Raw genomic sequence first — 115,343 nt, forward strand, 5'->3', positions numbered from 1 at the left:
TCGCTTTGCGATACCAAGCACTGAAAAATGGATCGTCATTCAGGGGTTATTGGGCACAACGCATTCATGTGTTGCCGGTGTTTTAACTAGCTTAGTTTATAAAAGCCGCTGAAAGCGATTACGAGTGTCCACTCTGTAACGCTTGCCGCACTTCGCCTAACTATCGGCTTATCGCTGCGCTTCGAGTTTGCTTCGCAACCTCGCTTGGCCTTCGGCACATTTCGCTTTGTCACTCGTCTTGCTGAGCAAGCCTCGCGCCAAGTGCTTGCGCACTCGCGAAACGTCGTCAAGCCTTGGTCGTTAGGCGTAATATGCGCTTTAGATTTCATAGTAGTAAAAAATGGACAAGCACTTACTGTCAAACATTGTAAAGAACCCTAAAGAAAGTCTATCGTTTGAAATAAAAGATTGGATTGATCCCGATTCTGATGACGGGAAGGCGAAGATAGTTAGAACTATTTTATCATTATATAATTTTAATGGAGGGTATCTACTTATTGGTTTCAATAATAAGACTGGGAGACCAAATATAGATGCCGTTCCCCCTGAAGTACGAATTCTTTTTAACATTGATAAAATTCAAGGACTGATTCGGAAATATTCTTCTGAATCTTTCGAGATTGAAATAGAATATCCTGAGGTTGAGAATAAAGAATTTGTTTTAATAATAGTCCCCGGAGGGGTTCAAACTCCTACAGCCACAAAGGCCGTTTTGAATGAGAATAGTAAGAACTCAATTAAACTTAATAAAGTTTTCATTCGATCTCTTGAATCAAATAACACTCCCAGTACTACTGAGGCCACATGGAAAGACTGGGGGAGCATAGTTGAAAAGTGCTTTGATAATCGGGAAGCAGATATTGAAAGATTCATTAGAAGGCACCTATCTGGAATCGATGGAAACAAGATTCTCGACTCATTGAAAGAATCGACCTGGTCCAGTACAAGAGGAACAAATTCTGTGTATACTTTTGTTGAGTCATTGCTCAATAATTCTGCGGAGAGATTTAATTTGGAAGTCGCGGAGAGAAATCTTGAGCTTCCAAAACATGGATCCTTTGAAGTTGCGGCAACCATTAATGGCGAGAAGAAACGCTATACAGTTAATCAAGACTTTCTAAATAGAATTCTTTCAGCAAATGGAAGATACTCAGGGTGGCCATTTTGGGTAGACAGTAGGAGTTATATTAAAGAGGATAATCCGTACGTCTTGAACAACTTCTGGGAAAGTTTGATTATCGCTAACAGTTCTCTTGCCCATATTGAATTTTGGCGGATTTCTCCAGAAGGGGAATTTTATCATCGCCGAGCTCTAGAAGATGATATGGGAAATTTTCCTCAATCTCCAGAACCTTTTTCTGCTCTTGACTTCTTTATTGCAATACACCGAATATCAGAATGTTTACTTGTACTTCTTGACTTTGCATCTGCTTTTGAAACTCAAAGAGATGGTCTAATTGAGGTTATGTTTCGCTGGTCAGGAATCAAAAATAGAATGTTGTCATCGTGGGCAAATCCTTCGAGAATACTATTTCAAAATGGGATTTCAAGGCAGGACGAAGTTATTAGCTTTATAGAATTGCCTGTTGACACCGCAAAGACAGCTATTACTGGCTTTGTATATACGGTAGCAAATAAGCTTTTTGAAACTTTTAATGGGACTTCCACTTCGCTTCAGATAATAGAAGAGATCGTAAAAGAAATTCTTAGTCGGAAGAAAAATAGTTCTTTTTAGAAGCGCATACTACGCCTAACTGTCGGCTTGGCGCATCGCTTCGAGATCGCTACGCGATTCTCGCTTGGCCTTCGGCACATTTCGCTTTGTCACTCGTCTTGCAGAGCAAGTCTCATGCCAAGTGCGTGCGCACTCGCGAAACGTCGCCAAGCCTTGGTCGTTATACGAAATGGCTGGCGATTTGCCTTTTTCAAGAATTGACAAAATATATCAAATTTGATATATTGGTATTGTGAAGTTCAAAGTCCAACTTTTAGAGCCTGCTGAAGATTTCTTACTAAAGTTGGAAAATAAATTAAAGGCGAAAGCATTCAGAACTATTGAGTTATTAGCTGAATTTGGACCTGAACTTCGAGAGCCTTTTTCCAAAAAGATTCAAGGTTATGCAGGACTGTTTGAGCTAAGAATTAAACAAGGCTCTAATATTTGTAGATTATTCTACTTTTTTGAAAAGGGTAGAGTTGTTATAATAACTTCTGGCTTTGTGAAAAAAGATCAGAAGACGGATAAAGATGAATTAACTAGAGCTTTCAAATTGATGAAAACTTATAAAGGAGATGAGCATGAAACTTAAAACTAAAGACTTTGATTTGCTTTTAAATAAAGAGCTGAAGAATAAAGATTTTAAGAAAGAATATGATGCTCTTACCAATGAGTTTACTCTTGCCAAAGAGATTATTAAACTTCGTAAAAAAAGAAATCTAACCCAGAAAGATTTGGCGGAAAAGATTGGGACATCTCAACCTGCAATTGCAAGAATTGAGTCTGGGAATTATAGGAATTTGTCACTTTCTTTCATCAATCGTCTAGCTAAAGCATTAGATGCAGAGCCTGTTATTCATCTAAAAAGTAAAGGCGCTTAGTTTAACCAGCCACTACGTCTAACTATCGGTGCTTCCGCTACGCTTCGAGCTCGCTAACGCGACTCTCGCTCGGGCTTCGCCACATTTGCTTCTGTCACTCGTCTTGCAGAGCAAGCCTCGCGCCATTGCAAACGTCGTCAAGCCTTGGTCGTTAGGCGCCATATGTATTGTAATTTATACTTAGCAAAAAAGGATTTTATGAGCATACCATTTACTTTATATATTACAATTCATGCGGCGTATATAGGGGCCTTATTTGGAAGTCTTTCTAAATATAAACTTTATGAAACGCATATGCTGGGATTTGGTGAGGATGCTGGCAAATATTATTTTAGACTTTGGATCGGTTTCTTATCCAATATGCTCTCTCTGTTCTTAATTGCATATGCGTTTGCTTTATTGGGGAATGACAAAAGTGAAAATATCTATCACCAATATATAAAACCTTGCATTTTAAGTTTTTCCCTTTTTGGAATTATTCGTATTGTTCATTCTTTAGTCGCTTGTGAATTTTGGGAGTTATTTTATAGCGAAAAGGAGATTAAAAAAATTTTTGAACAATATGGAAGAGCGGAGAATATTAGAAATCAAAAACTGTTATGGCATTTGACTCCTGGTGTTTTGATATATACCATCCCAATTATTACTATCTGGAATACTTGATTTCTTGTAATGATTGAACTATTTTTGGATTTATTCAAAATTCGATATAGTTTTTCAATACATACTAAGCCTAACTATCGGCTTATCGCAGCGCTTCGAGATTGCTACGCAACTCTCGCTTGGGCTGCGCCACATTGGCTCAGTCACTCGAATTGCAGAGCAATTCTCGTGCCTGTCTTCGCTAATGCTCAGCACGCCAACGTCGTCAAGCCTTGGTCGTTAGCCGAACATGCTTGCCCGAAATTTTGATTCATATGAGAATTAAGTAATAGGGAAGTAAGAACCCATTATTTTGAAAATTTTTTATTAAAAGCTTGAAAATACGAATTTATATCGTATATTGTATCGTATGAAAGTGACTGCGATATTGCCAGACGATTTAATTGCTGAGGTCCAAAAGTACTCTGGAGGTAAAAACATAACGGATTCTCTCCAGAAAGCGCTCTCAGAATGGTTAAAACAGGCCAAAATAAGGAATTTGAACACTAAGCTACATAAATCTCCACTTTCATTCCAGGAAGGCTTTTCCGGAGAAAATATCCGTAATCTGAATCGTAACAGATGATACTTGTAGATACGTCTGTTTGGATTGAATTCTTCCGGGGAAATGAACCTTATTTTAGTGAACTCAAAGAGTTAATAGAATCATCAGAAGTGATAGTTCATGAAGTTGTCTTTGGGGAATTACTCCAAGGCTGTAAAAATAAGAACGAAGTATCTTTTATCTTAGAATATTGGGAAAATTTAAACACCTTAACTTCAGATAGTAGTTTTTTATCTGCAGGTAAGCTTTCATTTGAAAACAAGCATATTGATAAAGGAATTGGATTAATTGATTCAGTTCTTATCAATGAAGTTAGAAGTAAGAAACTTCAACTTTGGACATTAGATAAAAAGATTCTCAAAGTATTAGATAAGAAAGAAATCTATTCAAGTAAGGGCAAGCACGTCGCCTAACTATCGGCTCTGACGCAGCGCTTCGAGATGCTTCGCACTCTCGCTTGGCCTTCGGCACATTTCGCTTTGTCACTCGTTTTGCTGGGCAAAACTCGCGCCAAGTCCTTTCGGACTCGCGAAACGTCGTCAAGCCTTGGTCGTTAGGCGAAATTGTTTCCACCTCTGCAACCAAGTTGTCATAGTGACAATATAAGAGTATAATATGGATGTCAAGTGGTCGGAAAGAATACGTCCAAGTGGGAACACTCCTTTTAAGCAAATCAATGTATCATCGGAATCCGATTGGCACATGTTTGATAAGGTCGCAACCTATCTTGAATACAAAATTGATGGGGTGTGGCTTAAAAAGCTTGATGGGCTAGACCAACGTTATTGGGACTTTGCGTCAGGAAGAGGAAGGATCACGCTTCATCTTGAACACTATCTAGGAATAATGATATTTCCAACTGATTTTGAAGCTGCTGATGAAAACTCGGTAATATTGCTGAGCAGGGCATTTTCGGAACTTGTAAACTATGACTGACTACTGAGGTTGGTAGTCTTTAGCGTTGGAAACAACTTCGCCTAACTATCGGTGCTTCCGCTCCGCTTCGAGCTTGCTTCGCAACTCTCGCTCGGGCTTCGTCACATTTCGCTTTGTCACTCGTCTTGCAGAGCAAGTCTCATGCCTGTCTTCGCCTTGCTCAGCACGCCAACGTCGATAACCCTTGGTCGTTAGGCGAAAGTTTTCAAAATAATCTTGTAAAAGTTCTTAGTTCATTTAATAACGAAATATATTAAATATGAAAGTAATTCTAGCTAATAAATTAATTCGATTTCTCTTTTTGATGTTAATCCTTTTAATAATGTATGTATACGTCTATCCAATCTCGTGTGCTTTAATGGATTATAAATCAAAATTGGAAGAACTCAATAAACAAAATGACTATAAGTTAATTGCTAATGATCAAATAATTAGAATCAATAATTCGAGTGCTACTTTTAGTTTAAATAAACTAAATCTTAATCAACAATTGAAATGTAAGCAATTCGGAGAATATCACTCGTTTTGTATTGCTCCAGAGTTCGTTGAGAGTAGCTACGGAATAAAAACTCTAACTTTAGAACAAGCTGTCCATTGTGCAGACGTATTTCGTTTGGGACTGCTTTTGTCAGATATTCCTTGTAAAGATATGATCTTTGATGTTTTGGCAGTTAAGCCAAAGGAGTTTGGTTTTTTCGATGATTACAAGATAATTAGAAAAGAATTATTCAAATTTGATATGAGATCTTCGATAGTCACTCCCAATACAATCGACGAGTTTATCGTATTAACTGAAAATGAAACGTACTATGTTTTTAAGACTTCAAAAAAGAACGATTATCAAATATTTGTTTATTGGGATCAAGACTACGTTTATAAAATAGAAACAGAAATATCAGATAAAGATATTTTAATTGAATCTTTAAAGAAAATAAAAATTTAGCCATTGCTAAAAAACCTTCGCCTAACTATCGGCTTGTCGCGGCGCTTCGAGCTTGCTTCGCAACTCTCGTTTGGCCTACGGCACATTGGGCAAAATTTATTTTATAATAAGAATATCAAAGTTTACTTAAATCGAAACGCCCATATAAATATACGAGCTAATAGACTTATTGGATAAAGGAAAAGAACTAACATTAAAAAAGTCCAGTAAAGGCCTTCACGAAAACTCCATGACAAAATAGGTCCATCTGCTTTCCGAATTGCCGGGACTTGAAAGTTTTCATATTCGCTATTATTACTATCTGCCTTAATAATTTCTTCACAATAGTCGCTGAACGATTCGTAAGTCAGTCTTTCGTTTTCTCTACAAGTCGGTGAATTTAGATTAAATAATTCTATCAAGATTGCTATGATTGCCCATATGATAGCAGGCATAATAGTTAATATGAATAAGAACCTAAGTTCTTTGGCAACTTGTCGTTTAATGTCCATACGCAATTCTATTTAGATAAATTTTGCTAAGAGCTAAGTAAAGAGCTTTATAAAGATAATCTATTTCTAAATCGAAATGGAAAAGAGTTTGTTTTAAATTACAAGCGAATATCTTAAACTCAAATGTTGTATACAGTGCCCAACGTCGCATAACTATCAGCTCTGACGCAGCGCTTCGGGATGCTTCGCCCCTCACTTGGCCTTCGGCACATTGGCTACAGTCATGCCTTTTGCAAAGCAAAAGCTCGCGCCTTTCCCTACCGCCTCTTACGAGGCTCAGGGTCGCCAACGTCGTCAAGCCTTGGTCGTTGCCGAACATGCTTGCAATATAGTTGTATGAGGAAATTATGAAGATACATAAGAATATAGTATTACCCTTGCTCGCTTGTTTGATTGCTACAAGCTCGGTCAATTCCCAAACTACTAACGAAGATCCTCGAGAGATTTTTATGTCAGGGCTCATTTTAAGGATTCAAAAGAAAGGAATGTTTCACACAAATATGATCAATCTTTCTAAATCTTTTCCCGATTCTTCATACGGTATTTTTGCTAAAGGATATCTGAATCTTAATCAATCAAAGTATGAAGATTGTATCGCCGATTTTGAAAAAGCAATTAAGAACAATAGCAATGACATTTATCTTTCGAGGGAGTCTTTCTTTTATAAAGGAATATGCAATTTTGACATTTCTAAATATGATGAAGCAATCGAAGATTTTACAAAGGTTCTTGAGTTTAAAGAAGGTCAAGAGCCGAGCGAAACGTATATCAACGCCTTATTGGAAAGATCCAAAGTATACAATAGAATCAAAAAATATGATTTGGCAAAGGAGGGAATTTCAGAGGTCATTGAAAGTTTGAAAAAAAATAAAAAACTCATTCAATATTATGATTATGAGCAATACCATGTCGACCGAATATCTCTAAACTACACTCTCAAGAATTATGCAGCTGCTCTCGAGGACTGTGATTGGTTAATTAAAGAATCGAAGGATAAAAAAGATTTAGGATATTTTTATAGAGGTCAGTTTAAATACAAATTATTAGATGATCCGGAAGGAGGCTATGAAGACTATTTAAAAGCTGCTCAGACTAATCCTAAAAATTTTGCAGCTCTCGCGACTATAGTTGAGGTGTTAAATAAAAAAGGTGAGTATAAAAAAATTCCCTCGTATTTGACCTTGGCTATTAAAGTAAAACCGCAACTTGGTGTTCTATACTATGCAAGAGGATACTTTTATGCTCAATTAGGAGATAGAGTGAATTCCTGCAAGGACATGCGTGAGTCTTTAAAATATTCGTCAGAGGATGTCGAGAGAGATTCTGAGGGATACTATTCTATGGATCACCTGCCTGGAGCAAATTCATTCATTAATGTTAATTGCAGATAGCCTCAAAAGCGGCGGCTAGCTAAAAAATTGTCGCTGCGCTTCGAGATGCTTACGCAACTCTCGCTTGGCCTTCGGCACATTTTGCTTTGTCACTCATCTTGCAGAGGCAAGTCTCGTGCCAAGTGCTTGCGCGCACGCAAAACGTCATCAAGCCTTGGTCGTTAGGCGCAATTTGGTTAAAATATTTCTTATGAATATAGAAGAATTAGAAGATGAATTGATATCAGCTATTCAAATGTCTAACCATGGTTTGTCAGATCGAAGGATGCCTTCTAAAAAATCTATTCCAATGCTTATCGAAATAAGAAGAAAACTAAAAGAGTTTTCGGAGAAAGATCTAAGTAATGCAAAGGTTTGGAGACTACTCGCACTATCTGAGGAAGCACTTTTAAATTATAAAGAGGCAATTGATAGTTTTACGAAATATTTAGATTTAAAAGGAAGAGATAAAAAGGATCTAAAAAAGCTGGCTTTCTTGAGAGAAAGTCAAGTTGAATGGGAAGATTTGATACTTTCTCCGAAGGAATTAAATGACTTGGGAAATTACCTCAATTCGAATTTAAATAGAATTGCTTGCGATCATTCTTTGGCTATAACAAAGAAATATTTAGAAGGGAAGTATTCTAAAAGCGATTTAAAGAGAATAGTCTCTTCGTTACAGAATCGTGGAGGATTTTGTGATTGCGAAGTTCTTGCCAATGTAACTCTATAAAATTAACCAAATTGCGCATAACTATCGGCTCTGACGCATCGCTTCGAGCTTGCTTCGCAAGTCTCGTGCCAAAGTCCTTACGGACTCGCGAAACGTTAGAACACCTTGGTCGTTGGCCGCCATGACGATTAAAATAATATGAAATATCTAATATCCCTTTTACAAATTTTCATCTTCAGCATAGGCTGTACTTTCACTAAAGTTTATCCTAAAAGCGAAACAATTTACTCATCTGATATAATTGAAAGTAAAGCCTCAGAAGAAATCAGAGACTTGTATTTATTAAGCTACGATATCAAGAAAGAAAATATAGACTTTAGTTTGAATGCATATAGAGGAAAGAAAGAGTTTGTTGAAGGCAAAGTAAAGGAAATCTTCAGAACTTTTTACGGCGTAAGATGGAAATCGAAAGAGGAATCTGGATTAGAAAGTATTAAAATTTCTGGCGGAACACGCCCATTTGATGCTTTAGCGATTGGTGCAATCGTTGTTACTGGGGTCGTTATAGTTCTGACCGTCGATATCGCAACATTGCCGATAAGGATGTATCCTGTAGAACGTGAGCGTATTATTAACAAGATAATTCACTCGAAAGATAGTAAATTGTCAGATATAGATCTCAAAGGGTATCAACTTGAGATCTATAATTCTGATTTTTCTAAAAGGTATCGATTTAATGAAGGGAAATCATCTATAAAAATCAAAGATTTAAATCTATCTCATGAAACATTGACTTCTACTCATTATAGGATAATTGCTCCCAAAGGTAATTCAGTCTCTGAAGGGGGAGTTACTTTTTCGGAAGATGTGATTAATGAAGATACTTTGAAGAAGATTTTGGCTTTTAATTATGAGAATAATTTAATTAATCGATGCAAAAAAGATTATAGAAGTTCTTTAAATGACTCATTGTTCAAAAATGAAATTGAAAATTCCAAATTTCAAGAATTATGCAAAGTTGAATCTAATCCCGACGGGAAGGAAATTTTAGATTTCTGTAAATGTTATCAGGTCCTTTATAAATATCATCACAGCGGCTAACCATCCGCTTGGCGCTTCGAGATTGCTACGCAAGTCTCGCGCCAAGCATTGGTCGTTATGCGCCTTTCTTAAAAGTACTTTGGAGAAAAAATGTATAAAATACTACTAACTTCTTTTGCGATTTTTGTTATTGCTTGTAGTAAGCCTTCGAAAGATCTAAAAGCTTTCCTCGGGACTGATATAACATTAAAGAAATTTTCCGGATTTTACCGGTGCAGTGCAGCTGGAGGGGATCGCGATTATATCGAACTTTCTCTTCTAAAAGGTAAAGTTACGTATGTTAAAGAATCTACAACCTCAGATGAATTTGAAGAAAAGACATCTTTAAACGGAGTATATAAGATCATTAATAAGGATACATTAATTATTAATTTAGAAGGTGGTGAGAAAATTAAAACTTCCTCGTTAAATAGCGAAATTAGCGAAAAAGAAATTATTGCTCCTTTTCAATTAACATTAATATATCATCCAGATTTGGAAGGACTTCTTGATTCAGAAGTAAAGGAGGTAATGAATTCTCAAGAATTTAAGCTTAATCGTGAGAAATGTCAGTATGTAACGTTATTTAACTGTGAACAGATGAGTGAATTAGGCCGCCAGATTGATATTTCTACAATAGGTTATTTTTGTAAGTAATTATAAAAACGGCGCCTAACTATCGGCTTGGCACCGCGCTTCGAGCTTAAAAATATGATATACTTCTTTGCAAAAGTAGATAATAGCAACAAACTCCTTGAATTTGCTGAAACGCTTGGTGGATTTTATATTGGATTCTATGATGAAAAGAATAAAATATCTAATGAAATCGTCGAATTTAATTCTGATATCGATTTCGAAATCAAGTTGAATTATCCTGATTGGGAGTATTTGAATCTATTTTCAGAAGAACGATGGCGAGAGAAAGTTCGAATAATAACTTATGATTCTCACAAATTAAGTTTCTGGGAAATAACAAACAAAATTGGGAGATTTCACGAGTATCACACCTTAAATACACTTCCTGAAAAATTTAAAAAAATTAAACAGGATGATCTAGATAACTTTAATCTTTGGAACTTTCTGCCTGTTGTATTAAAAAATTCCATAAACAGATCATTACTTCCATCTTCCATTGATTCTCTATCCGTATACCAATATCTAAATAGAGGGACATTTAGACCTATTTTTAGATTATCTAAATATAAAGATAAACTTATATTCTCTAATGATATAGAAAACGATAGGTTTGAATTTACCGTCAAAAATCACCATAAAAAAGATATTAAACTAATAGAAACTAAATACTCAAGGATACTAAGATTTTACTTTGATGCAATTGTCAAAAAGGGAAAAGATTTCAAACAGGATCTAAAGAGAATATTTTCCAATTTTAGTCTTCAGGAAAAAAATCAAATTCTTAGTGCATTATTTAGTCCTGCTCAAGTTGAAACAATGGCAATGCTTTTAATCCAAGATATAGGATTTACCGCCGATATAGGCATTGGGAAAGGTTTAGATTTTGTAGATATTAAAGGGTCCTTACGCCATAGGGAAGAAATTATAATTGAAAAAAATCTATCCAAATTAACAAAATATTCTTTAGTAAAGTTAAATCAGTTGACATTAAATAAAATTATTTCTGAAAAAACAATAAACATTCAATGCAAAGCGAAACCTCATTCAGATCTTCTGAGCGACTTACTTTACATCTTGCCAGATTCGAAAAAATCATCAATGGAGAACGTGATTTTTATCGATAAAATTATCAGTTGTATGGGGAACGATACTTTCTCCAAAGATTTTCCACTTTTGGCAGATTGGTTAGAACTTCAGAAATATACATTAGGATTAAATTAAGCTGCCGCGCAAAACGTCGTCAAGCGCCATAGCTTTAAAATGATCAGTGTAACTATGCTATTAAAGATATTTTTACTTTCATTTCTATTTATTATATCATGCAAGAATTTTGGATTTGATACAGCTGATGTGATCAGGGCAAATGATGCCTATAGAAAGATAATTACAGCTGTTTCGAATAAATTTGAATATTGTAAGTCGATAGGAAAAGATTATAGTAACGCCCACGGTTATTTTTCAGGATTTCCTTCCATTGTTTCTTGTAATGACGACACCTTTCACAATAATCAAGGGGCATATGTTTGGACTCGATCTGTAGATACCTGTTTGGATCTTGTTCATTTTACGTTGTGTCCTGATAGCGGGACTAATTTTGATGAGTGGGTGTACTTAGTGGTGGGTAGCTGCCATTTTCCCGAAGCGTATTTTATTAATTCATATAAACCATTTCAGGGAAAGATTCTTGGATTACCGAGAAATTTATATGATTTAAGTTTAGGCTGCCTATAAACTTAAATCATATAAATCTACGGCGCTAAACTTGTCGGCTTGACACTGCGCTTCGAGCTTGCTTCGCAACTCTCACGCCTGCCTTCGCTGACGCTCAGCACGCCAACTCTTGTCGTTATACGCCATTTATGGAGATTCTATGTTACAAAAAATATTTATAATAGTATCCTTTTTTCTTTTATCAACGCATGCAATAGAGGCATATGAGATTTCTCAAATTGTTCTTAAGCAAGAAGATGTCAGAAAATATGAAGTACTGAAAAGGTATGATTCGCTCTGGGAAAGTGGTTGCAAAGTTGTTGAAGCTGGCAAACCCACAATACTGTCCAATCAGGTTCTATTGTTTTACGAAAGGCCTGAAATTTATGAACAAATTATAGGCCGAGTTGAAAAAGCGCATATTTCACTTCAGTGCGGAAAAAAAATTTCTTCGATATTATACTTTAAGTTTCCAAATGCTTCTTTAGCAGACAAAAATTTAGGTTTTATTGAAAGTTTAATTTGGGGTAAAGAAGGAATTTCAAAACTCCATCCTGAAAGGATTCAAAAGTATTCAAATATCATTGCTATTTTTTCTTCTTCTGATTCTAGCGTGATTGATTATTTGCAACTTGGAAAAGTTATTTATTTAGATGTACCAACCGAGACAATTGAAAAAATTTCCGCTAGATATAAATGTGGAAAAGTAAATTCGGATTATTGCGAAGCCTTAGCTCAAATTCCCAAGTATAGACAAATGATATTTCCGACAGATTCGTCTAAAGCTAATTTTGCTATTATTTGGCAATTAAAGCCTGATAAGACTGTTGAAACTAGCTACCTGTATGCAAGATTTGAAAAGAACAAAATAGGAATACAAGACGTTCGCCCAGATAATCCTCAAGAAGAAAAAGAAATGACTGCTATGATGAAAGGCACACTGCCACCTACTAAGGAGCTTTTAGAGTTTGTATCAACGCTTAAGCTTCAATATCTAGAAATAGAAAATTACGGAGGGTCCTACAGAATGCATCTGGATGGGAATGTATTCGCTCTTTATCCGATGGGTAAGAAGGTCTACTTTATAGTTACCGCGGAACATTTTGACGATACACCGAATACCACATTCGTTGGATACTTTTTGAATCCATAAACTGTGTATAACTATCAGCTCTGACGCGGCACTTCGGGGTTGCTCCGCGACTCTCGCACCGAGTCCTTCGGGCCCACAAAACGTCGTTAAGCGCCATAGTTACAGATGTTTAGTTAGGAGTGATATGATTTTGATAAAAGCTTTAGTTGAAATCGTTAAAACTAAAAATATGAAACTAATATTAGTTGCCTATCTCTTGCATTCATTAATAAATTTTTTAATCTCGAATGATCCAGGAGCGTTTGCTTCATATTCGGTTATTGTTGAGTTATTATCCTGGAGAATAGCTATCACACTTTCAACTCTCCTTTTCGTTATTTATTTCATACTCAAAACATTTTATGAGCTTGCGAAATATCCAAGCTCGAATGAACAGGAGGTAGAAACATTTTTCGATTTTTCCTTTAGATTGATTGGGTTCAGTCTAATTTTTTTTCTTTTCTCTTTTGCTACAGTTTTCTTGATTAATATAACATTTTTGCGGGGAGAAGAATCAATCTTTAATATGAAGGTTGTTGATTCTCTATTTAAGCGGGGGATAGGATTCGCATATATGTTGTTCTTATCAATTATAATAGTTACAAGACAAGTAAGGAGGCTACTTCAAAATTTTCTTCAAGCTTTGAAAAATGAAAATATGAGAACGAAACTTTGGGTTTGGTTTTCATTAGATCTTTTTGCTTTTGTGATCGAATATTCTCCCGTGATCTCAAATGGGATCGTTATTTGGCTGGAAGGAACTATTATTTTGGTCTTTAATATCGCGATGATTGTCTATTTTGCAAGGAAGTGTGGCGAGCTACTTTCTTTGGGAGAATATTAGAAGCTGTCAAGTCACTCATTACGGCGTCTAACTTTGGCCTCTGACCCATCGCTTCGGGATGTTTACGCGCTCGCGAAACGTTGTCAAGCCTTGGTGTTATACGCAATCGCTAAAATTGATAGGAAAAATGATTCGAATTCTTTTAATAACATTTCTGTTTTCAAACTGCATAACCTCTAAAGTATTCGAACTTTCAGAAGGGAAGAGGAGACCTATACCTATTGAACAAATTGATTCAATCTCTTATGATAAATTAAATCAAAAATATTCAACTCCGACTTATGAAATCGAAATTAATGGAACTTCTGCAGCCGGCGAAAGTTTAGAAAATTGCTATTCCTATAATTCATTTTTTAAGTGTGAGAAAAATACTCAATTGATTAAAGCAGAGATAAGGGAAGTTAGTCCCCAAGGGGGATTACAGATATCTTATGTTGATTCTATATTTTTGCACAAGTCTCTAACAAAAATATATAAAGAAATGCATATAACGATTAATCACGATAAGCCTGAGATATATGCAACAAAGGACGGTAAAGCTTTTCTTTCAAAAGCTCATGCACGGGAATTTTTTCTTTGTTTTGATGAGACGGATACTCCTAATCAAGAAAATTGCAATTCTCCTAAACGACAAGCTTACGAACTGAAGCTAGATAGATATAAATTGGCTAAAGGTAACTTACTTATTGTTTTGGACACGCAAGGATACGTAAAAAGAATGTATGAATTCAACTTTCCAGCTATTGATAATAAGTTCGTGCAAGGAAGAGTAGTAATAATAAGTTATATAAATGAACGCAAAGGAAAACCAGCTTATTATTGGCTGACTCCGTTTTCCATAATAGCAGATATTATTACTAGCCCTATACAGTTTATTATTTACTTAAATGAAATAATGGGAGCATTAGGAGCATTGAGGGCGCTGGGTTAATTTCTCAAAAAGTTAGCGGCGGTGTCTAACTATCGACTTTGACGTTACACTTCGGACTCGCGAAACGTTGTCAAACTTTGGTTGTTAGATGACGGTAGTTATCAATTTTTTGTTTTTGAAAATTAATTTATGAATAAGACTTTCGCAGGTAATTATGCAAAAATATTCAAAAGTAATAGCTTATTCCGAAAATGACATTAAATACTCACTGTGCTTAAATGCAGGAATAATTTTACTGATAATTTCATTTGTCTTATTTGTAGGAAGAGCTAATGGAACGATTTTTTTTATTGCTTTTCTCTTAGGTTTCTTTCTGATATTTTATGCACTTTTTAAATTAAATAATAGAGAGAAGTGGGTCGTATCTTCAGTCGCTGATTCAATTCAATTATCTGAAATTTCCGGAATAAGCAGACTTATCAAATTAAGTGAGATAGAAAAGTTCTATTTTGGAGGAGCGAGCGAATCTTCAAAATCAATACTAAAATTATATCTTCATAAAAATGGCAGTATTCGTTTTATTGGAGATTTATTTGAAAGTGATATAAAGCAGCTTTATCAATTTTTAAAGGCATACTCAGAAACTGATCCAACAGTAAGAGAAATTGATAGCCCTGTTAAGCTAACGTCCCAGTGGGTGCTTGGCATTTTAATGGGTGCTCCTTTGTTTGTCCTTTTATATCTATTAGTCGAAGCCATATTGGCTAAATAGCGGCGACGTCTAATTATCGGCTTTGACGTCACACTTCGGAATCACTTCGATAGTCAGGAAAGGCATTATGAATCTTATTCTTGAAAAATCACGCTACGTGAGATTCTATACAGATTTAAGTCCATTATTTTCAGCAATACCAGATTTAATGGAATATACATACTTTGTTTCTGATCTTGAGCACAACGGATGTGAGGATCCAAGATTTCAAAATAGTGATTTTGCAATTTCCGGAACAGATCTCTATGAAATCGTGAAAGAAAAGGAGATCCAGTTTATATGGGGAGTTTTTTCCGCTTTCAAATTCTCCCTGAATATCACTGAACCGTTCCCCTCCGCGGACGGTAACCCATCGTTTTGGCAAGGAATTCCAAAACCCCAAGCGAAGGGAGCTGAGTTTGAAATAGTGTGTTGGGATAGCAGTTATACTTTATTTATTGGCGTTTCGGAAGAAATCGCTAACAGTTTGAAAACTCTTTATCCTGATATAAAGAACTTGGATCAGGAAAACCTTCTTAATAACTAATGAATAAAACACAGCTTCGCCTAACTATCGACTCTGACGCGACATTTCGAGCTTGCTACACAACTCTTGCGCCTGTCTTCGCTGACGTTCACCTTGCCAGCGTCGTCAAGCCTTGGTCGTTAGGCACAATCGTGTAATTATTGTTATTTTAAATACATTGGAGAAATAAATGAACTTGAAGATTTATACTATATTTGTCGCTATCGGAAATGCTATATTAGCAATATTTGCATTAAGTTTATTGATATTGGAGTGGGATAAGGTAGATGCATTCCGTCTTTTTTTAGCTTTAACTTTGGGCTCGATTTTCGCTTTTTTCTCTTACCGACAATTTAAAAAAATTAAAGAGATCAGAGAAGAAGAGCAGGCATTCGCTCCTCCTTTAGATGCGACCGTTGAGGAAAAAATTAAATACTGCAGAAATATGATATATTTGTCTTTAGTTGCCTTTCCGTTTGTTTCTATTATGATCATATTGGATCTTAATAAGTTAGAGTCTGGGAGTGTAGAGCACGTTAGAATTTGGGCTCCTGTAGCATTTGTTTATGAGCAATTAGGGTATTGGCCTGGTATTCTTTTTGTACCGGTATTGGGCGTTTTTGTAATTTTTGTAATGGCGAGAAAGATGCGCCAATTGAAGTCAGAAGGAATGACTTGATTGCATTCACTTTAAGAAATTAATCCAAAATTAAGGATGAACGGCGCCTAACTTTCCGCGCTTTCCGCTTTGTCACTCGTCTTGCAGAGCAATTCTATCGCCTGTTTTTGCTTTGCTCAGCGTGTCAACGTTGTCAAGCCTTGATCGTTAGGCATAATAACGCTTGAATTTCATCGAAGATAAAGAATTACTAACTTTCAGTATGAAAAAAATAATCCTAATTTCTATCTTTCTGCTTATTTCAAAATGCTCTTCCCAATATGGGGTAATTAAGGAAGTAAAAGACGATTTTAAAAACTCTTCGGCATTAACTTTAGAAATTTATACAAATACGGAGAATACAGCTAAAGGAGCGAAGACTTTGTTCTTAAATTTTACAAAGTCGTTTGATTCGAATTCAGCAGGGGTTATTAAGTGTTCCATTTCTGCTAAAACTCTGGTTGGTGGTCCACAAAGGTTTTCAAGTTCTATATTTCTTAAAATAGATAATAAAAAGATAAATATCAAACTAACGGCTAACAAAATTGCGGCAACAGAGTTATTAGAATTATCTATTCGCTCAGGGGAATTTATTCTTACGAATGAGCTTCAGAATGATATTCTAAATGCAAGCAGCATGTCGGTCCGTTTCTATTCGAATGAAATAGCGTATGATGCATATTATTCCGACAGCGATTTAAATATAATAAAAGAATTAATAAAAAGAAAACCTATAATATAAACGTTACTAGACCTAACTATCGACTCTGATGTTTTGTCATTCGCCCTGACTGGCGAGTTTCGCACCAAGTCCTTCGGAGTTGCGAAACCTTGGTCGTTATACGATCTGTAAATAATATTTTTAAAAATGCATATTTCGCACTAATTTTTGTAAATAGAGGCTTATGGAAAATATAATTAAAAAATATGATTATATTTGGGGAGATGATCCTCAATCTATATTAGCTAATTATTCCTACCAGAATGAAACGACTAAAAAGCTCGATAACTTGGATGTTAGCGATTTCAATCGTGAATCATTGTATGAGATACTTTTGTGGAAATTGGATAGATCAATCGATATTTCTACGGAACTTATTCAGGAGCTCAAATATGTTACTACTATAAAAGAAAAAGAACATTTTCAAGTCCGTGGGATATTAGAAAAATTGCTTAGAGTTTCTGGAATTGGACTTCCAATGGCTTCGACTATTCTGAGATTTCTTAATCCGAGAGTATTTCAAATAATCGATGATCGTGTATTTAGAATAGTATTCCCTAAAGGAAGAAAAAAATACCCTGCGAAGCCATTCCCTCTGAATGATAAGTATATTGAAAATTCTATCGAAATTTACTTTGAATATTTAGATATATTACTTCTTTTATGTTCTCAAAAGCTTCCTTTCTATATGGCAGATAGGATATTATATCAATTAGATATTGCTTTGGGAAATCGTATAGGAAGCAAATGATGTTATTTAATTTTGCAATATAATATTGATTTATGACCTCGAATAAATCTACGTCGCTAACCCTTGATCATTTAGGCAAAATTTCCTTCGAAATATTATTTTAGTATAAAATCAATCATATGAAATTTTAGGAATCAAGGTATGGGGCTTTTTTCTAGTATATTCACAAAGAATGAAGAAGAACGGAAAGGTACACTTGTAACTGCACAACTAAATCATCTTCTCATGCCAATTGATAGAGGAGATTTTTACGAAGATCCAATCGATGATGCTCTTAGAGCATTAGATTATGGCGAAGTCGATGGTGGCGGAACTATGCAGTTAGAGTCGGGGGAAATTGAATATATCGATGTAGAAATATTTCTATTTAACTTGGACGAGGGGATCCCTTTTTTAATAAAGAAAATGGAAGAACTCGGCGCTCCAAAGTCTTCAGTATTAATTATACATGATCAATCTAATCCGAGGCAAATTGAATTTGGTAAGACTGAAGGTGTTGCTATTTATTTGGATGGAGTTAATTTGCCGGAAGAAGTTTACAAGACTTCCGATATAAACGAAATAGTAGAAAACTTTAATAATGTTCTGAACGGTATAGGAAGTATGCAAAGCTATTGGGAGGGAGAAACGGAGACGGCTTTATATTTTTACGGGAGCAATGCAGAGAAAATGAAAAATATTCTTAGAACTAATCTTGCAACATATCCATTATGTGAAGGCTGTAGAATTGTAACAATTGCTCCTAAGACTAACTGATTCTTTGGCCTAGGGAAACTTCATCTTACTATCGGCTTGTCGTGGTGTTTCGAGCTTTACCTCATCATGATTATATAACAAAATTACTTTGATTATCAAATTGAATATGATAAGATTGAATAGCTACTACCGTTTTCGTAGTAATGATCAATCTAACTAAGGAGCTCGAATGCAAAAGGTAGTAACTTTTCTTTGGTTTAACGATCAGGCAAAAGAAGCGGTAGATCTTTACGTATCGCTGTTTGAAAATGCAAAAATAACAAACACATCGTATCTCACAGAGTCCGTGGCAAAGGCAGCCGGAAAGAAAGTCGGAGATTTGTCGACAATAGACTTTGAACTGAATGGCCAAAATTTTACTGCGCTAAATGGCGGCCCGATGTTTACTTTTAACGAAGCTATCTCAATAGCGGTAAACTGCAAAACTCAGGAAGAGATTGATAAGCTATGGGACGCACTGTCCAAAGGTGGCGAAGAAATTTCTTGTGGATGGCTTAAAGATAAATATGGTGTAACGTGGCAGATTATGCCGGAAAGCCTAGACATCATGATGCGTGATCCGGACATTGCTAAAGCTGATCGGGTCGGAGCCGCCATGCTTAGTATGGGTAAACTGAATATAAACGAACTCGAAAAAGCTTACAAAGGCGAATAATAATTTCGTTTTTGATAGATTATTCGAAAAATGTATAAGCTTTACCCGACGATCTTACTTATTATTTGTTTGATTCAGTGTATTTATATTGACTCGAAATCGTTTCCTAACAATTGGAAAAGATCTAACAGTAATATTGAGAGTTGTTTAGATATCTCAGGTTTGTATAGCTGCAATGGTGCGACGATTTTTATATCTGAAACGGAAGATAGGATAGTCAATGTCGGAGAAAAAAGAGATAGTGAGTTTAATCAAATTCTTTCTAATTTATTCGGGAATCCTTCGGTAGTATATAATTTGAGTAAGAAAAAGCAGTGTTTGCTTACAGTTAAGCAAACATTTTGTAATGAGGTTACAGTAAGTATGGATGCAGTTGCTGAACTTCGTTCAAATGAAACTGAGAAAATTCACTTTAGCTCAAATGTTCCGATTGCAAGTTTTAACAAAGAGTTTATTAGTTTAAATACAACTGATTTACCTGCTTCTACCGTCTATTTTGGAACTTGGAAGATATATAATCGTGAAAACTATATTATTTATATTGGAGAAAACGGAGAATTGATAATAAACAGTCAGGCTACATTCATAGGCACTTACGTGTGGCCATTTCTGTTGGTTCCGCTTTTTCACAAAAAATCATCTTGGACAAAGTTTGATATTTTAAAGAACTCGAACTCGCTTCCATGACGTTTTAGAAAAGACTGTAAAAAAGATGAAATAGAGATAAGCGATAATAAAAGGAACATATGAGAAAGTTAATTGCAGCAATTAATATGACGATTGACGGGTTTTGCGACCATACCTCAGGTGTGCCTGACGAAGAAATACATCAACATTACGCTGATCTATTGAGAAGTGCCGATGCTGCTTTATATGGCAGGATAACCTACCAGCTTATGGAATTTTGGCGAACTGTGTTAGAAACTCCCACCGGCGATAAGGTAATGGACGACTTTGCAGTTGCAATTGACAACACTCCGAAGATTGTTTTTTCCCGCACACTGAAAAATGTTGATTGGAAAACTGCAAAATTAGCAAGTCAAGACCTTGAGAAAGAAGTTTTGGAACTCAAACAACAATCGGGTAAAGATGTTTTTGTATGCAGTCCGAGCTTGATCGTAGCTTTAACAAAACTTAATTTAATAGACGAATATCAACTTTGTGTTCATCCTGTTATCGCAGGAAGTGGTTTACAATTATTTAAAAACATCAGCGAAAAAATTACGCTTAAACTTATAAAGACTAAAACTTTTAGCGTTGGTGCAATTATTCTTTATTATGAACCGCAATATGCCGGAGTTCCTCGTTAGTTAGCTCATAATACGAAATAGTTATTTATATCGTATTATGAAGGATACGGCGCCTACTATCTCATGCCAAGTCCCTATCAACTTGGCTAACGCATCGAAAAAGGAATTTCCTGAAGTTAAAAAATTTCTCGAGGAAAATAAGGAAAAATGAAGAAAAGTTTATTAATATTGATTTTAGTTTTCAGCTATTGTATGAGCATTCCTCGAAACGTTTATGAAGTTGATAAGGTAGACAAAAAAATTGAAGTAACCAAAAAGAATTTGAATATTAGATTCTTATCCGATTTGAGATCAGGAGAAAATATTGATTATTCGTTTCTTGCCCTATTACCCTTTGTTCCATCGGGCGAAATAATATTGGATTTCCCGGAGTCCGATCGAGCTTCTATGGGGACACCCATGAAATATCATTTCGCTGATATTCTAAAAAGAGAATTTGAAAATAAATTTGCGTTTAGCAAAATCAATATCTCCGAATCAGATCTTGCACATTCAGATTATACGATTGAAGGTAATTTGAACAAATATTCTTGTAGCAGAGGGCTTTATTTTTATGGTTTAAGCGCATTGGGTCCTTTGCTTTGGTATTTTGGTGTTCCTGCAATCATTACTTCATGCGAATTGAATGTTGAAATCAATATTAGAAATGAGAAGAATGCGATAATATTTACTAAAAGATATACTGGTAGTAAGTCTGTTTGGTCCGGACTCTATTATAACTTAACTACATTCAATAAAGTTCATAGTTTGCTTATTAAACGATTTGTTGTGGAATTGCTGGAAGATTCCGAAGAAGTTTTCAAAAAATAACCGTATTATTTCGATTACCAACGATCAAATTTGCTTCAATAATTATCAAAACACGACCAAGCCAAATTGCAAAAATATTACGTTCTAAAGGGTTACTAATGAAAAGATTTCTGATAATTTTAATTGGATTTTCACTTTACAGTTTTCTTCCGGACTTATTCGCAAAAGCTAATGTATCTCAAAACTTGCTGGAAGGAGATGTCATATTTCATGAATCAAATTCTGAACAAGCGCGTGCGATTAAATTAGCAACAAAATCTAGATACACGCATGTAGGCATAATTTTTAAATATAATAATGAATTTAAGGTGTTAGAAGCGGTTGAGCCCGTTAGAATTACTTCATTGTCTGCATTTATCAAGCGGAGTCAAAATGGTCACTATGTAATCAAAAGACTCAAAGAAAGGGAAAGCGTGTTAACGGATGAGAAAATATCTGAAATGAAAAAATATGGTAATTCTCTTTTGGGCAAACACTATGATATTTATTTTGGCTGGGATGATAACCTGATTTATTGTACAGAACTTATATGGAAGCTTTACGATAAATATACAGGCAAAAGGTTAGGGGAGCTTAGGACTTTAAAGGATTTTGATCTTTCTTCTTCTATTGCGCAGCGTTTAATGAAGAAAAGATATGGGAATAACGTACCTTATTCGGAACCAGTTATCTCTCCTGTGGATATGTTTAATTCTCCTGAATTGATCACAGTAATTGACCGTAATTAGCAATTAGATAGAACATGAGTATATCAACAAAAAACTTAAATAAACTTTCAGATATCAAAACGATCAAAAATTTATCAAAGGCTCTTGCAGCGTTAGATGCAATCCTTTGCCCAGAATGGGAACTCAGATATTATTCCTACGATTCTAAATGGTCCGATATGGAAGAACTCGGTTCGATGCGAGATGGAAGTGGTAGCGAATATAAGATACTGTTTAGTCAGTATGGAGCTGCAATTAATGGTTTTGATCGTGACTCAAAAATGTCGCCTTGGATGAAGAAGAAGCCTGCATATTGGCCAGGGTTATTCGAAGGAATGCCGTCTGAATTTCAAGAATTCATCGAAACTGAACCCATCCCTTCTATCGGTACTACATTTTTTATTTGGCGTCTAAATAAGGATCAAACATGGAAAACAGGTGATATAGTATTTCCAAAAGGTGGAGACGATGGCTCTCAAGAATTACTATATATACTAGATGGTAATCCGCTTACGTATCAGAAGTGGGCGGAAGAATATTATGAAATAGAAGTTAGCTTGGACTTAGTTAAGAAAATCTATAATATGAGCAAGATAGACAATTCTTTCTTAAAAAAGTTGAAAATCAAAGTAGACAATTTAGGACAACTGAAAAGCGATTTGATTGAAATTAATTATCCAGTTAATTTATAGTTCACCCGAACTTCACCTAACTGTATATTTCGGGCTGTATACATTTCCCCAAATTGAACTAACAAGAGAACTAAATGAAACATCACTTTATTGATTTTCTAGATCGAGAAGGCGGATATTGGGAGATGATTCCCAATCGGGATCGTTACGAATATGATATTGCAAATATTCAGGAAGGAGATAAAAAAGTTTCAATAGTTAAATACGGGAAAGCAAATAAGGATTGGAGAAAAATTTTTTCATTGCCTAATGTCGAAGAAGTAACACTTCATGAACCTGATAACGAACAGTTAGAATCAATTTGCAAATTACAATCTATAAAACGGTTACGAATTTCTTTCGTAAGACTAAAGAATCTAAATTTTATTTCTTCCATGAGAAAATTAGAGGAGCTAGTTCTTGAATACGCTTCCGGTTTTTCTGATTTATCACCGCTGAGTGAACTTCAAAAATTAAAATCTTTACATTTAGAAAACCTACGTCGAGTTTCGGATTTTTCTGGACTCGATGGACTAAAAAAACTTAAATATTTATATATTGATGGCACGTTAGATTGGCCACAGCCAATAGACAATTTCGAATTTCTCGCTAAACTTCAAGATCTTGAAGTTTTGAGATTTGGGCGTATCATAAATAAATTACCTTTCCCTTCTTTACTCCCCATTGTAAAATTAAAGAATTTAAAAAAGATATGGGCCCCCAATAATATCTTAGACGTTAAGGAATTTGCCTTGATAGAAGCATGCTTTCCGAAAGTGCAAGGTGCAACAAGGGCGCCTTTTTCTAAGATTGCATATTCTGATATATTCCTTCCAAAAACTGACGTTAGATCATCGCTTTCTGACGATGATATTCTCAAGTATCATCCGGAGGTTAAAATCGATTATAAAGGAAAGAGAAAAATTGCGGACCCAAATTCCGAATGGTTTGAATTTTTAGGTAAAAGTGCGGGGAGGGTTAAGTGTAATAGCCCAAGCTCAGCTGAAAAATGTTCTGAATATGCTGCAAAATATGAATCTTTAAAAAAGGAAGCATTAGCTATAATTAAAAAAGCCCGATAGTAGCCAATTCATTGGTGTATTTACAATTTCAAGCACCAATTCTGTAGATCATCTTTCTTGTGCCGCAATAGGAATTTATAACAATTTGGCTTTTTCTTCTAAATGTAGAATTGACAATACTTCTTATGGGTATCTTAATTGGACCTCTTCTTTCTACAAAGAAAGAGATTTCACGGGAAAAAGTATGACTCGCAATAGATACGTTATTCACATCTTCTTTACGTTCCTATGTCTTATGGTTCCTGCTGGGTTTAATTTTTCTTGTGCAACAACTGCTTCGAATAACACACCCTCCGAGAATGCCATGAGATTCCCTACTCTTGATCTTACATCTGCACCTGTGATTTACGAAGACAAACAAATGCGAGTTCGTGCGTTTAACTGCCAACGGGGGAATTTACTAACAGTCGTCGGACAAAACTTTCGCCCTACGACACCAAATCGTCTAATGTTGGTTCTGACATTAATTTTCGAAAACCCGCACCCTAGTCAGTCATTACCTATAAACTACCAGACGATTTTTGCACAATATCGGATCCAGGATCCTGATGTGCCTGTAGCCCCCGGTGAAAAGCCTGGCTTGCGACCTCCTGAAATGATTATCCAGGTGGACAAAGCGGGGAAAGAAAGTATTCCGCAATGGACGTTTGGGATGCGTCATTATGATATGATTGCACCGAAGGATTGGCTTGCTCTCCGATTTTTATGGAGCTTTCCAAAACCCAAGGCTCCTGATATGGTGATTGTCAATCGTTCTTATACTGCTGCGATCCTTGACGATCTTCTTAGCAAGATTCCAATGCCAAGCGCTTGTGACCAATAATGGCCCCAAAAATTTTCTAGACAAAATTCGAACAAGGTCCTGTTACCACGCTTAGCTTTCGCGAAATATTATCATACCTTGGTTGATTAAATGAAGAAGTGAACTAGAATTGTTACAGAATGGAAGATAATGTATGAGTATATTTACTAAAATTACGGGACTTATTACAGTATTAGTTCTTGGCTTAACTGCCGGGGCAATGCTAACAGAAGCCGTAATCATCGTTCCCTTTTGGTTGAGTCTATCACCAACTGAATTCTTCGATTGGTATTCAAAAAACCAGGCTGCGTTGGTTAATTATTATAGTCCGCTTGAGATTTGGAGTGTAATTCTCACATTAGTTACTTCTATCCTGCTTCTTATAACGAAACAAGAAGGCAAACTGCCAATGGTAGCATCTACAGTTCTATCTATTCTTGTAATAGTGACATTTTTCATTTTTTTTAAAGACGCAAATGCTAGTTTCAATACGCGTTCTATCGCACATGATAAATTAGCATCAGCCATTATTACCTGGGGGAATTGGCAATGGTTAAGAGTAGGATTAGGAATAGCTGCGTTTATATTCGGATTATTTGCCATCCAATCCGCCAAGAAATAACTTTATATCCCTGGAATGGGTTCTTACTTTTCTTCCATTTTTAGAAAATGTTCTTGCAATGAGACCTATTTGAGCTTCTAGTGGTAACTAAGTTCTTTACTCGTTCTGTTTTTAGTGCAAACCCGTAATGATCGAAATTAATTGTCATACGGATTATTTATTCAAATCTGTGTGGAACGAGGATAAAATCCATGTCAGCCAAATTGTTTGTAGGCGGCCTTAGCTGGTCAACTACTGATCAAACCTTACGCCAAGTATTTGAAGTTCACGGCGCTGTTCAAGAAGCCAATGTTGTAGTAGATCGCGAAACCGGTAGATCTAGAGGATTCGGTTTTGTTACCTTCTCCGATCAGAATTCAGCGCAAGCTGCAGTTTCTGAACTAAACGGGAAAGATTTAGACGGACGTAATATTGTAGTTTCCGTTGCAGAAGAAAGACCTAGGTCTGATCGCAACAGAGGCGGTAACAATAAAAAGTTCGACCGTAACCGCTGGTAATCCGCTTAATCGCTTTTCACCTTTTTACACCACCAATCCTAAATTTCAATTTAGGTTGGTGGTGTCTCTAATCCACAATAACTATACACTTCCGTACTTTTTGCTTCGAATCATTTTGTATCGAGGGCGGTAATAGACTTTTTAATCAATAGGAATTTCATATGGCAAAAAAAGGAAATTTATCGTACGTGAAAAGACAACGGGAAATAAAGAAGAAAGAAATTAGACAAGAGAAAATAGAGAGGCGAAAAATTCGCAGTGAAGAAAAAAAGAACGGAGTTCCAGGGGAAGAGTCTCCTCCTGCTGCAGAAACAGAAGAACAACCTTAATATTTATAATTATCTCACTAAATACAACTTCTGAAAAACTCTAAGTTTTTTCAAATTTAGCTTCTTCCTTATATCCTCTTTACTTTTGCTAATCTAAGCCGTTATTCTATCTGCACCTCCTGCGAGCATGTGTATGAAAAAAATTGTTTTTGCGATCAATATTACTACTGATGGGTTTTGCAGTCATACGGACATGATTGCTGATGACCAGTTGCATAAATATTTCACTGACCTCTTGCGAAAGGGGAGTATTATGCTCTATGGTCGAATAACGTATCAACTCATGGTACCTTTTTGGCCAGAAGTTGCTAGAGACCAATCGATGTCCGAAATAAGTAATGAGTTCGCTCGTGTTTTTACTTCGCTCGATAAGATCTTATTCTCCACTACATTGAAACAAACGGAAGAAACGAATACTAGACTTGTGAGCGGAAACATTATTGAAGAAATACTTCAATTGAAGCAGCAGTCTGGAAAAGATATATTAGTAGGTAGTCTAAGCCTAGCAACTCAGCTTTTGGAACACGATTTGATTGATGAATATCGTTTCGTAGTTCATCCGGTCATTGCCGGTAAAGGGCCACGATTATTTGATGCCGTAAATTTGCAGCAAACTCTTCGCCTGGACTTCCTTGGTTCGGAAACTTTTCAATCTGGCGTTATTGCCCTTCATTATAAAAAACGTATCTGACAAATAGATCTTTAAAAACTTCCGGTTTCAAGATTGCCCGGTAACTTCTTCCATTACCTTTGTCATAAATATCTTATTGAATGGGACACAAATTTTGTTATGCGGATGTGCCTAGTATATATAGTATCGGAAAAGTTCGATAGTTTGGAGGCCATCTATGAAACGAGTTACAGGTATTGGCGGGATTTTTTTCAAAGCTCAGGACCCTGCTAAATTAGGTTCCTGGTATAAAACTCATCTCGGCATAGATGTTCAATCTTGGGGTGGTGCGGCTTTTCGTTGGGTCGATGATGCCGGTAATCCTATAAACGGCACGACTGCTTGGTCAGTTGGAGACGGTTCTTACTTTGCTCCAAGTAATTCCACATTTATGGTGAACTATAGAGTGGAAGATCTTCATGGGCTCTTGAAACTTCTTCGTGAAGAAGGTTGTCAAGTACTGGAGAAGGTAGAGGAATCCGAGTATGGGATATTCGGTTGGGTCATGTCATGGATCCGGAAGGTAATAAGGTCGAGTTATGGCAGCCACCGGAAGGGCAATAACAATCGGTATTGAATATTATTGGCTTATAGCAGCTCTTGTTGCTGGTGGACTTGCAGCCGTTGGATCTTATATTCCACAAGTCCTTGATTTATTAATTTAGCTCTGTATACTTTTTAAAGTTATCAAGTATCGCCTGCCAACCGCCTCTTTGCATCTCAATTGGGTTTTGTGATTCAGGATCAAAATTAACGACTACAAGAGTTTTGTTATTTTGATTCTCGAAGCTAACAGTTGCCTTCCTACCGTCTCCCATCGTATAACTAAAATTTTTCTGATCAACGACCGAATCATAAATTGCTTCAAACTCGAAGCCGAAACTTCCATCCTTAGCTTCCATTCTTGCACTGTACTTACCGCCTGGTCTCATATCGTTTTTTGCCCAAGGGCATTGCCAGTCGTCCGTCGCAAAATTCCATTTGATAATATGTTGCGGATTGGTGTAGTAGTCCCAAACTTTTTTAATGTCTGCAGATATAGTAGATTGAATGGTGATTTGTTTTGAGTCCATTTTAGGGAATCTATCAGACTATTCTTTAACGGAAAGCATTTTATATGATATCCTTAGACAAAGTAAGAAAACTTGCTTTAGCCCTTCCTGAAGCAAAAGAAGAACCTCATTTTGAAAAGATTTCATTCAGAGTGAATAAAAAGATTTTTGCAACGGTGGATCAGGAAAATAAAAAGATCGTTCTTAAATTCGATCAGAATGACCAGGACTTCTTTTCTTTAGCTTCTAAGGGCTCCGTTTATCCTATAGACAATAAATGGGGACAGCAGGGCTGGACCTGTGTTGAAATGAAATCTACTGATTTAGCTTTATTCAAAGATATGTTAGTCGTTTCTTATTGCGGGGTTGCTCCGAAAAGGCTTATAGAAACGGTCAGGCAAAATCGGAAGTCCAGTAATAAACTATAAATTCAACTACCATAAATCGTATGAATAAAGAAGTCCAAAAATACAATAATTCACAAACTAAAATCGAAAAAGAGATTTGTGATATCCTTTCCCAAGAAATTAATCTTCATCTGCCTAAAGCGGAAAATAAGATTTGGCATGCTCATCCAGTTTGGTTCTTGGATGGGAATCCGATCGTTGGTTATAGTAAACTTAAAACTTGCATTCGATTACTTTTTTGGAGCGGACAATCCTTTGAAGAAGAAGGTTTGGAGCCGGAAGGAACTTTTAAAGCAGCAGAAGTCCGTTATACGAGTCCTGATCAAATCAATAAAAAAGACTTAAAACGTTGGGTGAATAAAGCCAAGAAAATCCAATGGGATTACAAGAATATCGTGAAACGAAAAGGTGTCCTAGAAAGATTAAAATAATTTTATAAAAGAAGCGCGACGTTATTCAATAACCCCGCGCTTAAACTGTTAATTAAAGTCATCAATCTTAAGATCATCTGGTGCAGGTTTACCAGTACCAGTTTCAATCAAATCTTTTAGACTAAGTAAGAAAACTGCCCATTTCATACTACAATGTGCCGTAAAATCGCTCTCCACTTTCCAATCTTGGTGCCTAAAATAAATAAGAGTCAATGCTGTTCCGTCAGGCGCAGTTCCCGGATTCAATTTGAAATTGATATGGGAGCCGATCCAATCTTCCGGTCCTGATGTACATTCCCATAGAACATTTTGTGATGAAAGTTCCTGGACCTTCATGTCGATTCCTGCTATTCCGAAATCAAAATGAATAGGTTCTCCTATACCGGAAGTCCCTCCTGTAAACGGTCCGCCCACATGTTTAGTCCACCATCCTGAAAGCCCTTCTTTAGTCGTCAGCGCATTGATGACATCCGCAGCGCCTGCACGAACGCCTATCTTATGATAGATTCCGTTCATCTTATTCTCCTTACGTTTGTTGTTTCTTTTTCTTTCCGGCTTATTGCCGATAAAAGTGCTCTATTCTTTTTTTCCGACCTGCCATTTCTCAAGGCTGTCCAGAATATGGGTCCATCCTGCCTTATGGGAAGTGGCTGCATCTTCTCCTATTAAACGTTCATGGATTAACGTTATGAGTGTTTGAGGTTTCTTGTTTGTATTTAAAAATTCTTCTTGTAAGAGATCGAAAGTAACTGTGACTAATGTATCTAAGCCTTCCGTTGCATGTGATCTCCAAGTAAATACCAACTTTTTCGGCTCTTCGATGATCTGATATTCACCTTCATGAGGAAGAACTTTACCTTCATGTAACATATTGATTTTAAATTTACCACCCGGGCGAGGATCCAATATGGCAGACTCAATCCCGATTGAACTCCCTGGTAAAAACCAACTGGAAAATTCTTCCGCTTTTAGCCAGGCTCGAAACAATCTAATCGGTTCTGCGTTAATTCTTTTTTCTATTTTTATGACCTGGTTTATCATGATCCTGCTCCTCTATAAAAGATTCTAGTCTATCGAGTTTGTTAGCCCAAAATTCCTGATGATATGTAAGCCATGCAGAAGCTTCCATTAGAGATTGGTTTTGTAGTTCAAGTCGGAAGCTACGACCGTCTTCTTGGTCTCGCACTTTACGAACTAAGCCAGCCGATGTAAGTACATCTATATGTTTAGCCACTCCCGCAAATGACATAGAAAAAGGTTCTGCTAACTCTGAAATGGTGAGGGGCCTTTTTCGCAATTTTGCAAGCATTTGCCTTCTTGAACTATCCGCAAGAGCAGCGAATACTCGATCCAACCTTTGTTCATTTTTATGAAATACAACCATTTAGTTGAATAAATTGACCTTAGCCTCGGATTGTCAAATATTAAACTAGTTGGTTTAATAAATTTTTGAAACTTTCTGAGGTTGGCTATTGGCTAAAAGATCGGTTTATAGGGAATAGGAGGATAATTTTGCACTTGCATTGTTTTAATAAGCCTTTTAAATCATTCATTTTTTGAATCGTGGAGCATTAGATTATGAATCCTTATGTTAGAAATACCTTATCCGTGATTGCCGGCCTTTTTATAGGAAGTGTAGTAAATATGGGACTTATTACAATCAGCGGGAGTATTATTCCTCCTCCTGAAGGTGCTGATGTGACCACAATGGAAGGACTAAAGGCTTCCATTCATTTGTTCCAACCCAAACATTTTATATTTCCCTTTTTAGCTCATGCTCTTGGAACATTCGTGGGGGCGATAGTTACAGCTTTTCTTGTAACAAATCATAAACTCAAATTTGCTTTGGTGATAGGAGCCTTCTTTTTAGCTGGCGGGACCGCAAACGTTTTAATGCTCCCTTCGCCTGCTTGGTTTAATGTCCTAGATCTGGTTGGAGCTTATATTCCGACAAGTTATCTCGCAGGAATATTGATCATTAAGAAAAAATAAATTAGATCGAACGGACCTTACCCATAAGGTCCAAATTTTTTTCAGGCCTATATATGGATAAGACAAAAAACACATTCCAATTAATTGACGAATACATCAAAACTTTTCCGAAAGAGGTCCAGTCCATTCTTCAGGAGCTCAGAAAAGTGATCCAAGAAGAAGCTCCGGAAGCAAGTGAGAAGATCAGCTATCAAATCCCCACTTTCTATTTAAATGGGAATTTAGTCCATTTTGCCGCTTATAAAAATCATATCGGCTTCTATCCGGGAGCAAGCGGTATTGCCAAATTTAAGAAAGAAATTGATAAATACAAAAATGCAAAAGGTTCTGTCCAATTTCCGATCGATCAACCTTTACCTATGGATCTGGTTCGTAAGATTGTGAAATTCAGGGTAGGAGAATTTAAGAAGAAGGTCCCTAAGAAAACGAAAAAGAAATAATTTTCTAGGCTCAACATCGATAAGTAGCAATCTTTGCGACAAAGATTTGATTGTTACAAAATCGAATTAAAAATTCTTGTAATAGTTCTTGAACTTTTCCACCGAAGATTCCAGAATTGCCCTCTCATTTGGAGGAAATATAGAATGGGATCTGAAAACGTATCGAAAGGCCAACTCTGGACCGGTCGAGTACTCAGTGGATTAGTTACACTCTTTCTACTTTTTGACGGAGTAATGAAATTTTTCTTGGACAAACTGCCGCCGGATGCTCAAGCAGAAGGAGCTAAACTAGGCTATCCACCTGAAGTAATGCCTTACTTAGGAATGATTCTGATCGTTAGTACTTTGTTATATGCATTTCCTAGGACTGCGGTTTTAGGAGCGACCTTACTCACCGGTTATTTGGGCGGAGCAGTTGCCACTCATGTTCGTGTTTTAAATCCATTAGGTTCTCATATTTTATTCCCTACCTATATGGGAATTATTCTATGGGCTGGACTTTATCTCAGATTTCCTAAGTTGAGAGAAGTAACCCCCTGGCAGAAATAAGTAATGAAGTCGCGATGTAGATGATCCTAACTAAGGAAAAATTTGCATCGTGACTGTTCTTCCGATTTATAGGATATATTGATTAGTTCTGTTCTTCTTTTTAAATTGTGAAAGAATGATCTAAAAAAATCGGGGAAACTTGAAGTATAAATTCTTAATATTCTTCCTTCTGTTCTTTTGTATCTATTGCGGCACTACGATCCAAGTCGTCCAAGATCCATTTAGAGATATCACGATCGTCAAAATGGACATGGACCATGAAGCAAAAGTGGATAATCCGAATAAAAACGTTTATTCTTACGGAGGTCAATACGCAAAAGAAATTAAGAATGGGGTCATTTCCCAAATTACTTTGATCATCCGAATCCAAGGTTCCGAAACTCTTGCTGCATTGGGACCGGAAGCTTATATCAAAATAGATCGTAAATCCACGAAACTTGTTCTATTGGATTCTAATTATTTTGCTAATCAGGTAACTGTTCGTACTCAGGTTCCAGCAAACATGGGACCAGGAATTGGCTTTGGCTACAGTACAGTTCCTGCAACTACGACTCGGACTTCTACCTTAACTTCTAATATTCTTTCCGGGAAATTGACTTTTACGAAGGAAATGGAAAATGATATTCTTTCCGCTAAATCGCTCCAATACAGATTGTATAGTGCGAATGACGCAATTGATTTATTCGTTTCCGAATCTCAGTTAGAAACCATCCAAAAGTTTATAAAGAATAGGGGAGAAGTTCAGAAGTAAGTTCTTATTTCCGAGAGAATGCGGAGAAAAAATATACCGCAGGTTTATCGTACAATTGATATAATTTTAGAAATATCTCAACTTCTAAAGATATCCTTCCCGATTCTATTTTAGAAATGAAACTTTGACTAGTCCCGATCTTTCGAGCGACATCCGATTGACTTAATCCTGCTTCGATCCTTGCTTGTCTAAGGGACTTTAAGAATTTTTTCTTTTGTCGGTCCGTTACTTTCAAGATCTACCTGGTTTACCAACTTAGCGGTGATTCTAGGATTTTTGCGATTCTAATTTTGATCTTCCTCCGGAATCTTCATTTTCGGTATAAACTCTACTTTCGATTTATTCCAAACCCTCCTTAAAATTCCTTGCCTCCTTCTTCCCTTCTTTTTTAATTCCATTACATACAAATCCTAAAACTTTTGGTCCTGAACTATGACCCAAGAATTAGAACTTAGGCTTTTGCCTGAGATCGCCGAACAACCGAATCGGCTCACAGAATATATCTCTAAATCTAAAAAGATCTCTATGTCGGATATAACACATATTGAGGTCTTAAATCATTCTATTGATGCCAGACAAAAAACTGTTTTTGTTAATCTCAAAGTCCGAGTTTATATCAACGAGGAATTTGTTTCTGAACAGATCAGTCTTCCTAATTATCCGGATGTTAAAAATTCTAAAGAAGTGATCGTAATCGGTGCAGGGCCTGCAGGTTTATTCTCCGCACTGGAACTCATTGAATCCGGTTTGAAACCGATCGTTCTCGAAAGAGGAAAGGACGTCAAATCAAGACCAAAAGATCTTCAGAATATCAATGCACATCATATCGTGGATGAGGATTCTAATTATTGTTTTGGAGAAGGTGGGGCAGGCACTTATTCAGACGGTAAACTTTATACAAGATCCAAGAAAAGAGGTAACGTCCGTCGTATTCTAGAGCTACTTGTGGGTTTTGGAGCAAATCCTAATATTCTAATAGAAGCACATCCCCATATAGGGACCAACAAACTTCCAAGTATTGTCCGTAAAATGAGGGAAACCATCCAAGAAAGAGGTGGAGAAGTCCATTTCAACCAAAGAGTGACTGATTTGATCTTGGATGGGAATTCTATCAAAGGTGTGGTTACGAAGAATGGAGATCGTTTTCTCTCCGATAAAGTGATCTTAGCTACAGGGCATTCCGCCAGAGATATATTCGAATTACTTTATCATAAAGGAATAGAGATCCATTTAAAACCTCTAGCAATAGGAGTAAGAGTAGAACATAAACAATCCTTAATAGACTCCATCCAGTATAGTTGTGAGGATAGAGGACCTTTTCTTCCTCCTTCACCTTACAGTATTGTAAAACAGATTCAGGGAAGGGGAGTATACTCTTTCTGCATGTGTCCTGGAGGAGTGATTGCCGCCTGCGCCACAAGACCGGGAGAAGTTGTGACTAATGGATGGTCTTCTTCTAGAAGGGCAAGGCCAACTGCAAATTCGGGAATAGTAGTGGAGCTCCGACAAGAGGATTTTCTACCTTTCCAGAAATATGGTCCACTGGCTGCAATGGAATTCCAAAGGGAGATAGAACAGAAGGCCTGGATCACTGGAGGAAAAACCCAAACTGCTCCTGCCACTAGACTCGCGGATTTTGTAGAAGGCAAAATTTCTTCCGATCTTCCTAAAACTTCTTATCCTCCTGGAATTATATCTGCGGATCTTTCTTCCGTACTTCCTAAATTTATAATGAAAGCCTTGCAAAACGGATTTAAGGAATTTGATAAATCCATGAAAGGATATCTAACCAACGAGGCCGTGGTCCATGCCCCAGAGACCAGGACTTCTTCTCCTGTTAGTATTCCCAGGGACTCGGAATCTTTGGAACATATTCGTATTAAAGGGTTGTACCCTTGCGGCGAAGGAGCCGGTTATGCGGGTGGAATAGTATCCGCTGCCATGGACGGGATTAGATGTGCACAAGCTTGCGCAGTTAGTATTTAAGTATTCTAATTTTGTGATAAAATAGTTTCTACAAACACGATCATAAAAGCCATGACCCAAAAAAAGAATCATTTTCAAAAATTCACCAACCAAGACGTCGCTGAAACCTTCGCAGATTACTCTCCTTCTGTACGAGAGAAATTATTTCATTTAAGAGAATTGATTTTTGAAACTGCAAAAGAAGCACAAGGAGTAGGCAAGGTAGAAGAAGTGCTAAAATGGGGGCAGCCCAGTTATATCACTCCCGAATCCAAAAGTGGGACTACAATCCGGATCGACGCCTTAAAAGGGGAGTCGAAAGAATATGCGATCTTCTTCCATTGCCAAACGGATCTGATCTCCAGATTTAGGAAATTATATCCTAAAAAATTCCGCTTTGAAGGAAATAGGAGTATTATCTTTTCCGAAAATACTAAGATCCCTGAAAAGGAATTAAAACAATGTATTTCTTTTGCACTAACTTATCACTCGGATAAAAAGAAAAAGTTAAATTAAAAAAGCTGCAATTCTTATTAAGAAAAAGAAATATACTTTGTTTTAGTATATTTGTCAAAACCAGGACTTAAAAACTTCCGGAATATTGCTGACTGTTCGAGTAGAATAATCCATAAATACGAGTCCTGTTTTTGCATTACATACAAGCTTACCGTTAATAGGTCCATCCGTATGAATCATTCTGTAATATAGATCGCAACCTTTCGCGCTGAAATCCCCCGCCCCGATCTCCACTCTGATTTGGTCTCCGAAAAATGCCTCAGCTTTGTATTCTACCACTAAGTCAGTGAGAATGATTCCGTGTCCATTTACGTCTAATTCGGAAAATCCTTTTTCTCTGAATAATCTTGCTCTGGATTCATGTAAAAGAGAAACCACTCTATCATGAGCTAAATGTCCTGCAAAATTTGTATCATAAATCCTGATATTTAAGCTGGTGGACCAGGCCAATTTTTCAGGCAGATCCAATTGAACTCTTGCCATTATTTATCCTTTTTGAATATACTAGTTGTTATAGCCTTTTTCTTTACGGGCATCTTCTAATTTTCGGATTACGTCTTCCGCTTCCTGTATTTTCTCTCTTTCTTCTTCCGGGGTCATTGTTTCCGGCTGGCTAGGCAGAGTGAGATTGTCCATCTGCGTATTGTCTTTTAAGAAAAAGATCCCGTAAGAAATCAATCCTATAATCAAGCCGGAAATGATACTTATCCTTTGCCCTGCTTCTATTCCATAGAATAGGACTAGTATGACCAGAAAAGAAAAGTATATAAAGAATATCAAATATACGATGGATCCAAAAATCCCTGTAAATCCGAAAAAAATCAGTAACCCTAAGATTAAGAAAGGATAAGAGAGTTTGGAACTTAATTCTAACCCTCTATTGGTCTCAAACGAGTACGAGAAAATTTGAGAAACTCCCCAGAGTATTCCAGTTCCGGCTGCTAAATAAATCAGAGTATAGAGTAATGCATATAGGGTTCCGAAAAATAAATCCGGTAGGATCACTCTGGTAAACATATTCAGAATGGACCCGCCTAAAAACACGTATTGTAATCCTAATGCGTGAAAAGAAAGATGTGCGAAAAAATATCCAATCAAGATCGGGATAGAAGTTGTAATGAATAGGTTCGGATATCCAGGGAAGGGGCCTTTTTTTTGAAGTTCTTCCTTAGGGGAACGTAGAAAGTTCCAGAAATTTTGAAAAAAGGATGAGATCAGTTTCATTCGGGTCCCGCAAATATTTACAGGGACCCGGCCTAATGCAAGCGATTTAAAAACTAACCGAGTGCGGTGATATTGCTCGTATAATCCATCATAGTGGTGAATCTTATCGGAGCTCTTTCGTATTCCAAAACTTCAGTCAAGGTCCTGAATCTATTTTGACCAGCTCCAATCTCTATATCGTTCCCTGTGAATTGAAGAGGGTGTTCGTATCCGCAAGCATGTGCTACTGATAATAATTCTTTTCTAAATCCTTTGATATAGTTTGCTGCACGTTTTGCTTTTAACTCCACATCTAAACCGGCTTGTAACCATTTACTTTGTGTAGCTACCCCTGCAGGGCAATGTCCCGTATGACATTTTTGGGCCTGGATACAGCCGATAGACATCATAGTCTCTCTTGCCACATGGATCAGATCGCAACCCATTGCGAATGCGACTATAGCTCTGTCCGGAAAGCCTAATTTGCCACTCCCGATCCAGACCACTCTGTCCGCGATTTCGTACTTTTGAAAAATCTTATATACTCTAGCAAATCCCACCTTAAAAGGAAGGGAGACGTGATCGGTAAACGTTAAGGGTGCTGCTCCTGTTCCTCCTTCTCCTCCGTCGATGGTAATGAAATCAGGACCTTGGCCTGTTTCTCTCATCCGACTCGCAAGTTCTTCCCAAAACTTAGATTCTCCCACTGCACTTTTTATCCCCACGGGAAGTCCGGAGGTAGACGCTAATTTTTCTATAAATTCGATCAGGCTTTTTACATCGTCGAACTCGGTATGTGCATTAGGCGAAATACAGTCTTGCCCAGGTTTGATTCCTCTGATTTCTGCGATCTCTTTAGTGACTTTTGCTCCCGGCAATATTCCTCCTTTTCCAGGCTTAGCGCCTTGGGAAAGTTTAATCTCTATCGCCCTCACATTCGGATTCGCATCTAAACGTTTTAGGAACTGATCTAAGGAGAATTTACCTTTTTCGTCTCTTGCTCCGAAGTAACCTGTACCCAATTGCCACACAACGTCAGCGCCGAAATTATGATAAGGAGAAAGCCCACCTTCTCCCGTATTATGATAACAGCGTGCGATCTTTGCTCCTTTATTGAGCGAAGATACCGCTCTTTCTCCTAGAGATCCGTAAGACATCGCGGAAATATTTACAACGGAGGCAGGTCTATATAATTTTTTTCTGTTTCTGAATTCTCCCATTACTTTGAGAGACGGAATCATAGAACTATCACCTTCTATAAACTTTGCTTTGCTGTCAGCAAACGGAAAAGCAGAATGTTTGATGATCGGGTAACCTGCGTCATACAATAATTCCGTAGTTCCAAAACCGAAATTATTATTTTGCATCTTGGATGTGGCATAGACCCAGGATCTTTCTGCTCTATTAAAGGGCATCTCCTCCTTATCATTTGCCACCCAGTATTGTCTGAGCTCGGGTCCTATCTTTTCGAATAAGTATCTAATGTGACCTACGATGGGAAAGTTATGTTTGATCGTATGTTTTTTCTGGAATATATCATGGATAAAAACGCAGAATAAAAAAAGAAAAACGACCGCTGACCAGAAAAGCCAAGCGTGTTCATCTATTAAGTTTAGATATTCTAGAAATAGTTCTTCGGACATGCGCCGAAGTATAGCCGACAGGCAAGAAATTGCAAATTAGTTTTTAGGGGCTCCACATTTAAGCTTTGTGTGAAGCGACAATATCGGAAAACAATCAAACATGTAGGACGAATTCTTTTTTGAATTCTTTTCTGGCAGTCATCCGAATTCCGGAAAATTTTTTGCCATCCTGGATTACGAAACTATTACTCTTCACCCAGTCCCCCGTATTGATAATATTCATTTTAGGGATACATAAGAAATCATGGGTATGACCCGAAATTAAGACCTTCTTATCTTGGTGGGTGAGTTTGGAAAGTTTTTGATAATAGTGTAATGTCTCTTCTACAGTACTTGGGTCTTGCCTGTTTAAATGTTTATGGTAGAAGTTTTCGGAAAATTTGAACATTGCCGGAAATGCAGATGCGAATACGTGAAGTACCCTCAGCACAAGAATCGAGCCCATCCAGGTAAATTTATTATATTGGCCTTGGTGGCCATGAATGGCGATTAGAGTTTCATTCTCCGCCTTCTCGCAGATAATCCAACCTCTTTCGATTAAATAATGTTCTACCTTAGGAGTCAGTCTCATTAGATAAGAAGTGGTATCGTGGTTCCCTACGATATAATATTTTTTGCCGTTGCCTGAAGCGAGTCTGTCTAGGCGTTCAAAAAGTTTATTAAACCTTTTTTTGCCTTTTACTCTTTGTAATCTTCTATCCGCACTGAAAAACCAGTTTTCAATAATGTCCCCGACTAGATACAGATTGTCGAACCTGACTTCTTTTTTGTTTAAATGGTCGAGTAGCTGGAATAGTTCTTTGTGTTTGTGGGATTTTATCTTCTTATTTAGAAGATAATGGATATCCGAAATGAAAAACGCATCATAAAGTCTTCCTCTTCGAAATTTCATTTAGTAGAATAATACCTTACTTCCATAAGACGAAATCCTGCAAGATTGTCAACGGATTCGGTACTCGGATCGACTTTCTAAAAACTTTCCGATATAAAAAAACGATTACATTTTTTAGAAAGTCTTCGTATGGATCATTTATAAAAACACTTGTATTTGGGCTCGGATCCTATGAGAACCCAAACTGTCCACATATCCTCCTTCCAAATAAGCGTAATCTGCCTGTATTTTTAGATTATGATCTTTGAGATAATAGGAAACTGCAACACCTCTTTCTCTGGAATAAGTAAGTTTCGGATCTGTTTTTCCCCAAGGTCTATATTCGGAATATCTAAGCGCCACTCCTAGATTGTTCTTAAAAAGATAACCTAATTGGAAAAATCCCCCCTTCACGGACCTGGAATATTCAGTTAAAGTTCTGTTTCCGATCTCTTTTTCCATAAAAGGAGAGTTTGCCTTTCTCGTCAGATATTCTCCTGAAGCGGAGAAACCTTTCCATTGAAATAAGAATTCTGCTCCGGTATTCAAATAATCAAATTTTGCAAATTGATACGTATCTCCATGGGTGGAAAGTGTTCTGTTTGTATTTTGATTATTTGCTCCTGCGATTGAGATTGCAAGTTTAGGTTTTTCAGAATGTTCTAAATCAGGTTCTCCATTATCTAAAAAAACACCCAAAGGATAATAGGTAATTTTTCCGCTGGTGAGTACTCCGTTTGAGTTGGAACTTCGGTTTCTTCCTTCTCCTCCAAAAACGCCTGCAGAATATCCGAAACAATTCCATCCGAATAGATTGGAAGAAGATACCAAAACTCCAACATCTCTATCCAGATTCAATTCTTCATTTGAAACTGTTCTATCTACAAATTCCTGAAGGCCATCTGAAATAAATCTTTGGCGATTATAAGGTACTTTCATTTGTCCTAGTTTTATATTCGCATTATTAAATTTTGTATAAGATAGAGAAGCGTCTCTTAAAGGAACCGGCCTATCTTCTTCCATATCTAAATTAGAAAAAGATAATTGGAGGTAATACTGCCAATCCTTGCCTAAAAAATTCCCGGAAAAAACGAGCCTGGCTCTTCTGGCTTGGAATTCCAAACCTTCCGTTTGTTTTTCTCCTTCTTTTTGTTGGATTGTTTCGACTGCTCTTTCTTGGAAACGAACTCTCATATTCAGAAAGTTTTGTTTATCAGAAGTCTCGAAGGAGAGGCCCTTTCCGAATCCCATGGTTGTAAGAATATGCTCTTGGAGTTCTTGCTGAGAGTTAAAATTTTTTTCGGAGGTTTCTGTCTGGCGTTGCCAGACCTTCTTCTTTTTGACCGACTTGTTAGGAGCCGCGTTTACGGATTGGGAAAATAGAAAGAATAGAAGTACGAAAAATGGGGTCTGCGCTTTCATGTTTTTCTTATCTTCAAAATTGGAACCTAGGTTTAGGGTATCTGTTCCTTTTTTAAAGATAAGAATATAAAAGAATTTATAGAAATTTTGGAACTAGGTGGGGGGTCTGTGGTCCCACTCTAGATTAAGTATAATGATACAGGAAATAAGAACGCTGACTGCCATCGCAAATAATAATCCTCCATCATCATCTATCACTATTCCTAAAAATAAAAGATGAGATAAGACCGCACCGATCATTAATCCGAAACCTACTAAAGCTCCTACAAATCTAGAAGGAGGGAAGAGCAGAAGTGCTGCCACGAAAAATTCCACTGAGCCTGTTCCGATCCGTCCCCAAGGTTCAATTCCTAATGTGGAAAAGATATGTACGGATTCGTCTTGTCCGGTGAATTTAAAAAATAAGGTCTGTAAAAATACAAGCGCCGAAAAAACGGAAAGTATCGTGGACAATCGATTCTTTACTGTTTGAGTCAAAACCGGCATAAAATCTCCTTTATCTTGGATTCGATCTTTTCCAAGATTCGTTACGCCAAACTCGGATTTATCTGAATAATTCATCGATTTGGCGCTTATATTTATCCGAGACCACGTTTCTCTTCACCTTCATCGTCATGGTCAGCTCGTCTCCAGGTTCGAATTTTTTCGGAAGAAGATAAAAATTAGATACTTTTTCGAAATTTTTAAAACCGTTTTTAGAGGAAACTCTCTCTTTAATCTCTTTTTTGAACAATTCTCTGACATCCGGATCGGAATTCGGATCCGAAATTTCTTGTAATAATCTGGATTTCCAGTCGCGTAATTGTTTGTCCAAGGCTTCCCAATCCGGGACCAAAAGTGCGCTTAACGTTTTTTGGTCATGTCCCACTATCATTGCCTGTAGGATCAACTCACTTTGAGTTAGAGCAAACTCGATCGGCTCAGGTTCCAAATTTTCTCCGCCTAAAAGTACGATTGTATCTTTGGCTCTTCCCGCGTATTTTAATTCTCCTTGAGAGGTCCAAAGAAGAAGGTCCCCTGAATTTAACCATCCGTCCTTCATGGTCTCGGCGGTTTTTTCAGGATCCAAATAATACCCCTGCATAATATGACCGCCTTTATGCCAAGCGATCCCTTTCACTCCTGGTTCGTGGATCTCTTCTCCTTTTTCGTCTAGGATTTTAATTTCCACTCCAGGGATACATTTTCCCAAAGTACCTACTGTAATCCTGTTCAGCCTTCTTCTAGTAGAAGCTCCGCTAGTTTCAGTCATTCCGTATCCTTCTAAGATCGGAATTCCTATAGAGTTGAAGAATCGATCTATGTACTCCGGAAGTGCTCCCGCTCCTGAGATCGCAAATTTTAATTTGCCACCTAGGCTTTTTCGTATTTTAGAAAACACTAATTGAGCTAGGATATTCGGTACGAACCAAAAGAATGTACCGAATAGTCCGCCAATTCTATTAAAAAATTCCCCGAAAAAAGATCTAGGTTTTAAAGCAAACTCCAGACCCAAAAGCCTACTCTTATATTTATAATATGAATTTGCTGCAGATTGGAAACTTTTGAAGATAAATTTAGCGACGGGAGAAGCATCCTTCAACTTGTCTTGGACCTTATTATAAAAACTTTCCCAAACTCTAGGCACGGAAAGAAGGAAAGTAGGTTTGATATCCTGCAGATCCTGTCCCAAACTAGAAATAGAAGTAAATGCTTCCGAAGCTCCTGCTCGAACACATGCGGTTTCTATAAGTCTCTCTGCGATATGCCAAGGAGGAAGATAAGCCATAGTCCTATCTTCCGGAGTAATACGCACATCGTCCAAAGCCAAAGACATGTTTACGTTAAATACTATATTCCTATGAGTAAGCATAACTCCCTTTGGGCGCCCTGTGGTCCCGGAAGTATAAACGATAGTTGCAAGATCCGATTCTTGGATAGATTCTCCTCTAGAATGAAATTCTAATTCTCCTTTTTCTTCGATCCATCTGTCTCCTAAAGAAATTAGATCATCTAAATGTAAAAGTTTGAATGGATGTCTTTGTTCGGAATGATGAGAAGATTCGAATAGAATGACTGTTTTTAAATGAGGAAATGATGAGAAAGAAGAACTGATCTTACGAACCACCTCTGAATTTCCTGCAAAACAAACTTCTGCTTTGGAATGATTTAATATATAGATCAGATCTTCGAGTGTGGAGTCGGTTCCTCTCGGCACATCCACACTTCCAATATTCGTAATACCCATACTCGCCCAAATCCAACGATGTCCGGAATCGGCGATCAAACCTACATTCTCTCCTTTTTTAACTCCGATAGAAACGAGACCTAAGCCGATCCTGGTAACTATATCTCCCAGCTCTTTAAAGTTTACGGATTTATAAGTTTTACCATCCGGTTTAAAGAATTGGGCAGGATGTTCCTTAAAAGTATCCGTAGCGGATTTTAAAGTCCAATATAATGTTTGAGAATTTAGAAAGGGGAGTTTGAGAGGTTCCATGCGGGGACCGATTTTAATCCCGACTAGGCCGAGGGTCCAGGAAAAATTAAATTTTCATGATTTTCCCGAATATCTTTCTCGAACGATTGTTTCGAAAAGGGTTAATGACGTATATGATTTCGACCGAATGCCTTTGAATCATATAGGTTTTTATCCGCTAATCCTAATAATTCCTGGTACGAATGGATATCACGATCCGTATTGCTGGAAACACCTATAGAAACAGTGACTCTAGTAAAGGTACTCTCTGAATGAGGTATCCCCATATCTTCCACAGTCTGTAACATGTTCAAGGCAACGACGATCGCACCTTCTACAGGAGTATCAGGTAGAATGACGGAGAATTCTTCTCCTCCATATCTTGCGATCATATCGGAAGAACGGTTTAAACATTCTTTTAAGGCTTGGGCTACTCGAAAGAGTACTTGGTCACCTTTCAAATGACCGTAAGTATCGTTATACGCTTTGAAGAAGTCCACATCTATCATTAGAAGAGAAAGTGGTCTTTCCGTCCTAACAGAACGGTTCCATTCTCTTTCCAATTCCTGATCGAAAAATCTTCGATTAGCTACCCCGGTCAAAGGATCCATTAGAGAAAGTTCAAATAACTTATCCGCTTTTTCCTTATACTCTTCTTTTTCTTTCTGGAAAGTATTGATCCGATCTACAAGTCCCAAAGAAAGAAGGATGACGTTACTCAAAACTCCAATTTTCAACATCCCGGAAGCGATTTCTTCCGAATCAAAAAGCCCAAGTCTATTCAGCGAGAATATGAATACACCTACCAAACTGAACATCCATGCACTTAAGAAGATCCTGGCCTTTCTATCCTTTCGAACACTTTGGACCAATGAAATGATCATCAGTATCAGTATTTCCGGAATAGGAAGGATCGAAGTAAGAGGCATCAGATATTTTAAAGGTACAAATACCGGTAGAACGGCCACAATAGCCCATACGATCGTCAGCCCTCGAATGAATATATGCAGGATCGGATAAGTGTCCCTGGTCTGGAGATATTCTTCTGCAAATAGGCCCAAAAATATCATTGCAATACATGTGGCCATGATAAAGGAAGAATTCACAAATTTAGGAGAATTTGGGACCAAGAACCAGAAACCGTATCCGGAACTCATGACCAGAAAGTAGGTCACAGCGAAAATTAGGATTACATAATATATATAAGTCTTTTCTCGAATGCCCAAGAATAGGAAGAAATTATAAAAGACCATCACTCCCAAGGCGCCAAAATAAATGCCATCTATGAGTAATGAGATCCGAGAAGAATGATCCAGATTGGATTTAGTAACCAGTTGAAGAGGAAGAGTGAGAGATCCTTCGGTCTTGACTCGGATGAACACTTCTATCCTTCCCTTATCTTCTAAGGTGAGGGGAAATACGAAATATCTCTCTACGACGGGTCTTTCCTTGAAGGGGAGCATGTCTCCGGTGTGAAATTCACCTTCTCTCCCTTTGGAGTCTTTCCAATATACGTCCACATAATCTATATGAGGATATTCTAAGGTAAGAAAACGTTCTTCTGAAAGAGATTCCTCGGCTTCTACAGAAAATTTGAGCCAATAAGGAGCAGAATCATATCCGAAATTCGGCATTCTATCCGAATTCTTTTTGAATTCAACTTCGGAATCAGATGCGGAAATGTCTTCCCAGGTAAGAGTTCCTTCTGTGTCTCTGAAATAAGAGATCTCTTCTCTGAGAGGGATCTTTCCTGCAGAATGAGAATCTAAACGAAGTACGGGACCCTGTTCTGAAACAGAATCTGCGAGTAAAGAATAGGGGAGGGCGAGAACAAACAATGCCGTCCATAAAACAAGAGGAAGGCGGCGATTCCGGATCCTGGATGTTTCGATTCTTTCGAATGTCTCGGAATCTTTTGGCATACCGAAAATATTCTTACCTACCTAGAGATGTCAAAAAACTTTCGCAGAAGTGATACGATTTTGACGGTTCTTCTAGATAAAATATAACTTTAGAAAGTTCAGGAAACCCAAAAATTTAATCGAAATAAACCTTTAGTCGGGGTCTTTTTTAAACTCTTTTCTATTTACGAATAAAAATTGAGTTTCACTTCTTTTGCCTGTTAGGGTTTTGCCAATCACAGTCATTGCAGGATAAGTGGTCTTTTTGAATTCAGGAATTCTAATAATATATTCCGTATTCGTTTTTCTTTGTACGATACCTTCTTTCCCGCTGATCTTGATCGCTACCGACTTAGGTTCTAATCCTTCTACTATTACTGGAAAAGTATCTCCAGGTTTGACCCATGAACCATCCAGAACTCCCAGTTGGATCTTGACCGGAGGAGAAGCGCTTAGGATAGAATTGAACCTGGACTGAGACATTCCCCAAGTCACCAAAGATCTATGGATGGTATATGCATATGTACCTGGAACATTTTTCCCAGGGTTTACAGTGAATGCCATTCTATAACCTGCGGCCTTGGCTTCTTCTATCACTCGTACGTCGAATAATCCGAACGGATAAGCAAGGTCTTGGATCTTTCTGCCGGTTTTAGCCTCGAGAGTTGCTTTGGAATCTTTGAGTTGGCTTCTGATCTCTGCTCTAGACATTGCAGGCAATTTTGGATGATAGACGGTATGAGAACCTATATCCAAAACTCCACTGTCTAGAGCCTCTTTTAATTGAGCCCAGCTAAGATAAAATTTGTATCTAGGATTCGAGATCACAGTCGGATAAATAAAAACAGAAGCTCTCATTCCGTATTTTTTCAATAGAGGAACCAGCACATCTCTATGAGTCAAAGATCCATCATCAAATGTTAGAAGAACAGGGCGAGCGGGGAAATCAGAGCCAGCCTTTCCTTGTTGGTATTGGTAGAATTGGTCCAAACTGATCGTTTGGTAACCTATAGATTTGAGATATTTAAATTGTTCTTCTAAAAGGCTAGGATCTAAATTATATCCGCCCATCGGATCTTGGTTTCCGACCAAGTGATGATAACATAAAACAGGGATCCCTTTTCCATGACCTAGTTCTGCATTTGTATTTTGATTATTCGTATCGTATTGGGTTTTAGGAGGAAGTTCCGAAACTCCAGGAAGAGAATTTTCGTATTTTTTGGAAGCAGTCTCTTTTTCTTTCTCTTTAATATCCTGCTTTTCCTTTTTAGAAACCTTTGTTCTGCCTTTTTTCCTACGTTGTACTCTTTTGGATTTATGAGTAGAGGCTTCCGCAGAAGCCACAGATTCTTCTTTTTCTTTTTTAACCTTAGCTTCCATTTTAGGAGAAGGCGAAGAAGTTTCTTCCGATCTAGGAATTTCTTTTTTAGAAGGGGACTCTTTGGGAGCTTCTTCCTCCTCATGGTTTGTTTTGGATTTTCCGTCGGAACTTAAAAATTCGCGAACAGGTCCCGCAGAAAGTGCGGAAGAAGTGAAGATTACCAGAAGGAATATAATGTAAAAGCGGCTGATTTGTTTATACATGGACGATCAGTTCCAAGATTCTCTCAGGCAGATGACGCGCAACTTTTTACCAAAAATGGAAGTACGGTAAAAACCTATAAAATAGGGAAGAATTCGTCTTGAGGAAGGACTTTTAGGAGATTCTCTCCTGAAATTTATTGACAATGCCCGTCTTTCGAAGAGATCGACGGGCAGGAAGATTATTTTTTTCCTTTTTCTTTAATCAATCGTTTCAGAACGGACTCTGAATGGCCGCTGAGTTTGATAACTGCAGCTTTGTTTGGCTTCTTCTTTTCCAGTTCCAACAGAATGGAGGAAAAACGGAACTTTCTGCGAATATGATTCACAGCTGGAATAGATGTTTTGAAAATTCTTGCTAGTTCATGATCCGCATTTCCTTCCTGGTTAAGGTCGTAAAACTTGGAAAGTTTAGCATCATCCCAAACGATCTTCTCGTCCGTCTTATAGTAGTTATGGTGTTCTAGACGACGGCTGTTTCTTTCGTAAGAGCCTTTGTTTCTTTTCTCTCTCCAAAAAGGATGCCTATTCCTTGCATATTTTATGTCATCTATTGTATAACCGGATTTATTTAACCATTCTGTGGTAATACTGGACTTCTTGGGTCCTTCTAGTTTTGATTTGATGGAAAATTCAATGTACTGCTCTGGCGTTTTCGCAGAGAGGAGTTTCTTTTTTTCCTTTTCGTAATCCATATCCTTGCCTTGCGATTTCTAATGCACCGTCAGGTGTTATTTTATTTTTAAGTCGGTGGATAGTGTTCCTTACCTGGACCAATACCGAAACTCTTTTTCAAATAACGGTAGGAAAAAACAAAAAGCTTCTTCGTCAGGTCTGGGCTATGCAAAAGAGATTCGCAAAACCTCCCTTAAAGTATACTAAGCAACTCAGAGACTCGAATGCTCTTCCAAAGTTTGTCCCTCGAAGGACTACAGGAAGCAGTTAGCATGACCTCAGAAATTTCACATGATAGAAAGTTTGTGTACGATTCATTATTATTAATCGAAGTCTGAAACATTTACATTTTTCTGTCTCAATTCCGACGAATAATAACGTGTCCTCCTTATTCCTTTCAACACTTATTAGACTTTGGTTTTTCGTTTCAGAAGTAATTCTATCTTTCTGAAAAAATGAAACCGAAAGAAATGGTTAGGGTCTTACAACGAGGTTAGTCATCATGTTATCCAGAACTTCAAATAAAGGCAGAATTAGAGTAGTTACGGCGTATTTGTGCCTTTTTTCCTTGGTCAATTTTCCAGTTATCGCTCATGAAGAAGGACCGACTCACTCACATGTGGATCAATGCCGTGCAGACAAAGAAAAATACTGTAAGGAAAGTCCCAAAGGAGATGTTCTCTCTTGTTTGAAAAAGAATGAGGAAAATCTTTCCGAAGACTGCAGAGAATTGTTGCAGGAAGTCAGGGATAAAGCAAGACAAAGAATGGAGGCCTGCAAAGAAGATAAGGAGAAATACTGTTCCAATCGAGGAACAGCTGTTATCCGCTGCCTCCAAGAGAACAAAAATCTTTTGGGAGAAAAATGTAAATCTGCATTATTCTCTACCTCCAAATAAGGTGGTTCGAAATCCCAACTCACTCTAGAAAGACTGTATACAAAAAAGATCCTTAGTATACGAACTTTTTGAAAAGAAGAAGTTTCTGTGATTGGAGATTGTGAACTTCTATGTAGCAGATTTATTGAGGATTGGAAATTTCTATCCAAGGGATGTGTAGGCACTTCGACAACTTGAAACGGAAAGTCCTTCGGTATACTGCGGAATGCGGAAGGTAAATTCCCTTTGATCTGATGATTTTGTAGTCACTTCGACAAATCTTATGAGCGAAGGTTCGCAAAACCTTCTCCGCTTGATAGGCCCACTACTCTAACTTCCGATAATCAGCATTATGTCGCATTAGATAGAATCCTTTGGATTGGCGATTTATAAGCCTCTAAGAGCTCCCCTCTCGGACCAAAACTTTGTTTTACCGGTCCGTAATTTCAGAATTTCTGGTAGAACCGATCGAAGATGAAGATACGAGTCCATAGTTCCGACGATCTTGCGGATTTATCCGAAGCATTATCTAAATCCTTGAGAGAAGAGATCTCCAGGAAGGACGGACTGTATTCTCCCACGGTGATCATTCCGAACAAGAGTATGGAGACCTGGTTGAACCTGGATCTGGTCCAAAGATTCGGAGTGGTATTCAATATCCGATTTTTGTTCTTGGAAAAGTTTTTAGAAGAACTGCTTCTCGAAAAATTTTCCCCGGAGATCGATCCGAAATCCAGACCATTCCTTCAGGGAGAATCCAGAAAATTTCAAATTTACGAAACCTTGTTAGGAGATCAGGAATTTCTCCAAAAATATCCTATTCTTAAAAATTATCTTTTGCCTTCCGGGAGAAAAACTCCGGACCCTGTGCGTCTCTTGGATCTTTCAGGACGTTTGGCAAAATATTTTAAGGATTACGAATTACATAGACAAGACTGGATCCGAAACTGGTTGGGAGAAAAATATTCACTTCTAAGATTACCAGGAGAAGATATCTGGGAAGAAGTCGCGACCCAATCCGAAATTTTTTTCTTTCAGAAAGAACTCTATTCTTATCTAACAAATTCAGATCCATCCAAAGAAACTTTGATCCAATATTCTATGCGAAATCTTGGTTCTGAATCCAAAGCAAAAAAACATTCTACAAAGAATGTATATCTATTTGCGTTATCTCAACTTTCGAGCACGTATATTTCTATTTTTCAAAACCTTCTCCCTGAAATTCATCTAGAAGTTTTTCAATTCGGAGTGCCTGACGGAGAATCCGTATCAGGAACGGAAAGAAATCAGATCTGTAAAAACTGGGCGAACTCATTTCGTTCTTTAAAAAAATCCTGGGAGATCTCCGGCGCAGAATTTATCGTATCTTCCAAAAAAGAAAAAGTAGAAAAAACAGTTTTGTCCGAGTTCAAACAATATCTTGGACGATCGGAATACAAAGCTTCAGTAAAACTTCTTCCGGATGAAAGTTTACAAATTTTAGAAGCGCCTGGAAAAGTTCGAGAAGTAGAAGTAGTCTTCCATCATATTCTTTCTCTCTTATCCGAATCTAAAGAAACCAAATTAACCGATTTTGGGATATTTTGCTCCGACCTTTCCGAATATAGAGCAGCCTTAGAATTCGTATTTGAAGGCGGGATCCAAGCAAAACTCGCGGAGAAGTCCGGCAGCTCTTTAAGAACTCTACCTTATAGTATAAGAGATGTTCTCGCCTCGGAGACAAGCACCTATATCAGCGGAATACTTTCCTTATTTCCATTACTCTCCAAAGAAAGATCCAGATCGGATATTTTCAAGTTACTCAAAAACCCATGCTTTCAATCTAAATGGGAACTGGAACCTTCATTCGTAGAAGAATGGGTGAAATTATCAGAGGACTTAGAATTATACCAAGACGATTCTTTGGCAGAAGAACAACCTCTCGCATTTTCTTTCCGAAAAGGTTTCCTTCGTTTAGCTGCTGGGAATATAATATCCCCGGAAGAAAAAGAAGATCTTCCCATCTCCCCTTTCGATTCCGGACCAGGCTCTTCCATATCTGCTTGGATTGGAATTTGGAGACATGTCTCACTCTTATTGGAAGAATTTTCATCCCTGATTTCGAATCCAAAATCCTCTGGAGAAAAAATTTTAGATTCTTTATCGGATCTGCTAAGAGAGTTATTTTCTTCCACCTCTTCCAATCCGATCGACGTGGAATTGGAACAAAATATCATAGATTCATTATATGAATTGAGATCCATAAATTGGGATCCGAAAAATTCCAAGGATAGACTTAAATTTTTAGAGGCATTTTTTAAACAAACCGGGGGAGAGATTCAGGTCCGAAAAGGGCAATATTTAACCGGCGGGATAACGGTATCGTCGCTGCAACCGATGCGTCCTATTCCTTTCCGACATGTATATATTTTAGGATTGGGAGAAGGTTTATTTCCCGGAACTGACGATACTTCCGCATTCAATCTCAGGCATTTAGCTCCTAGAGAAGGAGATATAAATGTGAGAGGACTAAACCAATCCTTATTATACGAAACCGTTCTCTCCGCAAAACAAAGTTTGGTATTATCCTTCGTGGCAGAAGATATTACAAAAGACGAAAGTATTGCTCCTTCTTCTTCCTTACTTTTGCTGGAACAAGCCTTAAAGGAGAATGTTTTAGCCCCTGAAACTTCCGTCCGGGTTAAGATCCCATTAAATAAACATAGCAAAGAATACTTTGTCCAAAAGGAAATCCCATCCGCAAAATTTGCGGAGAAGTTCCGTAAAAATTTTGATCTTTCCTCTTCTCTTCTTTATGGAAAAGAAGAAGATAAAGAATATTATCGCAAAGTAGTGCTCGGAAATTTTCAGGCAAGACCTGCGTCAAAAAAAGAATCCTTGCGCCCGGAAACTATAGATTGGAATGATTTGGTTCGGTTTGCCAAGTCCCCACTTTCTTATCATTTACAGAGAAAGTTCGGATTATATACGGAAGAAATTTCGGACTCAGAGAGTGCTACAGAGGAACCTTTCCGAATTTCGGATAACTTTAAATTTATGAAAGAGTTATGGTCTTATTCCATGAAAAAGGCCGAGAAAGAAATCTTAAATTCTTTAGAAGGTCTATTTTCTCTTTGGGAAAAAAGAGGCCATATTCCAAGGGGAATTTACGGAGATTCTGAATTTTTAACTAAGTCGGAAAAAATTGCAAAAATTTCAGAGTCGGTCTCTGAGACACTTTCCGATGTAGAAATTTTATCGGGATTCACTTTTGGAGAATCTCCTAAAAAAGGGAATTTGCTTTCTTTACAACCCGTTCCATTAGAAATTCCGAATGGAACTAAAATCAATATAACCGGTTTAAAAGAGGATGTTTTTTTAAAAAAAGAAGCTGATGATACATTCACCCTTGTCTTGGTTTACCCAAACTCTAAGAAAAAATTTAAAAATCTGATCGAACCGTTTTTAATCCAAGCTTTACTAGATCTTATTCCATCCAAAAATACTCCAAACTCAGTGATTACGATATTCGGCTACGGAGACAAGCCTACTATCTTAAATATGGATCGAGAAGGTGGAAAAGAATATCGTAAAAAATTCCTCACTGATCTGGTACAAGAATTTTTAAATCAATCTGTCTCTTTGGTCTCCCCTGGAATTTGGGAAGATTTTCCGGATAGAACAGGAATCGATCCGAGTGATAAAAAAAGTTTAGATATATTCGCCGCGGAATATATAACCTGGGCCCAAGAATCCGTTCAATACGATCCAGAAATATATTTAGATGAAATTATCCGACTTCTTCCCTACCCTCAAAATTATATAAGTGAGAATGATTTTTATCTCTGCTTGAAACTTTATTATCCATTGGAGAAGGTTTTTTATGCAGAAAAGTAAGTTGGAACCGGGAACCGCTTCTTTCGCTGACCAGATCGATATTACCAAAAACGGTTTTATAGGTGCTTCCGCGGGAACAGGAAAAACTCATACGATCGTATTTTTGGTCATGAAGATATTGAAGGATTCTTTTAGATCATCTCTTGGTTCAGACAAAATTCCATTTGGAATAGAGTCTATATTAGTACTTACTTATACAATTCCGGCGGCATCTGAACTTAAGGGAAGAATCCGCGCAGAATTAAAAAATACGATCCTAAGGCTGGAAAAACTAGAGTCACCAAGTGAAGAAGAATCCAAGGAGCTGGATTATTTTTTGAACCAGGCTTCTAAGTTAGACCAAGCTTATATATCTACCATCCATGGATTTGCACATAAGATCTTAAAAGAATATTCATTAGAATCAGGCAGTTCTGATAGTTCGGAACTAGTGGAAGAATTTTCCCCAATTTCTAAGGCATTATATAGAAGAATGCGTAACGAGTTTAACGGGAAATATCCTCGGGAACTTTTGCCTTTTGTACTATCTCAGGCGAATCGTTTTTATAATGACGGATTCCAAGGAACAACTTGGGAAAATTTTGTATCCGGTCTCGCAGTTAAGAAGGTTTCTTCTCCGAAATCTATCCAACTTCTGCCTCGGCCTCAAAAATTTCCCGAGATCGGTTCGATCAGAAATGTATTTTTGGAAATCCAATCCATTCTTCCTAAGTTTTTAGAATTTCAAGATTCATTTAAGAAGAAGATCAATACAAATAAATACAAGGCTCTTTCGAGTCGTCAGGTGGAATTCCGAGATTCTCTGAAAAAACTTATCGATTCTTCCGAACCTTTTATACCTTTTCCTTTCACACTCTCTCTCAAAAAGATTTTGGACTTAAAAAGAGGAGAAAGTTCCGGAATAGAATCTATTCTTCTTTCCGACGAAGAATTAAAAACCGCAGTTTCCGAATCAGGATATCTTTCTTATACATTAGAAAGAGAAAAAATCAGAAAACTTTCTTTAAGTTTAAGCGTATTAGAATCCTCTCTTTCTTCCTTCTTCGTTTCTCTTGCAGAAGATATCGCAGAAGACTCCGTAAAAATTAAAGAAGAAGAAAATTCAATTACGTACGGAGATATGATCCTTGGGCTTTCCAATTCCTTGGAAAAAAATCCAGAATTAGTAGTAGAATTGAAAAAACGTTTTCATTTCGGGATCATAGACGAATTCCAAGATACCGACCCGGACCAATATAATATTTTTAGAATATTATTCTTAGAGGGGTCTCCCAGTGTCGAATCAGAAGGAAAACTTTTCCTGATCGGAGATGCGAAACAATCTATTTACGGTTTCAGGGGAGCGGATTTAGGCACTTATTTGACTGCTAAAAGAGAATTTGATTCCGGAGGAAAATTTGCAAACTCTTCTATCGTTTATCCTGAGTTAGACACAAATCGCAGATCCTTACCGGAACTGATCACTTCTTATAATTCACTTTTCGGAACTGAAAAAGGAGAATGGTTTCCTATCAGAGAAGCAGGATTTTTGCCAATAGAATATGTGAATGTAAAATTTCCCGAAACTGCGGGAAAGGCAATTTTATATTCTGATAAAAGTAATCGTGCCGCTTTAAATGTATTTTCTCTTTCTAAGGAGAGTAACGCTGATCGATTGAAGGACCAGTATTCCAGATTTATAGCGGAAGAGATACTTCATCTTGTTTCCGAAAATTCAGAGATCTATATTAAAAAAGAAGGAATACCTGCTCCTGAAAGGCTGAGTTGGTCCGACATTTCAATTTTGGTTAGAGGAGAAAACGATTCTGAAGCCTTAAAAAGACAGTTCAAGGCGAGAGGAATCCCATTCACGTTTGCCAAACAAACTGGCTTATTCGGATCTTCGGAAGCGATCCGGACCAGAGAAATACTTCAATGTATAAATGAAGAAGGTAGTAGAGACTCATTTTATAAATTATTGATATCCGATCTATTCTGCGTTCGTCCAGAAGATCTGCAAAATTACGAAGAATACCCCATAGAATCCCAAGAAAAAAGACTTTTGGAAACCTGGAGAAAATTTTCCCGCAAAAAAGATTTTCCAGGTCTATTTGGATCTATTCTTACGGAAAGCAGATTGGCTTCTCCCCTTCCCGAAGAATCCAGACAGGATTGGGAAAGAAAGATCACGAACTTCAAACAGATATTCTTCTTCTTAACTGAAAAAGCATCCAAATCGGATCAGACCTTAGGAGAACTTATCGCTTATTTGGAATCTAAAATGGTATCCAAAGGGGATGAAAAGGATTATTTAGAAAAGGATTCTGAAGAAGACAAAGTCAAAATTTTTACAATCCACTCTTGCAAAGGTTTGGAATTCCCGATCGTATTTTTGTTCGGCGGATTTTCCGGTTGGGGCACGCAAAGAAAAAAATTTTCAGAATATAGAGAAGGTGAAAAACGCATTATAGATTTAGAAAATAATAAAGAAGAAGACACCATTTTTAATACGATCAACGAGGACAAAAGATTATACTATGTGGCAGTAACTCGGGCAATGTATAAGTTTTATTTCCCATTACTTGCAGAACCCGATCCAAAACGTCCTTTGGAATTATTCAGGAAATCTTTCCATGCAGCCGTATCCGAATTTCCGAAAGAATCTTCTGTGGCCAGATTTTGGGAAAATGAAGAGGGAAAATATGAGCAAGAATGGATCCGAGATCATAAAACAATCTCAGGATTAACTATCGATCCGGAGAAAAAAGAAGGTCCTGAAATTTTACGCTCTGTGGAAATTTGGCCGGAAAACGCCGAAAAAAGAAAAATCATCCTAGAAAGTTATTCTTCTTTGGACTCATTTTTTACTTCCGAAGGATTCGGATTCCATGTTTCCGAGACAAAACCTTTCAAAACGGATGAAACACCCGAGGAATCTCAGGAAGAAGAACTCCCCTCTTCCAATAAAATGGGAAATTTACTGCACCAACTTTTGGAAACGGAAGATTTTACTATTTATAGGAACGCAAAATCCATTAAGCAAATTCCGGAAAATATTTTAAGATCATATAAGAATATTCTAAAGTCTTACGGTTATGGAAATAGTTCGGAACAATTAGAGTCGTTTGCAAAGCGAGTTTCAGAATTATTTTGGAATACGCTCAAAACTTCTCTACCACATTTAGAAAAAAATCTCTCACTTTCTGAAATTTCTAATTCCGAAAGAAAACATGAGGTAGATTTTTTTCTAAAAATTCCGGAACAAACTGGAAATTCAGACTTACTAAAAGGGACCTTAGATCTAATATTTCTCTCGGAGGGAAAATATTGGATCTTAGATTGGAAGTCCAACCTTCTATCTTCAAATTTTGGAGAAGATCCATATTCGGAAACCAATCTAAAAGAAAAAATCCAGGAATCTTATTCCTTACAAATGGCCATTTATTCGGTCGTTTTAGACGATTGGCTGAAATTCAAATATGGAAAAGATTACGATCCTAAACTTTTAGGCGGTATGTACTTTGTATTTCTTAGAGGAACAGATCCGAGCCGACCTGGACGTGGAATTTTTTATCAGAATATAGATACTGAGTTCGTAAAAATTTCGAAAGAGAAAATAAAGGAAACCTTAGATCTGAAAAATAAAATTTCGGCGGAAAAAGAATGAAAGAAGAATCCCTCGAAACAATATTAGATCGGGAATATGCAGGGTTTCTGACCAAGGAATTTTTGAGTTTCGCAAAGGATACCCCATACGATGTTTTATTCTCCTGGAATCTTTCCCTAATCCAAGCGTCTAAAGCTGGAAATCTCGCAATCCCATTCTCGGTAAAAGATCCGGTCTCGGATATACTCTTTAAAAAGAGGGACAATCTATTATATTTTTCTAAAATATTCGGCCAATTAACTGCGGTAGAAAAAGGTTTCGAAAACTTACTTAAGACCGGCACCACAACAAAACCGAAAAAGGTCGAAGAAGTTTTAAACGAACTTATCTCCTCTAACCCCCTTTCCATTAAAAGAGGAGATAAAGAATATATACTTTGCGGAGAAGGAGAACAAAAAGAAGCTCTGAAAAAGGCTCTTCAATATCCGTTTTTTGTTCTTACAGGTGGACCAGGTACAGGAAAAACCACGGTGGTAGCAAATGTGATCCGTGGGCTTTTACGTTTAGGTTATGATCTAAAACAAATCGGGCTTGCGGCTCCTACAGGAAGAGCTGCACAAAGATTAAAAGAATCCTTAGAAAGTACAATCTTAAATTTGCGTACAAAAAACAAATTAGATGATTCGATTTCGGAGATCCCAACTTCTACATTACATAGACTTTTAGAATATAATCCTAGAAAAAGAAATTATAAATACGGCGAAAATTTTCCACTCCCCTATCGAGTTATCATCTTGGACGAGGTGTCCATGGTTGATTTGCATATGATGTACAGATTGATGGAAGCTCTACCGATCGGTTCCGAAAATTTTAGATTTATACTTTTAGGTGACCCAAATCAGCTTCCTAGCGTAGAAGCCGGAGCAGTTTTATCCGACCTGGTAAAATCTTTAAAAAATATAAATTCTGAAAATCTAATAGAATTGAAAACAAGCCATAGACAAGAAGAAGAATTTTCTTCTATTTCTAAAGCGGCAGAACTTTGTGTAAAAGATAATATTTCTTTATTAGAATTCCAAGAGAATCTCCCTAAATCTCTGCAATTAGATTCAATTTTCGCCGGTTCTGGGAACAAAGATCTAAAAGGTTTTTATCAGATCAGATTGGAGTATAAAAAAGAATGGAAAGAATTTTTAAAAAGAACTGCAGAAGAAAAAATATTACCTATATTTTCCAAACTTCCTAATCCGAATTCTCCCGGGGAATTGAAAGAATATTTAAACAAAGATTTAAATCGATTTAAGATATTGACTATCCTCAGAAACGGAATTTTCGGAAGCGAATTCATCAATAAAGAATTAACGGAACTGATCATTCATCATAAAAAAGGAAATTTGATTCAGATAGGGACCAAAACTTATTTTTCGGGACTTCCAATACTTATCACAAAGAACGATCGAGTAAGAGGAGTTTATAACGGAGACACTGGACTTGTTTTAGAACTGCAAACTCCGAATGGAGGAAGCGAACTTAGAGCATTATTTTTTATAGAAGGAGAGATCCGAGACTTTGCTTTAGATACTCTTCCTCCTCATGAACCTGCATTTGCAATTACAGTGCATAAGTCCCAAGGTTCCGAATATGATTCTATTTTTATCATTTATCCCCCGGATCCGGCTGATATAAATTCGGAAGAAGTTTCTCTAGAATTATTCAAAAAAGAAATTTTATATACTGCGATCACCAGAGCAAAACGATCCGCATTTTTGGTTTCGGAAGAAAAACTATTAGAATATTCTCTCCGAAACCGTTTTGAAAGATTGACCGGTTTTACAATAGGCTAAGATTACTTATGATCTCGAGTATACACTCCGTCCCAAGAAGTTGGAGGAGGAGTTTTTTTATACTCACTACATCTTTCCACAAGCAATTGGACTGCCTTATCGTCCTTACCTTTTGCCTTTTCGGATTCTTTAAACTTCTTAACGGCAGCATCCCATTTGCGATCCAAATACAAGTTTAAACCTTCTTCATATAAACCTATGACTTCTTTTTTGGCAGAGGCGACACCCTTTAATTCGGAGATTGCTTCGTATAAGATAACCGGTTCGTTTTTTCCTTTTACTCGGACTAGGTCTAGTTTCCTAGTAAAAATAGAATCCTTAATTTCGGAATGAACTGAATCCGAAACCAAGATGGAAACACCGTAATCTTTACCTGCGGCTTCCAAACGAGCCGCAAGGTTTACTGTATCTCCCATCATAGTATAAGATGCAAGAGCATCCGTTCCCATGAATCCAACTTTGGCAAGTCCGGTATTCAAACCGATCCGGATCTGCATATCTCTTGCGTCAGGGATATATTTTTGGGCCTTCTTCCATCCGGATCTTAACTCTTCTAGTTTATCCAACATTTTAATAGAGGCACGAGTTGCTTTTAAACAATGACCTTCCACATCTACCGGCGCGTTAAAGATCCCTACGATCGCATCCCCGATGTACTTATCCAAAACCCCATCGTGATCTTTTAGGATCAATGTCATTGCGGAAAGATATTCGTTCAAGAGTTCGGATAACTCCACTGAACTTAATTTTTCGCTAATATTAGAAAATCCTGCTACATCCGAGAAGAATGCAGTCACCCTTTTTTCGGTACCTCTTTTGAGAGCCGCAAGATCTTTCATTGCTTCTCCGATCACCACAGGATCGATCATACTTCCGAGGATACCCTTGATCTTTTCTCTTTCTCGTAGACCGGTCACCATCTGGTTGAGAGCTACGGAAAGATTTCCGAATTCGTCACTCCCGCCCTGCTCAAATTCTACGTTCAGATTTCCTTTTCCCACTTGTTCCGCATTTCTAATCAAACGTTTGATCTTTGTAACCACAAAACCCGAGATAAACACAGCTAAGAAAATAGAAAATCCACAGATTCCTAATGCCGAAAGAACGGCTCTGTCTCTATTACGGCGAATGGATTCCAAACCTTCTGTTCTATCCACTACGGTTCGGATCACTCCTGAAAAGTTGGAAGCTAAAACAACTGTAGGAAGATCTTCCGAAACTTCTGAAATTAAAGGTGTAAGGTCCAATTTCCAAAGGATTTGTTCTGCCTCGGTTCTACTGTTTCCGATGATCCCATCCGGAAAGAGTGCTTTTAATTTTGCAGTAGGAGTTTCACTTTCTCCCGAGTAGATCCATTCTCTCACGGAATTCCAACGTTTTTGAAAAATTTCTTTTCCTTCTTCCGATTGAGTCGATCTTCCGTAATCGGAACCATCCGGTCTAAATCTAAGTAAGATCTGATCCTCTAAAGCGGAATCTCTAACGGAGCCGAAAGATTCTATTTCTAATTCTTCCTCTTCTTTAGGAGGGTTGTTCCGCAGATAAGTTGCGTACAATAAATTTCTTTTGCGAACCAGCGAGGCGTATTGTGCATACTGTTTCTTAAATTCTTTATCTTTAAACGGAGGGATAGGAGGTTTTTTCTCTTTTAGCTCTTTAAGTCTGGTTTCTAAGATAGGCGGAATTTTAGAAAGTTCTGTTAAAATTTCCTGTTCTTCTCTTAAATAATTATTCCAAGGTCCTAAAGTAGTTCTTCTAGATTCTAATAACTTGGCCCTTTCGGTAGATGCAGGATTTCTAAAATGAGGAGAATATAAAGCCTGTAATTCCAAACCGTTCTGCTGGAAAGAAGTAGGTGGTATCTCTCCTAAAACTCCTGCGCCTTCCAAAAGAGAACTGAGTGCGGATTTTAAACCTTCTTCCAAATTTTCTTCCATAGGAGCTTGGTTAAGAGAAGATTCCGAATCGAAAATTTTAGTATCTAAAGTGGGTTCGGAAGCTTCTCCTGGAATGATCCCCGAAACTGGAAATGTTTGGATCCTAAATCTGCCGGTATCCAAACCTAATTCTTTGATCTTTCTTTTTTTGGAATCGGCAAGAATAGTAACTATATTCTCATCTAGTTCAGATCTGAGCTTTCGAGCCAAAAGTGATTTTTTACGAAGTTCTTCTTCTGCGGCGGAAATCTCAGTATGATCCGGTTTTTCCTGATTTTCTTTTAACTCACCTAGACGTTTTCGAATCAGTCCTGCTTCTCTATCCGCAAATACAAATTTTTTAGCCATCCCTTGTAAGCGGGCAAATTCTTTATCACTGACTACTTCTTCTCCGCCATGTTGTAACTGAACACGAATATTTTTTTCTAGAACCTGGATATCGTCTTTGGAAAGATAAGCTGAATAGTAGGTATCCAAAGTTTTGCGAACCTTATCCTTTCCCAAGGCTCCAAACAAACTGGTTTTTATTCCGAAAAAGGAGACCTTCTTTTCCTGAACTACAGTTTTAGTCGTTTTATATTTTTTTAATGCTTCCGTCTGTTTGCTGACCCGGTCCCGAAATTCTTCGATCCGGATCAAACTTTGGGAAATATTATCCAACTCCAGAACGAGGGAAGAAATATATTTTCTGGAAATGGCAGCTTCCCTATCATAACTTTCCGTGAGAATTTCGGTCTGTTGTCTCACATATATGAAGGAAAGAATTAGAATTGTAAGAACGATCAGACTTCCTGTAAACCAGGCGAGTTTTGCCCGAATTCCGGAATAAAATAGTCTCGGAAGAACTAGAGTAAGATCTAGGAATTTTTGTCCAAAACCTTGCTTATTAGAAGTCTGTGTACCCATATAATAGTAACAGCGCCAGTCCGATTTTTTTCTGGCAAGCGTATAAAAGTTGGAAATTTATTTCCGAATGGATTAGAATAATTTTTCGTAACTAGCCGTTCGATAGTCTGCGGTCAGGTAGAAGGTATGGGAACAGGAAGGACAACGATAGTTTCCTTTTCCTTGCACTCTTAGGATCTGTAGACAAGCAGGACAGGCCGCAGTACTCTCGTTAGGTTCAAAATCCGGAGCCGAATTTTGACCAGAGACTAAATAATATTTTGCCTCTTCTCTGGTTTTGAAGTACGGGATTTTTTCTCGGAGACCTAGACGATTCCAATCTCCCATCAGACTTTCGGATAATCCGCAGGCCGCATATTGGGAACTCAGATGAGAAAGAGAAGAATTTTTGAGAGAGAGTAAACCGTTCTCGTCCCAAACTTGTAGGTCTCTGGCATCCAATAAAATTTTATGAGGCTCACTTCGAAGTAAAGGATCCGTTTTTTCTCGGAAAGTGTTTCCGAGTAAGGAATCCAGTTTGCCTTGTAAATTGACGATCAATTCTTTCACTAGAATAAAAGCCCTTTAAAGTTTCGAATCAGATCGGGTTTTTAAGCAACTCAAAAAACTCAAAAAGATTGGACTTTTCCTCACCTGCGACATTTTTTTTACTTAATGGGACAATGGAATCGTCGAAGCCTTCTTTTCCCTTTGGATTTGAGCTTCATGATCCTGTCTTATTTTCTAGCCCACCTGATCCGTTTTGAATCCACTGCATTTCTGCAGGAGCCTAACGACTTTTTTATTCCTCTACTCATTGTAGTAGTTTGTCGTTCTCTAGTATTTCTATTTTCGAATATTTACAGATCGATCTGGGCTTACGCTTCCATCCACGACCTGGTGGAAATTATCAAGACCACCATACTTTCCTCGCTGATCTCGAATACCGCGCTCTTATTCTACAACGGATTCGAACATCTTTCCAGAATGATTCCGATCATAGACACACTTCTTCTCCTAGGATTTTTGTGTATACGCAGCCTTTCCTGGAGACTCGTGAGAGATCAGTACATTCTACGTAAAAAAGAGGGAGAAGGAATTCCAACACTCATCCTAGGCGCCGGAAAAACAGGAGCCACACTTCTCACCGAATTAAGAAGGCATAATGATCTGAACCTTCTTCCCTTAGGCCTTTTGGACGATGACGAATCCAAACTAGGAGCCCATATCCAAGGTGTGCCCGTACTTGGAAAAATTGACCAGGCAGAATCTCTAATCCGTTCTCTGGAAATTAAGAAGGTGCTGATCGCATTCAGCAATCCAGATGGAAAGCAGATCGGGAAACTCATCAAAAGTTTCGAATCCGAGAATGTGGATTTTAAGATCCTACCCTCCTTAGGTTCTCTATTTTTTGATCCGCCCAAAGTACAACAATTACGAGAGATCCGGGTAGAAGACGTACTTGGTCGTCCAGTCGTAGATCTGGAAATAGAATCCATCCGTTCTTATATTGCAGGTAAAACAGTGCTCATCACAGGCGCCGGCGGTTCCATCGGAAGCGAATTATGCAGACAGGTTGCGGTATTCCATCCTGCAAAAATGATCCTGCTCGATTCCGCAGAAACTCCTCTCTATGAGATCGATTACGAACTCAGAAAAGTTTTTAAAGACAGCGGAATTCAATTCAGAGCTGTAATCGCAGATATTAAAAATCCATTGAGGATAGGTTCCGTTTTCGAAACGGATCGTCCTCAAGTTGTATTTCATTCTGCCGCTTACAAACATGTGCCTATGATGGAGATTAATCCATCCGAAGCAGTATTAAATAATGTACTCGGAACCAAGAACTTAGCAGATATCTCTCGAATTTATGGGACCGAACGTTTTGTTTTAATTTCCACGGACAAAGCAGTCAATCCAGTAAACATAATGGGTGCTTCCAAAAGAGTTGCAGAATTATATCTGCAAGCAATCTCCCAAGGAACCAAAACCAAATTTATCACAGTAAGATTCGGTAACGTGTTAGGATCCAGCGGTTCGGTAATTCCTAGATTTAGAGAGCAGATCAGCAATGGTGGTCCTGTGACTGTGACCCATCCGGATATTATCCGTTATTTTATGACAATCCCGGAAGCGACACAATTGGTTTTGCAAGCAGCAGCCATGGGGGAGAAGGAAGAAATTTTTCTTTTAGAAATGGGAGAGCCGATCCGCATTCTAAATCTTGCAGAAGATATGATCCGACTTTCAGGTTTTCGACCTTATACCGACATTCCAATCGTGTTCACAGGTTTAAGACCGGGAGAAAAACTGTTCGAAGAACTACTGTTAGATCTAGAAGGGATCAAAAAAACACATCACCCTAAAATCAGGATTGCAGCCCCCTTAGAGGAAGGAGATCCTAGCAGCTTCCAGGCCAGATTTAATGCATTATTAGAAGCGGCAAAATCGGATCGAGAAGATGAGATTTTCTCTTCTTTTAAAGCTTTAGTGCCTGAGTATAAAATACATAAAGAATATATCAGCGAGGAAACCTCGCGTAAGTTGAAAAATGATGGATAGTCCGAATTTAGAAGACATACAGGCACTTCGAGAATTCAAAAAACAACTCTTTTCAGTGTACTGGGAAAGGTTCGGCACCTTCTATGTACATGTAATGCCTCATCCTGATCTAAAGATCGGAAAAAGAGGACTCGTGGGAGAAGAACCGGAATCAGGTATTATCCTAGTCATAGGACCTCGCGCCGCAAGAGATATCAAAATTGAAGAAGAATGGGTCTATGCAGAACTACAGTTCGGCTATACCTGGGAAGAAGTCTTCCTACCCTGGGACGGAATTTTTAGATATTTCGACAAGTCCCAACAAACAGTCACACAAATGAGAATTTATTTGGGCAAACCGGATGGCCCTCCTAAAAAAGAGGAACCATCTACGGCTGAAACCAAGGAAGAAGATTCCGATCTAGGATCTGGATCTTCAAAACGAAAAGATAATGTAATCCAAGTAGACTTCGGGAGTAAAACAAAGAAATGAGCAAATACAAATGGTTTGTTGCCGGGGACCTGGATGGATTCTTCGGCCTGATGATCGATAACCTGATCCAAATTTTGGTTCTGGTAGCTTTGTGTATCGGTTTTTGTGGGATGCCTCAGGATTTTGTATTCAGAGTAGTGATCCCAGGAGCTGCAATCTCTCTACTTGTAGGAAATCTTTTCTACGCTTGGCAAGCAAGACAACTCGCGCTTGCAGAAAACAGAAATGATGTTACTGCCTTACCTTACGGAATCAATACTGTTTCTTTGTTCGCATTCGTCTTTTTTGTAATGTTCCCAGTTTACCAAAAAACGAATAGTTATAAGGCAGCTTGGTCTATCGGACTTCTCGCAAGTTTTGTATCCGGACTCATCGAATTTTTTGGTGCATTTATTGCGGAGAAGATCCGCAAGGCAACCCCAAGAGCCGCACTTCTTTCCGCTCTTGCAGGGATCGCACTTACATTTATCTCCATGGACTTTTTGGTCCGCACATTTTTAAACCCGCTCGTTGCATTCGTTCCATTCGGAATTATACTTCTGCAATATTTCGGTAGAGTTGTATTTCCATTTAAGATCCCAGGAGGACTGATCTCGGTAATCGTTGGGACTTTACTTGCATGGTACCTTCCCCACCTCACCGGAAAACAAATGATGGATGGAGCTGCGTTACATTCCTCTATCGATTTTGGATTTAATTTCCCAGTATGGAGCGGCGGAGATCTATTCGAAGCCTGGAGTCAGATCGGGATCAGAGAATATCTTTCCGTGATCCTACCCATGGGAATTTTTAACGTAATCGGTTCCTTACAAAACATAGAATCAGCAGAAGCAGCAGGAGATAAATTTAACACCAGAAATTCTCTCATGATGAATGGTGTAGGAACGATTGTGGGTTCTTTATTCGGATCTCCTTTCCCGACTACAATTTATATTGGCCATCCAGGTTGGAAGGCACTCGGTGCTAGATCCGGTTATTCCAGCTTGAACGGGATCTTCATGACTTTAATTGCGTTCTTCGGTTTAGTCAGTTTTGTATGTGCTCTCATCCCTGTAGAGGCTGGAATGGCAATCGTACTTTGGATCGGTATCGTGATCGGTGCACAAGCATTCGAAGCGACTCCTACTAGACACGCACCTGCGGTTGTGCTTGGACTTCTTCCTGCTCTAGCAGGTTGGGGAGTATTGATGATCCAAAGTGCATTTAATTATGCGGCTCCCATTCTTGCAAAAGCGATAGAAGGAACAGAAGCTGCTTCCAAAACCCAAAATATCTGGCTTTCTACAGTTCCTCTAGACCAGCCTATTTTTCCGTATTCTCTCGGCGGACTTTTGAGTTTGTCCCAAGGATTTTTACTTTCTTCCATGGTTTGGGCGGCGATCGCAACATTTGTGATCGATCGAGACTTTAAGAAGGCGATTATTGCAAGTTTAGTCGGTGCATTTCTTGCCGGAACGGGATTTATACATTCTTATTCCTTGGCTGGAAACGCAATTTTGAACTCTTTTCAGCTAAACTTGGGTCCATTTGTATGGGCATATTTATTACTTTCGGGACTTTTTCTTCTCGCTTCTTTCTTGAAGAAGGAACCAAGAGCGGTCTAATCATTTACCGGAATTTAGAAGACCGGCGGGCACGGAACTACCGAGGCCCGGAAAACTTCTAAAAAGGAGAACTGTTCGCCTATGGCGCTTTTTCGCAGATTTGGATTATTCGCACTTACTAATATCGCGGTAATCTTCACGATCGGATTGATTTTAAGACTCACGGGGTTGGATGTTTATCTAGCCAAATCCGGAGTACCTTACGCTACTACCCTTTTATTCGCTGCAATCTGGGGTATGGGAGGCGCATTCATTTCTTTGCTTCTCTCCAAGTTTATGGTAAAGGCCTCCATGGGAGTCCAAATAATCGATCCTAGAAACGCATCCGGATGGCAAAGAGATCTTTTAACTAGAGTACAAAGGTTAGCACAGGCAGCGGGACTCCCGATGCCAGAAGTTGGATATTACGAATCTCCTGAGATCAACGCATTCGCTACGGGACCTAGCAGAAGTAGCGCATTAGTCGCGGTATCCACCGGGCTTTTGAACGGAATGGATAGCGAAGAATTGGATGGAGTTCTAGGACACGAACTTTCTCACGTTGCAAACGGAGACATGGTGACCATGACCTTGGTACAGGGAGTGATCAACTCATTCGTAATCTTCTTCTCTTGGATCGTAAGTAAATTGATCGTTTCTCAATTAAATCGTAACGATGACAGAGGATCCAGCGGTGGATTCTTTATGGAGTTTATGATCAGACAACTTCTTATGGTAGTCTTCGGACTTTTAGGCTCCATAGTTGTAGCTTACGTATCCAGAGCCAGAGAGTTCCGTGCTGACGCAGGCGGCGCAAAATTGGCCGGAAGATCTAGTATGATTGCTGCCTTAGAAAGATTGAAAGTCGCTTTCTCAAGAGATCCTATCGATCAAAGAGGAGAAACTATCGCCGCTTTGAAAATTTCCAACAGAGCCGGAGGACTTGCTTCCTTATTTGCAACCCACCCTCCTCTAGAAGAAAGAATTGCTGCTCTTAGAGCAAAAGCATACTAACCCAAACTCGCGGCCTTCTTTTCCGGAGGCCGCTCATCATCCCCATTGAAAAAAGAATTGTTTGTTCCTTTCCGGAAAATGGAATTGGACTTCGAGCCCATGTCCATAGTTAAAAGCAAAATTCGCACGATCCCGGATTATCCTCGTAAAGGAATCCTATTCAGAGACATCACTTCCCTATTATTAGATCCGGAAGGTTTAGCTCTTACAATAGGCACTTTCGTGGACCGGTACACAGGCAAAGGAATTACTAAAGTAGCCGGAATCGAAGCCAGAGGTTTTATCATCGGTGCACCTCTCGCATTCCAATTAGGAGTGGGATTCATTCCGATCCGTAAAAAAGGAAAACTTCCCTCCGAAACTGTTTCCCAAGAATATGATCTGGAATATGGAAAAGATGTCATCGAAATACATAAAGATTCTGTAGTTCCCGGAGACAGGATCCTACTCATGGACGACCTGATTGCCACCGGAGGAACTATGATCGCCGCTGTCCAATTATTGCAAAAATTAGGTGCAGAAGTTCCCGAAGTCGGAGTCATCATTGATCTTCCGGATCTAGGCGGAGCTACAAAATTAAATAAAGATTTAGGTGTAAACGTATTCTCCATCTGTGAATTCGAAGGACATTAAGCATCTCATGCAGTTCCTGAAATCTGGTCTTATTGTACTAGTATTTTCCCTTCATTTTCCTCTATTCTCTGAGGAAAAAAGCGATTTCGATCATGTGCGAAAAGCAGTCGTACAAATCAAAGTATATTCCCAAGCATTTAGTGCATTTACCCCTTGGGCCACAGACGGGGTCCGGGCAAGTTCGGGCACTGGATTCCTGATCGGGAATAAAAGAATATTAACAAATGCTCATGTGATCTCAAACGCAAAGTATGTTCAGGTCCAGAGATATAACCAGACTGAATGGTACAGGGTCAAAATTTTACATGTGGCCCACGACTGCGACCTAGCAGTTTTAGAAGCAGAAGACCCAGAATTTTATAAAGATTCCACAGATCTAAGTTTGGGAGAAATTCCGGAGCTGAATTCTTCTCTTATAGTTGTAGGATATCCAATCGGCGGGAATAAGGTTTCCGTAACCAGAGGAATCGTTTCTAGAAAAGAACAATCTAAATACGAACATTCTTCCGTGGACAGTCACTTGGTTTTACAAGTAGATGCCGCCATTAACCCGGGGAATTCGGGAGGACCTGCCATCCAAAACAATAAGGTGGTGGGAGTTGCCTTCCAAGTTGCTACCAAAGGGGAAAATATCGGTTATCTCATCCCTACCAAAGTGATCCGTCATTTTCTAAAAGATATAGAAGACGGAAAATACGACGGTTACGTCGAACTTGGAATTGGAACATTCAATTCTTTTAATACTTCTCTCAGAAAAGTAAAAGGGATCCCGGAGGGTTTAGAAGGTGTATTCGTAACCAGGATACTTCCGAACGGTTCCGCTGACGGGTATCTGAAAGAAGGAGATTATCTGACAGAGATTGATGGTCTTGCCATCGGAAGAAACGGGACTATTACCTTAGACAAGGACGCCCGAGTAGATTTTACAGAAACAGTAGATGATAAGTATTCCGGAGAATCGATCCGATTCAAAGTATTCCGTAATGGCAAACTGATCGATGTGGAATTTAAGGCCAAAAGAATGCCTGATTTCGATTTTATGAGAAACAGGTACGATACCGCATTTGATTATTCCATGATAGGCGGGCTATTATTCCAAGAAATGTCCAGAGATCTTCTGGGGGCATGGAGCAGAAGTGGAAATACTTCCGGCGGCAGCCAGTTCTTATATAGATACGATTATTTTATAGAAGATGGGATCGGCAGAACCAAAAAGGCGGATGTGGTTCTATACAGAAAATTGGCTCATCCGGTAAATTCTTCCTCCGACTATTTCCTAAATTTAGTTTTGGAATCGGTAAACGGAGAACCAATCAATAGTCTTGCAGACCTGAAAAGAATTATCGCAGATTCAAAGTCCAAGTTTTTAAAATTAAAATTTTTGAATATAGATCTCCCATTGATTATGGATCGAGAAGAAACCCAAAAGGCGGATTCCCAGATCAGAAGCACCTACGGTTTGGAGTAATACGTGAAATCCAAGATCTTTCTAGTCATTATCAGCCTTTGTGTTTTCAGTTCCGGACTATCCGCTAAAAAATCGAAACCTTCCCCTAAGTCCGTTCCGAACGGAATGGCATCTCAGGCAAAGGCGGAAGAAGAATACAAAAAGAGTATAGTCCAAGTAAAGATCTCCTACCAAGAGCCTGATTATTTTAACCCTTGGAAAAAGAAAAACCCAAAGGTAAGAAGAGGAGTAGGGATCGTAGTTCCTGGCGAAAAGATCTTATTACCGGCACATCTACTCACCTACTCTACATTGATAGAAGTTAAAAAATATTCTTCTTATGCCGAGACAAAGGCGATCGTAGCAAGACAAGACTTCGAATCCGATTTAGCATTATTAAAAATAGAAGAAGAAAACTTCTTTAAGGATCTAACCCCGTTTGAATTCCAAAAAGAAATAGATTATCCTAGACAGGTTTCTATCTATCAATTGGACAATTCTGGTTCTATTCAATCCGCTTCAGGCTCTCTCATCAGCATGGACCTGGACCAATATTCGCAAGGAATGGTAGAACTTCCTGTTCTGGATGTAAATTCCACTGAAACATTAAACGGAAACGGAGAAGTTCTATTAGAAAAAGGAAAAGTAAGCGGGATACTTTTCGATTTCTCAGGAGATAAAAACTCAGGTAGAGCGATTCCTTCTTTCTTGATCAGCAAATTTCTAGGGGATTTCGGTAAGACTGAAATACCTTTTAAAGGATTCCGTTATAGACCGATCATCGATAAGGCCACTAAGGATTTTTATTCCCTCAAAACAAAAGACCAAGGGATCTTAGTAGCGGAAATTTTGCCGGAAAGTTCAGCAGATGGAATCTTAAAGATCGGCGATGTGATTCTAGAATTTGGCGGCAAAAAGATAGATTCCAAAGGATATTTCCAACATCCAAAATACGGCAAACAGGTTCTCTCTTATATCGCGCATCTAGGAGATGAATTCGGCTATCAAATTGGCAAACAAGTCCCGGTTAAAATCATCCGGTCTGGCAAAGAAGAAGAAGTTCAACTCACCTTAAAATCATTTCCTTATTCTTCTATTCGGATCCCTCATAGAAATCTAGGATCCAAATCCGAATATTATTTCGACGGTGGTTTCCTATTCGTGGAACTTTCCGAAGGATATTTACTGGAATGGGGAAAAGATTGGAGATCTAAAGTAGATCGTAAACTTCTATACACATTCGATTATCATAAGTTTTCTAGCGGGGATAAGAAGGAAGGTAAATTCGTATTACTTTCCCAAGTGATTCCAGATGAATCCAACCAAGGTTATCACGAAATTTCAGGAAGACTCGTGGATCAAGTAAACGGTAAACCTGTAATGTCTGTCCAAGATATTTCCAATGAAGTGAAATCATCCAAGTCAAGATACATTACAATTTTGTTAGATGATGGAACGGATATTGTTTTGGATAAAGAAAGTCTAATATCTGCTAACCAAAGAATCCAAAAAGAATATAGGATTCCCAAATCCTCGATGGGTTCTCGTTAAAAAGACTTAACCCACTTCTTTTTTCTAAACGATCGTACGAAAAAAGACCCAAAACCCGGATTCTTCGGAAAGAATTCCACATTCAACCCGGTCTAATTCTATAGGAATGAAGGTTTGGGTTAGTTTTGTAGAATTTCCCCGTTTTTACCGGTGAGTTTTTAGAAATCAAACCTGAACTTCCGCCAGATCGGCAGCTTAGTTGGGTTTTCCTAATCGATTTTCAAAGGGTTTTTTCTTTGCCCGTGAGCTGAGTTCGAAAACATGGCAGGTATAGCCGATAAGAGAGGGTTCTTTTATGAAACGGACCGAATTGGAGAGACGAGAAAGAGATCTCCGCAAAGCGCAAAAAAAACAAGAGGCCCTAGATAAACGCGGAGGCGGAAACGGAGTCGGCGATTTTATCGATCAACTTTCCGGGTTATTCCGTTACGACGCCACTGAGATCTTTAATACGAAAGACGATATCAATATTCTGGAAGTTTTGGAAGAGATGCAAGTGATCCTTCCCCAGAAAAAATGGGACGATGTTCTCAAAAAGGCGATTAAGAAAACAGGCGTTGTAGAAAAAGAAAGAGCCTACAAAGAGCTTGTGGAACTTCTGAACGTTGAAGAAGAAAACGAGGATGCAGAGGAAGAAGTAGGCGTTTAATTCGCCTGCTTTGTCTGAATGACAAACCGATTCTCGGATTGTACTTCACTTTTAAAAGAGCATCAAATATTCCAGATCCTTTCCGAATTCTCACCTGAATTCGTAGGTTCCATTCCGATCGGAGTGGAGCTTCCCCAATCCGACATTGATATAATTTGCGAGTTAAAACCTTCTCTCCTGAAAGTTTTAGATTCTTTTTCTTCTTATCCCGGTTTTCAACTCTCCGAAAAAGTTTTGAGCAAGGTCCCTTCTATCATCTGTAGATTCCGTTTGGGATCTGAAAAAGTAGAGATCGTTGCACAAGACCTTCCCCCTAAAAAACAAATCGCTTATTTACATATGATTATAGAGGAAAAGATCCTGAAAGAGAAAGGAGATAACTTTAGGTTGTCTGTATTGGAGAAAAAGAAGTCCGGAAAAAACACCGAAGAGGCGTTCGCGGAACTTTTAGGTCTGGAAGGAGATCCATATTTTTCTCTTTTAGAATATGGAAAAAGGACGAACGAATAGGAAAACTCGGGGAAGTTTCCTTCCCCGAGAAAGATCTTAATGTCTTCTTGGTTTATTAAAAGTCTGAGGTTTTGCGATATCGATATTCAAAGTTCTACCTTTGAACTCGGTTCCGTTTAGGCTGTTCTTCGCGTTTTCAGCTTGCTCCTCGCTAGCCATTTCCACGAATCCGAATCCTTTACCTTCAATTACTTTTGCATAAGCTACTTCTCCGTAGTTGGAGAATAGTTCACTGATTTCCTGCTGGCGAACAGAGTAATTAAGATTTCCTACAAAAAGTTTGCGATTCTGCATGCTTTCCTCGAACAAAAAATTTAGGCAGCTTCCGACTCGCAAACGGGAGACCAACTCGCCTTCCCATAGACATAACACTCTTTAAGAACAGCGGATTGATTTGAACGACGGTAAAATCGCGGATAGCAGGGTTTCTAAGAGAAGCAAAGCTCGGATTTCACCGATCTGATTACAATGACACGTGCGGATTTCTGAACAGCGGACCTACAATAAGACCATTCTAATTCTTTTATAAGAAGAATCAAGTCTAAGAAAATTTTTGCCGAGATTCATATGCAAAAAAACTTAGATAAGAATCCGTGACCGATCACCAGACCAAGTGACGTAAAGGTTTGGAAACAAATGCTAATTTTATTAAGAATGAAATTAAAATAATACCTGTAAGCGCCCAGTAGGTTCCGCTCGGAAGGGACTCATCTTCTTTTTCCCAAAAAATTAATAAAGGAAGGCTGAATGTAAACATTCTGGAAACATTTTCGTAGGTGGCCCAATAGAGAACATACCCTCCCGCATACGTGGTCAATAAAAGAATTCCAAAACCTAAGCGAAATGCCAGGCCCTTCTTCCCATCCCCTTTGAATAATAGATAGGTCCCCGATAAAAGAAGAAGTACCAAAGGAAATCTGGAGAATTTTTTGATCAGAAGGATCAGATTTCTATCTCCTGAAACTAGAGCTTGTTGGACTTCCCCGAAATATCCTAAAAGTCCCCCGAATGGATCAAAAAAATGGCCTAAACTTCCGGGGGTCCATTCAGGAAATTGGGTTCTTAAGTATAAACTCCAGGCTCCAGGTAGGATCAAAGAAGAAGCGACCCAAATACTTTTTTTGAATTCCTTTTGGAATAGTGTAGTCAACCCTAAAGGGAAAAACAAAAAGATAGCCTGCTCTTTCGTGAGAATGGCAAGCCCTGCTAATAAGGAGAAACTTATAAATCTTTTTCTAATAAAGGCCCAATATGCGAGGACACTTAGGCCCATCATAACCGTATCTGATACAAGTAAGATATAACTTCCCAGTGCAAACGGGGAAAGTAGATAGAATGTGCTTAAATATTTTTTAGGATCCGGCAATAAGTCTCGGATCGCCAAATAAGATAGGTAAAAGATCCCTAGATTCAAAATGTACATCCCGAAGATGGTCCCATACATTCCCAACCAACCGAATGGGGAAACTAAAAGTGGATAACCGATCCTAGGAGCCCTAAAACTGGTTTCAAAACCATTAGGCCAATTCAAACTGAAACTAGATAACATCCTAGAATAATAATAAAAGATCTGCCCATCATATCCGGCGCCTAGATTCCCCTCCTCTCCTAAGAACACGATTGCACCTGGAGGAGTTTGTTCTTTGTTTTGTTCGGCAAATTCCTTTCCGAAATTTATCTGGGAACTCGGACTCCAAGAGTATTTCTTCCAAACACAAAAGGAGGAGAATGAATACAAAATAAGAAAAAGTAAGCTAACTAGTTTAAGATTTCCTAAAACACCGATCCATTCGGCTTTCAGTTTTTCATTCTGTAAAAATTTAGAGAAAAATCGGAACATCTATTTTTTCGTTAATGCCTCTAGGATCCAATCTGCAAACAGATCCGAAGATTTTTCAGAAGCTTGGTACGTCAAATGGTGAGGGTCTAAGAAGGATTTTTTATCTTCAAAATCAGGCATTGCATTTTTGAACGTATACTTATCTTTTCCCAGGTTTTCCAAATAAGAAATATACCCTTTGTACCAAGGACTTGTTTCATATACTTCTCTTTCAAAAGGATTTTCAGGAGAATTTACCAAGACCACTTGGATACCTTGGGCTTCCAGATATAGGATTGCTTTTTTCAGATATTCCAGTTCTGACCAAACAAAAAACTTTGGAGAAGATGCTAATTTGATCTTTGCCATTCGAAGAGTAACAAGTCTAGACATTTTGGAACTTTCTCCCTTATATCCATAGATCCTTTCCGTATAATCCTTGGAATAAGTAACGTCATCCATATTAGAGATCCTTGAATCATCTAGACCGGGAATTCGAATATAAGAGATATGTTTTCGGATCTCATTTCTGCAGAAGTTTTGAGAAAGTCTGATCCCATAAATTTCTTCTGTCCCAAAAATTCTAGAATCCACTTGTAAGGAAGAGATCTTCCTATCGGAAGCAATTCTAAGTTTGGTTTTATCCAACTTTTCTGGAACAGTAAACTTGATCGTGTGCCAACCCGATTTCGGAAAAGTTTTATCGAATAAAATCGGTTTACCTTCTCCCCAAATTCTGAGAGTGGTTCCCTTCTCTTGAAAGAATACACTCTCTTCGAATGTCCCGTTCTTCAATTCGCAATCGATTGAGAATTCAGGTTTGGCCCATCCTCTTAGATAGATACCTTCTTCAGGGATGATCCCCGTATAATAATGGTAGGATCTCCCACTTCTAAGATGGTTTTCGATCCAGGCATCCATTGGATCATACAAAAAACTTCTGTATCGAATTACCAAGAAAAGAGACCTGGAAAGAAGGGATAAAACAGCGGATTTACCCGTTTTCAAAATACTTTCATACTTCTCTCTTAGATATTGGGAGGGATAGATCATCCTATTTTGATGTCTTGTTTTTGCAGAGACATCGTCTAAATCCTTTTCAGAATATTCTAAATTCTGAAAGTTGATAATGGACTTTTCCTGATAAAGCAGGTTTTGTCTGTATTGGGCTAATCTGTCTTCACTTTCCTTTTCAGTGATCAAAAAATCCAATTGTAGATCTGCAGGATTCAGAACAAAAAATACTAACTTAGGCTTTTTAGAAACAATATCTTCCTTATAAAAATAGAAATCGGAAGGAGTTAAAGCAGGATGAGAATAGAATTCCGTACGAATGGATGAGCCTTTCAGTTTCTCGTTCATTCTTCCCGGAAGAGAGGAATAAAGAGCCACACTACTTCCTACGATCAGTGTGCCTTTTTCATTTTCAGAGAATTGGATCCTTCTTCTTTTCTCCAAAAAGTTGAACCAAGGTGAAGTATCCCACTCTAGTTCATTCGGAAATCCAAAAAGTAGATTTTCCAATACCACCCTATCTATAAGGGAGAATAACGCGATAAATAGAACGCTTAAATAGAGTATTTTAAACTTTAGTTTTTTTTGATTCATTTTGAAGAGTTGTTACATTCGGAACAAACACCGTATAAGATAATTTCATGAGAATCTAATGTAAATCCCTTAGGAAGATTTTCCATTGGGAAAGGACAGATCTCTACATCAAAAACCCGATCGCAAACCTTACAATGGAAATGATGGTGATGGTCCAAGTGGCTGATTTCAAAACGGGAAGATTCTCCAGGCAATTGGATCTCATGGATCGAACCGGATTCCAGTAGATGATTCACGGACCGGTATACGGTAGCGATCCCTATATTCTGAATGGATTTTTTAGAGATATCATGGATTTCCTTTACCGAAAGAGGACCTTTTGCATCCCGGATGACTCTCAGGATCTCGCCCTTTTGTTTGGTGTTTCGAGAGGCGGATTTTTTATCTTCTTCCATTCGGACCGGCTTCGAATCTTATCTTGCTCCAAAAAGGAGACTGATGTCAACTCGATTCCCGTTGGAATTCCAACCTGTGAATCAGGGAGAGATAATCGTTTTTAAAATTATTTATAGGAACTATTTTTGGTTTTCTTTCGTATGGAATCCAAATAGATTTGATCTTATGAGGAAAATTTTTCTCATTCTCTATTTCTTATTTGCCTGTTCTCAATCCAATCATCTTATCTCCGTTCGGAATGGTGAAGGCGAGATCCTCGGCAAATATCCGAAAGAAATCAGATGGTTAGGTTTCGAAGACAGTCCTAGTTGGAGCGATCTATCTGCATTTTCCAGATTAGAAATCCTAGAACTAAATTCTAAAGAAGTAAAATCACTAGAAGGTTTACCTGATCTTCCAAAACTTAGATATGTTCATCTATCCGGATCTTCTATAAAGGATCTTTCCCCTCTAAATCGTGTCGCAAAGCTGGATAGTTTGGTATTGAACCAAACAGAACTAGGCGATCAAGACCTGAAAAATTATCTGCACTGGAATAGACTCACTAGAATAGAACTGACTGATTCTAAAATATCTAGTCTCCGATTTTTAGGACCTGGATGTAGTGTGAGACATCTACAGCTAAAACATACTAAAATCAAGGATCTTAGGCCTTTAGAGCATTGTACAAAACTAATGGAATTGTATTTGGGTGGGACCCAAGTAAAGGATTTAAGTCCATTATACGGTCTCACAAATCTGATCCATTTACAATTGGATGGTTCAGATGTTTCCGCCAAAGAAATTTCCGATTTTAGAAAAATCCAGCCCTATGTAAAAATCATGCCCGGGCTACGTAAGATCTTAAGTTCGGAGAATGGACTAGACTGATCTATAGTCGCTTCGCTCCTGAAGCCCGCATGGGCGGACTATAAAGCAAGAGGCCTTGCTTCCCCAGGATTTGTGTATAAAATCATATCCCCAGGTTCTGCATGATTAGACTTTTCGGTCTTAATCTCTCCCGTGGTCTCCACGGTTTTTAAGGAATTTAGTTCCGTTTTCCTTCCATCCTGTTTTTCTAATGTAGCCTTGGCTCCTTTTCTTACCCTCGAAAGACGTATCCCCCAAATGTTTGTGATGGCAGGATCCGCTTTTAAAATGATCGCAGAAATCTGCGATATATTAGAGGATCTAGATTTTTTGAGAAGTATTCCTTCTTCTTCTCCCTCCGGACCGGGAGTTAAGCGAATATCATCCGGTCCTGATTTCCATATTAGAAATTCGAAATGATCACATTCGTAGGCCCTAGTTAATGTCCAACGATCTCCCGGATTTTTACTTGTAAACATCCTACAAAGTTTTGGACGAAATCTAAAAAATTTTCCGGATTCATCTAAATTTAGTTTTCCTTCAAACCTTGTTTCTTCCCAATTTTTAGATTCACTTACTGTTAGTTGGCTAATCAACATTTCTTTTTTGTTGGAATGGTTTAGATAAACCTGTCGGATATAAAACCCGGTTGGGATTTTTTTGATCTCGGAAAAATATTCTCCGCTATTCGGAATGGAATCGAATGCGGGGATTTGTGGACCTGGGATCGGATCTTTTTGTAAGGGAGAAGGACGAAATCCGCAATTATATCCTAACGAAAAAATTACGATATATTGAAATTTTTTGGAAAAAAATTTCCAAATCTTCGGAACCTTTTTAGCCAATGATCCTTGCTCCCATTCGACCCTAAATAATTATTGACCTTAACAAAAAGGATCAAGGCGTAAAGCTAGTTTCCTTTTTTGGCGGGAAAGATCATGAAGGTTTCGACCGGAGACGGTTTTTGGAAGTTCCTTTATATGCCTTTAGGCAGATCTTTATATACATTTGTACTTTCAGTTAGTTTGATATTTTTACTTTCGGACTGTGTGGTTAGCAAAGACGCACTTGGAACTCAAGACAAATCGGAACCTAGTATAGACGATCTACTTTCTTTAGCCAAAGTATCTAGCTCCTGCGGTGGCAATAATACATTCTGGATCCGTAATCTTGTAAAAAACAATTCCAGTTGTATGCAAACGACCAAAGTGGCCTCCGGCGCTCACGTAAATATTTACGTAACTAGCGGTTTAGAATCTGCTTTAGATTACCAATACATCGCTCAAGAATTTGATTCTAAAATTTATCCTAGATTAGGTGAGGCTTTCGGCTTTTCAGACGATCTAGATGGAGATGGAAAAGTAGCGGTAATCGTTTCCGATATTCATGACGGAAGCCATGCGGGCTCTTCTTTTGTAGCAGGATTTTTCGATCCGGTGGATTATTTCCCAGACAATTCCAGTTATGCGGTCCGTTCTAATTATTCAAATATAGTGTATATGGACGGGGTCGAACTGGTTACGGTCCGAAATTCAGACCTTGCCCAGGGAAAACCGGATACATTTTTAGCTACTCTTGCCCATGAATACCAACATTTGATCCGATTCCAGTACGAGGCAAGGATCATGAGCCAAGGCGGAGGAAGAGACGAAGCTTGGATCAACGAGGGAACGAGCGAAGTAGCAGCAGACATAGCTGGTTATTCTCCTCAAATCAATCGGATCAATTGTTATAGAGGTAGGAATTCCAGCTCCTGCTCTAGAGGCGTGAACGGAAATAGTATATTCGGAAGTTCTAAATTTAATTCCTTAGTAGATTATGCATTCGCATATTCCTTTATGAAATATTTATATATGATCTCCGGAAATGATGCCGATTCCAGAAATTCATTCTTTAGATCTGGAGTCCAGGGTCCTAAAGGTTATAGAGCTTCGGACGCTACCGGATTATTTCATCTATTCAAGACGAGCGCTGATAATTATCTAAATTCTTCCCAGGAAATTAAGGACGCAGTCGGGACGGACGGTTCGGAAATCTTCATGAAAATTTATCCAGCTTTCCTTTGGCAATCTTTAGGAGATATTTCTCCTGAGTTCGCACAATCCGGAACGGATACAAACGGTGCTTCCGTATTTTTACAAGATATCACCAAGACAATTCAAACTTTTCCATTCCCTGCTGCAGGAACAGACGGAGATGTATTAAGAAAATTATACGATCCTTTAAGAATACCTGAAATTACACCGTTAGGAGAATTGGACCCTGGACAGATCCAATTCGTAAAAGCGGATCGTTCCAATTCCAATTCTATCGGAAGATTAGTATTATTAAAAAAGAATATAGATGGAAACCTGTATTCTCTACAGATCAATACTGAAATGAAAAGATCCGGAGATATTTCGGTATCGTTGGGAATTACGGAAAATGACGACGAGGGGCAAGAGGCGATCGTTCTTCCTGAGTCGACTGATACTCGTCCGATTTGCCCTCATGAGTTCTTTAAACTCTCTCGGAATCGGACGAAACAGAAAATTTTTAACGAATATAAAGGTCCTTAAATTAAGGCATTCCGGAAAGAAGAGATTTAAATTCTCCCATTCTTTCTTCCGCAACTTTTTGGGCAGCTTCCATTGATTGATTCACAGCTTGTTTTATACTTTTTTGAAGTAACTTTTTATCGTTTTTAGCTAGTAACGAATCTTCAATACGGATCTCTTGAACGGTTTGTTTACCGTCAGTAATGCAGACTACTAATTCGTTCTTGGATTTTCCCTCGAAGAAGAGAGCCTCTAGCTCTTTCTCCAATTTTTTCATACGAACCCGCATTTGGTTCATTTGTTTTAGATTATCTAAACTTTTGCCGAACATCGAACACTCCCGGTCTTTCTTGATAGGATTTTTAGACCGTGAAGCGGAGCAAGAAATTAAACCAGGCTGGGTCCGGTTTCTCCTTCTCTCTCTGGCAGATCTCGGATTTGTTCCGAGCTTGGTTCCCAAGTAAATTGGTTGGGGATGAGTTCTCTTAAGACCGGTTCGTCGCTTAAAAAGCTTCCGGTCCTAACTGGAGCGATTCCCAAACTGACTAAGAATCCCATACTTGCAACCAAGGTTACCAGTAAGGAAGACTCAATATTGATATTTGCCCGACGTTCCATGACTGTATATAAAGTATCGGTCATTTCAGGGGAGACTGATTAGAGGAAATCTGAGAAATTTCGGGAAATTCTGAACCCGACAGGGATGCGAAGGGCTTTAGTCCGGGCGAAGACCGGATGAGCGAATAGCGAACCCGGAGCAGCCCGGCTGTCGGCCTAAGTCTCTTCCCCGTCTCGTTTGCGATCTATTCGCTCTTCTATGATCCGGAAAAGTGAACCATTTGGATATTTGCCGGATTTGGAGATCCTACCAGCAGGGACCCCGAAAATATCAGGGATCAAATCTTCTACATGAGAACAGGAGAATATCTGGAAATTTCCCTTTTTCATACTTTCCCGGATCTCTCTTGGAAGATTCAGATCCCTCATATTGTCTTTTGGGATATAAATTTTGTATTTATCTCTAGAAGAACCTGTCAGTCGGATCACATCAAACCAAGCCTGGATCTTAGTGTTCACGGAACCCACAGGAAGAATATCTCCGTACTGGGAAAGAGCACCCGTCACAGCAATATTGCAAGGGATCTCCAGTCCGGAAAGCGCAGAAAGAAGTGCCAGAAGTTCCGCACAACTTGCGGAGTCCCCATCAATCGGAGAACTATTTTGTTCGAATAGAATAGAAGCATCCAAACCGAAAGACTGAGTATGAGAAAACATTCCTTTGATATAGGACTGTAAAATAAAAACTCCCTTATCGTGAAGGCTTCCTGAAAGATTTACTTCTCTTTCTATATTGATCAGGTTTCCAGAACCCAAGGAAACCCTGGCGGATACTTGGTTCACTTGCCCAAAATCGAGTAAGGAAGACTGCAATAAAATTACAGAAAGTCCATTGATCCGTCCCGTCTTCTTTCCTTTCAGAGGGACACCAATAAGACCTTCTTTGATATTTTCTATATATTTTCGTTTGTGGATGGCGGTCCTTTTTTGGATCAAAGCGGGGCCTGCTTCAATCTCTGCCCGACCCACGGACTTCTTCCCTTTATTATTAAATGCTAATACTTCCCTTACGAAAGAACGAAGTTCCGACAGATGTAAAGAAAGTCTAGTTTGGCTATCATTCCATCTAAGCGCAAGTTCTAGAAGTGAGTCCAAAGCTGCTTGGTCCAAAGGAGGATACCCTGGTTTTTCCCAAGACTTAACGAGTCCCGAAAAAACCGGAAGCCAGGATTTTTCCAGACTGATCTCGTACGGCATATGGATTTTAAAATCGAAACTTCCGTAAAAGTCAGCGTCAATCTGAGAGATAGAATCCACTTCCGTTTCTTCTCCCACTAAGATAAGTCTGAATCTGGAATCTATACTTGGATGAAATCGATTGATATTGGTGGAATCGGATCCTTCTGGAAGAGAAAGAAAATCTATTTTACCTGTTAGGAGTACACCTTTCAGAAAATAATAAAGATCCGGATCTTCTACAAATGGTTTGATTGGAAGAAGTAAAAGTCCACCGTTTGCTTCTGAAATTTTTCCTGGTCTATATTTGTTCTCAAATGGAAAACCTGCAAGAGACAATAAGGTGGGATTTGGTTCTGCAACTACAGGTTGGTCTTTAACGATCTCTTCTAGGTATTGCCCGAATTGCAAAAGGTTTGCTTCTATCTCTGGGCCCGTAATTAAGATATGTCGGAAAAGTCCAGGGTTTCCCAGGGCTTGGCGGAATGTTCTCACCTCTTCCTTATGAAATACTAAAAAGTCAGGCAGTCCGTTTAATCTGGCCGGCTTTGCCGCTTTAAATCTAATTTCAGTTTGCCCAGGAAGAACCTTTCTTAACACCTTTCCCATTTTACTTTTCGGCTTAGAATTCCTCAATTAAATAAGTTAGGCTCAGACTTTTTCAGGATCCAAAATCAGCATGGAATCTCCGTAAGAAAAGAAACGAAATTTTTGTTCTATGGCAAATTTATAGGCCTTCAGTATTTTTTCTTTTTCCGCAAATGCACTTACTAACAAAAGTAAGCTACTTTGGGGCAGGTGAAAGTTCGTAATCAAACCTTCACAACTTAGGATAGAATCTTCCGGTTGCAGAAATAACCTCGTTTTTCCTTCTCCTGCTCTGAAGGTTTTATCATTTGGATCATAAGCGGATTCCAGGGCTCTGAGAGTCGTAGTGCCTACAGAAATAATCCTTTTACCGTTTTTTTTAGCCGAGTTGAGAAGTTCCGTTGTTTCAGAAGGTAGATCAAATTCTTCTTCATGTAGTTTTTTATTCGCGAAATGATCTTCGCTCAAGGATTGGAATGTTCCGTAACCTACTTTCAATTCTAGTTTCAGAAATTCTATCTTTCGATTTTTTAGTTCTTCTAAGAGTTCCGGCGTAAAATGTAAACCTGCTGTAGGAGCTGCTACAGAGCCTAAATTTTTGGAATACACAGTTTGGTAACGAACATCGTCTTCCGAATTACTTTCTCTTTTGAAATAGGGAGGAATTGGAGTGCGACCAATTGTTTCAAACGAGTTTTCATCGAGTGGGGTTTCAGATCTAAGGATGGTAAATTCTTCTTCTTTTCGTTCAACGGAAAGCTGGAATTTTCCGCTTGCCTCATCGGAGAGTATATCTCCTAACTTCAACTTTTTAGAATTTCTAATAAGTGTTTTCCAAACTCCAGGCTCGATTTCCGAAAGGAACATTGCCTCATGTCTTCTCTCTGTTTTAGTAACCAAAAATACTCTTCGTTTGGAAACCCTAGTTGCATTTGCCACCAATACATCTCCTTCTCGGAGATAGTCTAGTATCTTTGAAAATTCTGTTTCTTCTTTTAAGAAATCCTGGGTTCTTCCTAAGACAAGCAACCTACTCTTATCTCTTTGAACCGCAGGGAATTTTGCAATCTGATCTTCGGGAAGTTCAAAATCGAAATCGGACAGATCTTGGAATTCCATTCTTCCAATGAATATGATCCGAAGAATTCGGGAACCGATTTTTAATTTCTTGGCTTTTTCAGGCGGACAGAAAAGAGTACCTGAATGTGGATCGACCTGAAAAAGTCCGGCCCTATTTTAGCGTTCTTTTTATTCTTAGCTTTTCTCTACGCAAACGGGTTCAGCCGCACGGATCAATCTTCCGATTTTTCGGACTATTATGAAGCCTCCCGCAATTTCAAACTAGGCAAAGATATATATAGCCTGGATGCATTTTCTGAAGTAATCCAAGAATTCGAAAGCGGCAAATTAAATATAAACCAAATCTTTGATCCGGAAGTATTTTTTAGGATCAGGGCAAAAATGGAAAATGTAGGCTCCTATATTTATCCGCCAACCTTTGCATTTTTGCTCATTCCAATTTCAGTCCTTCCATTCGAAGTCGCATCTGGGATTTTTTTCACGATCAATTTTATTGCGTTGATAGTAAGCCTTGTTTTAATCGGAAAACTTTTAGGAAGAGAGAAATCCTTTTTATTTTTATCTGCAGTTTTACTTTTATCCTTACGATTTGTAGAGAATCACCAAAACAATAACCAAGTTGGTTTCTTGTTATTATTGCTGATCTTACTTTCTATTTCTATAAAGAAGGATTGGTTATCCGGACTCATTCTGTCGCTTGCAATTGTGATCAAGCTCACTCCCGCAGCATTCCTATTTTATTTCTTATACAAAAAAAGACCGATGGTGATCCTTTACACGGTTATTTTTGCTTTGGGTTGGGTCGCACTGCCTGCTTTATACAATCCGGAGTTCACTTGGAAAATGAACCAAACATGGTACGACTTGGTTTTGGATAAGTATCTCAAGTCTCCGGCTTTAAGGGCGTGGAAGAATAATCAGAGTTTGAATTCTACCCTATCTAAATACTTTTTATCATATTCAGATTTGCTAAACCAAGGAAGATTCGGGATGCCGTTCATTATTCTGAATATAGATCAGGTGAAAATTATCTCCGGATTATTGAGTTTAGGAATTGCAGGCCCTTATTTATACAAAGTATATAAAGGCGCCTCTGAAGGTTTTGTTCTTTCCGGACTATTCTTCTTCTCCATAATTTTCAGCGGAATTTCTTGGATACATGCATTCGTATTCTTATTATTCCCGACTGCGTTTGCTCTTTCCAAACTATGGCCAGACCAGGGAGAACCGCCGCTGATTTGGGAAAAATGGAAAACAAAGCTGCTAGATTATAGATCTGCGACTGTCTTTATCTCTATTTCCATACTAGTTCTTCTCTTAAACAGAAGTTTTATAGGAAATGCGGCAGAAGAAGCGTTACTGATGTTCTCCTTTTTATTATACACTTCTTTAATACAATACGTATGTATTTTCTACTCAGATCCAGCCAAATAGTCTTTTCATAATACTATGCTAAAAAAGGAAAATTTAAAATACAAACCACGAGTTGCTGTAGACGCAAGACCCTTGTCTTATGGGATCACTGGGAATTCCAGATACCTCGCAGAAGTTTTGCAAAGACTTTTGCGTCCGGATTCCCCTCTAGAATATTATCTTTATTCGAATAAACCTATTCATCCTGTTTTCAATCATCTGATAGGACTTACTCCTACATTTATTCCTAGCAAACTTCCGGGAGCCTTATGGCTGAACTTCACCATACCTTCTTTGGTTAAAAAGCATAGAATAGATCTATTTTGGGGCACCTTACAATTACTTCCTATATTCGGATTGAAAGTTCCTACATTAGTAAATTATCATGATCTAAATTTCAAATCCGCTCCGGAGACAATGACAACTGCAAATTATTGGCAGCATAAAATTTTATCTCCGATCACTTTAAAAAAAGCGGATAAGGTACTCTGCCTTTCTCAAAATACGAAGAATGATATTCTAAACTTTTTACCTAAGTTAGAACCAAAATTAGAAGTGGTCTATCCGGGAGTCCAAGGTTTTGGATCCGTGTCCGCTCCTGAAAAAACTCTACCCAAAAATTTCTTATTCTCTGTCGGAACACTGGAACCCAGAAAAAATTTGAACACTCTTGTAGAAGCGTACCTCTCCTTAAAAAAAGAAGAGCCCAATTTTCCTTATCCTTTAGTTCTCGCAGGAAGATTAGGCTGGAAGTCGGAAGGTCTGACCTCTCTTTTAAAAGAAGGTGGTTTGGAGAAAGATGGAGTTTACTTTATAGAGAACCCGGACGACTCCAAGCTGGGTTGGCTCTACAAAAATTGTTCTTACTTTATCTTTCCTTCTTTGCACGAAGGTTTCGGCCTACCATTACTTGAAGCAATCCGGGAAAACAAACCTTGTATCGTTTCGGATATTCCTGTGTTTCACGAGGTTTTGGATGAGTTTACAGATTCATTCGTTTCTCCTAAGAATTTAGAGGCTTGGAAAAACGCACTTTCCCTTGCCGGTAAAAAAGGGATCTATGGCAGAAAGCCGAGTAGAAACGATTGGTCTTGGGATTCCACAGCAAAGCTAGTCGAAAATTCCCTCGTAGAACTTTGGAAATCAAGAAAGAAAAACTCCTAGGCTATCAAAGTATGAACAAATCCAGTAAATCCAAATCCGTATGGTGGAATTGGGAGAACTCCAATTCGGAAGTTAGGTCTTCTAAGATTAAAAAAAGTAAATTAAGGATCAATTATATACCTCCTTTCTTTGTGATCTTAATTTACGGGGTATTCTTATTCTATTTATTTCCTGTTAAGACCTTAGTATCTACCTGGATTTTTAAATTTGTAGAATTGTTACAAATCACCAAGGTATTAAAACTTTCTCTTCTAACTGATAAAAGGTTGTACGACTATACTGCACTTTTTGTGATCTCTTATATCGCGTTCGCTTTTTTCCTAGATCTGGTCCGGTTTTTGCGGAAAAACCTATTTCAAATTTTTGTTACAGAAGAAAATAGACTAGCAGTTACTAAATGGGGGCTTTTAGGAAAGGAAACCATTCGTTGGAATCCGGACCAAACAGGCTTACAGATCCATCATAAGTCAGGATGGTTTCGTTCACTCTTAGGTTTGGAAAAATTATCTTTCAGGATTCACCTCTCCGAAACTGAAAATTCGGTGCTTGCGGAGTCTCCTTATTTCTTCTCCAAACATAATCCGGAATTTTTATCCTCCGTGTTCAGATCCGTTTAATGCTCAAACGTTCCCTGGAAAGCCTAGCGTTTCTCAAAAGAGCTGAAAACATATTTCGTTCTCCTTCTATTTGGACCGGCTTTCTATTTCTGGTTTGTTTTACTGGGATTTTATTTTTATTCGATCTTAGATTTTTATCCAGGCATTATGATTGGGATTCCATCGTATATACTCATAATATTATTACGAACAAATACTGGAAGGTATTCTTCAATCCTCACCATATCGGTTTCGAAAGTACGGGATTATTGTACTTAAAATTTTGGTATTGGTTTCATGGGCCGGACTCCGCAATGTTCGGGCTTAGGCTGAGAGTTTTAGTAGTCGCTTCCTTCTTCATTTTTATATTGATGCTGTCATATTGGAGATTGTATAAGGATATGATCGGCGCTGTTCTTTTGGGACTTGCAGTTCATTGTTCTCAAGGATTTTGGTTTTACGCCCAACATAATGATACTCCACTTATCCATTCCTGTTTTACTGCTGCATTATTTTTACTCTGTGTCTGGAATTCTAAGAACGGTTGGTCTCCTGGAAAACTATATATCGCAGGTTTTCTACAGGTTTGGAATGTTTATTATCATCAATCAGATACAATTTTTCTGACATTCGTTCCTGCTTCCGTGCTCCTTGCTGATAAATGGAGAGGGAGAAGTTTTGAATATTCTTATAAACTAAAATTGATCTTTGTATATTTATTCTCCGTCGTACTGATCCTAACACTTTCATATTTGTATGTCGGGTTTATACTTTTGGAAAGGAACTTGACTGCTCCTACCGAAAGTGAAAAGAATTTTGCCAACTGGTTATTCTTATACGCTTCTCAAGAAAGATGGGGGGCTTCACCTGGACCTAAAAATTATATCATAAATTTTTATAGAGGGATAGGAGATGCTTTCTTAAATTTCGAAGGAATTAAGAACGGCCTCAGAGTTAATACAAACGATTTTACATCTCTCAAAAGTTTTCCTTATAATTTAAACCTAGGGTTCTGGGTTGGAGTTTTATTCTTGGCATTCTTAAATTGGATCCGTCTTTGGAAGTTGTATAAAACAGAACTTATTCTTTTATTCTTTTGGCTGATCCCTTCTTTCGCATTTTATACATGGTGGGAAGGTTATTTTTTCGAGTTCTGGGTCTCTTCTGTGATAGGACTTCTGATATTTGCCTCTTTGGTATTCCGTTCTTTGGAATTCGAGAACTTCAGATTTGGAATACGATCCATCACTCATATTATTTTTTTCGCTTATGCAAGCTTACTTTTTCTAGTGAATTTTACTTATTCCACTCTTCCTAGATCCGAAAGATCCCATAAAAGTTTTATAGAAGGAATTGAAGATAAGTATGAGGATATCACTCCTGAACCGGTGTATCGAAACGAGTAAATAAGTGCTTGTGGGTTTCCCTCAGTCCAAAAAACTGCACAGGAGTCGAGGACAAACGAACGAATGCTGTTCAATTCAGCCCATTTTCTCGTATTTTTGCCAATCGTTTTGATCCTGGCAAAGATCCTAAAAGGTACATACCAAAGGGTTTTCCTTCTTCTTGCCAGCCTCTACTTCTATAACGCTTGGCATCCTGCATCAATAGTTTGTAACGATATCAGAACCTCTACTTGGTACGAGAACTGGATCGATCTATCCTTCTGTAATTTTAATATCAACTTATATATCATCATCTTGATCGTTTCGATGATCGTAGACTACGTCGCGGGAAGATTGATGAGTGGAGAAGGAGTCTCCGAAAAATTCAGAAGGCTCTGCTTGATCGTTTCCTTGATCACAAATCTTGGAATCTTAGCTTATTTCAAATACACAAACTTCCTTTTAGAAGTTTTTGCGGATGTATTCAATCAGATCTCTTCAGGGGAACCCCTTAAGATACAACATCTTAAAATTATTCTGCCAGTCGGTATTTCCTTTTATACATTCCAGTCCATGAGTTATACTATAGATGTGTTTCGCAGGAACTTGGAAGCTCGTAAGTCCTTCTTGGATTTTGCACTTTATGTTTCCTTCTTCCCTCAATTGGTAGCAGGACCTATCGTTCGTGCTCATACTTTCTTCAGGGATTTGGATGATACCCCTAAAGTCACAGCCGAAGATGTCCAGATTGCGTTTGCGCAAATCTTGATGGGCTTTACTAGAAAGATAGTATTCGCGGACAATCTGGCTAAGGTAGTAGACTTTACATTCACTAATTATAAAATTCTAAACCCTGCAGAGATCTGGGTCGGAGCATTAGCTTTTGGCTGGCAGATCTATTTCGACTTTGCAGGATATACTGATATTGCAATCGGAACAGCAAGACTTTTCGGATACAAATTCGATCCGAACTTCAACTTCCCGATGGTTGCAAGAAATATCGCAGACCACTGGTCTCGTTGGCATATCTCCTTCTCCACTTGGATTCGGGATTATATTTATATTCCTCTAGGCGGTTCGCGAGTAGGAGTTTTAAAAGGATACAGAAACCTTTTTATCACCTGGTTATTCGCAGGTATCTGGCACGGAGCTGCTTATCATTTTGTAGGATGGGGACTCTGGCAAGGAATCATGCTCGGAATCCATAGGGAATATTCTAAAACTAAAGTTGCCGCATGGTTGAACGAAAGAGGAGGTTTAAGCTATGATATCGGCGCTAGAATCTTCACTATGTTCTGTCTTTCCTTCGGGTTTATCTTGTTCCGCGCAAAGACGATGGAAGCTGCGTGGGCAATGATGAAATCTCTTGTATTTGCAGTGCCTAACGGGGTCTATTCCGTTAAAACATTCATAAATTACGATTACGGAATATTACTCGTGATCTGTTTTATTCTTTCCTATTATTTTTCCCGAAACCCTATCGAGACAATTGTGGAAAACAAGAAAAAGTTCGGGGTATTCGTTACAGCGAATCTATTTATCATTCTGTTCTTCGGAGCGGGAGGTCAAAACTTCCTGTATTTCGATTTCTGAGGTGAAAGTGAATCCGTATATCAGTTTGATCCGTCAGAGAAGTTTTTGGATACCGGTTTTAGTCCTAGCCTTATTCGATCTATGCCTGCAAACTGGAGTTTACAGGCCTTATCTTAAAAAAGGATCCTTTGCAGCGAACGTTATTCGAAATACCGATTACGTTTTGGAAAAGAGGGCAGAATTCGAGCCTACGATACTCCTCCTTGGGACCTCAGTCGCCCACCAAGGTCTTTCACTAAAAACATTAAACGAAACTTTGGAACCATATGGAGAAAAGATCCAATCCATCGCGATGGAAGGAACCGAGCTCGTAGTGCAGGATGCGCTTGTACGTAACCTTCTTCCTAAATTCCCAAAAGTACATACTGTTTTGCATATACTCGAGATCTCTACTCCATGGGTAGACCAAGAAGATTTACAAATCCATACCTTAGCGATGTTAGGAGAGTTGGATAGAAGGTTAGCTTTTCCTTTAATTTACGAATTCAATTATAATGTGCGTTATGATGATCTTGGATTTTTAGCATTTAAGAGTATCGCATACAGAAGAGATATCAGAGATTTTATTCTAGATCCTTCCAAACGTTTGAAAGATATCAGCAGAAGGAAAAAAGAAGCCAAACTCACTCCTTGGCCCCATGAAAACACAAATCTTCCGAGTATTAGCATGTTCCCGGAAGTGATTGATATCAAATCCTGTTTAAAGATCACTAATCCTGGGAATGGGGCCGCTGCTCCTGCAGGCTCGGACCAATTTCATAAAAAGGCGATCTGGGACACATGCGGCTTAGGAGCAACAAAAACTCCTGTGAAAGTAGAAAGAACCAAACAAGTGAACAACTACTTCCATAGATTAAAAATTTTGCATAATGATATTCGCCAAGTTGGTTTAGAGAACGGGCAGAAGATCAAGATCATCGGAGTGATTGCACCTTATAGTGAAATCATTAAAAATTGGAGAAGCCCGGACAGAAACCGTATCTGGGAAGAAGAAATCGCCAAAATTGATCCGACAACTGTCCTACTCGACTACCAAGCTAGCTTAGATGGGAAGAATAACGGGGACTATTATTACGATCTGATCCATTTGAATAAGGCAGGAATGGAAAAATTCTCCGCAATATTCTCCGCTGATTTACCTTCTATCTTAGGACTTACACGGAAAAAATAAAGATGATATTCACCTCCACTTTATTTTTCGTATTCTTTCTGATCGTTTATGTTCTGTATTGGTCTTGGGAAAGTCGTAAGTACAGAGAATGGATCCTTCTCATAGCATCTCTGGCATTTTATGCATCTTGGAATCCGCCCTTCCTTCTGCATCTTATGGGGATCGTATTCCTAAATTATCTTTTTCTAAAGCCGATCGCTAAGACAAAAAGTAAAAAACTTCTTACAATTATCGTTTTAATAGATCTGATCAATTTAGGAATATTTAAATACTTCTATTTCGTTTCAGACAATCTTTTCTACGTCACAAAATTATCTTTATTCGATACGAGCACATTTTCATTCAGAATCATTCTTCCATTAGCGATCAGCTTTTACACATTCCAGGTGATGGCGTTCGTAATAGATGTGTATCGCGGAAAAGTAGAAGAACTTCCGAACTTTTTTCATTTCACTTTGTTCTTATTATTTTTTCCTCAATTGGTCGCAGGACCTATCATGAGGGCAAAAGATTTTTTTCCTAGATTAGAACATTTAAGAATTCATAAAACAGCAATCTACACCGGACTATTTTTGGTCGGCTTGGGAGCCTGTAAAAAGATCTTAATCGCTGACAACTTAGGAAGTTTGATCGATCCTGTTTTTTTGAGACCAAAAGAATACGGAAGCGGATCCTTACTCTTAGCAACCATCGGATTTACCTGGCAAGTGTATTCGGACTTCTCCGGATATACAGACGTAGCAAGAGGTTGTGCTTTTTTATTCGGGTTTAATATTCCGAGAAACTTTAACGCTCCATTTTTCAGTAAAAATATCCATGAACTTTGGAGAAAATGGCATATCACTTTGGGAACCTGGCTAAAGGATTATATCTATATTCCTTTAGGCGGAAGCAGGATCTCTGAGTTCAGAACCAATATCAACCAAACGATCACATTCGCTTTAGGAGGTTTATGGCATGGAGCCAACTGGACTTTCCTAGCCTGGGGACTTTCTCACGGATTGTTTTTGTTTGTGGAAAGAACCTTGGAAAGAAAAGGAATCAGGATTTTACCCGAAGCCGGAAAATTTTTCACTGGGGTTCGCATCTTTTGGACATATGCACTATTTACTTTTGCGGCTGTGTTCTTTCGTTCCTTTAATATAGGAGATTGTTTTTATATTTTCGAAAGCTGGTTCTATCATATACGTCCTGAACAAACCAATACTCTTTCTTTCAATCTAACGATCCCTTATATTATAGGCGGAATTATTTTCCATGCTGCGGAAGCTCCGGCACATTATCCTCTTTGGTTCCAAAGAAATAGGACCAAACTTTTACTTGCCTTTCTTTTGATCGGAGCTTTGATCTTCGGCAACTATGCTGGCAAGGGACAAGATTTTATCTACTTTGCATTTTAAATTATGAAAAGAATTCCTTTGTTATATCGCAAAATTCTTTGGATCCCTCTCGGAGTCGCTGCCCTATTAATCGTATGGGATAGACTACTTTCTTCCGAAAAAATCAGACCTTATACTGAAACAGGCGCAGAATATTATTTTTATAATATGAAGGATAAGGTTCTTTCTACCATGAAGAAAGAAACCGATTCAAAAACAGATGACCAAAAGGTGCTCACATTCTTCGGGACCTCTCATATGGGAGAATTTTCCTTAGAAGAATTTAAAAAAGAAAGTCCTGGCCTAATCGTATATAATCTTTCCGGGCCTTCTGCACCTTATTCTTTTCATAATTTCACTTTGGAAAAACTTCTTAAAAAAGAAATCCCCTTGGACTATGCGATCTTAGAATATTATCCGGATTCAGGAACGGATTTTGCGAATAGATATCCATTACGTTATTCTTATGATTTTCCTTTTTTCTTAAGATACTGGGATATATTTTCCACAAACGAATGGGACAGCTTTTTAAAAGCGAGAGTTTTCAGAACCTCGGTATTTCCACCACGATTCAAAGAAGCATTTTCCAGGATTAAAAATCCGGGAGAAGTCCAACAACTTGTATTCATTCGTGACATTCTAATCAATGAATCGGACAAGTTTAAGGGAGGGATCCCGAACGGACTTTTGGCAAATACCCCGGAAGATAAATTAGGTTCGGAATCCGAGAGGATCTTTAATGAATCTTATAAAAATTTCAAAAGTTCCAAGGTCCAAGAATACTTCCTTAGGAATTTTTTAAAAACTGCAAGAGAAAATCATATTAAAGTAGTCTTATGGACTCCTTTATTGTATTCCACATTCTCTGAAAAAGTCAGATCCGCCGCATTCTTCCAAGAATGGATATCCCTAAGAAATAAATTGATCCAAGAATATCCCGAAACTTTGGTATTAGATATGGAAGAATATCGTTCCAGAATGAAATGCCAAAAGTTCATTGACCCACATCATCTCAGTGGTGGGTGTTATGCGGAACCTACTAGATTTCTAGTGGAATTTTTGCAGGAAAAAGGGAATCTTCCTAAAACAAGATGAACTTCGACGAAGCCCAAAAGACGGTAGATGATTGGATCAACACCATCGGGGTTAAATATTTCTCGGAACTTACAAACCTTGCCATCTTAATGGAAGAAGTGGGAGAATTCTCCCGACTTGTAGCCAGAAAATACGGGGACCAATCTTTCAAAAAGGGAGAAGATCCTGAAGGTTTATCCAAAGAATTGGGAGATATACTTTTTGTCCTGACCTGTCTCGCCAACCAAATGGGAATTTCTATGGAAGAGGCTTTTAAGGCTACTTTGGAAAAGAACACAACTCGTGACAAGGATCGCCACAAGAATAATCCTAAGTTAAAGGATCTTTAATATTATTTTTGACCTTGCACAGCCAATTCCAGGGAAGAAGCCCCCGACCTACTTAATAAATCCAATAATTTTACAATCTCTTCGTAATTTGTTGTCTTGTCCGCGAAAAATCTAACTTCTTTTTCTTTGACTATCCCTTGTCTTAATTTCTCTTCCAAGCCGGCTTTTTGCACTTTTTCTTCTCCGATTCTGTAGGTCCCATCAGGTAAAAGTGCAAATTCCACTCTTTCTCCTTTAGGATCTTCTCCCTGTCCTACTTTAGGAAGTTCTAATGGAATAGATCGGATTTCCTTTCGAAAACTCACTGCCAACATTACGAAAACTAAAAGTATAAATACTACATCTATAAAACTGGTTAAGTCTATTCCCGGATCTTCTTCTTTTAGGATCGACTTTCTCATACGATTTTACCTAGGTGGGATCTTTAGCCAAGATAAGGCTTCTCTTTCTAAATCTAATAATCTATGTTTTAAAAATTGGAATCCGAATAAGGAAGGGATTGCGACGAACAAACCAAGGATCGTGGTTACCAGTGCGAGTTTAATCCCGCCTGCAAATGCATCCAGACTAACAGTCCCTGCCGCTTGCAAAGAAGAGAACGCCTCTGAAATTCCGAGTACAGTCCCTAAAAGTCCGAGCATCGTCGAGATCCCTGCCAGATGTTTCATCCAGGAAAGTTTAGTTTCTATGGGAAATAATACTTCTGATAGTTTTTCTTCCCAGATGGATGGATTGTTTTCGGATAAGAAGTTTTGTTTTAAGGATTCTTTTCTTTTGGGAAGAATGCTCCATACATGGATAAATGTTCCAAGATTCCAAACGGAAAGAAAAATGATTAGGCTTGAAACCCAATCCAATCCTTGCAGAAAGCCTAGGTCTTTCATCGTTTTTCCAAAATACGGGGACTTCTACTTTCTGTCATCCGAACAAAAATCCAAATCCCTCTTGCGCCTTAGGGATTCGTCAAAATCCTGAGGGAAATGGCCTCTTTTCAAATGCCTTCCTCAGATACGAAGGCCGATTTCGTTCGAGTAAATTTCAACCGGATCGCTTCCAAGTACGATCGTTTCAACGATTGTAGTAGCTTCTTCCTACATAGATCTTGGAAGAATAGACTGGTACAAGAGATCGAAACTGAAACCAAGGGGCCCATCCGAGTTTTAGATCTTTGCTGCGGAACGGGAGATATTTCCATCCGTCTGGAAAGATCCCAAAGAGTGGAATCTTTACTAAGCCTGGACTTCTCCGAAAGTATGTTAGAAGTCGCAAAAACAAGACTCGAAAAACCGATCAACCAAGGTAAAGTCAAGATAGAATGGGGAGATGCCACCAATCTCTCCCATATCAAAAGTGAAAGCCTGGACGCAGTCAGTATTGGTTTCGGTTTAAGGAATGTGAACAATATAGATAAGGCATTATCAGAAATTTATAGAGTTCTGAAACCCGGTGGAGTATTCGCCAACCTGGACGTGGGAAAAGTTAAAAATCCTTTTATAAAAGCATTCGCAGATTTTTATTTTTTCAAGATCGTTCCCCTTTTCGGTTATGTACTCTGGGGAGGCAAAAATGAGATGTTCGATTATTTGCCGGTCTCCTCTCTCTATTATCCGGACCAAGAAGGTTTAAAATCCAAATTGGAACAAACAGGTTTCGAAAAGGTAAGATATACCAATTTTGTATTCGGGAATAGTGTGCTTCATATAGGAAAAAAGCAGAGTAGACCGTAGTACCAACCCTTTTCACCCCGTCTCCTTAAGGTAAAGAGATTAGAGTGGGGTTACCCTTCATGAAAAAGTTCCTAGCCCTGGCAATGATTGCCGGGTTCGTTTATAACTGCGGCCATAAAAAGAACGGCCTTCTATTACCGTTTTTTTTCTTAGGAAGCCAACACACCGCAACCGGAGGAGTTCCGGGAAATAGTGGTAGCCCTGGAGTGATATTTGTTCCAGGAGATGGCTCCGGAAATCCTGTTACCCCACCTGCAGACAATACGGATAATAGTGGAGGTTCAACCACTACCCCATCCGATTCCAATTCTAATTCGGGAAGTGGTAGTTCGAACAGTGGATCCTCCGGTTCTAGCGGATCTTCTGACCAAACTTCTTCCAATTCAAATACTTCAGATTCTTCTAATACATCCGGATCTTCTTCCGGAAATTCAGGAAGTTCTAATGATTCCAACTCAGGATCTAGTTCTTCCGATACTGCAAGTAATAGCGGTTCTTCCAGTGGAAGTAGCGGCTCTGGATCTTCCGATTCAAACTCTAACTCGGGGTCTTCTTCCGATTCTGGAAATAATACTGCATCCAATGGAAATTCCAGCTCTAACGATTCTTCTAGTGGTTCTTCGAATTCTTCCTCATCTTCCGGAGACTCCGCTGCTTCAAACGGGTCCTCTAATGGCGGAAACTCAGGATCTTCTGAAAGCTCAAACACAGGTTCAAATTCAGGAAGCGACTCCAATACAGGATCAGGATCCGGCGATTCTTCCGGAACTCCTACAGTGGCTGTAGTAGTGGTAGAAGATCCAAAAGGAGAACCTACTTTTAACTATAATACTACGATCAATATTCCGTTAAATCTTACCGTATTGGATAAAAAGTCCAATGTGGTTTCCGGAGCTACGGTTCTAGTGTATGATGAGAATAATAATATACTATTCCAAGGTGTTTCCGATTCTTCCGGAAAAGTAACTGGAACCTTAACCGTTCCGACCTCCGTTGGAAATATCACAATAGATATTTCAATCGGTGGAGAATCTATCTCCCAATACATCAGTTTGGAATCAGTTCTGGGTATCAACAGAACGATCAGATATGAAGTCAATCTTCCAAGTACTCAAATTGTAGATACGGACGGAGACGGAGTTCCTGACGATACTGATATTTATCCGAACGATGCAACTCGTTCCACAGAAGTTTCTTATCCTGCCGAGGGAGTATTCACTGTTGCTTATGAGGATCTTTATCCTTCTGCAGGCGATGCAGACTTAAACGATTATGTGATCCAGTTTAAGAATAAAGAAGATCTAAATTCTTCCGGAAAGATCGTAAGACTGAAAGGAACTTACCAACACGTTGCAAAAGGTGCTGGTTACAGACACCAATTGTATATCAAATTGCCTGTGGATGTAGGTGCTTCTATCACTTATAAACTGACCCAAGCGGACGGAAAGGTAGAAGTTGCAACGAACACAGTAAGTGTAACCGCTGCAAACCTGAAATCGGGCTATCAGATATTCGATGATTCCAATAAGACCATCCGAGGGCAGAACGCTCACCCTGGAGATGTGTTTAAGCCTGGATTTATCGCAACTGTGGAGATCGTATTCAATGCTCCTGTAGAAAGAGCGAAGCTCGGATCCTTCCCTTACGATCTGTATGCGTATGTGATCAATACCAAACAAGAAATCCATTTCCCTGGATTGTATAAGAACAATAATGGAACGGATAAGTATCTGGATAGCACAGGATTCCCTTGGGCGATCTTGGTTCCAGGAGCTTGGAAATATCCTTACGAAAAATACGATATTAGAAAAGATTCTGAAACAGGATACTCGGAGTTCAATCTATGGGTAGCTTCCGGTGGAAAAGAATACAAAACTTGGTACTATGATGTGACCAACGAGTCCAAAGTATTCCCTGTTCCAAGTGACAGTAGCCTACTCGGTTATCTGTTTCTTTCTGTGAAAAAATTTGCGATCTTCTATGCGATGGGATTAGTCATCGCAGGTGGAATTGCGGTTTATTTCCTGAGAAAAAAACAAGGTTTAGCCGCTTAGAACGCACAAACCCCGCTTAACAAATATTGCGGATTGAAAGGCGTCGCTTAAAATTGTCGGGCGACGCCTTTTTTATATAAGCGAATGGAAAACTGGATCTTATTAGGCAAACCGATCTCTGCAATTCTCGCCGCATGGTTTTATTGGGACTTTTACCGTAAGACCTATTACTCCGGACAAGGAAGCACGTTCACAACACTTGCATTTTTTTATGGAATGATCGCAACCGGGATCGCTCTCGCATGGGAAGTAGGAGTATTCGATTTATTCCAAAATTACCCGATATTCTCCAAGGCAATGCTTGTAGGAGCAATTCCGGAAGAAACTTCCAAAGCAATTCTTATCTTTCTATTCTTAAAACAGTTAAAAAATTCTACGAACCTTGCGGATGGATTGTATTTCGGTCTGACATTAGGAGCCTCTTTCGGCTGTATAGAGAATGTATTCTATTCTTTTAAACTGGATTTCTGGCAGGGACTACTCAGAGCCGGAACCTCCTTACCATTACATACATTTTCCGGAGGTATATTAGGATTTTTTATTTTAAAATTCCTGCAATCTAGGAGAGGGAATTTTTCCGGACTAGACCTCATCTTTACATTTTCTTTTTTAGTAATCCTTCACGGATTTTATAATTTTCTACTCATACAAGGAGGACTAGGCACAGTATACATCCCATTAATCCTGGGACTTTCTTTTTTAACCTTAGAATTATTGGTCGTCCAGGCAGAAGTTACACTCCCCTTCGAGTTATTACAGGCAGAAGATCTGTACGTGGATGATTATTCTATGATCCGCAAATTTTCCAGATACGATTCTTGGTTGAGAGCTGCCCAATCCAGGGAGAATATAAAAGAAATCCCTTTATTAAGAGATCTTTCTACAATCAGATCGTTTATCTCCGTACTTCTTTTCGGAGTTCCAATCTTCTGTTTGAACTTCTATTTATTCGTTCCGGAATGGATCCCTTATTATCTAGCAAATATCACTTCTTTAGAATTTATCACATTATTTATGGAATATCCCGCCTGGTTAGGATTTTTGTTCCTACTCAGAGGTATGATCAATCCTTCCTTCTTCCGAGAAAGGATTTTGAAAATCCCATTATTTCTTTCCGTGAATTTGGGACCACAAGGAGACGAGGAACCTAGTCTTGCCTATTCACTTTCTAGAAAAGGTTTTTATTCTCCGGTGATTAGAGAACCGGAACTAAATCTAGAAACCACTGTTTCCTTCTATATAGCCGGAAGAAATTTCGAAAAGATACCGGTAGTTCCTGTTTGGAAAAATTTCAGACCGGAAGATCCGAATCATGAAAGCGGCGCTCTGTATAGATTTCCTAAGATCCCTTGGGGACTTTTAGCTTGGAGATGGTTTATACGAATTAAACAACAGTTGAGAAATACGTTGGATGCGTTTTCAGTAATCAAAACTTAGGATAGCCGATAAAACAGAAAGTTCGTCCGAATAATCTCGAAATACATGACGTATTTCCCGGTCCTTCCATTCCGAAAGAAGTGTGGGATCGTCCGAAATTCCTACAAATCCCAGACCTAAATTTTGAGCGGTTTTAGAATCCCAGATCCCATCGCCAAAACAAATCGTTTTGGAAAACTGTTTAGAATATTTTTTATGGGATTCTGCCATTGCAAACTGAACGATAGATTCTCTTTCATAAAAAGAAGATGCAGTTGCCAGCGGTGCATCCAAAGGAAGACCACAATATTCTAATTTTAAGAATGCAGGTTCATAAAAAGATCCGGTAGCATACGCGAAGGGAATTCCTTCCGATCTTAATTTTTCCAGAAAAATTCTCGCGCCCGAAATTTCTGAAATTCCATTTTGGAATTTTTCTTTTATGTTTCGGGTTAATTCTTCTTCGAACTTTTTAGAAATTTCTTCCGTCCAGCCATCTTTATAGGAAGTATAAATCTCTTTGAATATATGGGAATCTGTATGATGTTTATACTCTTTTACCTCGGAACTTAAACCGGGTAACCCGAAAGAAACAAGAACCTCATGGAAAGCTTTTCTGTGTAAAGAAACAGTATCCGTTAAGGTCCCGTCTATATCAAATACGACCAGAACTGACATTCAATAATCTTAACGGATCCGGTTCAGACCGTCAAAATCATCCGTTCCAATATAGAACTCAGAAGGCCCAGCTTGGTACCAAGAGATCCTCATCACTTTAGCAGTTAATGTTTTGGCTCCTGCAGGAACTCCCAAACCTACTTGGTTGACCATCGTATTCAAAGGTGTACTTCTGGATTGTAATTCCACACCATTTTGGTCCGAGAAAATCCAACGAATATAAACTGGTTTTCCTGCTTTAGGCGCTTCTTCCAAAGCGATACGTAAGCTAATATTTCCTTTATCACCCAAAATCCAAGAAGTTCCCGAACGGAAAGAATGATATCTTCCCCCGGCCTTCTCCTGGAATTTTGCCTTTGCGGAAAGTTGATAGGTCTTTCGTTCTTCGTATCTGAACTCCGGTCCTTGCAATTGAGAAGATTGTCGGATAAACGCTTTTGCAGTAAGCCCCAAACCGAATAGCAGACAAACAAGATTGAATGCAGGAACCATCCACCATTTAGGCAGAGTCCGGGTAGAAGGTCCGGAGGCACTTAAAAACCATATTAATAGAAAACCTAATATCCCGGCGCCGCTCGTCCAAGGTTCAAAAAATGTAACAGGAAAGAATAGAAGAGGTAAAAACCAATAAGAAGTTCTGGTGAATGATTCCAAACCCACCCAAGCAAAGAATAACAAGAAGAATAAGATCCCACCTTCGGAAAGTAAAAACACCCAAGAAGTTAATGCAAAATCTTGGATTCCGTTGGGAGGATACGCTCCTCTTGGTCCGGACTCGATCCAATGTAAAGCAAATCCACCGAATCCCTGCCCAAACACCGGAGCTTCCTTGAACCAGTTCCATGCGGATAAAGTTTGCACCCATCCATCTTTCCAGAAAATTTCCAACATTTTGGAAAAGGTTTTCCCCTTAGTCCATGCGTTAGACGAATCTTCTCGGATCAACTGCCAAGGAGTGAAGGACCAGTCCATTCCACCTATAAAGTAAACCCCGGCCAAAACAGAGAGAGTCCCAAGTACCACGAATGGAATAAAAGAATATTTCCAGATCGGATTCCTAAATCCTCTTTGGTAAGTAAGCCCTATCACCAAAGCAGTTTGGAAAATAATCAAAAGCCAATAACCGGAACTTTGGTATCTTCCCGCAAGCCCGAGCGAAAAAAATACGACAATACTTAATAGAACTCTAGAAGAGATCCTCCAGTTCCTGCTATGGATCTGGTAAAAGAAAAATCCGAATAAGATTGGCATTCCGATTCCAAAAGAGGCGGCATCCGGAAAGAATGCAGAGACTCCGAATGTTTCCGCATTCCCTGCAGTAAAAGGAAAATCTGTAGAAGGAGCAACTCCTTGGATAGCTCCTAAAATTAAATTCGCAGTGAAACCTGCAGTGATTCCGGTTCTCCAATGTTTTCCAGGAGGATCCGTATCATGCGAACTTGTTTCTTCTGCAAAGAAGTACAGGAATGCAGATAACCAAGAACCTATACTATCTAAGCTCAATGCGAATGCGTATTTAGAAGAAATCCCCGAAGAATATTCAGTATCCTGTAAAATCCAAGAAGTCAAAGGATCCGTTCCGAAATAGGCAAGCAGTCTATCTAAGAGCAAAAAGAAAGCTAAGATCAAAAATGCAGTTCTAGGATTTTTAGTGAACTCCAAAGAATTCTTATAAGGACGATTTATGTAAAAATATCTTAATACAGGGTCGTCATCATTTGCAGGATGTCCGTAAAAAGTGGAGATATATTGCCTTAGGAAAATCCCGAAAATCGCGCCGGCAAATAAAGCAGATAAGTATAAATATCCACCTTCTCCATAAAGTAATAATCCGGGAGAAAGTAACGCGAATGCTGCAGTGAACATTCTGCCGGACTTTCTATGATGAAGATTGGGAAGTAAACCGGCCAGGAATTGGATCCATACAATTCCCAGGTTCCCATCTGGATCTCTTACTATGAGTGTCCAACGAAGCAATAGGTAGGACAGGATCACTGTTAAAATCAGTGTAAGAAAGGTAGGAGTTTTAAGAGGCCTCAATCGGGCGAAAAGATTTGGCACGAATTGGAAATGCTCGCCGAAAACGAGTAGATTTCAATCTAAAAAAATAGGCTGGATGGAGCGCGGAGAATTAATCGTCCAGAGAATCTGGATCGGACGGAATTTTATAGGTCCCGGTCAAGGTAGCGGAAAGCGGACCTTTTTTGCCGGAAGCCTTATGTTTGGAAACAGCCTCGGCGTATTCTACAGTATAACGAGTCCAAGGAATCGCCTTCAGTCTGGCTAAAGGAATTTTTTTGCCGGTCCCCTCGCAAATGCCATAGGAACCGTCCTCAATTTTCTCGAGAGCCACGTCGATTTCTCGGATGGTCTCGATCTCTGACTCGGTTAAAACGGAACTCAACATCTCTTCGTTGATTTCCGACGCGATATCTGCGATATCACCCATTTCTTTCAGGCCGGAAGGTTTGCTATTATCTTCCCACTTCGCATACTTCTCCAATAGAGAGTTTTTTCTCTCCAAAAGAAGGTCCGATATTTCACTCAGGACCTTTTTATCGTATGCAGCTTTTTTAGTTACCATCTGGATTCGGAATTATACCTTAGATTCCTTATGTTCGACGTGGGCACGGCAAAATTTACAGAATTTTTTCGTTACTAACTTCTCGGATTTCGCCTTTTTGTTCTTAGTCTGGAAGTAAGAATTTTTCTTACAAACCTGGCAAGAAAGCTTAATGATCTCTCTCATGACGGATGATACTCTTAGCTAAGATTGTCCAAAATAATGGATTCACCGATTAGACCAAAATTTTGGCCGCTCAGTTTACCCTATTCGGACTGATTATGCTATAAAAAAAAAGGATAACCAAAAATCAAGGAAGATCGGCCGAAATTGTCGATTTTTCCCCTTCTTCCTGGGGAATGGACCTTCTCCAGATCCCCGCGAGAACACTTCCGATCAAAGAATGCACAAAACTGGAAATTGCGGCGGGAATCGCCACTAAAGGGTCCGAAAAATTGTTTCGGGAGAGTACTGCACCCAATCCGCTATTTTGCATCCCCACTTCAATGGAAACTGTACGAGCTACTACAAAAGATTTGGTCCCAAAATAAGCCGCCCAATACCCGAAAAAGTACCCTGAAATATGGAGTAAGAATACGGAAGAAATCAGATGAAATCCGGAACTGATCACCGCCTCTTTTCCGGAACCTATGATGGAAGCAACAATCAGAGTGATAAGTATCACTGCGATCAATGGAGAAACGATCTTCACCTTTTCCGCAAATTTAGGAGTATAACGATTTAATAAAATTCCTAAGATAACGGGGAGGATCACTACTTGGACAGTATCAAAAAATAAGCCGGAAGCATTTGCGCCTACACTATTCCCCACCAAAAACAGGGTAAGGAGAGGGGTCATAAGCACGGATAAAACCGTGGAGATCGCAGTCATTGTAACTGAAAGTGCAAGATCCCCTCTTGCTAAAAAGGAAACTACGTTAGAAGCAACTCCTCCAGGACAACAGGAAACTACTATGATACCAACAGCCAAAGGAGCAGGAAGTTGGAAGAAGTTTCCCAAAAACCAACCTGTTAAAGGCATGATGGTATATTGACCGATCACGCCGATCAGGATCGGTTTAGGAGCTTTGAATACTCTGGTAAAATCTTCCGCCTTCAAGCTGATCCCCATTCCGAGCATTGTGAGTCCTAGACTGTAAGTGATCCAAGGCCCCTTAAATCCATGAAGGACCGAAGGAAAAAACCAACTGAATGTCACACCGCAGACCACCCAGAGTGGAAATAATAGTGCTGCCTTTTCGAAAAGTGAAGCCACTGGTTATCTCGAGAGAAGGTCCACTACTCTGTCCAATTGTTCCTTGGCCAGATAAATATGGGGAGAAAAACGAACTCTGCCTAATCGAAGCGCACACATTACTCCGTTTTTTTTGAGATGAGATACCATGTTTTCCATGGACTCTCCTTCTTTTTCTGCGACCACGATCCCGGTTTTAAAATCGGGAAAATGGTCGGAAGCAAGTTTCCAGCCTGCATCCCTGAGTTTATCGGAAAGATAATCTGCAAGTTCGTAGATCCTTTCCATAGAGTTATGAAAGCCAACTTTATGAAGCATTTCTAATGTGGATTGGAAATAGACCCAATCTATAAAATTCACAGTAGAAATTTCGTAACGATCCGTACCTTTTAACTCTTCTCTATAAGGCAGATACACTTCGTCGTTTACTACGGAACCAGTGCCCTTGAACGGGAAATTTAGGCCCTCTAATTTCTCTTTGGCAATGTATAAAACTCCAAGTCCTAAAGGCCCTAGTAACCATTTCCAAGCAGGAAAAGCCATATAAGAAATTCCCATTTCTCTAGGGCGTACAGGAAGAAGTCCCACTCCTTGGGCCCCGTCCAGAACGAACTCGATTCCTTTTTCGGCCAGAAAACTACCGATCTCTTCCAAAGGAAAAGGCATACCAGTGCACCAATGTACTGCGGAAAGGCTCACTACTTTTACGTCTGGAGTGATTGCAGATTTTAGATTTTCCAAAAACCCGTCTGGAGTCTCGGACATTGGCACAAAAGAAATGGTAACTCCTTTTTCTTTCCAATGTTCCCAAGGATAAATATTAGAAGGATATTCGTTTTCTAGGAGAAGGATCCGATCTCCTGCTTTGAGTTTCAAACCCAATGAAATAAACCCGATCCCTTCGTTCGTATGATGGATTAGAGAAAGTTCATCCGCTTCTACGCCTAATAATTCCGCGAGAATGGTACGGATCACTTTTTTAACAGTCGGATATCTGCGTACTTCTGTTTGGCCACCTTTAGCAGCGTAACCTTGTAGGTATTCATTGACTGCATGGATAGTGTCCGTATTTACGGGGGTGGTCCCGCAATTATTTAACCAGATCATTTCCCGGTTTACCGGGTACAAATGTTGTAGTTTGGTCCAATCCGGACTAGGATTCGTTTTCATCTCGGGGCCAGATTGGATCTATCCTTAGGAGGGAAAACTTCTTTTTTAAGAACTTCTTCCAAAAGGTTTAAACTCTACCCCGCAAATAAGCGGAACCGGGAAGCAAATGTTTCCCGGTTTTCTAGTTCTTACTTTTTCTTTTTAGAAGCTGCCTTTTTTTTGGGAGAAGCTTTTTTAGGAGCAGGCTTTTTCTTAGCTGCGACCTTAGCTTTTTTAGGAGCTGCCTTCTTTACTACCTTTTTAGCTGCTGCTTTTTTAACAGGTTTAGAAGGTTTTAAACCTTTAGAAGTCTTATTGCTAGGCTTAGAATTTCCTACTGCTTTTGCTACTTCTTCTGCTTGTTCGTCCCAGAAGTATGCTCCGCCGGCGGAACTAGTCTGATCGAATGTGTTCAACTCAGCTTCCAGCAGGGATTGGTAATTATGGCTGTAATCCATAAGTTTAGAAAACAATAATTTAGTATTCGAATCTTCGAACTTAGTAGTAAGCTTTTCGTAGAATGCTACTGAATTCTCGGCTTCTCTGATCGCAAGTTCAAGCGCCTCGTGAGCATCTTTGGATCCGGAACCGGTAATGGTACGTTCCACCTTATTCATGATCTTTTGGATGGTGGTTTGGTGGAATTTATGGATGGCAGCCAATTGTTTTAAGTTCGGAAGTTCGGCACCTTCTGCGACTTGATAGATCTCTTGGATAAACTTAATATGTTCATCCACTTCCTCAGCGAGTTTTTCGAATAATTCCCTAGTTCTTCCCGGAGGGAGTTTTTCGTACGTGTCCATGTAAAATTCGAAGTAGTCCTTCTCATGCTGGATCACAGCCGCTACGGCTTCCAAAAATGTAGTTTCTTTTAAAGGTTTAATACTCATTCTGCATACTCCGGTCGCGACAATTCTAGAGGATTTTCAAGTTGGTTCAATAATAATTTTTTCTATTTTATTCCTCTTCCTCTTGGGAAAGATAGATTAAAAATTGAGCTAAATAGTAAGTCGCCATCACCCAAACTCCGTGGAAAGGAAGTTTGTTCGGAGTGAATTGTCCGAGCGCGATGATAGAATCAGAAATAATAAAACTGATCGCTCCTAAAATTCCCAACCATCTGTCTCTGGAAGAAACTTCTCTAGCGGCGGATCTCCAACCCATCACACAGATCGCGGATACGTAAACCGCGACCGGGATGGTTAACGCAGATGCAATCCCAGGAAGAAGCCAATAAAAATAAGAAGCTCCAAAAATTATATATGGGATCAATCTAAGAAAATGTACTGGATTCCCCCAAGAAAAGCTAACGGAATATGCTACCTGAGCGATCAAAAAACTGCCCAAACCGAAAACAAAATATTTGTCCGGAAAAGCTAGGATCGTATCTCCTCCGAGTGAAAATACGAGACCAATCCCGAGCCAGATTCCTGCTCTAGTTTTCCATCTTCCTTCTCCCACACTTAACGCGATTAAATATAGAATGGGAACAATTTTGGAAATCAAACGAACTAGAAATATGTCTGAACCTAAAAATAGAACTCCCAAATGAACAAGGGCCAAAATCGGGAATATAATATAAATCATTAAGAGCTCCTAATCTCTAAACACCCGGCGATTTGGGATTGTCTTCCTGATCAAACCGAGGAACCTGTCTTTCAAAGGCCCAAATTGGGCCTCGGAAGCTGCGATGATCTCGTTTAGCCAAAAAGATTCTACACTTTTTCTTATTTTTTCTGTCGTGGTAGGCCTTTTGATTTATTTGGACCTATTCGTAATGAATAAAAGAGCCCATAAACTCTCTCTCAGAGAGTCGGGATACTGGACTTTGTTCTGGGTAACTCTTGCAGTCAGTTTTTCACTTTTAGTTTATATCTTCCACGAAGATCCGAGTAACCCAGGTCTTGCAAAACAAAAGACCCTGGAATTCTTAGCGGGATACCTTCTGGAATATTCACTTTCTGTGGATAATCTTTTCGTGTTCATCATGATCTTTGCAAAGTTCAGGATACAGTCCCAGTATCAACCCATGATCTTAAAATGGGGAATTATAGGTGCATTAATCTTCCGAGCGGCAATGATCTTTTCCGGTGCGGAACTAGTTTCTAGATTCGAATGGATCCTATATATTTTCGGATTTTTACTCCTCTACTCCGCTTGGAAGATGTTCTTCCACGACGAAGAGGAAGATTTTGATCCGGATGAAATGAAACTTATTAAGTACGCTCGCAAAATTCTTCCTATGTCCAAAACTTTCCATCCGGAAAAGTTTTTGGTAAAAGAACATGGAAAAACTCTTTTCACTTCTACATTCTTGATACTGATCGTCGTGGAATTCAGCGATATTCTTTTCGCGATCGATTCTATTCCTGCAATTTTCTCAATTACACAAGATAGTTTTATCATCTATACTTCCAACGTATTTGCGATCCTAGGACTTAGATCCTTATTCTTCCTTTTGGGAGGAGTGATGGAACTTTTCATTTATTTGAAAAAAGGAGTCTCCTTGCTTCTGGCGTTCGTTGGAGTAAAACTTCTTCTTCCTGCGTTTTCAGGATACGTTTTCGGAAGGGTGATCCATGTTTCGATCGAACTCTCTTTGATCGTAATCGTAGGAGCTTTGACAATTTCCATCCTAGCCTCCATTCCTCATTATCTTAAAACGAAAAAAGAAGGAGCCTGACGGCAAATCGAATGGCATCAGAAAAACTTTTCTCCGAATTTCCACCGGTTTCAACCGAAGAGTGGACGAACCTAATCCAAAAGGATCTTAAAGGTGCGGATTTCGAAAAAAAACTGGTTTGGGAAACCCAAGAAGGATTTAAGATCCTACCGTTTTATAGAAAAGAAAATCTAAAAGGAAAAGAATGGCTCCTTTCCAATTTACCAGGAAAATTTCCTTATCTTAGATCTACCCGCAAACTTACAAATGATTGGAGTATCAGACAAGACATCGATACTCCCGATCTAAAAACTGCAAAAGAATTAGCTGTAGAAGCAATCGGCAACGGAGTTTCTGCCCTGGGACTTGTGCTTGCGGATGTGGGTTCCGGCAGAAAAGGAATACAGATCAAAAACGAAAAGGATCTGGCATTCTTATTAGAAGACCTTCCTCTTAATGAGATCACTCTTCATTTTGTTGCAGAAGAAAAATCTCCCGAACTTTATTCCTGGCTTCCTAAAAACAAAACTCTTGTGGGGGGACTCGGTTATGATCCTTACAGAATTCTCGCAAGACAAGGCCATTCCGGCGGACACGGTCCTGAAACTTTAAAACCGATCTTAACTGAACTTGCAGGAAAATGGAAAAATTTCAGAGCACTCACAGTTCATTCTTCTACATTTAGAGACAGCGGTTCTACAATTGTTCAAGAACTTGCTTATACTCTCGCTCTTGGTTCTGAATACTTATATCGTTTGGGAGAACTAGGAGTTTCACCAGAAGTAGTGAACTCTCAGACAATTTTCCAATTTACGATCGGTCCGGATTATTTCTTAGAGATCGCAAAGTTCAGAGCAGCCAGAACTCTTTGGGCGGAAATTTTTTCTTCTTATTCTTCCGATAAGGGGGAAGCTTCTCTACCGTTTATAGAGGCAGAAACCGCAAGGTATAATTATGGGATCTATGATCTTCATAATAATATTTTGAGAGGAACTACTGAAGCAATCTCTGCAGCAATCGGCGGAGCTGAGATCATCAATGTTCTTCCATTTGATCATTTATTACAACCTGCAGATTCTTTCTCTCTTAGGATCGCAAGAAACGTTCAATTACTTCTAAAACATGAATCTTATTTGGATAAGGTGGCTGATCCTTCTTCTGGTTCTTATTATCTAGAAACAATCACAGACCAAATCACAGAACAGGCTTGGAAATTGTTTACGGAAGTAGAGAAGGACGGCGGATTCCTGGAATGCCTAAAATCCGGTAAGATCCAATCTTCCATTTTAGAATCCAAAAAGAAGAAGGAAGAAAATTACTCTACTCGTAAAGAAATCTTCCTTGGAACAAACCAATATCCGAATTCTAAAGATAAGATCCAAAACAAAGATCTAAATAAAAACATCAAGTCTTCCGGGCTCGCCTCCTCGGCTAACGAACTTAAAGTAGCAGCCCTTCCTGAATTTTTTGCAGGAGATGCAATCGAAGAGATCCGGATAAAAACGGAAAACTACGAAACCAAAAACAAAACTTCTGTAAAAGTACTTCTTCTTCCTTTAGGTGACCTAAAAATGAAGAAGGCAAGAGCGATCTTCTCTCTCAACTTTTTAGGATGTGCAGGATTTAATGTAATCGATCCTGGAAGTTACGAAACTTCAGAAGAAGCAATTGCTGGGATCCAAAAAGAAAATCCTCAGATGATCGTCTTCTGTAGTTCCGACGAAGAAGTGACATCCTATGTGAAGGATATTCTTTCTAAATTAAAATCCAAGCCTCTTGTATACGTGGCTGGATATCCAAAAGATATTCTTTCCGAACTGGAATCTGCGGGTGTAAACGGATTTATCCATGTTCGATCCAATCTATTAGAAACACTTTCCGATCTTCAAAAAAGGCTGGGAATCCAATGAAAAGACCTACATTCTCCCCCAACAGAACCCCGGTAAATGACGACACTAAATTCGAATCCTGGTCCAAAGAGGCCTTGGACGAATTAGGACTTTCTAAATTAGAAGAAACGATTTGGAATACTCCCGAAAAAGTTCCTGTCAAACCGGTATATGTTCCTAAAGACGTGGAGTCCCTGGAACATCTGGATTATGCGGCAGGAATTCCTCCGTTTCTACGCGGGCCTTATTCCACAATGTATGTCCAACAACCTTGGACAATCCGTCAGTATGCTGGCTTCTCTACTGCCGAGGAATCAAATGCATTCTATCGTAGAAACTTAGCAGCAGGACAAAAAGGTCTTTCTGTTGCTTTCGATTTAGCAACTCACAGAGGATACGACTCCGATCACGAAAGAGTTTTAGGAGACGTAGGAAAAGCTGGAGTCGCAATCGATTCGGTTCTGGATATGAAGATACTCTTCGACCAGATCCCTTTAGATCAGATGTCAGTTTCCATGACAATGAATGGAGCTGTAATTCCTACATTAGCTTTTTATATTGTAGCTGCAGAAGAACAGGGAGTAAAGCCGGAACAACTTTCAGGTACCATACAGAATGATATCCTAAAAGAGTTCATGGTGCGGAACACTTACATTTATCCTCCTGAACCTTCTATGAAAATTATCGCTGATATTTTCAAATACACCACTGACTTCATGCCTAAGTTCAATTCAATCTCCATCTCCGGCTATCATATGCAGGAAGCAGGAGCTACTGCGGATATAGAACTTGCTTATACTTTGGCGGATGGGTTGGAATACCTACGCACCGGTATTAAGGCAGGAATGGACGTAGATAGTTTTGCACCTCGTCTTTCCTTCTTCTGGGCAATTGGTATGAACCATTTTATGGAAATCGCCAAGATGAGAGCAGGAAGACTTCTTTGGGCAAAACTCGTAAAAACGTTTAACCCTAAGAGTAATAAATCCTTAGCTCTTCGAACTCATTGCCAAACTTCCGGTTGGAGCTTAACTGAACAGGATCCTTTTAATAACGTAGGAAGAACTTGTATAGAAGCTCTTGCTGCAGCCCTTGGTCATACTCAATCTTTGCATACAAATGCACTCGACGAAGCAATTGCATTACCTACTGACTTCTCCGCAAGGATTGCAAGAAACACTCAGATCTACTTACAAGAAGAAACAAATATTCACAGAGTTGTGGATCCTTGGGGTGGCTCTTTCTATATTGAATCTTTAACTTCTCAACTTGCTGAAAGAGCTTGGGAACTTATCCAAGAAGTGGAAAAACTGGGTGGTATTGCAAAAGCAATCGAAACCGGAATTCCTAAAATGAGGATAGAAGAAGCCGCTGCCCGTAAACAAGCAAGGATCGACTCCGGCAGAGATGTAATCGTAGGTATCAATCGTTATCGTCCTTCCAAAGAAAATCCTTTGGAGATCTTGGATATCGATAATACTGCGGTGAGAGAATCTCAGATCCGTAAACTAAACGAACTTAAGAAAAATCGAGACAATGCAGCAGTGAGTGCCGCATTAGATGCGATCACTGAATGTGCTAAAACAGGAAACGGAAACCTGCTTGCACTTGCTGTAGATGCGGCTAGAAAAAGAGCAACCCTTGGCGAGATCTCTTTCGCTATGGAGAAAATATTCGGCAGATATAAATCCGTCACTCATATGATCAAAGGAGTGTACTCGGAGGAAATCATGGATGATCCGGATTTCAAAAAGGCAAAAGAACTCTCCGCAAAATTCGCAAAGTTAGAAGGAAGACAGCCTAGGATCATGGTCGCTAAGATGGGACAGGACGGACATGATAGAGGTGCAAAAGTAATTTCCACAAGCTTTGCAGATATGGGATTCGACGTTGATATAGGACCTCTATTCCAAACCCCTGGAGAAGCAGCAAAACAAGCCATCGAAAACGACGTGCATGTTCTCGGAGTTTCAAGCCTTGCAGCAGGTCATAAAACTTTAGTTCCTCAGGTAATCCAAGAACTCAAAAAACTAGGAAGAGAAGATATCCTAGTGATCGCAGGTGGAGTAATCCCTCAGCAAGATTATGATTTCTTGTATAAGTCTGGAGTGAATGGGATCTTCGGGCCTGGGACCAAAATCTCCAAAGCAGGTGCAGAAATCCTAGAACTTCTGATCAAGAGTGTAGAAGGTTAATCTACTCATGCCCGAAACCGAGGGAAAAGAAGAAGCCCAAATCCGAGGTTCTATCAAAAAGAAGAGCCTTCCGGATGCGGAAACTTTTTCCCAAGGAATTCTCTCCGGAGATATAGTTTTATTAAGTAGAGCTATCACTTTAGTGGAGAGCACCTTACCGTCTCACCAAGAGCTTGCAGAAGCTATATTAGAAAAATGTTTACCTCATTCCGGAAAAAGTGTACGGGTTGGTATCACAGGTATCCCGGGTGTAGGTAAAAGTACATTTATCGAATCTTTCGGAAATCATCTGATCGAACAAGGCAGAAAGATCGCAGTACTTGCCGTAGATCCTACATCACAATTATCTAAAGGATCCATTTTGGGAGACAAGACCAGAATGGAAACTCTCTCCCGTAAAAAAGAAGCATTCATTCGCCCTTCTCCTTCCGGAGATTCCTTAGGAGGAGTCGCACGTAAAACTAGGGAGACTATCTTTCTATGCGAGGCGGCAGGATTTGATACAATCCTTGTAGAAACTGTAGGAGTGGGACAATCCGAAACTGCAGTCAATTCTATGGTGGATATTTTCCTTCTTCTTTTAATAGCAGGAGCCGGAGACGAATTACAAGGGATCAAACGTGGAATCATGGAGATGGCAGACCTGATCGCCATCACCAAAGCGGACGGAGAAAATACGGCCAGAGCAAATCGAGCAAAAGCGGAAACAATCTCTGCAGTTCATTTTCTTCCAACTCATGAATCCGGTATCAAGACAGAAGTTAGAACATGCTCAGCGGTTACCGGCGAAGGAATTTCCGAAATCTGGACTGAAATTTTAAACTTTATACAAGCCATCCGAGACAAAGGTTACTTGGATAAAAAGAGGAAAGAACAGGCCAAACACTGGTTACACGAATCAGTTCAATCCATGTTGTTAGATGATTTCTTTTCTAAACTAGGAAATGATTTCCATAAGGCGGAAGAACTTGTAACCGAAGGACTGGCAGGTTCTTACCAAACAGCTCGCAGACTTGTGAAGTCTTATAAGAAAGAAGACCAACAAATTTAAATATTCTACGAAACCAAAGAATCATGGTTTTGTAATATATTTTCCCTCCTAACCGATATTTATCCCGACCACATCACAGTGATTCTGGTTCCGAACGAAATTTTTTTTCTTGGAAAATATGTCTTTTGGGAGATTGATGGTGGATACTAAAGATTGAACCTCAATCGCGAAACGCCTCCGTTCTAATGAGAAATTAACTTAGACCCGAGTCGGTTCCCAGGAAAGGAAAAAACATGAAACCTCGTATTTACGGGCTAGTCTTATCCATCGTACTTACAGCAGTGTTGGCATCTTGTGCTACTTCTAGCGCAGGATTAGCAACTAGCACTGTCCCGGTAGCAGACAAAAAATATAAAGTGGTCTCTCCGGTTGAAGGTACGAAGCACTGGTTCACCTTTGATATAGCTATAATTGGAATTCCTTTAGGAGAACCTCCGATCGACCAACTATTGGAGGATCTGAAAAGGGAAAAGGACGCGGATGCTTTGATCAATGTCAGATATTGGACAGACAAAACCATCCTACTCTTCTTCACTATCAATCGTCTTCATATCTCGGCAGAAGCGATCAAGTTCGAAGAAGAACCTACGGACCCGAGAAAAAAAGGCCGTTAATTCGGGCTTACTATGATTCGACTTCAGATCTGCCTTCTGCTCTCATTTATGTTTTTAACGGCAGAAGCATGCTCGGGTACTTTTAGTCGAGCGGACGTGGGAGGCAGAGTTACAAGTACTCAACTCGTTGATTCCGCTACGATCATTCGTTCCAAGGATTATATGGAGCTGGGAGTTTCCAGCGGAGAAAGTTCCGTTTTCTTTTTGTTCGGAATTATCCCTGTCACCAATCCATTAAATATGGATTATGCACTTAGCGATGCAGTTCAAAAGATCCCGGGAGGGAAAAGTTTGATCAAGGTAAAATACTGGCATGAAACTCATCTATTCTTTCCGGTAGGCACAATAAGTGTTCTGAAAGTAAAAGGTACAGTGATCGGTTCTCCTTCTGCAAGTCCTACCGAGGCGGGCAAAAAATGAAAACCCGCTTATTCGCATTCAGTTTCTTTTGTATTTTATTCATAGATTGTGTTCAGGAAGATACGGTTCCGCAAGGAGACGCAAATAGTCAGATCTATGCTGCATCTGAATATCTTTCTAAAAAATGTGGAGATCCGATCCCACCACATTTTCCGGTAGCGATAGGAGATGTACAAAGAAGGAACTTAGATCTTTGTAGTATTGCGATCACCAAAGCAGAATGCCCTTTCAACTCTTATCCTGTAGTTTGTCTTTGGATCTATTATGATAAACCTGCGGGAGAAATCCCTTGGTATTTGAATTTTAAAGATGTATTTGTGGATCCTAAATTGCCATGAAGTTAAAAAAAGTCCTGATCAAAATCGCTTTTCTCGCGGCAATCGCTCCCTTAGATTTGTTTGCAGAAGTAACCTTTAAAGCCAGGTTATTCTCCAGACAAAAAAACCAAGGAGAAGCTAAGACCCAGGTTTTACTTTTCGAAACCAAAAAAATCTATAAAACGGATGCAGAAGGTTATTTTGATGCCGTAGTACCTTCTCCAGGTATTTATACGTTTCGTATCTTGAAAATAGAAGATATGCAGGATATTAAAGGTAACGTCGAAGCCTCAGGCCAAACAGTTACTCTTTATACGGATTCAGGTTCTGACTCTTCTGTAGCATCTCCTAAAACAAAGGAACCTAAAGGTACAATCACAGTTTCCGCGGAGAGAGATAAACCGATTCTTTCCAGGACTACGATCAAATACGAAGAGATTAAAAGGATGCCCGGTACTTTCGGTGAACCTTTACGTGCATTGGAAACAATTCCGGGCGTGGTTCCTTCTGCAGCATTCGGTGGTGGTGCAAACAATTACGTGATCCGGGGTTCCGATCCGAACTCGAACTTATATTTAGTGGATGATCTTCCTATTCTTTATCCGTTCCACTTCGACGGATTAAGTGCGGTGGTAAATGCGAACCTGATCAAATCCATTGACGTGTATACAGGTGTGTTCCCCGCAAACTTCAATAACGCATTGGGCGGGGTCATTCATATTGACACAGTCGATAAAGTGGACAAGTCCCAGAAAAACCTGATTATCTCCGCTTGGTCCAGTAGTATCAGTTATATGAGCCCTACTTTCGGCGGGAAAGGTTATCTGATCGCTTCTGCTCGGGTTGGATACTTGGACAGATTTGTGCAAGGTTTGACTTCTGCCCTAGGTGCTGATTTTCCGGAAGGACTCAGACTTCCTAGATTCGTAGATTCTCAAGTAAAGTTTGTTCATAATTTCAACGAACATCATCAGATTTCTTTCCACTCCTTCTATTCTAAGGATGACTTTGCAGCAAATCTTCCCGCTAAATACCAGAACGATCCTGCAAATGATGCAACCGCTGCATTTGCAGGTGCAAGTATTTCCTCAGGACAAGGATTCAGGACACAAGCAGTTCGTTATACTTGGAAGCCAATTGATACATTCTCTAATCGTGTCACAGTGATCAGTTATGATCCTTTTACAGATTTTAACGTTGCATTTGGTTCCATCCAAGGAAAGAACAGGGCTAGCGGTGCGTATAACGGTGTACGTCAGGATGCTTTCTGGGATCCAAACAAATATTTTAGCGCTGAGTTTGGAACCGAATACAGGTTATTAAATTATTATTCTACCGGTTCTAGTATTATCCAATCGGATCCGAATAATTTAAGCCCAAACCCTTACGATACTCAGAGCCCTGACTTTACCACTATTCCCACGAATATTACTGCTAAGGGTTCCTATTATAACGGTTATCTAACTACTAAGATTAAACTCGGCGGTTTACAAATCGAACCGGGAATGAGATACGATTATATTCCGTATGTGAATAATAGTGCCTTCGGCCCGAGAGCTCAGGCTTCCTATAAATTCGGACAAGGAACTACTATCTTCGGAGGTGGAGGTAATTTCTTCCGCTTCCCTCTGGACACTAGATTTAATAAGGATAGTGGAAACCCTCATCTGGATTTCGAAAAAGTATTCAAATACGGTGGCGGTATCGAACAACTTCTGGCAGGAGATTATCAGATCAAAGGAGAGATCTTTAAACAGGAGTATTCCGACTTGATCGTAGATGATCCGTATATCACTGATCCAATCGGAACAAATCCTGATCCGTACGGCAGAATCACTCAACCTTATATCACAAACAAGAAGCTGAATTATTCGAATAGCGGAACCGGTTGGTCCAGAGGATACGAATTAGTACTTCGTAAAAACTCCCGCCCAGGAACCAGAAACTGGTTCGGTTGGATTACTTATACCTGGTCCCAAACATTCAGAAATAATAATATATTCACTCCTGACCCGGGCACGGCTCCTTTAAGTGCCCAGGAGACCCAAATCGCTGCGGAGTTTTATAAGAATTCTAAAGAGACATTATACGACTACGACAGGACCCATGTGATCAATATGGTCTTCGGTTGGAGATGGAGCCAAGAATGGCAGTTCGGTGCCCGATGGTCCTACTTGACCAGCAGGCCGTTTACTCCAATTGTAGGGGATGACGGGGGAAGGTTCAGTAACCCTGCAAATGGCCAAACCTATTGGGTGCCTCAATACGCCAATAACCCTGCCCTGGGAGAATATATCAATAGTCGTAGATTAAAGCCTTATCATCGACTTGACATCCGTTTCGATAGATTTTTCAATTATGAATGGGGGTATGTGAATACCTTCTTGGAGATAGTAAACGTATACCTAAGAGAGAACGTGGGTGGAGAAGATTTCGATAATACGAAACCTTATTCCAAAACGAACCCAAGTCCTAGCCCGACATTCGGAACAATTCCTTTGCCGGGTGGTGTGATCATTCCGTTCTTCAACGTAGGTATCGAGGTTAAGTTCTAATGTACGTCCGGAGTCTGGGAAAAGTTTCTACACATTGGTTCGGATTATTCTCCGCTCTAGTATTATTCTCATACTGCTCCCAATATTCTCCGGAAGGGTCTAACGAAAGTACTTTAGTATTACAATCTCTCTTAAACTATTCAGCAAATCCATCTGCAGCATGTAAGTCTTCCATGCAAGAAGCGGAAGATTGTTTAAAAACTTCTCAGGATCTGAGCGGAATTGGAGAAAGCGAAATTTCCGGATTATTCTCCGGAGGCTCCGCAAAAAATTATGAATCTTATTGCAGCCAGCTATTAGCCCAAGAGCAAATGTCCGGCTTAAATTCCAAAACCCAGGAATGTATTTTTAATTGCAACGAGGCATATTGGTCCAGGGTCGGATCTGAAAATGATTGTAGCGGAGAAGGTTCCGAACTCCTAATTTCTAATTCCGGAGTGGAAACCATCGGCTGCGTCAGAAATTGCAAAGAACTTTATTCGTCAGAACCAGAACTTTAAGTCCGAAATTTCGGAACAAAAACAGAATGACTGGGATCGTATCAGACAAAAAAACAGAAATTAAGAAGGATCTATAAAATGAGTTTTGAAATTGCTATCGGGTACATGGAAACGGCGATCTTCGTGATCATGGCGATCGCGAGTGTTCTTGCGGTAGCCGTTGTAGTAGAAAGAGCGATCATATTCGTTAAAAATACGAAAGACTCCGCCTTCGTATTACCTGAAATCATCCAAACTGCAAGAAAGGGAGATCTATCCGGAGCTCCTAAATTTTCAGAAAATTATCCAGAGAATGTTTACGCAAGATTTGCGGACTTCTCCTCCGAACATTCCAAAGGTGGAAAAGAAAGTTTGGGAGAGCTGATGGAAGGAAAGATGATTGGAGAAAGAGTCGGTTTCGAGACCAGACTTTCTATTCTAAACACTTTAGGGAACAACGCCCCATTTATCGGACTCTTAGGAACAGTATTCGGAGTAATCAGCGCATTCTATAAATTAGGAACTTTGGGGAACGCAGCGGGAGAAGTGGTCATGAGAACCATTTCGCAAGCGCTACTCGCAACCGCAGTGGGTCTTGCTGTCGCAATTCCTGTGGTAATGGCGAATAACTACTTCAGCAGAAAATTGAAAATCATCCAATCCAATCTGGAAATTCTTTCCAAAGAATTTTTAGCAAGCCTGTCTCGGAAAGGTTAAACCGAGGATTTCTAGAAAGGAGAATATATGGCAGGTCAAAGTTCTTCCGGCGACGGAGAAGAAATCGGCAGTATTAATATAACTCCGATGGTGGACGTTATTTTGGTTCTTTTGGTAATCTTTATGGTTACCGCGAACTTCTTAAAAAAAGAATCTATCAATATCAATCTTCCTAAAGCGGATGCAGTAGATGCGAATCTAGCCAAAACCGTTCAGGTGGCATTATCTAAAGACGGAAAAATTTTCTTAGAAGGGAACGAGACGGATTTTCCGAGACTCGAAGCCCAATTACAAAGAGAGACCAAAATCCGTCCTAATATGAGGATCACGTTATCCGCTGATTCTTCCCTTCCGTATGGAAAAATAGCAGAGACTATGGGAAAGATCAAAAAAGCAGGCGTGCACCAAATCGCATTATCCGTTAAAAGGTGATCCGGAGAAATGAATCCTACTCTGGAAAAAGTAAAGACTGACGTAATCCAAAAACTGGGAGAACTTTCTCTTTGGGAGATTTGTGTTTACGGATCTCTCGCTTTTCACCTATTTCTATTCTTAACTTACTACTATATCACTCACAAAGAAAAGGAATTTGTAGATTCCGAACAATTGGAGATGAACGTAGAAGTAGATATCCAAGACATTCCTCCTGAACTGCTTGGAGGAGAAACTTCTCCCACTCATAAAGATCCAAACGAATGGGTAGAAGGTTCCAAC

The 115,343-nt window shown here is 38.9% G+C and carries 118 protein-coding genes (1 of these 118 running past the window's edge); 82 read left to right on the forward strand and 36 right to left on the reverse strand.

Annotated features, from left to right (window positions below; all coding sequences use genetic code 11):
- The first annotated feature begins 340 nt into the window (after positions 1–340).
- The 35 genes from CH365_RS12955 (at position 341) to CH365_RS13130 (ending at position 27,386) form a co-directional block, all read left to right on the forward strand.
- The gene (locus CH365_RS12955; protein WP_100769002.1) at positions 341–1,735 is read left to right on the forward strand and encodes an AlbA family DNA-binding domain-containing protein; all 1,395 of its coding nucleotides are present in this window, start codon (positions 341–343) and stop codon (positions 1,733–1,735) included.
- 232 nt (positions 1,736–1,967) lie between these two features.
- A complete protein-coding gene (locus tag CH365_RS12960) occupies positions 1,968–2,309 on the forward strand; it encodes a type II toxin-antitoxin system RelE/ParE family toxin (protein ID WP_100769003.1) in 342 nt (113 codons plus the stop codon).
- Positions 2,299–2,598: a helix-turn-helix domain-containing protein gene (locus tag CH365_RS12965; protein WP_100769004.1), complete on the forward strand. Its 300-nt coding sequence runs from the start codon at positions 2,299–2,301 to the stop codon at positions 2,596–2,598. The genes CH365_RS12960 and CH365_RS12965 overlap by 11 nt, the downstream gene beginning before the upstream one ends.
- Positions 2,599–2,796: 198 nt before the next feature.
- A complete protein-coding gene (locus tag CH365_RS20005) occupies positions 2,797–3,261 on the forward strand; it encodes a hypothetical protein (RefSeq protein WP_165782608.1) in 465 nt (154 codons plus the stop codon).
- Positions 3,262–3,610: 349 nt separating this feature from the next.
- Complete coding sequence (locus CH365_RS12970) at positions 3,611–3,826, forward strand: DUF2191 domain-containing protein (RefSeq protein WP_100769005.1); 216 nt, start codon at positions 3,611–3,613, stop codon at positions 3,824–3,826.
- Positions 3,823–4,218, forward strand: a complete 396-nt coding sequence (locus CH365_RS12975; protein WP_100769006.1) for a PIN domain-containing protein — start codon at positions 3,823–3,825, stop codon at positions 4,216–4,218. The genes CH365_RS12970 and CH365_RS12975 overlap by 4 nt, the downstream gene beginning before the upstream one ends.
- Positions 4,219–4,420: 202 nt before the next feature.
- Complete coding sequence (locus CH365_RS12980) at positions 4,421–4,741, forward strand: DUF3630 family protein (protein WP_100769007.1); 321 nt, start codon at positions 4,421–4,423, stop codon at positions 4,739–4,741.
- 376 nt (positions 4,742–5,117) lie between these two features.
- Positions 5,118–5,684, forward strand: coding sequence for a hypothetical protein (locus CH365_RS12985; RefSeq protein WP_165782610.1), 567 nt, complete (start codon positions 5,118–5,120; stop codon positions 5,682–5,684).
- Between the two features lie 838 nt (positions 5,685–6,522).
- On the forward strand, positions 6,523–7,566 hold the full coding sequence (locus CH365_RS13000; RefSeq protein ID WP_125226318.1) for a tetratricopeptide repeat protein: 1,044 nt from the start codon (positions 6,523–6,525) through the stop codon (positions 7,564–7,566).
- A 190-nt stretch (positions 7,567–7,756) separates the two neighbouring features.
- Positions 7,757–8,278 (forward strand): DUF2695 domain-containing protein, encoded by a 522-nt coding sequence (locus CH365_RS13005; protein WP_100769282.1) that lies wholly within the window; start codon positions 7,757–7,759, stop codon positions 8,276–8,278.
- Between the two features lie 138 nt (positions 8,279–8,416).
- A complete protein-coding gene (locus CH365_RS13010; protein ID WP_100769012.1) occupies positions 8,417–9,319 on the forward strand; it encodes a hypothetical protein in 903 nt (300 codons plus the stop codon).
- 90 nt (positions 9,320–9,409) lie between these two features.
- On the forward strand, positions 9,410–9,955 hold the full coding sequence (locus CH365_RS13015; RefSeq protein WP_100769013.1) for a hypothetical protein: 546 nt from the start codon (positions 9,410–9,412) through the stop codon (positions 9,953–9,955).
- Positions 9,956–10,009: 54 nt separating this feature from the next.
- Positions 10,010–11,155, forward strand: a complete 1,146-nt coding sequence (locus tag CH365_RS13020; protein ID WP_100769014.1) for a hypothetical protein — start codon at positions 10,010–10,012, stop codon at positions 11,153–11,155.
- 649 nt (positions 11,156–11,804) lie between these two features.
- Positions 11,805–12,797, forward strand: coding sequence for a hypothetical protein (locus CH365_RS13030; RefSeq protein ID WP_100769016.1), 993 nt, complete (start codon positions 11,805–11,807; stop codon positions 12,795–12,797).
- 124 nt (positions 12,798–12,921) lie between these two features.
- Positions 12,922–13,620: a hypothetical protein gene (locus tag CH365_RS13035; protein WP_100769017.1), complete on the forward strand. Its 699-nt coding sequence runs from the start codon at positions 12,922–12,924 to the stop codon at positions 13,618–13,620.
- Between the two features lie 127 nt (positions 13,621–13,747).
- Positions 13,748–14,551, forward strand: coding sequence for a hypothetical protein (locus CH365_RS13040; protein ID WP_100769018.1), 804 nt, complete (start codon positions 13,748–13,750; stop codon positions 14,549–14,551).
- 154 nt (positions 14,552–14,705) lie between these two features.
- Positions 14,706–15,263, forward strand: coding sequence for a hypothetical protein (locus tag CH365_RS13045; protein WP_100769019.1), 558 nt, complete (start codon positions 14,706–14,708; stop codon positions 15,261–15,263).
- Between the two features lie 67 nt (positions 15,264–15,330).
- A complete protein-coding gene (locus CH365_RS13050) occupies positions 15,331–15,789 on the forward strand; it encodes a hypothetical protein (protein WP_100769020.1) in 459 nt (152 codons plus the stop codon).
- Positions 15,790–15,958: 169 nt separating this feature from the next.
- Positions 15,959–16,447 carry a hypothetical protein gene (locus CH365_RS13055; protein WP_100769021.1) on the forward strand — a complete coding sequence of 163 codons (489 nt, stop codon included), beginning with the start codon at positions 15,959–15,961 and terminating at the stop codon, positions 16,445–16,447.
- Between the two features lie 202 nt (positions 16,448–16,649).
- Complete coding sequence (locus tag CH365_RS13060) at positions 16,650–17,168, forward strand: hypothetical protein (RefSeq protein ID WP_100769022.1); 519 nt, start codon at positions 16,650–16,652, stop codon at positions 17,166–17,168.
- Between the two features lie 163 nt (positions 17,169–17,331).
- Positions 17,332–17,898 (forward strand): hypothetical protein, encoded by a 567-nt coding sequence (locus tag CH365_RS13065; protein ID WP_100769023.1) that lies wholly within the window; start codon positions 17,332–17,334, stop codon positions 17,896–17,898.
- Between the two features lie 141 nt (positions 17,899–18,039).
- Positions 18,040–18,654: a hypothetical protein gene (locus CH365_RS13070; RefSeq protein WP_100769024.1), complete on the forward strand. Its 615-nt coding sequence runs from the start codon at positions 18,040–18,042 to the stop codon at positions 18,652–18,654.
- Positions 18,655–18,823: 169 nt separating this feature from the next.
- Entirely contained in the window at positions 18,824–19,309 is a 486-nt protein-coding gene (locus CH365_RS13075) for a VOC family protein (protein WP_100769025.1), read from the forward strand.
- A gap of 162 nt (positions 19,310–19,471) precedes the next feature.
- On the forward strand, positions 19,472–19,996 hold the full coding sequence (locus tag CH365_RS13080) for a hypothetical protein (RefSeq protein ID WP_125226320.1): 525 nt from the start codon (positions 19,472–19,474) through the stop codon (positions 19,994–19,996).
- Between the two features lie 59 nt (positions 19,997–20,055).
- Positions 20,056–20,619 carry a dihydrofolate reductase family protein gene (locus CH365_RS13085; RefSeq protein WP_100769027.1) on the forward strand — a complete coding sequence of 188 codons (564 nt, stop codon included), beginning with the start codon at positions 20,056–20,058 and terminating at the stop codon, positions 20,617–20,619.
- A 147-nt stretch (positions 20,620–20,766) separates the two neighbouring features.
- Positions 20,767–21,429 (forward strand): hypothetical protein, encoded by a 663-nt coding sequence (locus CH365_RS13090; protein WP_100769028.1) that lies wholly within the window; start codon positions 20,767–20,769, stop codon positions 21,427–21,429.
- 98 nt (positions 21,430–21,527) lie between these two features.
- Positions 21,528–22,157: a YiiX family permuted papain-like enzyme gene (locus tag CH365_RS13095; protein ID WP_100769029.1), complete on the forward strand. Its 630-nt coding sequence runs from the start codon at positions 21,528–21,530 to the stop codon at positions 22,155–22,157.
- Positions 22,158–22,171: 14 nt separating this feature from the next.
- Positions 22,172–22,828, forward strand: coding sequence for a hypothetical protein (locus CH365_RS13100; protein WP_100769030.1), 657 nt, complete (start codon positions 22,172–22,174; stop codon positions 22,826–22,828).
- Between the two features lie 74 nt (positions 22,829–22,902).
- On the forward strand, positions 22,903–23,889 hold the full coding sequence (locus CH365_RS13105; RefSeq protein WP_100769031.1) for a leucine-rich repeat domain-containing protein: 987 nt from the start codon (positions 22,903–22,905) through the stop codon (positions 23,887–23,889).
- A gap of 304 nt (positions 23,890–24,193) precedes the next feature.
- Complete coding sequence (locus tag CH365_RS13110; protein ID WP_100769032.1) at positions 24,194–24,712, forward strand: hypothetical protein; 519 nt, start codon at positions 24,194–24,196, stop codon at positions 24,710–24,712.
- Between the two features lie 133 nt (positions 24,713–24,845).
- Positions 24,846–25,313: a DUF1772 domain-containing protein gene (locus CH365_RS13115; RefSeq protein WP_100769033.1), complete on the forward strand. Its 468-nt coding sequence runs from the start codon at positions 24,846–24,848 to the stop codon at positions 25,311–25,313.
- Between the two features lie 191 nt (positions 25,314–25,504).
- A complete protein-coding gene (locus CH365_RS13120; RefSeq protein ID WP_100769034.1) occupies positions 25,505–25,810 on the forward strand; it encodes an RNA recognition motif domain-containing protein in 306 nt (101 codons plus the stop codon).
- 161 nt (positions 25,811–25,971) lie between these two features.
- Positions 25,972–26,139: a hypothetical protein gene (locus CH365_RS20010; protein ID WP_165782611.1), complete on the forward strand. Its 168-nt coding sequence runs from the start codon at positions 25,972–25,974 to the stop codon at positions 26,137–26,139.
- A 133-nt stretch (positions 26,140–26,272) separates the two neighbouring features.
- Positions 26,273–26,830 carry a dihydrofolate reductase family protein gene (locus CH365_RS13125; protein ID WP_100769035.1) on the forward strand — a complete coding sequence of 186 codons (558 nt, stop codon included), beginning with the start codon at positions 26,273–26,275 and terminating at the stop codon, positions 26,828–26,830.
- Positions 26,831–26,987: 157 nt separating this feature from the next.
- The gene (locus CH365_RS13130) at positions 26,988–27,386 is read left to right on the forward strand and encodes a VOC family protein (protein ID WP_244283190.1); all 399 of its coding nucleotides are present in this window, start codon (positions 26,988–26,990) and stop codon (positions 27,384–27,386) included.
- A gap of 79 nt (positions 27,387–27,465) precedes the next feature.
- On the opposite strand, the gene CH365_RS13135 is transcribed toward CH365_RS13130, so the two are convergent.
- Positions 27,466–27,882, reverse strand: coding sequence for an SRPBCC family protein (locus CH365_RS13135; RefSeq protein WP_100769036.1), 417 nt, complete (start codon positions 27,880–27,882; stop codon positions 27,466–27,468).
- A gap of 44 nt (positions 27,883–27,926) precedes the next feature.
- Between CH365_RS13135 and CH365_RS13140 the strand changes: the two genes are divergently transcribed.
- On the forward strand, positions 27,927–28,289 hold the full coding sequence (locus tag CH365_RS13140) for an MmcQ/YjbR family DNA-binding protein (RefSeq protein ID WP_100769037.1): 363 nt from the start codon (positions 27,927–27,929) through the stop codon (positions 28,287–28,289).
- Positions 28,290–28,309: 20 nt separating this feature from the next.
- Positions 28,310–28,699, forward strand: a complete 390-nt coding sequence (locus CH365_RS13145) for a DUF1801 domain-containing protein (protein ID WP_100769038.1) — start codon at positions 28,310–28,312, stop codon at positions 28,697–28,699.
- Positions 28,700–28,747: 48 nt separating this feature from the next.
- Here the strand turns inward: CH365_RS13145 and CH365_RS13150 are convergent, their stop codons facing one another.
- Genes CH365_RS13150 through CH365_RS13160 form a run of 3 tightly spaced genes read right to left on the reverse strand, consistent with a single transcriptional unit; the run spans position 28,748 to position 30,083 of the window.
- The gene (locus CH365_RS13150; RefSeq protein ID WP_100769039.1) at positions 28,748–29,215 is read right to left on the reverse strand and encodes an SRPBCC family protein; all 468 of its coding nucleotides are present in this window, start codon (positions 29,213–29,215) and stop codon (positions 28,748–28,750) included.
- Positions 29,216–29,275: 60 nt separating this feature from the next.
- Positions 29,276–29,740, reverse strand: coding sequence for an SRPBCC family protein (locus CH365_RS13155; protein WP_100769040.1), 465 nt, complete (start codon positions 29,738–29,740; stop codon positions 29,276–29,278).
- The gene (locus tag CH365_RS13160; RefSeq protein WP_100769041.1) at positions 29,703–30,083 is read right to left on the reverse strand and encodes an ArsR/SmtB family transcription factor; all 381 of its coding nucleotides are present in this window, start codon (positions 30,081–30,083) and stop codon (positions 29,703–29,705) included. The genes CH365_RS13155 and CH365_RS13160 overlap by 38 nt, the downstream gene beginning before the upstream one ends.
- Before the next feature lie 194 nt (positions 30,084–30,277).
- Here CH365_RS13160 and CH365_RS13165 point away from each other — a divergent pair, with 194 nt between their 5' ends.
- The 4 genes from CH365_RS13165 (at position 30,278) to CH365_RS13180 (ending at position 32,431) form a co-directional block, all read left to right on the forward strand.
- Positions 30,278–30,691, forward strand: a complete 414-nt coding sequence (locus CH365_RS13165; protein WP_100769042.1) for a hypothetical protein — start codon at positions 30,278–30,280, stop codon at positions 30,689–30,691.
- A 53-nt stretch (positions 30,692–30,744) separates the two neighbouring features.
- Positions 30,745–31,131: an iron chaperone gene (locus CH365_RS13170; protein WP_100769043.1), complete on the forward strand. Its 387-nt coding sequence runs from the start codon at positions 30,745–30,747 to the stop codon at positions 31,129–31,131.
- Between the two features lie 144 nt (positions 31,132–31,275).
- On the forward strand, positions 31,276–31,680 hold the full coding sequence (locus tag CH365_RS13175; protein WP_100769044.1) for a DoxX family protein: 405 nt from the start codon (positions 31,276–31,278) through the stop codon (positions 31,678–31,680).
- 139 nt (positions 31,681–31,819) lie between these two features.
- Positions 31,820–32,431, forward strand: coding sequence for a hypothetical protein (locus tag CH365_RS13180; RefSeq protein ID WP_244283192.1), 612 nt, complete (start codon positions 31,820–31,822; stop codon positions 32,429–32,431).
- A 4-nt stretch (positions 32,432–32,435) separates the two neighbouring features.
- On the opposite strand, the gene CH365_RS13185 is transcribed toward CH365_RS13180, so the two are convergent.
- Positions 32,436–32,666 (reverse strand): helix-turn-helix domain-containing protein, encoded by a 231-nt coding sequence (locus tag CH365_RS13185; RefSeq protein ID WP_100769045.1) that lies wholly within the window; start codon positions 32,664–32,666, stop codon positions 32,436–32,438.
- Positions 32,667–32,863: 197 nt separating this feature from the next.
- Here CH365_RS13185 and CH365_RS13190 point away from each other — a divergent pair, with 197 nt between their 5' ends.
- Together CH365_RS13190 and CH365_RS13195 are read left to right on the forward strand one after the other, a co-directional pair.
- Positions 32,864–34,417: an NAD(P)/FAD-dependent oxidoreductase gene (locus CH365_RS13190; protein ID WP_100769046.1), complete on the forward strand. Its 1,554-nt coding sequence runs from the start codon at positions 32,864–32,866 to the stop codon at positions 34,415–34,417.
- Between the two features lie 51 nt (positions 34,418–34,468).
- Positions 34,469–34,912 carry a DUF1801 domain-containing protein gene (locus CH365_RS13195; protein ID WP_100769047.1) on the forward strand — a complete coding sequence of 148 codons (444 nt, stop codon included), beginning with the start codon at positions 34,469–34,471 and terminating at the stop codon, positions 34,910–34,912.
- A 54-nt stretch (positions 34,913–34,966) separates the two neighbouring features.
- Here CH365_RS13195 and CH365_RS13200 read toward each other — a convergent pair whose 3' ends face one another.
- From CH365_RS13200 to CH365_RS13245, 10 genes are all read right to left on the reverse strand, one after another.
- Entirely contained in the window at positions 34,967–35,395 is a 429-nt protein-coding gene (locus CH365_RS13200) for an acyl-CoA thioesterase (protein WP_100769048.1), read from the reverse strand.
- A gap of 21 nt (positions 35,396–35,416) precedes the next feature.
- Entirely contained in the window at positions 35,417–36,136 is a 720-nt protein-coding gene (locus tag CH365_RS13205; RefSeq protein WP_100769049.1) for a hypothetical protein, read from the reverse strand.
- A gap of 53 nt (positions 36,137–36,189) precedes the next feature.
- Positions 36,190–37,758, reverse strand: a complete 1,569-nt coding sequence (locus CH365_RS13210; RefSeq protein ID WP_100769050.1) for an FMN-binding glutamate synthase family protein — start codon at positions 37,756–37,758, stop codon at positions 36,190–36,192.
- Between the two features lie 94 nt (positions 37,759–37,852).
- A complete protein-coding gene (locus CH365_RS13215; RefSeq protein ID WP_100769051.1) occupies positions 37,853–38,650 on the reverse strand; it encodes a UDP-2,3-diacylglucosamine diphosphatase in 798 nt (265 codons plus the stop codon).
- A gap of 138 nt (positions 38,651–38,788) precedes the next feature.
- Positions 38,789–40,051, reverse strand: a complete 1,263-nt coding sequence (locus CH365_RS13220; protein ID WP_100769052.1) for a porin — start codon at positions 40,049–40,051, stop codon at positions 38,789–38,791.
- A gap of 93 nt (positions 40,052–40,144) precedes the next feature.
- Positions 40,145–40,537: a DoxX family protein gene (locus CH365_RS13225; protein WP_208861214.1), complete on the reverse strand. Its 393-nt coding sequence runs from the start codon at positions 40,535–40,537 to the stop codon at positions 40,145–40,147.
- Between the two features lie 58 nt (positions 40,538–40,595).
- Positions 40,596–42,530, reverse strand: coding sequence for an AMP-dependent synthetase/ligase (locus CH365_RS13230; protein WP_100769054.1), 1,935 nt, complete (start codon positions 42,528–42,530; stop codon positions 40,596–40,598).
- Positions 42,531–42,631: 101 nt separating this feature from the next.
- Positions 42,632–44,431 (reverse strand): diguanylate cyclase, encoded by a 1,800-nt coding sequence (locus tag CH365_RS13235; RefSeq protein ID WP_100769055.1) that lies wholly within the window; start codon positions 44,429–44,431, stop codon positions 42,632–42,634.
- A 132-nt stretch (positions 44,432–44,563) separates the two neighbouring features.
- Positions 44,564–45,994, reverse strand: coding sequence for a polysaccharide deacetylase family protein (locus CH365_RS13240; RefSeq protein ID WP_100769056.1), 1,431 nt, complete (start codon positions 45,992–45,994; stop codon positions 44,564–44,566).
- Positions 45,995–46,173: 179 nt separating this feature from the next.
- The gene (locus tag CH365_RS13245; protein ID WP_100769057.1) at positions 46,174–46,686 is read right to left on the reverse strand and encodes an LB099 family protein; all 513 of its coding nucleotides are present in this window, start codon (positions 46,684–46,686) and stop codon (positions 46,174–46,176) included.
- A 482-nt stretch (positions 46,687–47,168) separates the two neighbouring features.
- On the opposite strand from CH365_RS13245, the gene CH365_RS13250 reads away from it, so the two are divergent.
- From CH365_RS13250 to recD, 4 genes are all read left to right on the forward strand, one after another.
- Complete coding sequence (locus tag CH365_RS13250) at positions 47,169–47,564, forward strand: hypothetical protein (RefSeq protein WP_100769058.1); 396 nt, start codon at positions 47,169–47,171, stop codon at positions 47,562–47,564.
- Between the two features lie 453 nt (positions 47,565–48,017).
- The gene (locus CH365_RS13255) at positions 48,018–51,419 is read left to right on the forward strand and encodes an exodeoxyribonuclease V subunit gamma (RefSeq protein ID WP_100769059.1); all 3,402 of its coding nucleotides are present in this window, start codon (positions 48,018–48,020) and stop codon (positions 51,417–51,419) included.
- Positions 51,406–55,065, forward strand: coding sequence for a UvrD-helicase domain-containing protein (locus CH365_RS13260; protein ID WP_100769060.1), 3,660 nt, complete (start codon positions 51,406–51,408; stop codon positions 55,063–55,065). The genes CH365_RS13255 and CH365_RS13260 overlap by 14 nt, the downstream gene beginning before the upstream one ends.
- Positions 55,062–56,849 carry an exodeoxyribonuclease V subunit alpha gene (gene recD / locus CH365_RS13265; protein WP_100769061.1) on the forward strand — a complete coding sequence of 596 codons (1,788 nt, stop codon included), beginning with the start codon at positions 55,062–55,064 and terminating at the stop codon, positions 56,847–56,849. Before CH365_RS13260 ends, recD begins: the two co-directional genes overlap by 4 nt.
- 2 nt (positions 56,850–56,851) lie before the next feature.
- Here the strand turns inward: recD and CH365_RS13270 are convergent, their stop codons facing one another.
- A complete protein-coding gene (locus CH365_RS13270) occupies positions 56,852–59,692 on the reverse strand; it encodes an adenylate/guanylate cyclase domain-containing protein (protein ID WP_100769062.1) in 2,841 nt (946 codons plus the stop codon).
- A gap of 72 nt (positions 59,693–59,764) precedes the next feature.
- Positions 59,765–60,241: an STAS domain-containing protein gene (locus CH365_RS13275; protein WP_100769063.1), complete on the reverse strand. Its 477-nt coding sequence runs from the start codon at positions 60,239–60,241 to the stop codon at positions 59,765–59,767.
- A gap of 105 nt (positions 60,242–60,346) precedes the next feature.
- On the opposite strand from CH365_RS13275, the gene CH365_RS13280 reads away from it, so the two are divergent.
- The 9 genes from CH365_RS13280 (at position 60,347) to CH365_RS13320 (ending at position 70,092) form a co-directional block, all read left to right on the forward strand.
- Positions 60,347–62,233 carry a polysaccharide biosynthesis protein gene (locus CH365_RS13280; RefSeq protein ID WP_100769064.1) on the forward strand — a complete coding sequence of 629 codons (1,887 nt, stop codon included), beginning with the start codon at positions 60,347–60,349 and terminating at the stop codon, positions 62,231–62,233.
- Complete coding sequence (locus CH365_RS13285) at positions 62,226–62,705, forward strand: ClpXP protease specificity-enhancing factor SspB (protein ID WP_100769283.1); 480 nt, start codon at positions 62,226–62,228, stop codon at positions 62,703–62,705. Before CH365_RS13280 ends, CH365_RS13285 begins: the two co-directional genes overlap by 8 nt.
- Entirely contained in the window at positions 62,702–64,309 is a 1,608-nt protein-coding gene (locus CH365_RS13290) for a permease (RefSeq protein ID WP_100769065.1), read from the forward strand. The genes CH365_RS13285 and CH365_RS13290 overlap by 4 nt, the downstream gene beginning before the upstream one ends.
- Positions 64,310–64,390: 81 nt before the next feature.
- A complete protein-coding gene (htpX, locus tag CH365_RS13295; protein WP_100769066.1) occupies positions 64,391–65,302 on the forward strand; it encodes a protease HtpX in 912 nt (303 codons plus the stop codon).
- A gap of 99 nt (positions 65,303–65,401) precedes the next feature.
- Positions 65,402–65,935: an adenine phosphoribosyltransferase gene (locus CH365_RS13300; RefSeq protein WP_100769067.1), complete on the forward strand. Its 534-nt coding sequence runs from the start codon at positions 65,402–65,404 to the stop codon at positions 65,933–65,935.
- A 7-nt stretch (positions 65,936–65,942) separates the two neighbouring features.
- Entirely contained in the window at positions 65,943–67,403 is a 1,461-nt protein-coding gene (locus CH365_RS13305) for a S1C family serine protease (RefSeq protein WP_100769068.1), read from the forward strand.
- Between the two features lie 3 nt (positions 67,404–67,406).
- The gene (locus CH365_RS13310; protein WP_100769069.1) at positions 67,407–68,933 is read left to right on the forward strand and encodes a S1C family serine protease; all 1,527 of its coding nucleotides are present in this window, start codon (positions 67,407–67,409) and stop codon (positions 68,931–68,933) included.
- 295 nt (positions 68,934–69,228) lie between these two features.
- Positions 69,229–69,582 carry an LB_289 family protein gene (locus tag CH365_RS13315; RefSeq protein ID WP_036089886.1) on the forward strand — a complete coding sequence of 118 codons (354 nt, stop codon included), beginning with the start codon at positions 69,229–69,231 and terminating at the stop codon, positions 69,580–69,582.
- An 18-nt stretch (positions 69,583–69,600) separates the two neighbouring features.
- The gene (locus CH365_RS13320) at positions 69,601–70,092 is read left to right on the forward strand and encodes a DUF4269 domain-containing protein (protein WP_100769070.1); all 492 of its coding nucleotides are present in this window, start codon (positions 69,601–69,603) and stop codon (positions 70,090–70,092) included.
- Positions 70,093–70,128: 36 nt separating this feature from the next.
- Here CH365_RS13320 and CH365_RS13325 read toward each other — a convergent pair whose 3' ends face one another.
- The 4 genes from CH365_RS13325 to CH365_RS13340 all read right to left on the reverse strand — a co-directional run bounded on the left by CH365_RS13325 (position 70,129) and on the right by CH365_RS13340 (position 73,914).
- Positions 70,129–70,386 carry an RNA recognition motif domain-containing protein gene (locus tag CH365_RS13325; protein ID WP_100769071.1) on the reverse strand — a complete coding sequence of 86 codons (258 nt, stop codon included), beginning with the start codon at positions 70,384–70,386 and terminating at the stop codon, positions 70,129–70,131.
- A 307-nt stretch (positions 70,387–70,693) separates the two neighbouring features.
- Positions 70,694–71,932 (reverse strand): AZOBR_p60025 family cell surface glycopolymer formation protein, encoded by a 1,239-nt coding sequence (locus CH365_RS13330; protein ID WP_100769072.1) that lies wholly within the window; start codon positions 71,930–71,932, stop codon positions 70,694–70,696.
- Complete coding sequence (locus CH365_RS13335) at positions 71,933–73,519, reverse strand: hypothetical protein (protein WP_100769073.1); 1,587 nt, start codon at positions 73,517–73,519, stop codon at positions 71,933–71,935.
- Positions 73,516–73,914 (reverse strand): Fur family transcriptional regulator, encoded by a 399-nt coding sequence (locus CH365_RS13340; protein ID WP_100769074.1) that lies wholly within the window; start codon positions 73,912–73,914, stop codon positions 73,516–73,518. The genes CH365_RS13335 and CH365_RS13340 overlap by 4 nt, the downstream gene beginning before the upstream one ends.
- Positions 73,915–73,957: 43 nt before the next feature.
- Between CH365_RS13340 and CH365_RS13345 the strand changes: the two genes are divergently transcribed.
- A complete protein-coding gene (locus tag CH365_RS13345) occupies positions 73,958–74,785 on the forward strand; it encodes a leucine-rich repeat domain-containing protein (protein ID WP_244283193.1) in 828 nt (275 codons plus the stop codon).
- A gap of 38 nt (positions 74,786–74,823) precedes the next feature.
- Here CH365_RS13345 and CH365_RS13350 read toward each other — a convergent pair whose 3' ends face one another.
- Positions 74,824–75,609 (reverse strand): hypothetical protein, encoded by a 786-nt coding sequence (locus CH365_RS13350; protein ID WP_100769075.1) that lies wholly within the window; start codon positions 75,607–75,609, stop codon positions 74,824–74,826.
- 93 nt (positions 75,610–75,702) lie between these two features.
- Here CH365_RS13350 and CH365_RS13355 point away from each other — a divergent pair, with 93 nt between their 5' ends.
- Positions 75,703–77,322 (forward strand): peptidase M30, encoded by a 1,620-nt coding sequence (locus tag CH365_RS13355; protein WP_100769076.1) that lies wholly within the window; start codon positions 75,703–75,705, stop codon positions 77,320–77,322.
- 1 nt (position 77,323) lies between these two features.
- On the opposite strand, the gene CH365_RS13360 is transcribed toward CH365_RS13355, so the two are convergent.
- The 4 genes from CH365_RS13360 to queA form a co-directional block, all read right to left on the reverse strand.
- Positions 77,324–77,632: a YbaB/EbfC family nucleoid-associated protein gene (locus CH365_RS13360; RefSeq protein ID WP_100769077.1), complete on the reverse strand. Its 309-nt coding sequence runs from the start codon at positions 77,630–77,632 to the stop codon at positions 77,324–77,326.
- Between the two features lie 56 nt (positions 77,633–77,688).
- Positions 77,689–77,919, reverse strand: coding sequence for a hypothetical protein (locus CH365_RS13365; protein WP_125226321.1), 231 nt, complete (start codon positions 77,917–77,919; stop codon positions 77,689–77,691).
- Between the two features lie 156 nt (positions 77,920–78,075).
- Positions 78,076–79,695 carry an AAA family ATPase gene (locus tag CH365_RS13370; protein ID WP_100769285.1) on the reverse strand — a complete coding sequence of 540 codons (1,620 nt, stop codon included), beginning with the start codon at positions 79,693–79,695 and terminating at the stop codon, positions 78,076–78,078.
- 51 nt (positions 79,696–79,746) lie between these two features.
- On the reverse strand, positions 79,747–80,802 hold the full coding sequence (gene queA, locus CH365_RS13375; RefSeq protein ID WP_100769079.1) for a tRNA preQ1(34) S-adenosylmethionine ribosyltransferase-isomerase QueA: 1,056 nt from the start codon (positions 80,800–80,802) through the stop codon (positions 79,747–79,749).
- A gap of 84 nt (positions 80,803–80,886) precedes the next feature.
- On the opposite strand from queA, the gene CH365_RS13380 reads away from it, so the two are divergent.
- The 9 genes from CH365_RS13380 (at position 80,887) to CH365_RS13420 (ending at position 90,888) form a co-directional block, all read left to right on the forward strand.
- Positions 80,887–82,197 carry a glycosyltransferase family 87 protein gene (locus CH365_RS13380; RefSeq protein WP_100769080.1) on the forward strand — a complete coding sequence of 437 codons (1,311 nt, stop codon included), beginning with the start codon at positions 80,887–80,889 and terminating at the stop codon, positions 82,195–82,197.
- A gap of 15 nt (positions 82,198–82,212) precedes the next feature.
- The gene (locus CH365_RS13385) at positions 82,213–83,340 is read left to right on the forward strand and encodes a glycosyltransferase family 4 protein (RefSeq protein WP_100769081.1); all 1,128 of its coding nucleotides are present in this window, start codon (positions 82,213–82,215) and stop codon (positions 83,338–83,340) included.
- Positions 83,341–83,351: 11 nt separating this feature from the next.
- Complete coding sequence (locus CH365_RS13390) at positions 83,352–83,957, forward strand: LIC20162 family protein (RefSeq protein ID WP_100769286.1); 606 nt, start codon at positions 83,352–83,354, stop codon at positions 83,955–83,957.
- On the forward strand, positions 83,957–85,342 hold the full coding sequence (locus tag CH365_RS13395) for a hypothetical protein (RefSeq protein ID WP_100769082.1): 1,386 nt from the start codon (positions 83,957–83,959) through the stop codon (positions 85,340–85,342). The genes CH365_RS13390 and CH365_RS13395 overlap by 1 nt, the downstream gene beginning before the upstream one ends.
- Before the next feature lie 63 nt (positions 85,343–85,405).
- A complete protein-coding gene (locus CH365_RS13400) occupies positions 85,406–86,914 on the forward strand; it encodes an MBOAT family O-acyltransferase (RefSeq protein WP_100769083.1) in 1,509 nt (502 codons plus the stop codon).
- 7 nt (positions 86,915–86,921) lie between these two features.
- On the forward strand, positions 86,922–88,085 hold the full coding sequence (locus tag CH365_RS13405) for a hypothetical protein (protein WP_100769287.1): 1,164 nt from the start codon (positions 86,922–86,924) through the stop codon (positions 88,083–88,085).
- 2 nt (positions 88,086–88,087) lie between these two features.
- The gene (locus tag CH365_RS13410; protein ID WP_100769084.1) at positions 88,088–89,485 is read left to right on the forward strand and encodes an MBOAT family O-acyltransferase; all 1,398 of its coding nucleotides are present in this window, start codon (positions 88,088–88,090) and stop codon (positions 89,483–89,485) included.
- 3 nt (positions 89,486–89,488) lie between these two features.
- On the forward strand, positions 89,489–90,559 hold the full coding sequence (locus CH365_RS13415; protein ID WP_100769085.1) for a DUF1574 family protein: 1,071 nt from the start codon (positions 89,489–89,491) through the stop codon (positions 90,557–90,559).
- On the forward strand, positions 90,556–90,888 hold the full coding sequence (locus CH365_RS13420) for a nucleotide pyrophosphohydrolase (protein WP_100769086.1): 333 nt from the start codon (positions 90,556–90,558) through the stop codon (positions 90,886–90,888). Before CH365_RS13415 ends, CH365_RS13420 begins: the two co-directional genes overlap by 4 nt.
- A gap of 2 nt (positions 90,889–90,890) precedes the next feature.
- Here CH365_RS13420 and CH365_RS13425 read toward each other — a convergent pair whose 3' ends face one another.
- Positions 90,891–91,289 carry an ExbD/TolR family protein gene (locus tag CH365_RS13425; RefSeq protein ID WP_100769087.1) on the reverse strand — a complete coding sequence of 133 codons (399 nt, stop codon included), beginning with the start codon at positions 91,287–91,289 and terminating at the stop codon, positions 90,891–90,893.
- 6 nt (positions 91,290–91,295) lie between these two features.
- Positions 91,296–91,772, reverse strand: a complete 477-nt coding sequence (locus CH365_RS13430) for a MotA/TolQ/ExbB proton channel family protein (RefSeq protein WP_100769088.1) — start codon at positions 91,770–91,772, stop codon at positions 91,296–91,298.
- Between the two features lie 111 nt (positions 91,773–91,883).
- On the opposite strand from CH365_RS13430, the gene CH365_RS13435 reads away from it, so the two are divergent.
- From CH365_RS13435 to CH365_RS13445, 3 genes are all read left to right on the forward strand, one after another.
- Entirely contained in the window at positions 91,884–92,615 is a 732-nt protein-coding gene (locus tag CH365_RS13435; RefSeq protein WP_100769288.1) for a ubiquinone/menaquinone biosynthesis methyltransferase, read from the forward strand.
- 59 nt (positions 92,616–92,674) lie between these two features.
- Positions 92,675–94,669 carry an LruC domain-containing protein gene (locus CH365_RS13440; protein WP_100769089.1) on the forward strand — a complete coding sequence of 665 codons (1,995 nt, stop codon included), beginning with the start codon at positions 92,675–92,677 and terminating at the stop codon, positions 94,667–94,669.
- An 84-nt stretch (positions 94,670–94,753) separates the two neighbouring features.
- Positions 94,754–96,106: a PrsW family glutamic-type intramembrane protease gene (locus tag CH365_RS13445; RefSeq protein ID WP_100769090.1), complete on the forward strand. Its 1,353-nt coding sequence runs from the start codon at positions 94,754–94,756 to the stop codon at positions 96,104–96,106.
- On the opposite strand, the gene CH365_RS13450 is transcribed toward CH365_RS13445, so the two are convergent.
- From CH365_RS13450 to CH365_RS13485, 8 genes are all read right to left on the reverse strand, one after another.
- Positions 96,089–96,763 carry an HAD family hydrolase gene (locus CH365_RS13450; RefSeq protein WP_100769091.1) on the reverse strand — a complete coding sequence of 225 codons (675 nt, stop codon included), beginning with the start codon at positions 96,761–96,763 and terminating at the stop codon, positions 96,089–96,091. The two genes, CH365_RS13445 and CH365_RS13450, sit on opposite strands and share 18 nt — an antisense overlap.
- Before the next feature lie 9 nt (positions 96,764–96,772).
- A complete protein-coding gene (locus CH365_RS13455; protein ID WP_244283195.1) occupies positions 96,773–98,758 on the reverse strand; it encodes a hypothetical protein in 1,986 nt (661 codons plus the stop codon).
- Between the two features lie 136 nt (positions 98,759–98,894).
- Positions 98,895–99,347: a TraR/DksA family transcriptional regulator gene (locus CH365_RS13460; protein WP_086445833.1), complete on the reverse strand. Its 453-nt coding sequence runs from the start codon at positions 99,345–99,347 to the stop codon at positions 98,895–98,897.
- Between the two features lie 12 nt (positions 99,348–99,359).
- Complete coding sequence (rpmG, locus tag CH365_RS13465; RefSeq protein WP_010514486.1) at positions 99,360–99,512, reverse strand: 50S ribosomal protein L33; 153 nt, start codon at positions 99,510–99,512, stop codon at positions 99,360–99,362.
- A 124-nt stretch (positions 99,513–99,636) separates the two neighbouring features.
- On the reverse strand, positions 99,637–100,602 hold the full coding sequence (locus tag CH365_RS13470; RefSeq protein WP_100769092.1) for a bile acid:sodium symporter family protein: 966 nt from the start codon (positions 100,600–100,602) through the stop codon (positions 99,637–99,639).
- Between the two features lie 3 nt (positions 100,603–100,605).
- Positions 100,606–101,751: an aminotransferase class V-fold PLP-dependent enzyme gene (locus tag CH365_RS13475; RefSeq protein ID WP_100769093.1), complete on the reverse strand. Its 1,146-nt coding sequence runs from the start codon at positions 101,749–101,751 to the stop codon at positions 100,606–100,608.
- A 128-nt stretch (positions 101,752–101,879) separates the two neighbouring features.
- The gene (locus CH365_RS13480) at positions 101,880–102,620 is read right to left on the reverse strand and encodes a ferritin-like domain-containing protein (RefSeq protein WP_100769094.1); all 741 of its coding nucleotides are present in this window, start codon (positions 102,618–102,620) and stop codon (positions 101,880–101,882) included.
- A 67-nt stretch (positions 102,621–102,687) separates the two neighbouring features.
- Positions 102,688–103,317 carry a lysoplasmalogenase gene (locus CH365_RS13485; protein ID WP_100769095.1) on the reverse strand — a complete coding sequence of 210 codons (630 nt, stop codon included), beginning with the start codon at positions 103,315–103,317 and terminating at the stop codon, positions 102,688–102,690.
- Positions 103,318–103,420: 103 nt separating this feature from the next.
- On the opposite strand from CH365_RS13485, the gene CH365_RS13490 reads away from it, so the two are divergent.
- The 12 genes from CH365_RS13490 to CH365_RS13545 all read left to right on the forward strand — a co-directional run.
- Positions 103,421–104,413, forward strand: a complete 993-nt coding sequence (locus CH365_RS13490; protein WP_100769096.1) for a TerC/Alx family metal homeostasis membrane protein — start codon at positions 103,421–103,423, stop codon at positions 104,411–104,413.
- An 11-nt stretch (positions 104,414–104,424) separates the two neighbouring features.
- Complete coding sequence (locus CH365_RS13495; RefSeq protein WP_100769097.1) at positions 104,425–106,302, forward strand: methylmalonyl-CoA mutase family protein; 1,878 nt, start codon at positions 104,425–104,427, stop codon at positions 106,300–106,302.
- Positions 106,299–108,476 carry a methylmalonyl-CoA mutase gene (gene scpA, locus CH365_RS13500; RefSeq protein WP_100769098.1) on the forward strand — a complete coding sequence of 726 codons (2,178 nt, stop codon included), beginning with the start codon at positions 106,299–106,301 and terminating at the stop codon, positions 108,474–108,476. The genes CH365_RS13495 and scpA overlap by 4 nt, the downstream gene beginning before the upstream one ends.
- 7 nt (positions 108,477–108,483) lie before the next feature.
- Complete coding sequence (meaB, locus tag CH365_RS13505; RefSeq protein ID WP_100769099.1) at positions 108,484–109,527, forward strand: methylmalonyl Co-A mutase-associated GTPase MeaB; 1,044 nt, start codon at positions 108,484–108,486, stop codon at positions 109,525–109,527.
- A gap of 233 nt (positions 109,528–109,760) precedes the next feature.
- A complete protein-coding gene (locus CH365_RS13510) occupies positions 109,761–110,141 on the forward strand; it encodes an LIC20211 family lipoprotein (RefSeq protein ID WP_100769100.1) in 381 nt (126 codons plus the stop codon).
- A gap of 48 nt (positions 110,142–110,189) precedes the next feature.
- Entirely contained in the window at positions 110,190–110,561 is a 372-nt protein-coding gene (locus CH365_RS13515; RefSeq protein WP_244283208.1) for a hypothetical protein, read from the forward strand.
- Positions 110,558–110,899 (forward strand): hypothetical protein, encoded by a 342-nt coding sequence (locus tag CH365_RS13520; protein WP_100769102.1) that lies wholly within the window; start codon positions 110,558–110,560, stop codon positions 110,897–110,899. The genes CH365_RS13515 and CH365_RS13520 overlap by 4 nt, the downstream gene beginning before the upstream one ends.
- On the forward strand, positions 110,896–113,433 hold the full coding sequence (locus CH365_RS13525; protein WP_100769103.1) for a TonB-dependent receptor plug domain-containing protein: 2,538 nt from the start codon (positions 110,896–110,898) through the stop codon (positions 113,431–113,433). Before CH365_RS13520 ends, CH365_RS13525 begins: the two co-directional genes overlap by 4 nt.
- Positions 113,433–113,933 (forward strand): hypothetical protein, encoded by a 501-nt coding sequence (locus tag CH365_RS13530; RefSeq protein ID WP_100769104.1) that lies wholly within the window; start codon positions 113,433–113,435, stop codon positions 113,931–113,933. Before CH365_RS13525 ends, CH365_RS13530 begins: the two co-directional genes overlap by 1 nt.
- Positions 113,934–114,011: 78 nt before the next feature.
- The gene (locus CH365_RS13535; RefSeq protein ID WP_100769105.1) at positions 114,012–114,629 is read left to right on the forward strand and encodes a MotA/TolQ/ExbB proton channel family protein; all 618 of its coding nucleotides are present in this window, start codon (positions 114,012–114,014) and stop codon (positions 114,627–114,629) included.
- Between the two features lie 27 nt (positions 114,630–114,656).
- Entirely contained in the window at positions 114,657–115,061 is a 405-nt protein-coding gene (locus CH365_RS13540; RefSeq protein ID WP_100710793.1) for an ExbD/TolR family protein, read from the forward strand.
- A 9-nt stretch (positions 115,062–115,070) separates the two neighbouring features.
- Positions 115,071–115,343 carry the start of an energy transducer TonB gene (locus tag CH365_RS13545; protein WP_100769106.1) on the forward strand. 384 nt of this gene lie beyond the right edge of the window, so only the first 273 of its 657 coding nucleotides appear in the window; its start codon is at positions 115,071–115,073; its stop codon lies off the right edge, out of view.

Origin of the sequence: Leptospira neocaledonica, from assembly GCF_002812205.1 — a bacterium.
GTDB lineage: Bacteria > Spirochaetota > Leptospiria > Leptospirales > Leptospiraceae > Leptospira_B > Leptospira_B neocaledonica.

Bases quoted from the DNA above. Each gene is read 5' to 3' on its own strand.
- CH365_RS13460 (WP_086445833.1), bottom strand. From the start codon at position 99,347: ATGGTAACTAAAAAAGCTGCATACGATAAAAAGGTCCTGAGTGAAATA.
- CH365_RS13100 (WP_100769030.1), top strand. From the start codon at position 22,172: ATGAGTATATCAACAAAAAACTTAAATAAACTTTCAGATATCAAAACG.
- CH365_RS13000 (WP_125226318.1), top strand. From the start codon at position 6,523: ATGAAGATACATAAGAATATAGTATTACCCTTGCTCGCTTGTTTGATT.
- CH365_RS13240 (WP_100769056.1), bottom strand. From the start codon at position 45,994: ATGTATAAACAAATCAGCCGCTTTTACATTATATTCCTTCTGGTAATC.
- recD (WP_100769061.1), top strand. From the start codon at position 55,062: ATGAAAGAAGAATCCCTCGAAACAATATTAGATCGGGAATATGCAGGG.
- CH365_RS20010 (WP_165782611.1), top strand. From the start codon at position 25,972: ATGGCAAAAAAAGGAAATTTATCGTACGTGAAAAGACAACGGGAAATA.
- CH365_RS12965 (WP_100769004.1), top strand. From the start codon at position 2,299: ATGAAACTTAAAACTAAAGACTTTGATTTGCTTTTAAATAAAGAGCTG.
- CH365_RS13480 (WP_100769094.1), bottom strand. From the start codon at position 102,620: ATGAGTATTAAACCTTTAAAAGAAACTACATTTTTGGAAGCCGTAGCG.
- CH365_RS13425 (WP_100769087.1), bottom strand. From the start codon at position 91,289: ATGAGAAAGTCGATCCTAAAAGAAGAAGATCCGGGAATAGACTTAACC.
- CH365_RS13255 (WP_100769059.1), top strand. From the start codon at position 48,018: ATGAAGATACGAGTCCATAGTTCCGACGATCTTGCGGATTTATCCGAA.
- CH365_RS12980 (WP_100769007.1), top strand. From the start codon at position 4,421: ATGGATGTCAAGTGGTCGGAAAGAATACGTCCAAGTGGGAACACTCCT.
- CH365_RS13530 (WP_100769104.1), top strand. From the start codon at position 113,433: ATGTACGTCCGGAGTCTGGGAAAAGTTTCTACACATTGGTTCGGATTA.
- CH365_RS13395 (WP_100769082.1), top strand. From the start codon at position 83,957: ATGCTCAAACGTTCCCTGGAAAGCCTAGCGTTTCTCAAAAGAGCTGAA.
- CH365_RS13205 (WP_100769049.1), bottom strand. From the start codon at position 36,136: ATGAAACTGATCTCATCCTTTTTTCAAAATTTCTGGAACTTTCTACGT.
- CH365_RS20005 (WP_165782608.1), top strand. From the start codon at position 2,797: ATGAGCATACCATTTACTTTATATATTACAATTCATGCGGCGTATATA.
- CH365_RS13090 (WP_100769028.1), top strand. From the start codon at position 20,767: ATGAAGAAAAGTTTATTAATATTGATTTTAGTTTTCAGCTATTGTATG.
- CH365_RS13490 (WP_100769096.1), top strand. From the start codon at position 103,421: ATGATCTCGTTTAGCCAAAAAGATTCTACACTTTTTCTTATTTTTTCT.
- CH365_RS13055 (WP_100769021.1), top strand. From the start codon at position 15,959: ATGAACTTGAAGATTTATACTATATTTGTCGCTATCGGAAATGCTATA.
- CH365_RS13415 (WP_100769085.1), top strand. From the start codon at position 89,489: ATGAAAAGAATTCCTTTGTTATATCGCAAAATTCTTTGGATCCCTCTC.
- CH365_RS13420 (WP_100769086.1), top strand. From the start codon at position 90,556: ATGAACTTCGACGAAGCCCAAAAGACGGTAGATGATTGGATCAACACC.
- CH365_RS13390 (WP_100769286.1), top strand. From the start codon at position 83,352: ATGAACAAATCCAGTAAATCCAAATCCGTATGGTGGAATTGGGAGAAC.
- CH365_RS13030 (WP_100769016.1), top strand. From the start codon at position 11,805: ATGTTACAAAAAATATTTATAATAGTATCCTTTTTTCTTTTATCAACG.
- CH365_RS13060 (WP_100769022.1), top strand. From the start codon at position 16,650: ATGAAAAAAATAATCCTAATTTCTATCTTTCTGCTTATTTCAAAATGC.
- CH365_RS13260 (WP_100769060.1), top strand. From the start codon at position 51,406: ATGCAGAAAAGTAAGTTGGAACCGGGAACCGCTTCTTTCGCTGACCAG.
- CH365_RS13440 (WP_100769089.1), top strand. From the start codon at position 92,675: ATGAAAAAGTTCCTAGCCCTGGCAATGATTGCCGGGTTCGTTTATAAC.
- CH365_RS12955 (WP_100769002.1), top strand. From the start codon at position 341: ATGGACAAGCACTTACTGTCAAACATTGTAAAGAACCCTAAAGAAAGT.
- CH365_RS13195 (WP_100769047.1), top strand. From the start codon at position 34,469: ATGACCCAAAAAAAGAATCATTTTCAAAAATTCACCAACCAAGACGTC.
- CH365_RS13005 (WP_100769282.1), top strand. From the start codon at position 7,757: ATGAATATAGAAGAATTAGAAGATGAATTGATATCAGCTATTCAAATG.
- scpA (WP_100769098.1), top strand. From the start codon at position 106,299: ATGAAAAGACCTACATTCTCCCCCAACAGAACCCCGGTAAATGACGAC.
- CH365_RS13450 (WP_100769091.1), bottom strand. From the start codon at position 96,763: ATGTCAGTTCTGGTCGTATTTGATATAGACGGGACCTTAACGGATACT.
- CH365_RS13285 (WP_100769283.1), top strand. From the start codon at position 62,226: ATGGATAGTCCGAATTTAGAAGACATACAGGCACTTCGAGAATTCAAA.
- CH365_RS13300 (WP_100769067.1), top strand. From the start codon at position 65,402: ATGTCCATAGTTAAAAGCAAAATTCGCACGATCCCGGATTATCCTCGT.
- CH365_RS13190 (WP_100769046.1), top strand. From the start codon at position 32,864: ATGACCCAAGAATTAGAACTTAGGCTTTTGCCTGAGATCGCCGAACAA.
- CH365_RS13120 (WP_100769034.1), top strand. From the start codon at position 25,505: ATGTCAGCCAAATTGTTTGTAGGCGGCCTTAGCTGGTCAACTACTGAT.
- CH365_RS13020 (WP_100769014.1), top strand. From the start codon at position 10,010: ATGATATACTTCTTTGCAAAAGTAGATAATAGCAACAAACTCCTTGAA.
- CH365_RS13225 (WP_208861214.1), bottom strand. From the start codon at position 40,537: ATGCCGGTTTTGACTCAAACAGTAAAGAATCGATTGTCCACGATACTT.
- CH365_RS13140 (WP_100769037.1), top strand. From the start codon at position 27,927: ATGATATCCTTAGACAAAGTAAGAAAACTTGCTTTAGCCCTTCCTGAA.
- CH365_RS13075 (WP_100769025.1), top strand. From the start codon at position 18,824: ATGCAAAAGGTAGTAACTTTTCTTTGGTTTAACGATCAGGCAAAAGAA.
- CH365_RS13270 (WP_100769062.1), bottom strand. From the start codon at position 59,692: ATGGGTACACAGACTTCTAATAAGCAAGGTTTTGGACAAAAATTCCTA.
- CH365_RS12975 (WP_100769006.1), top strand. From the start codon at position 3,823: ATGATACTTGTAGATACGTCTGTTTGGATTGAATTCTTCCGGGGAAAT.
- CH365_RS13520 (WP_100769102.1), top strand. From the start codon at position 110,558: ATGAAAACCCGCTTATTCGCATTCAGTTTCTTTTGTATTTTATTCATA.
- CH365_RS13175 (WP_100769044.1), top strand. From the start codon at position 31,276: ATGGGATCTGAAAACGTATCGAAAGGCCAACTCTGGACCGGTCGAGTA.
- CH365_RS13475 (WP_100769093.1), bottom strand. From the start codon at position 101,751: ATGAAAACGAATCCTAGTCCGGATTGGACCAAACTACAACATTTGTAC.
- CH365_RS13015 (WP_100769013.1), top strand. From the start codon at position 9,410: ATGTATAAAATACTACTAACTTCTTTTGCGATTTTTGTTATTGCTTGT.
- CH365_RS13215 (WP_100769051.1), bottom strand. From the start codon at position 38,650: ATGAAATTTCGAAGAGGAAGACTTTATGATGCGTTTTTCATTTCGGAT.
- CH365_RS13210 (WP_100769050.1), bottom strand. From the start codon at position 37,758: ATGTCCGAAGAACTATTTCTAGAATATCTAAACTTAATAGATGAACAC.
- CH365_RS13095 (WP_100769029.1), top strand. From the start codon at position 21,528: ATGAAAAGATTTCTGATAATTTTAATTGGATTTTCACTTTACAGTTTT.
- CH365_RS13280 (WP_100769064.1), top strand. From the start codon at position 60,347: ATGGGACAATGGAATCGTCGAAGCCTTCTTTTCCCTTTGGATTTGAGC.
- CH365_RS13130 (WP_244283190.1), top strand. From the start codon at position 26,988: ATGAAACGAGTTACAGGTATTGGCGGGATTTTTTTCAAAGCTCAGGAC.
- rpmG (WP_010514486.1), bottom strand. From the start codon at position 99,512: ATGAGAGAGATCATTAAGCTTTCTTGCCAGGTTTGTAAGAAAAATTCT.
- CH365_RS13050 (WP_100769020.1), top strand. From the start codon at position 15,331: ATGAATCTTATTCTTGAAAAATCACGCTACGTGAGATTCTATACAGAT.
- CH365_RS13170 (WP_100769043.1), top strand. From the start codon at position 30,745: ATGGATAAGACAAAAAACACATTCCAATTAATTGACGAATACATCAAA.
- CH365_RS13230 (WP_100769054.1), bottom strand. From the start codon at position 42,530: ATGGAACCTCTCAAACTCCCCTTTCTAAATTCTCAAACATTATATTGG.
- CH365_RS13145 (WP_100769038.1), top strand. From the start codon at position 28,310: ATGAATAAAGAAGTCCAAAAATACAATAATTCACAAACTAAAATCGAA.
- CH365_RS13070 (WP_100769024.1), top strand. From the start codon at position 18,040: ATGGGGCTTTTTTCTAGTATATTCACAAAGAATGAAGAAGAACGGAAA.
- CH365_RS13160 (WP_100769041.1), bottom strand. From the start codon at position 30,083: ATGGTTGTATTTCATAAAAATGAACAAAGGTTGGATCGAGTATTCGCT.
- CH365_RS13045 (WP_100769019.1), top strand. From the start codon at position 14,706: ATGCAAAAATATTCAAAAGTAATAGCTTATTCCGAAAATGACATTAAA.
- CH365_RS13335 (WP_100769073.1), bottom strand. From the start codon at position 73,519: ATGAATCAAAAAAAACTAAAGTTTAAAATACTCTATTTAAGCGTTCTA.
- CH365_RS13340 (WP_100769074.1), bottom strand. From the start codon at position 73,914: ATGGAAGAAGATAAAAAATCCGCCTCTCGAAACACCAAACAAAAGGGC.
- CH365_RS13150 (WP_100769039.1), bottom strand. From the start codon at position 29,215: ATGAACGGAATCTATCATAAGATAGGCGTTCGTGCAGGCGCTGCGGAT.
- CH365_RS13220 (WP_100769052.1), bottom strand. From the start codon at position 40,051: ATGAAAGCGCAGACCCCATTTTTCGTACTTCTATTCTTTCTATTTTCC.
- CH365_RS13410 (WP_100769084.1), top strand. From the start codon at position 88,088: ATGATATTCACCTCCACTTTATTTTTCGTATTCTTTCTGATCGTTTAT.
- CH365_RS12970 (WP_100769005.1), top strand. From the start codon at position 3,611: ATGAAAGTGACTGCGATATTGCCAGACGATTTAATTGCTGAGGTCCAA.
- CH365_RS13435 (WP_100769288.1), top strand. From the start codon at position 91,884: ATGCCTTCCTCAGATACGAAGGCCGATTTCGTTCGAGTAAATTTCAAC.
- meaB (WP_100769099.1), top strand. From the start codon at position 108,484: ATGCCCGAAACCGAGGGAAAAGAAGAAGCCCAAATCCGAGGTTCTATC.
- CH365_RS13485 (WP_100769095.1), bottom strand. From the start codon at position 103,317: ATGATTTATATTATATTCCCGATTTTGGCCCTTGTTCATTTGGGAGTT.
- CH365_RS13400 (WP_100769083.1), top strand. From the start codon at position 85,406: ATGCTGTTCAATTCAGCCCATTTTCTCGTATTTTTGCCAATCGTTTTG.
- CH365_RS13345 (WP_244283193.1), top strand. From the start codon at position 73,958: ATGTCAACTCGATTCCCGTTGGAATTCCAACCTGTGAATCAGGGAGAG.
- CH365_RS13200 (WP_100769048.1), bottom strand. From the start codon at position 35,395: ATGGCAAGAGTTCAATTGGATCTGCCTGAAAAATTGGCCTGGTCCACC.
- CH365_RS13155 (WP_100769040.1), bottom strand. From the start codon at position 29,740: ATGATAAACCAGGTCATAAAAATAGAAAAAAGAATTAACGCAGAACCG.
- CH365_RS13250 (WP_100769058.1), top strand. From the start codon at position 47,169: ATGTTATCCAGAACTTCAAATAAAGGCAGAATTAGAGTAGTTACGGCG.
- CH365_RS13235 (WP_100769055.1), bottom strand. From the start codon at position 44,431: ATGCCAAAAGATTCCGAGACATTCGAAAGAATCGAAACATCCAGGATC.
- CH365_RS13360 (WP_100769077.1), bottom strand. From the start codon at position 77,632: ATGTTCGGCAAAAGTTTAGATAATCTAAAACAAATGAACCAAATGCGG.
- CH365_RS13355 (WP_100769076.1), top strand. From the start codon at position 75,703: ATGAAGGTTTCGACCGGAGACGGTTTTTGGAAGTTCCTTTATATGCCT.
- CH365_RS13110 (WP_100769032.1), top strand. From the start codon at position 24,194: ATGAGATTCCCTACTCTTGATCTTACATCTGCACCTGTGATTTACGAA.
- CH365_RS13535 (WP_100769105.1), top strand. From the start codon at position 114,012: ATGAGTTTTGAAATTGCTATCGGGTACATGGAAACGGCGATCTTCGTG.
- CH365_RS13125 (WP_100769035.1), top strand. From the start codon at position 26,273: ATGAAAAAAATTGTTTTTGCGATCAATATTACTACTGATGGGTTTTGC.
- CH365_RS13305 (WP_100769068.1), top strand. From the start codon at position 65,943: ATGCAGTTCCTGAAATCTGGTCTTATTGTACTAGTATTTTCCCTTCAT.
- CH365_RS13290 (WP_100769065.1), top strand. From the start codon at position 62,702: ATGAGCAAATACAAATGGTTTGTTGCCGGGGACCTGGATGGATTCTTC.
- CH365_RS13385 (WP_100769081.1), top strand. From the start codon at position 82,213: ATGCTAAAAAAGGAAAATTTAAAATACAAACCACGAGTTGCTGTAGAC.
- CH365_RS13315 (WP_036089886.1), top strand. From the start codon at position 69,229: ATGAAACGGACCGAATTGGAGAGACGAGAAAGAGATCTCCGCAAAGCG.
- CH365_RS13325 (WP_100769071.1), bottom strand. From the start codon at position 70,386: ATGCAGAATCGCAAACTTTTTGTAGGAAATCTTAATTACTCTGTTCGC.
- CH365_RS13510 (WP_100769100.1), top strand. From the start codon at position 109,761: ATGAAACCTCGTATTTACGGGCTAGTCTTATCCATCGTACTTACAGCA.
- CH365_RS13035 (WP_100769017.1), top strand. From the start codon at position 12,922: ATGATTTTGATAAAAGCTTTAGTTGAAATCGTTAAAACTAAAAATATG.
- CH365_RS13040 (WP_100769018.1), top strand. From the start codon at position 13,748: ATGATTCGAATTCTTTTAATAACATTTCTGTTTTCAAACTGCATAACC.
- CH365_RS13380 (WP_100769080.1), top strand. From the start codon at position 80,887: ATGTGGATCGACCTGAAAAAGTCCGGCCCTATTTTAGCGTTCTTTTTA.
- CH365_RS13135 (WP_100769036.1), bottom strand. From the start codon at position 27,882: ATGGACTCAAAACAAATCACCATTCAATCTACTATATCTGCAGACATT.
- queA (WP_100769079.1), bottom strand. From the start codon at position 80,802: ATGGAATTCCAAGATCTGTCCGATTTCGATTTTGAACTTCCCGAAGAT.
- CH365_RS13320 (WP_100769070.1), top strand. From the start codon at position 69,601: ATGACAAACCGATTCTCGGATTGTACTTCACTTTTAAAAGAGCATCAA.
- CH365_RS13430 (WP_100769088.1), bottom strand. From the start codon at position 91,772: ATGAAAGACCTAGGCTTTCTGCAAGGATTGGATTGGGTTTCAAGCCTA.
- CH365_RS13365 (WP_125226321.1), bottom strand. From the start codon at position 77,919: ATGGAACGTCGGGCAAATATCAATATTGAGTCTTCCTTACTGGTAACC.
- CH365_RS13495 (WP_100769097.1), top strand. From the start codon at position 104,425: ATGGCATCAGAAAAACTTTTCTCCGAATTTCCACCGGTTTCAACCGAA.
- CH365_RS13525 (WP_100769103.1), top strand. From the start codon at position 110,896: ATGAAGTTAAAAAAAGTCCTGATCAAAATCGCTTTTCTCGCGGCAATC.
- CH365_RS13010 (WP_100769012.1), top strand. From the start codon at position 8,417: ATGAAATATCTAATATCCCTTTTACAAATTTTCATCTTCAGCATAGGC.
- htpX (WP_100769066.1), top strand. From the start codon at position 64,391: ATGGCGCTTTTTCGCAGATTTGGATTATTCGCACTTACTAATATCGCG.
- CH365_RS13445 (WP_100769090.1), top strand. From the start codon at position 94,754: ATGGAAAACTGGATCTTATTAGGCAAACCGATCTCTGCAATTCTCGCC.
- CH365_RS13165 (WP_100769042.1), top strand. From the start codon at position 30,278: ATGAATCCTTATGTTAGAAATACCTTATCCGTGATTGCCGGCCTTTTT.
- CH365_RS13065 (WP_100769023.1), top strand. From the start codon at position 17,332: ATGGAAAATATAATTAAAAAATATGATTATATTTGGGGAGATGATCCT.
- CH365_RS13330 (WP_100769072.1), bottom strand. From the start codon at position 71,932: ATGTTCCGATTTTTCTCTAAATTTTTACAGAATGAAAAACTGAAAGCC.
- CH365_RS13115 (WP_100769033.1), top strand. From the start codon at position 24,846: ATGAGTATATTTACTAAAATTACGGGACTTATTACAGTATTAGTTCTT.
- CH365_RS13085 (WP_100769027.1), top strand. From the start codon at position 20,056: ATGAGAAAGTTAATTGCAGCAATTAATATGACGATTGACGGGTTTTGC.
- CH365_RS13540 (WP_100710793.1), top strand. From the start codon at position 114,657: ATGGCAGGTCAAAGTTCTTCCGGCGACGGAGAAGAAATCGGCAGTATT.
- CH365_RS13105 (WP_100769031.1), top strand. From the start codon at position 22,903: ATGAAACATCACTTTATTGATTTTCTAGATCGAGAAGGCGGATATTGG.
- CH365_RS13245 (WP_100769057.1), bottom strand. From the start codon at position 46,686: ATGGATTACGAAAAGGAAAAAAAGAAACTCCTCTCTGCGAAAACGCCA.
- CH365_RS13515 (WP_244283208.1), top strand. From the start codon at position 110,190: ATGTTTTTAACGGCAGAAGCATGCTCGGGTACTTTTAGTCGAGCGGAC.